At 63.8% G+C, this 113,561-nt stretch carries 102 protein-coding genes and 3 pseudogenes (2 of these 105 running past the window's edge); 54 read left to right on the forward strand and 51 right to left on the reverse strand.

The annotated features are described in order from the left end of the window. The 4 genes from V3314_RS02825 to trxA all read right to left on the reverse strand — a co-directional run. A protein-coding gene (locus tag V3314_RS02825; protein ID WP_338459911.1) for a CDP-6-deoxy-delta-3,4-glucoseen reductase crosses the window boundary here: on the reverse strand, positions 1-788 show its 5' portion. Its footprint begins 181 nt before the window's first position; 788 of the gene's 969 nt are visible here — the first part of the coding sequence; the start codon lies at positions 786-788; its stop codon lies beyond the left edge, outside the window. Next, positions 788-2,254, reverse strand: a complete 1,467-nt coding sequence (gene ubiD, locus V3314_RS02830; RefSeq protein ID WP_338459912.1) for a 4-hydroxy-3-polyprenylbenzoate decarboxylase — start codon at positions 2,252-2,254, stop codon at positions 788-790. The genes V3314_RS02825 and ubiD overlap by 1 nt, the downstream gene beginning before the upstream one ends. 218 nt (positions 2,255-2,472) lie before the next feature. Continuing rightward, positions 2,473-3,732 (reverse strand): transcription termination factor Rho, encoded by a 1,260-nt coding sequence (gene rho / locus V3314_RS02835; RefSeq protein WP_003253661.1) that lies wholly within the window; start codon positions 3,730-3,732, stop codon positions 2,473-2,475. Positions 3,733-3,959: 227 nt separating this feature from the next. Beyond that, positions 3,960-4,289, reverse strand: coding sequence for a thioredoxin TrxA (gene trxA / locus V3314_RS02840; RefSeq protein ID WP_003253660.1), 330 nt, complete (start codon positions 4,287-4,289; stop codon positions 3,960-3,962). Positions 4,290-4,543: 254 nt separating this feature from the next. Here trxA and ppx point away from each other — a divergent pair, with 254 nt between their 5' ends. Continuing rightward, positions 4,544-6,046 (forward strand): exopolyphosphatase, encoded by a 1,503-nt coding sequence (gene ppx / locus V3314_RS02845; protein ID WP_046613640.1) that lies wholly within the window; start codon positions 4,544-4,546, stop codon positions 6,044-6,046. On the opposite strand, the gene ppk1 is transcribed toward ppx, so the two are convergent. Then, the gene (gene ppk1, locus V3314_RS02850) at positions 6,033-8,276 is read right to left on the reverse strand and encodes a polyphosphate kinase 1 (protein WP_046613641.1); all 2,244 of its coding nucleotides are present in this window, start codon (positions 8,274-8,276) and stop codon (positions 6,033-6,035) included. The two genes, ppx and ppk1, sit on opposite strands and share 14 nt — an antisense overlap. 213 nt (positions 8,277-8,489) lie before the next feature. Between ppk1 and V3314_RS02855 the strand changes: the two genes are divergently transcribed. Beyond that, positions 8,490-9,134, forward strand: coding sequence for a DedA family protein (locus V3314_RS02855; RefSeq protein ID WP_181381645.1), 645 nt, complete (start codon positions 8,490-8,492; stop codon positions 9,132-9,134). 549 nt (positions 9,135-9,683) lie between these two features. Here V3314_RS02855 and V3314_RS02860 read toward each other — a convergent pair. After that, positions 9,684-10,262: pseudogene (locus V3314_RS02860) on the reverse strand (sterol desaturase family protein); the annotation flags it as partial. A gap of 112 nt (positions 10,263-10,374) precedes the next feature. Here V3314_RS02860 and elbB point away from each other — a divergent pair. Further along, entirely contained in the window at positions 10,375-11,034 is a 660-nt protein-coding gene (elbB, locus tag V3314_RS02865) for an isoprenoid biosynthesis glyoxalase ElbB (protein ID WP_338459913.1), read from the forward strand. Between the two features lie 179 nt (positions 11,035-11,213). Here the strand turns inward: elbB and V3314_RS02870 are convergent, their stop codons facing one another. Next, positions 11,214-11,666 carry a YaiI/YqxD family protein gene (locus V3314_RS02870; protein WP_013974739.1) on the reverse strand — a complete coding sequence of 151 codons (453 nt, stop codon included), beginning with the start codon at positions 11,664-11,666 and terminating at the stop codon, positions 11,214-11,216. A gap of 171 nt (positions 11,667-11,837) precedes the next feature. Between V3314_RS02870 and V3314_RS02875 the strand changes: the two genes are divergently transcribed. Beyond that, positions 11,838-14,693 (forward strand): class I adenylate cyclase, encoded by a 2,856-nt coding sequence (locus tag V3314_RS02875; RefSeq protein ID WP_135001808.1) that lies wholly within the window; start codon positions 11,838-11,840, stop codon positions 14,691-14,693. 94 nt (positions 14,694-14,787) lie between these two features. On the opposite strand, the gene rnk is transcribed toward V3314_RS02875, so the two are convergent. From rnk to cyaY, 3 genes are all read right to left on the reverse strand, one after another. Beyond that, complete coding sequence (gene rnk / locus V3314_RS02880) at positions 14,788-15,198, reverse strand: nucleoside diphosphate kinase regulator (protein WP_108481292.1); 411 nt, start codon at positions 15,196-15,198, stop codon at positions 14,788-14,790. A gap of 146 nt (positions 15,199-15,344) precedes the next feature. Then, entirely contained in the window at positions 15,345-15,569 is a 225-nt protein-coding gene (locus V3314_RS02885; RefSeq protein ID WP_046613648.1) for a DUF1289 domain-containing protein, read from the reverse strand. Position 15,570: 1 nt separating this feature from the next. Continuing rightward, positions 15,571-15,903: an iron donor protein CyaY gene (cyaY, locus tag V3314_RS02890; RefSeq protein ID WP_004575827.1), complete on the reverse strand. Its 333-nt coding sequence runs from the start codon at positions 15,901-15,903 to the stop codon at positions 15,571-15,573. Between the two features lie 374 nt (positions 15,904-16,277). Here cyaY and V3314_RS02895 point away from each other — a divergent pair, with 374 nt between their 5' ends. The 6 genes and pseudogenes from V3314_RS02895 to V3314_RS02920 all read left to right on the forward strand — a co-directional run bounded on the left by V3314_RS02895 (position 16,278) and on the right by V3314_RS02920 (position 20,895). After that, positions 16,278-16,490 carry a lipoprotein gene (locus tag V3314_RS02895; RefSeq protein ID WP_052970498.1) on the forward strand — a complete coding sequence of 71 codons (213 nt, stop codon included), beginning with the start codon at positions 16,278-16,280 and terminating at the stop codon, positions 16,488-16,490. A gap of 9 nt (positions 16,491-16,499) precedes the next feature. Further along, on the forward strand, positions 16,500-17,747 hold the full coding sequence (gene lysA, locus V3314_RS02900) for a diaminopimelate decarboxylase (protein ID WP_046613649.1): 1,248 nt from the start codon (positions 16,500-16,502) through the stop codon (positions 17,745-17,747). A 4-nt stretch (positions 17,748-17,751) separates the two neighbouring features. Beyond that, complete coding sequence (gene dapF, locus V3314_RS02905) at positions 17,752-18,582, forward strand: diaminopimelate epimerase (protein ID WP_046613650.1); 831 nt, start codon at positions 17,752-17,754, stop codon at positions 18,580-18,582. Positions 18,583-18,595: 13 nt separating this feature from the next. Beyond that, positions 18,596-19,306: a DUF484 family protein gene (locus V3314_RS02910; RefSeq protein WP_085602252.1), complete on the forward strand. Its 711-nt coding sequence runs from the start codon at positions 18,596-18,598 to the stop codon at positions 19,304-19,306. After that, positions 19,306-20,193: pseudogene (gene xerC, locus V3314_RS02915) on the forward strand (tyrosine recombinase XerC); the annotation flags it as partial. The gene V3314_RS02910 and the pseudogene xerC, both read left to right, overlap by 1 nt. Before the next feature lie 6 nt (positions 20,194-20,199). Beyond that, positions 20,200-20,895 carry an HAD family hydrolase gene (locus V3314_RS02920; RefSeq protein WP_046613653.1) on the forward strand — a complete coding sequence of 232 codons (696 nt, stop codon included), beginning with the start codon at positions 20,200-20,202 and terminating at the stop codon, positions 20,893-20,895. A gap of 173 nt (positions 20,896-21,068) precedes the next feature. On the opposite strand, the gene sutA is transcribed toward V3314_RS02920, so the two are convergent. The 3 genes from sutA to glnK all read right to left on the reverse strand — a co-directional run bounded on the left by sutA (position 21,069) and on the right by glnK (position 23,545). Beyond that, positions 21,069-21,398 carry a transcriptional regulator SutA gene (gene sutA, locus V3314_RS02925; protein ID WP_013974748.1) on the reverse strand — a complete coding sequence of 110 codons (330 nt, stop codon included), beginning with the start codon at positions 21,396-21,398 and terminating at the stop codon, positions 21,069-21,071. Between the two features lie 430 nt (positions 21,399-21,828). Beyond that, on the reverse strand, positions 21,829-23,160 hold the full coding sequence (locus tag V3314_RS02930) for an ammonium transporter (protein WP_046613654.1): 1,332 nt from the start codon (positions 23,158-23,160) through the stop codon (positions 21,829-21,831). A gap of 46 nt (positions 23,161-23,206) precedes the next feature. Beyond that, entirely contained in the window at positions 23,207-23,545 is a 339-nt protein-coding gene (glnK, locus tag V3314_RS02935; protein WP_002555808.1) for a P-II family nitrogen regulator, read from the reverse strand. Positions 23,546-23,953: 408 nt separating this feature from the next. On the opposite strand from glnK, the gene V3314_RS02940 reads away from it, so the two are divergent. The 3 genes from V3314_RS02940 (at position 23,954) to V3314_RS02950 (ending at position 26,228) form a co-directional block, all read left to right on the forward strand. Then, positions 23,954-24,220, forward strand: coding sequence for an accessory factor UbiK family protein (locus V3314_RS02940; protein WP_046613655.1), 267 nt, complete (start codon positions 23,954-23,956; stop codon positions 24,218-24,220). Continuing rightward, positions 24,221-24,574, forward strand: a complete 354-nt coding sequence (locus V3314_RS02945; RefSeq protein ID WP_338459914.1) for a gamma-glutamylcyclotransferase family protein — start codon at positions 24,221-24,223, stop codon at positions 24,572-24,574. Between the two features lie 163 nt (positions 24,575-24,737). Next, a complete protein-coding gene (locus V3314_RS02950; protein WP_046613733.1) occupies positions 24,738-26,228 on the forward strand; it encodes a YifB family Mg chelatase-like AAA ATPase in 1,491 nt (496 codons plus the stop codon). Between the two features lie 222 nt (positions 26,229-26,450). On the opposite strand, the gene V3314_RS02955 is transcribed toward V3314_RS02950, so the two are convergent. After that, positions 26,451-26,819, reverse strand: coding sequence for a response regulator (locus V3314_RS02955; RefSeq protein ID WP_153670629.1), 369 nt, complete (start codon positions 26,817-26,819; stop codon positions 26,451-26,453). Beyond that, positions 26,816-27,808 (reverse strand): response regulator, encoded by a 993-nt coding sequence (locus V3314_RS02960; protein ID WP_196174215.1) that lies wholly within the window; start codon positions 27,806-27,808, stop codon positions 26,816-26,818. The genes V3314_RS02955 and V3314_RS02960 overlap by 4 nt, the downstream gene beginning before the upstream one ends. Positions 27,809-28,046: 238 nt before the next feature. Here V3314_RS02960 and V3314_RS02965 point away from each other — a divergent pair, with 238 nt between their 5' ends. Further along, positions 28,047-33,095 carry an AAA family ATPase gene (locus V3314_RS02965; RefSeq protein WP_338459915.1) on the forward strand — a complete coding sequence of 1,683 codons (5,049 nt, stop codon included), beginning with the start codon at positions 28,047-28,049 and terminating at the stop codon, positions 33,093-33,095. A 117-nt stretch (positions 33,096-33,212) separates the two neighbouring features. On the opposite strand, the gene ycaC (V3314_RS02970) is transcribed toward V3314_RS02965, so the two are convergent. Both ycaC (V3314_RS02970) and V3314_RS02975 read right to left on the reverse strand, forming a co-directional pair. Then, positions 33,213-33,839 carry an isochorismate family cysteine hydrolase YcaC gene (gene ycaC / locus V3314_RS02970; RefSeq protein WP_196187684.1) on the reverse strand — a complete coding sequence of 209 codons (627 nt, stop codon included), beginning with the start codon at positions 33,837-33,839 and terminating at the stop codon, positions 33,213-33,215. A 72-nt stretch (positions 33,840-33,911) separates the two neighbouring features. Further along, entirely contained in the window at positions 33,912-34,274 is a 363-nt protein-coding gene (locus V3314_RS02975; protein WP_196183425.1) for an AraC family transcriptional regulator, read from the reverse strand. Positions 34,275-34,453: 179 nt separating this feature from the next. Here V3314_RS02975 and V3314_RS02980 point away from each other — a divergent pair, with 179 nt between their 5' ends. The 4 genes and pseudogenes from V3314_RS02980 to V3314_RS02995 all read left to right on the forward strand — a co-directional run. Further along, entirely contained in the window at positions 34,454-35,428 is a 975-nt protein-coding gene (locus V3314_RS02980; RefSeq protein WP_085601143.1) for a GlxA family transcriptional regulator, read from the forward strand. A 224-nt stretch (positions 35,429-35,652) separates the two neighbouring features. Next, the gene (locus V3314_RS02985) at positions 35,653-37,440 is read left to right on the forward strand and encodes a monovalent cation:proton antiporter-2 (CPA2) family protein (RefSeq protein ID WP_284386346.1); all 1,788 of its coding nucleotides are present in this window, start codon (positions 35,653-35,655) and stop codon (positions 37,438-37,440) included. 510 nt (positions 37,441-37,950) lie between these two features. Beyond that, entirely contained in the window at positions 37,951-38,244 is a 294-nt protein-coding gene (locus V3314_RS02990) for a hypothetical protein (RefSeq protein ID WP_085601142.1), read from the forward strand. A 77-nt stretch (positions 38,245-38,321) separates the two neighbouring features. After that, positions 38,322-38,555, forward strand: a pseudogene (locus V3314_RS02995) (hypothetical protein); the annotation flags it as partial. 196 nt (positions 38,556-38,751) lie between these two features. Here V3314_RS02995 and ycaC (V3314_RS03000) read toward each other — a convergent pair. Then, positions 38,752-39,381: an isochorismate family cysteine hydrolase YcaC gene (ycaC, locus tag V3314_RS03000; RefSeq protein ID WP_013974760.1), complete on the reverse strand. Its 630-nt coding sequence runs from the start codon at positions 39,379-39,381 to the stop codon at positions 38,752-38,754. 279 nt (positions 39,382-39,660) lie between these two features. Here ycaC (V3314_RS03000) and V3314_RS03005 point away from each other — a divergent pair, with 279 nt between their 5' ends. Next, complete coding sequence (locus tag V3314_RS03005) at positions 39,661-40,572, forward strand: LysR substrate-binding domain-containing protein (RefSeq protein ID WP_046613664.1); 912 nt, start codon at positions 39,661-39,663, stop codon at positions 40,570-40,572. Here V3314_RS03005 and V3314_RS03010 read toward each other — a convergent pair. Further along, complete coding sequence (locus tag V3314_RS03010; protein ID WP_046613665.1) at positions 40,533-41,729, reverse strand: YbfB/YjiJ family MFS transporter; 1,197 nt, start codon at positions 41,727-41,729, stop codon at positions 40,533-40,535. The genes V3314_RS03005 and V3314_RS03010 overlap by 40 nt on opposite strands. 129 nt (positions 41,730-41,858) lie before the next feature. Here V3314_RS03010 and V3314_RS03015 point away from each other — a divergent pair, with 129 nt between their 5' ends. The 3 genes from V3314_RS03015 to V3314_RS03025 all read left to right on the forward strand — a co-directional run bounded on the left by V3314_RS03015 (position 41,859) and on the right by V3314_RS03025 (position 45,659). Beyond that, positions 41,859-42,716: a LysR family transcriptional regulator gene (locus V3314_RS03015; RefSeq protein ID WP_046613666.1), complete on the forward strand. Its 858-nt coding sequence runs from the start codon at positions 41,859-41,861 to the stop codon at positions 42,714-42,716. Between the two features lie 80 nt (positions 42,717-42,796). Further along, a complete protein-coding gene (locus tag V3314_RS03020; RefSeq protein ID WP_338459916.1) occupies positions 42,797-44,059 on the forward strand; it encodes an OprD family porin in 1,263 nt (420 codons plus the stop codon). A gap of 1 nt (position 44,060) precedes the next feature. Continuing rightward, positions 44,061-45,659 carry an MFS transporter gene (locus tag V3314_RS03025; protein ID WP_153670626.1) on the forward strand — a complete coding sequence of 533 codons (1,599 nt, stop codon included), beginning with the start codon at positions 44,061-44,063 and terminating at the stop codon, positions 45,657-45,659. Between the two features lie 154 nt (positions 45,660-45,813). Here V3314_RS03025 and V3314_RS03030 read toward each other — a convergent pair whose 3' ends face one another. From V3314_RS03030 to ycaC (V3314_RS03045), 4 genes are all read right to left on the reverse strand, one after another. Then, positions 45,814-47,655: an amidohydrolase gene (locus V3314_RS03030; RefSeq protein ID WP_338460307.1), complete on the reverse strand. Its 1,842-nt coding sequence runs from the start codon at positions 47,653-47,655 to the stop codon at positions 45,814-45,816. Positions 47,656-48,033: 378 nt separating this feature from the next. Further along, positions 48,034-48,852: an alpha/beta hydrolase gene (locus tag V3314_RS03035; RefSeq protein WP_046613670.1), complete on the reverse strand. Its 819-nt coding sequence runs from the start codon at positions 48,850-48,852 to the stop codon at positions 48,034-48,036. 39 nt (positions 48,853-48,891) lie between these two features. Beyond that, positions 48,892-49,200 (reverse strand): hypothetical protein, encoded by a 309-nt coding sequence (locus tag V3314_RS03040; protein ID WP_046613671.1) that lies wholly within the window; start codon positions 49,198-49,200, stop codon positions 48,892-48,894. Positions 49,201-49,314: 114 nt separating this feature from the next. Then, complete coding sequence (gene ycaC, locus V3314_RS03045; RefSeq protein ID WP_135001817.1) at positions 49,315-49,944, reverse strand: isochorismate family cysteine hydrolase YcaC; 630 nt, start codon at positions 49,942-49,944, stop codon at positions 49,315-49,317. Positions 49,945-50,264: 320 nt separating this feature from the next. On the opposite strand from ycaC (V3314_RS03045), the gene V3314_RS03050 reads away from it, so the two are divergent. Beyond that, the gene (locus V3314_RS03050) at positions 50,265-51,692 is read left to right on the forward strand and encodes a mechanosensitive ion channel family protein (RefSeq protein ID WP_046613673.1); all 1,428 of its coding nucleotides are present in this window, start codon (positions 50,265-50,267) and stop codon (positions 51,690-51,692) included. A 108-nt stretch (positions 51,693-51,800) separates the two neighbouring features. On the opposite strand, the gene V3314_RS03055 is transcribed toward V3314_RS03050, so the two are convergent. Together V3314_RS03055 and V3314_RS03060 are read right to left on the reverse strand one after the other, a co-directional pair. Continuing rightward, entirely contained in the window at positions 51,801-53,087 is a 1,287-nt protein-coding gene (locus tag V3314_RS03055; protein WP_085601134.1) for an FAD-binding oxidoreductase, read from the reverse strand. Positions 53,088-53,221: 134 nt separating this feature from the next. After that, the gene (locus V3314_RS03060) at positions 53,222-54,712 is read right to left on the reverse strand and encodes an aldehyde dehydrogenase family protein (protein WP_003253547.1); all 1,491 of its coding nucleotides are present in this window, start codon (positions 54,710-54,712) and stop codon (positions 53,222-53,224) included. Positions 54,713-54,848: 136 nt separating this feature from the next. Here V3314_RS03060 and V3314_RS03065 point away from each other — a divergent pair, with 136 nt between their 5' ends. Both V3314_RS03065 and V3314_RS03070 read left to right on the forward strand, forming a co-directional pair. Further along, positions 54,849-55,739, forward strand: a complete 891-nt coding sequence (locus V3314_RS03065) for a LysR family transcriptional regulator (RefSeq protein ID WP_046613675.1) — start codon at positions 54,849-54,851, stop codon at positions 55,737-55,739. Positions 55,740-55,923: 184 nt separating this feature from the next. Further along, the gene (locus V3314_RS03070) at positions 55,924-57,318 is read left to right on the forward strand and encodes a VOC family protein (RefSeq protein ID WP_046613676.1); all 1,395 of its coding nucleotides are present in this window, start codon (positions 55,924-55,926) and stop codon (positions 57,316-57,318) included. Between the two features lie 195 nt (positions 57,319-57,513). Here V3314_RS03070 and V3314_RS03075 read toward each other — a convergent pair whose 3' ends face one another. After that, complete coding sequence (locus V3314_RS03075; RefSeq protein ID WP_046613677.1) at positions 57,514-58,440, reverse strand: LysR substrate-binding domain-containing protein; 927 nt, start codon at positions 58,438-58,440, stop codon at positions 57,514-57,516. A gap of 155 nt (positions 58,441-58,595) precedes the next feature. On the opposite strand from V3314_RS03075, the gene V3314_RS03080 reads away from it, so the two are divergent. Further along, a complete protein-coding gene (locus V3314_RS03080) occupies positions 58,596-59,984 on the forward strand; it encodes a NorM family multidrug efflux MATE transporter (protein ID WP_085601133.1) in 1,389 nt (462 codons plus the stop codon). A gap of 100 nt (positions 59,985-60,084) precedes the next feature. Here V3314_RS03080 and V3314_RS03085 read toward each other — a convergent pair whose 3' ends face one another. Then, positions 60,085-61,752 (reverse strand): bifunctional diguanylate cyclase/phosphodiesterase, encoded by a 1,668-nt coding sequence (locus V3314_RS03085; RefSeq protein WP_046613679.1) that lies wholly within the window; start codon positions 61,750-61,752, stop codon positions 60,085-60,087. Positions 61,753-62,006: 254 nt separating this feature from the next. Here V3314_RS03085 and rep point away from each other — a divergent pair, with 254 nt between their 5' ends. Together rep and V3314_RS03095 are read left to right on the forward strand one after the other, a co-directional pair. After that, the gene (gene rep, locus V3314_RS03090; RefSeq protein WP_046613680.1) at positions 62,007-64,016 is read left to right on the forward strand and encodes a DNA helicase Rep; all 2,010 of its coding nucleotides are present in this window, start codon (positions 62,007-62,009) and stop codon (positions 64,014-64,016) included. A 65-nt stretch (positions 64,017-64,081) separates the two neighbouring features. Further along, positions 64,082-64,654, forward strand: coding sequence for a xanthine phosphoribosyltransferase (locus V3314_RS03095; protein ID WP_009683322.1), 573 nt, complete (start codon positions 64,082-64,084; stop codon positions 64,652-64,654). Positions 64,655-64,774: 120 nt separating this feature from the next. Here the strand turns inward: V3314_RS03095 and V3314_RS03100 are convergent, their stop codons facing one another. From V3314_RS03100 to dadA, 5 genes are all read right to left on the reverse strand, one after another. Then, complete coding sequence (locus V3314_RS03100; protein WP_338459917.1) at positions 64,775-66,637, reverse strand: acetyl-CoA hydrolase/transferase C-terminal domain-containing protein; 1,863 nt, start codon at positions 66,635-66,637, stop codon at positions 64,775-64,777. Positions 66,638-66,847: 210 nt separating this feature from the next. Beyond that, positions 66,848-67,252, reverse strand: a complete 405-nt coding sequence (locus V3314_RS03105) for a c-type cytochrome (protein ID WP_038408395.1) — start codon at positions 67,250-67,252, stop codon at positions 66,848-66,850. Between the two features lie 154 nt (positions 67,253-67,406). Continuing rightward, positions 67,407-67,955: a cupin domain-containing protein gene (locus V3314_RS03110; protein ID WP_013974777.1), complete on the reverse strand. Its 549-nt coding sequence runs from the start codon at positions 67,953-67,955 to the stop codon at positions 67,407-67,409. Positions 67,956-68,064: 109 nt separating this feature from the next. Next, on the reverse strand, positions 68,065-69,138 hold the full coding sequence (alr, locus tag V3314_RS03115) for an alanine racemase (RefSeq protein WP_338459918.1): 1,074 nt from the start codon (positions 69,136-69,138) through the stop codon (positions 68,065-68,067). Positions 69,139-69,284: 146 nt separating this feature from the next. Next, positions 69,285-70,589, reverse strand: coding sequence for a D-amino acid dehydrogenase (gene dadA / locus V3314_RS03120; RefSeq protein ID WP_046613683.1), 1,305 nt, complete (start codon positions 70,587-70,589; stop codon positions 69,285-69,287). A gap of 156 nt (positions 70,590-70,745) precedes the next feature. On the opposite strand from dadA, the gene dadR reads away from it, so the two are divergent. Further along, on the forward strand, positions 70,746-71,234 hold the full coding sequence (gene dadR, locus V3314_RS03125) for a transcriptional regulator DadR (protein ID WP_003258963.1): 489 nt from the start codon (positions 70,746-70,748) through the stop codon (positions 71,232-71,234). Position 71,235: 1 nt separating this feature from the next. Here the strand turns inward: dadR and V3314_RS03130 are convergent, their stop codons facing one another. Further along, the gene (locus tag V3314_RS03130) at positions 71,236-71,589 is read right to left on the reverse strand and encodes a YkgJ family cysteine cluster protein (protein WP_013974780.1); all 354 of its coding nucleotides are present in this window, start codon (positions 71,587-71,589) and stop codon (positions 71,236-71,238) included. A gap of 199 nt (positions 71,590-71,788) precedes the next feature. Here V3314_RS03130 and V3314_RS03135 point away from each other — a divergent pair, with 199 nt between their 5' ends. Continuing rightward, positions 71,789-73,081: an FAD-binding oxidoreductase gene (locus V3314_RS03135; RefSeq protein ID WP_338459919.1), complete on the forward strand. Its 1,293-nt coding sequence runs from the start codon at positions 71,789-71,791 to the stop codon at positions 73,079-73,081. Between the two features lie 154 nt (positions 73,082-73,235). Here V3314_RS03135 and V3314_RS03140 read toward each other — a convergent pair whose 3' ends face one another. Continuing rightward, the gene (locus V3314_RS03140; RefSeq protein ID WP_039612328.1) at positions 73,236-73,466 is read right to left on the reverse strand and encodes a DUF1127 domain-containing protein; all 231 of its coding nucleotides are present in this window, start codon (positions 73,464-73,466) and stop codon (positions 73,236-73,238) included. Positions 73,467-73,644: 178 nt separating this feature from the next. Between V3314_RS03140 and V3314_RS03145 the strand changes: the two genes are divergently transcribed. After that, positions 73,645-75,075 (forward strand): PLP-dependent aminotransferase family protein, encoded by a 1,431-nt coding sequence (locus V3314_RS03145; RefSeq protein WP_161797611.1) that lies wholly within the window; start codon positions 73,645-73,647, stop codon positions 75,073-75,075. A 60-nt stretch (positions 75,076-75,135) separates the two neighbouring features. Continuing rightward, positions 75,136-76,692, forward strand: coding sequence for a phospholipase D family protein (locus tag V3314_RS03150; protein WP_046613687.1), 1,557 nt, complete (start codon positions 75,136-75,138; stop codon positions 76,690-76,692). A gap of 131 nt (positions 76,693-76,823) precedes the next feature. Here the strand turns inward: V3314_RS03150 and V3314_RS03155 are convergent, their stop codons facing one another. Both V3314_RS03155 and V3314_RS03160 read right to left on the reverse strand, forming a co-directional pair. Next, the gene (locus tag V3314_RS03155; protein ID WP_135002286.1) at positions 76,824-77,963 is read right to left on the reverse strand and encodes an MFS transporter; all 1,140 of its coding nucleotides are present in this window, start codon (positions 77,961-77,963) and stop codon (positions 76,824-76,826) included. Between the two features lie 201 nt (positions 77,964-78,164). Beyond that, a complete protein-coding gene (locus V3314_RS03160; RefSeq protein WP_046613689.1) occupies positions 78,165-79,658 on the reverse strand; it encodes an aldehyde dehydrogenase in 1,494 nt (497 codons plus the stop codon). A gap of 196 nt (positions 79,659-79,854) precedes the next feature. Between V3314_RS03160 and V3314_RS03165 the strand changes: the two genes are divergently transcribed. Then, complete coding sequence (locus V3314_RS03165) at positions 79,855-80,214, forward strand: cupin domain-containing protein (RefSeq protein WP_338459920.1); 360 nt, start codon at positions 79,855-79,857, stop codon at positions 80,212-80,214. Positions 80,215-80,284: 70 nt separating this feature from the next. Here the strand turns inward: V3314_RS03165 and rpmG are convergent, their stop codons facing one another. Both rpmG and rpmB read right to left on the reverse strand, forming a co-directional pair. Continuing rightward, positions 80,285-80,440 (reverse strand): 50S ribosomal protein L33, encoded by a 156-nt coding sequence (rpmG, locus tag V3314_RS03170; protein ID WP_003253507.1) that lies wholly within the window; start codon positions 80,438-80,440, stop codon positions 80,285-80,287. Positions 80,441-80,450: 10 nt separating this feature from the next. Next, the gene (gene rpmB / locus V3314_RS03175; protein WP_003258972.1) at positions 80,451-80,687 is read right to left on the reverse strand and encodes a 50S ribosomal protein L28; all 237 of its coding nucleotides are present in this window, start codon (positions 80,685-80,687) and stop codon (positions 80,451-80,453) included. 361 nt (positions 80,688-81,048) lie between these two features. On the opposite strand from rpmB, the gene V3314_RS03180 reads away from it, so the two are divergent. Next, on the forward strand, positions 81,049-82,656 hold the full coding sequence (locus tag V3314_RS03180) for an ABC transporter substrate-binding protein (protein ID WP_338459921.1): 1,608 nt from the start codon (positions 81,049-81,051) through the stop codon (positions 82,654-82,656). A gap of 104 nt (positions 82,657-82,760) precedes the next feature. On the opposite strand, the gene radC is transcribed toward V3314_RS03180, so the two are convergent. Next, positions 82,761-83,441 (reverse strand): DNA repair protein RadC, encoded by a 681-nt coding sequence (radC, locus tag V3314_RS03185; RefSeq protein WP_046613692.1) that lies wholly within the window; start codon positions 83,439-83,441, stop codon positions 82,761-82,763. A gap of 128 nt (positions 83,442-83,569) precedes the next feature. Here radC and coaBC point away from each other — a divergent pair, with 128 nt between their 5' ends. From coaBC to argB, 4 genes are all read left to right on the forward strand, one after another. Further along, positions 83,570-84,781, forward strand: coding sequence for a bifunctional phosphopantothenoylcysteine decarboxylase/phosphopantothenate--cysteine ligase CoaBC (coaBC, locus tag V3314_RS03190; RefSeq protein WP_003253409.1), 1,212 nt, complete (start codon positions 83,570-83,572; stop codon positions 84,779-84,781). Positions 84,782-84,786: 5 nt separating this feature from the next. Continuing rightward, positions 84,787-85,242, forward strand: coding sequence for a dUTP diphosphatase (gene dut / locus V3314_RS03195; RefSeq protein ID WP_015272329.1), 456 nt, complete (start codon positions 84,787-84,789; stop codon positions 85,240-85,242). A gap of 111 nt (positions 85,243-85,353) precedes the next feature. Continuing rightward, on the forward strand, positions 85,354-86,754 hold the full coding sequence (locus tag V3314_RS03200; RefSeq protein WP_046613693.1) for a phosphomannomutase/phosphoglucomutase: 1,401 nt from the start codon (positions 85,354-85,356) through the stop codon (positions 86,752-86,754). A gap of 30 nt (positions 86,755-86,784) precedes the next feature. Next, positions 86,785-87,690, forward strand: a complete 906-nt coding sequence (gene argB, locus V3314_RS03205; protein ID WP_003258198.1) for an acetylglutamate kinase — start codon at positions 86,785-86,787, stop codon at positions 87,688-87,690. A gap of 174 nt (positions 87,691-87,864) precedes the next feature. Here the strand turns inward: argB and pyrE are convergent, their stop codons facing one another. After that, positions 87,865-88,506 (reverse strand): orotate phosphoribosyltransferase, encoded by a 642-nt coding sequence (gene pyrE, locus V3314_RS03210; RefSeq protein WP_003253405.1) that lies wholly within the window; start codon positions 88,504-88,506, stop codon positions 87,865-87,867. Between the two features lie 80 nt (positions 88,507-88,586). On the opposite strand from pyrE, the gene V3314_RS03215 reads away from it, so the two are divergent. Next, positions 88,587-89,366: an exodeoxyribonuclease III gene (locus V3314_RS03215; RefSeq protein ID WP_003253401.1), complete on the forward strand. Its 780-nt coding sequence runs from the start codon at positions 88,587-88,589 to the stop codon at positions 89,364-89,366. Between the two features lie 116 nt (positions 89,367-89,482). Here V3314_RS03215 and V3314_RS03220 read toward each other — a convergent pair whose 3' ends face one another. Further along, positions 89,483-89,851 carry a DUF4870 domain-containing protein gene (locus tag V3314_RS03220; protein ID WP_085601107.1) on the reverse strand — a complete coding sequence of 123 codons (369 nt, stop codon included), beginning with the start codon at positions 89,849-89,851 and terminating at the stop codon, positions 89,483-89,485. Positions 89,852-89,873: 22 nt separating this feature from the next. Continuing rightward, positions 89,874-90,596 carry a ribonuclease PH gene (gene rph, locus V3314_RS03225; RefSeq protein ID WP_108480443.1) on the reverse strand — a complete coding sequence of 241 codons (723 nt, stop codon included), beginning with the start codon at positions 90,594-90,596 and terminating at the stop codon, positions 89,874-89,876. A 228-nt stretch (positions 90,597-90,824) separates the two neighbouring features. Here rph and V3314_RS03230 point away from each other — a divergent pair, with 228 nt between their 5' ends. Together V3314_RS03230 and gmk are read left to right on the forward strand one after the other, a co-directional pair. Continuing rightward, positions 90,825-91,688: a YicC/YloC family endoribonuclease gene (locus V3314_RS03230; RefSeq protein WP_085601106.1), complete on the forward strand. Its 864-nt coding sequence runs from the start codon at positions 90,825-90,827 to the stop codon at positions 91,686-91,688. Positions 91,689-91,701: 13 nt separating this feature from the next. Then, positions 91,702-92,322, forward strand: a complete 621-nt coding sequence (gmk, locus tag V3314_RS03235; RefSeq protein ID WP_025341115.1) for a guanylate kinase — start codon at positions 91,702-91,704, stop codon at positions 92,320-92,322. Positions 92,323-92,445: 123 nt separating this feature from the next. Here the strand turns inward: gmk and V3314_RS03240 are convergent, their stop codons facing one another. The 3 genes from V3314_RS03240 to V3314_RS03250 all read right to left on the reverse strand — a co-directional run bounded on the left by V3314_RS03240 (position 92,446) and on the right by V3314_RS03250 (position 96,261). Continuing rightward, a complete protein-coding gene (locus V3314_RS03240) occupies positions 92,446-93,987 on the reverse strand; it encodes an APC family permease (RefSeq protein WP_013974795.1) in 1,542 nt (513 codons plus the stop codon). A gap of 113 nt (positions 93,988-94,100) precedes the next feature. After that, entirely contained in the window at positions 94,101-94,874 is a 774-nt protein-coding gene (locus V3314_RS03245; RefSeq protein WP_046613698.1) for a gamma-glutamyl-gamma-aminobutyrate hydrolase family protein, read from the reverse strand. A 4-nt stretch (positions 94,875-94,878) separates the two neighbouring features. Continuing rightward, entirely contained in the window at positions 94,879-96,261 is a 1,383-nt protein-coding gene (locus V3314_RS03250; protein ID WP_046613699.1) for a glutamine synthetase family protein, read from the reverse strand. Positions 96,262-96,468: 207 nt separating this feature from the next. On the opposite strand from V3314_RS03250, the gene V3314_RS03255 reads away from it, so the two are divergent. From V3314_RS03255 to V3314_RS03275, 5 genes are all read left to right on the forward strand, one after another. Then, entirely contained in the window at positions 96,469-97,341 is an 873-nt protein-coding gene (locus V3314_RS03255) for a LysR family transcriptional regulator (protein ID WP_013974798.1), read from the forward strand. A gap of 262 nt (positions 97,342-97,603) precedes the next feature. Then, entirely contained in the window at positions 97,604-97,867 is a 264-nt protein-coding gene (gene rpoZ, locus V3314_RS03260; protein WP_003253383.1) for a DNA-directed RNA polymerase subunit omega, read from the forward strand. Between the two features lie 59 nt (positions 97,868-97,926). Further along, positions 97,927-100,035, forward strand: a complete 2,109-nt coding sequence (gene spoT / locus V3314_RS03265) for a bifunctional GTP diphosphokinase/guanosine-3',5'-bis pyrophosphate 3'-pyrophosphohydrolase (protein WP_013974799.1) — start codon at positions 97,927-97,929, stop codon at positions 100,033-100,035. 23 nt (positions 100,036-100,058) lie between these two features. Further along, positions 100,059-100,439, forward strand: coding sequence for a RidA family protein (locus V3314_RS03270; protein ID WP_009684531.1), 381 nt, complete (start codon positions 100,059-100,061; stop codon positions 100,437-100,439). Positions 100,440-100,498: 59 nt separating this feature from the next. Continuing rightward, positions 100,499-101,230 (forward strand): hypothetical protein, encoded by a 732-nt coding sequence (locus V3314_RS03275; protein ID WP_046613700.1) that lies wholly within the window; start codon positions 100,499-100,501, stop codon positions 101,228-101,230. Between the two features lie 129 nt (positions 101,231-101,359). On the opposite strand, the gene V3314_RS03280 is transcribed toward V3314_RS03275, so the two are convergent. Next, the gene (locus tag V3314_RS03280; RefSeq protein WP_046613701.1) at positions 101,360-102,217 is read right to left on the reverse strand and encodes an SDR family oxidoreductase; all 858 of its coding nucleotides are present in this window, start codon (positions 102,215-102,217) and stop codon (positions 101,360-101,362) included. Positions 102,218-102,407: 190 nt separating this feature from the next. On the opposite strand from V3314_RS03280, the gene exbB reads away from it, so the two are divergent. From exbB to V3314_RS03310, 6 genes are all read left to right on the forward strand, one after another. Next, positions 102,408-103,367, forward strand: coding sequence for a tonB-system energizer ExbB (gene exbB / locus V3314_RS03285; RefSeq protein ID WP_046613702.1), 960 nt, complete (start codon positions 102,408-102,410; stop codon positions 103,365-103,367). A gap of 3 nt (positions 103,368-103,370) precedes the next feature. After that, positions 103,371-103,799, forward strand: coding sequence for a TonB system transport protein ExbD (exbD, locus tag V3314_RS03290; RefSeq protein ID WP_013974803.1), 429 nt, complete (start codon positions 103,371-103,373; stop codon positions 103,797-103,799). After that, complete coding sequence (locus V3314_RS03295) at positions 103,796-104,527, forward strand: energy transducer TonB (protein WP_046613703.1); 732 nt, start codon at positions 103,796-103,798, stop codon at positions 104,525-104,527. Before exbD ends, V3314_RS03295 begins: the two co-directional genes overlap by 4 nt. 94 nt (positions 104,528-104,621) lie before the next feature. Continuing rightward, positions 104,622-105,548, forward strand: a complete 927-nt coding sequence (locus tag V3314_RS03300) for a hydrogen peroxide-inducible genes activator (protein WP_013974805.1) — start codon at positions 104,622-104,624, stop codon at positions 105,546-105,548. 3 nt (positions 105,549-105,551) lie between these two features. Further along, complete coding sequence (gene recG / locus V3314_RS03305) at positions 105,552-107,630, forward strand: ATP-dependent DNA helicase RecG (protein WP_338459922.1); 2,079 nt, start codon at positions 105,552-105,554, stop codon at positions 107,628-107,630. Positions 107,631-107,708: 78 nt separating this feature from the next. Continuing rightward, entirely contained in the window at positions 107,709-109,112 is a 1,404-nt protein-coding gene (locus V3314_RS03310) for an aminoacyl-tRNA deacylase and HDOD domain-containing protein (protein WP_046613705.1), read from the forward strand. Positions 109,113-109,246: 134 nt separating this feature from the next. Here V3314_RS03310 and V3314_RS03315 read toward each other — a convergent pair whose 3' ends face one another. The 4 genes from V3314_RS03315 to V3314_RS03330 form a co-directional block, all read right to left on the reverse strand. Continuing rightward, complete coding sequence (locus V3314_RS03315; RefSeq protein ID WP_025341122.1) at positions 109,247-109,621, reverse strand: helicase; 375 nt, start codon at positions 109,619-109,621, stop codon at positions 109,247-109,249. Positions 109,622-109,769: 148 nt separating this feature from the next. Then, on the reverse strand, positions 109,770-110,069 hold the full coding sequence (locus V3314_RS03320; protein WP_013974808.1) for an HU family DNA-binding protein: 300 nt from the start codon (positions 110,067-110,069) through the stop codon (positions 109,770-109,772). Positions 110,070-110,255: 186 nt separating this feature from the next. Then, on the reverse strand, positions 110,256-111,404 hold the full coding sequence (locus tag V3314_RS03325; RefSeq protein WP_046613706.1) for an FAD-dependent oxidoreductase: 1,149 nt from the start codon (positions 111,402-111,404) through the stop codon (positions 110,256-110,258). A gap of 16 nt (positions 111,405-111,420) precedes the next feature. Further along, positions 111,421-111,588, reverse strand: coding sequence for a rubredoxin (locus tag V3314_RS03330; RefSeq protein ID WP_003253349.1), 168 nt, complete (start codon positions 111,586-111,588; stop codon positions 111,421-111,423). Between the two features lie 229 nt (positions 111,589-111,817). Here V3314_RS03330 and V3314_RS03335 point away from each other — a divergent pair, with 229 nt between their 5' ends. Together V3314_RS03335 and ubiA are read left to right on the forward strand one after the other, a co-directional pair. Then, the gene (locus V3314_RS03335) at positions 111,818-112,375 is read left to right on the forward strand and encodes a chorismate lyase (RefSeq protein WP_046613707.1); all 558 of its coding nucleotides are present in this window, start codon (positions 111,818-111,820) and stop codon (positions 112,373-112,375) included. Continuing rightward, positions 112,375-113,265 (forward strand): 4-hydroxybenzoate octaprenyltransferase, encoded by an 891-nt coding sequence (ubiA, locus tag V3314_RS03340; protein ID WP_015272345.1) that lies wholly within the window; start codon positions 112,375-112,377, stop codon positions 113,263-113,265. Before V3314_RS03335 ends, ubiA begins: the two co-directional genes overlap by 1 nt. 119 nt (positions 113,266-113,384) lie before the next feature. Here ubiA and V3314_RS03345 read toward each other — a convergent pair whose 3' ends face one another. Next, positions 113,385-113,561, reverse strand: partial view of a hypothetical protein gene (locus V3314_RS03345; RefSeq protein WP_046613708.1) — the final stretch only. It continues 195 nt past the right edge of the window; the window shows 177 of its 372 coding nt (coding positions 196-372); its start codon lies beyond the right edge, outside the window; its stop codon occupies positions 113,385-113,387.

Below are 113,561 nucleotides of genomic sequence, written 5' to 3' on the forward strand. Positions count from 1 at the left end.
TCCCAGCCGCACAGGTCGCTGACCACCTGATGCAGGAACAGGTTGGGCAGGCGCTGCCATTCGTCCCAGTGCTCGATCTGGTAGAAGTCTTCGGGCCGACGCACGCCCCAGTACAGGTGCACCGGGTGCTTGAAACCCTGAGCCCGGCAATGCTCGACCAGGCTGTGCATCTGGCCCATGCCGGTGCCAGCAGCGATCAGCACCAGCGGCCCGCCAGGCAACTCGGCCAGGTGGGTGTCGCCGAACGGCATTTCGATGCGCGCCAGGCCGTCGCGCTTGAGTTGCTCGATAAGTTGCAGCGCACTGGGCTCGCGCGCCAGCACATGCAGCTCCAGTTCGCGCCCGGCATGGGGTGCGGAAGCCAGCGAAAACGCCGCCTGCTTGCCGCCTTCGCGCTCGATCATCAGGTACTGCCCCGCGTGGTAGCGCGGCGGCCTGCCCGCCGGCGCGCGCAACCGCACGCGCCAGACGTCGCCACCGACCTCGACGCACTCACTGACACTGCACGCCAGTTTGCGCACCGGCAACTCGCCCAGGGCGAGCACACCATCCCAGAGCAACACGCAGTCCTCCAGCGGTTCGGCAATGCAGGTGAACAGCTCGCCATGGTCGCGGACTTCACCGTCCTGGCGTACCCGGCCTTCGACCAACAACGCGGCGCAGACATGGCAATTGCCATTGCGGCAGCTGTTCGGGCAGTCATAGCCCAGCCGCCGCGCTCCATCCAGGATCCGTTCCCCGGGTTCGAGCGCCAGCACCGCCCCGGACGGCTGCAACGTTACCTGCATCAATCTATTCCCAACTGATCCCACAGCTCATCGATACGGCGGGTGACGGCTTCGTCCTTGACGATGACCCGTCCCCATTCGCGTGTAGTCTCGCCCGGCCACTTGTGCGTGGCGTCCAGGCCCATCTTCGACCCCAGCCCTGATACCGGCGACGCGAAGTCCAGGTAGTCGATCGGGGTGTTGTCGATCATCACCGTATCACGCTTGGGGTCCATGCGCGTGGTGATGGCCCAGATCACATCGTTCCAGTCGCGGGCATTGATATCGTCATCGGTGACAATAACGAATTTGGTGTACATGAACTGTCGCAGGAACGACCACACACCCAGCATCACGCGCTTGGCGTGGCCTGGGTACTGCTTCTTCATGGTCACCACCGCCATGCGGTACGAGCAGCCTTCCGGCGGCAGGTAGAAATCGACGATTTCCGGGAACTGCTTCTGCAGGATCGGCACGAACACTTCGTTCAGCGCCACGCCGAGGATCGCCGGCTCATCTGGCGGGCGGCCGGTGTAGGTGCTGTGGTAGATCGGTTTCTGCCGATGGGTGATGCGCTCGACGGTGAACACCGGGAAGCTGTCCACTTCGTTGTAGTAGCCGGTGTGGTCGCCATACGGGCCTTCCGGGGCCATTTCGCCCGGGTGGATCACGCCCTCCAGTATGATTTCGGCGGTAGCCGGTACCTGCAGGTTGCTGCCCCGGCACTTGACCAGTTCGGTGCGGTTGCCGCGCAGCAGGCCGGCGAAGGCGTACTCGGAGAGGGTGTCCGGCACCGGGGTCACGGCGCCGAGGATGGTGGCCGGGTCAGCGCCCAGGGCCACGGCGACCGGGAACGGTTGGCCAGGGTTTTTCTCGCACCATTCGCGGTAGTCCAGGGCCCCGCCACGGTGGCTGAGCCAGCGCATGATGACCTTGTTGCGGCCGATCACCTGCTGGCGGTAGATGCCCAGGTTCTGGCGGTCCTTGTTCGGGCCGCGGGTGACGGTGAGGCCCCAGGTGATCAGCGGGGCCACGTCGCCCGGCCAGCAGTGCTGGATCGGCAGGGCGCCGAGGTCGACATCGTCCCCCTCGACCACCACTTCCTGACACACCGCGTCCTTGACCACTTTCGGCGCCATCGACACGACTTTCTTGAAGATCGGCAGCTTGGACCAGGCATCCTTCAGGCCCTTCGGCGGTTCGGGCTCCTTGAGGAAGGCCAGCAGCTTGCCGATTTCCCGCAGCTCATCGACCGACTCGGCACCCATGCCCATGGCCACGCGCTCCGGAGTACCGAACAGGTTGCCCAGCACCGGGATGTCGAAGCCGGTAGGCTTTTCGAACAGCAATGCAGGGCCCTTGGCACGCAGGGTGCGGTCGCAGACCTCGGTCATTTCCAGGATGGGGGAGATCGGAACCTGGATGCGCTTGAGCTCGCCGCGCTGTTCCAGGCCACGGATGAAGTCGCGCAAGTCGCGATACTGCATGCAGGAGCCTCGTGTTGGCCGTATCGGTCGGGGTGCAGAGTGTAGCGCCGTTCAGTACCCAATGGCCAAAAATGACTTGGGGCCGCTTCGCGCCCCATCGCCGGCAAGCCAGCTCCCACAGAGTCCGCACAAGCTTCAAGAGCTGTACAGTACCTGTGGGAGCTGGCTTGCCGGCGATGGGCTGCGAAGCAGCCCCAATCAATTCCGGCCTGAAACGCTTACTTGCGCTTCATCGACAGGAAGAACTCGTCGTTGGTCTTGGTCTGCTTGAGCTTGTCGACCAGGAACTCGATGGCGGCGATTTCGTCCATCGGGTGCAGCAGCTTGCGCAGGATCCACATGCGCTGCAGTTCGTCGTCGGCGGTCAGCAGCTCTTCGCGGCGGGTACCGGAGCGGTTGATGTTGATAGCCGGGAACACACGCTTCTCGGCGATGCGGCGGTCCAGCGGCAGCTCCATGTTGCCAGTGCCCTTGAACTCTTCGTAGATCACTTCGTCCATCTTCGAGCCGGTTTCGACCAGCGCGGTGGCGATGATGGTCAGCGAACCGCCTTCCTCGATGTTACGCGCGGCACCGAAGAAGCGCTTCGGCTTCTCCAGGGCGTGGGCGTCGACACCACCGGTCAGCACCTTGCCGGAGCTCGGGATGACGGTGTTGTAGGCACGTGCCAGACGGGTGATGGAGTCCAGCAGGATGACCACGTCCTTCTTGTGCTCGACCAGGCGCTTGGCCTTCTCGATCACCATTTCGGCAACCTGCACGTGGCGGGTTGGCGGCTCGTCGAAGGTGGAGGCAACCACTTCGCCACGCACGGTGCGCTGCATTTCGGTCACTTCTTCCGGGCGCTCGTCGATCAGCAGGACGATCAGGTGGCACTCGGGATTGTTACGGGTGATGTTGGCCGCGATGTTCTGCAGCATGATCGTCTTGCCCGCTTTCGGCGGAGCAACGATCAGGCCACGCTGGCCTTTGCCGATCGGAGCGCACAGGTCGATGACGCGGCCGGTCAGGTCTTCGGTGGAGCCGTTACCGGCTTCCATCTTCAGGCGCTTGTTCGGGAACAGCGGCGTCAGGTTTTCGAACAGGATCTTGTTCTTCGCGTTTTCCGGGCGGTCGAAGTTGATGGTGTCGACCTTCAGCAGGGCGAAGTAACGCTCCCCTTCCTTCGGCGGACGAATCTTGCCGACGATGGTGTCACCGGTACGCAGGTTGAAACGGCGGATCTGGCTGGGCGAGACGTAGATGTCGTCAGGGCCGGCCAGGTAGGACGCATCAGCCGAACGCAGGAAACCGAAACCATCCTGGAGAATCTCCAGCACGCCGTCACCCGAGATCTCTTCGCCGCTTTTCGCGTGCTTCTTCAGCAGGGCGAAAATCACGTCCTGTTTGCGCGAACGGGCCATGTTTTCGATGCCCATCTGTTCGGCCATTTCCAAAAGATCGGTAATCGGCTTTTGCTTGAGTTCAGTCAGGTTCATAAGGGGAGTGACGTAATCATGTAAGAAGGGAGAATTAAGCTTCTGGCTTAATGAGGCCGCGCCGCTAGATGGCGACAGGATCGCGTACTGATTCGAATTAGGGATGCTTCGGCGACGGCGTGTAGAGGGCACTGGAGAAGCAGTGCGAGGCCGAATGTAACACTTGCTTTTTTCTGCGTCTAGTGCTCTGAAAAAGAAAAGCCCCGCATCTGCGGGGCTTTTTCACATCACAGGTGGGCGTCGAGGAACGCGGCCAGCTGCGATTTGGACAGGGCGCCGACCTTGGTGGCTTCGACGTTGCCGTTCTTGAACAGCATCAGCGTCGGGATACCACGCACGCCGTGCTTGGCCGGGGTTTCCTGGTTCTCGTCGATGTTCAGCTTGGCGACGGTCAGTTTGCCCTCGTAGGTGGAGGCGATGTCGTCCAGTACCGGAGCGATCATCTTGCATGGACCGCACCATTCAGCCCAGTAGTCGACCAGTACGGCGCCTTCGGCCTTAAGGACATCGGCTTCGAAGGAGGCGTCGGTGACATGTTTGATCAGATCGCTGCTCATGGATATCTCCAGGGTCGTAAGCAAAAAAACGTGGCCCATGATAGCCGTACCCACGCCCGACAGGAAGCCACGGACGATTGAGTGTAACTATAGTTGTGCAAGACGCCACGAATCGAAACTGTCATGCAAACGTCATAGCATCGAATGGCACATTGCCTTGCATCAAGGCCAGCTCAACGGCTGTGTACCACGCGTTGGCGACAGCCTGCTATCGTGGCACGATTGCCGGGTTAACGACCGAGAACAACCAGATCATGCCGCATACCATCGCGAAGAACCTGTCCCTGATCGCCGCCATCGACCTTGGCTCCAACAGCTTTCACATGGTCGTGGCCAAGGCCCACCATACCGAAATCCGCATTCTCGAGCGGCTCGGCGAGAAGGTTCAGCTGGCCGCCGGCATCGACGAAGAACGCAAGCTCAGCGAAGAGGCAATGGAACGAGGCCTGGATTGCCTCAAGCGCTTTTCCCAACTGATCAACGGCATGCCGGCAGGCTCGGTGCGTATCGTCGGTACCAACGCCTTGCGCGAAGCGCGCAACCGCAACGAATTCATCCAGCGCGCCGAAGCCATCCTTGGCCACCCGGTCGAGGTAATCTCTGGCCGTGAAGAAGCGCGCCTGATCTACCTGGGCGTGTCGCACACCCTGGCCGATACCCCCGGCAAACGCCTGGTGGCCGATATCGGCGGCGGCAGTACCGAGTTCATCATCGGCCAGCGCTTCGAGCCGCTGCTGCGCGAAAGCCTGCAGATGGGCTGCGTCAGCTTCACCCAGCGCTACTTCCGCGACGGCAAGATCACCCCGGCCCGCTACGCCCAGGCTTACACCGCCGCGCGCCTGGAGCTGATGAGCATCGAGAATGCCCTGCACCGCCTGACCTGGGACGAGGCCATCGGCTCGTCCGGTACCATTCGTGCCATCGGCGCAGCCATCAAGGCAGGTGGCCTGGGCAATGGCGAGGTCAACGCCGAGGGGCTGGCCTGGGTCAAGCGCAAGCTGTTCAAGCTGGGCGAGGTCGACAAGATCGACTTCGAAGGGGTCAAGCCGGACCGCCGCACCATCTTCCCGGCGGGCCTGGCGATTCTCGAAGCGATCTTCGATGCCCTGGAACTGCAGCGCATGGACCACTGCGACGGTGCCCTGCGCGAAGGTGTGCTGTTCGACCTGCTGGGCCGCCACCACCACGAAGACGTGCGCGAACGCACACTGAACTCGCTGATGGAGCGCTACCACGTGGACCAGGGCCAGGCCGCGCGCGTCGAACGCAAGGCGTTACACGCCTTCGACCAAGTGGCCGACGCGTGGGATCTCAAAGACGGGAACTGGCGCGATCTGCTGGGCTGGGCGGCAAAAGTGCACGAAATCGGCCTGGATATCGCTCACTACCACTACCATAAACACGGCGCCTACCTGATCGAGCACTCCGACCTGTCGGGTTTCTCCCGCGAGGACCAGCAGATGATGGCCTTGCTGGTGCGCGGCCACCGCCGCAACATCCCCAAGGACAAGATCGCCGAACTAGGTGAGGAAGGGGTCAAGCTGCTGCGCCTGTGCGTGCTGCTGCGCTTCGCCATCCTGTTCCACCACATCCGTGGCAACCAGCAGATGCCGAAGGTCGAGCTCAAGGCTGCCGACAGCAGCCTCGACGTGGCCTTCCCCGAGGGCTGGCTGGAACAGAACCAGCTGACCCAGGCCGACTTCGCCAACGAGGCGGAGTGGCTGGCCCGGGTCGGCTTCGTCCTCAGCGTACGTTGAGGACCGGGTTGCTCAGGCGCTCCAGCAGGGTCGCCTGGGCACTGCGCGGGTTCTGGTTGCCGGTCGGCGTGCTGCGCACGTAGCGCCCGTCCGGCTGCAGGGTCCAGGCGTGGGTGTTGTCGGTCAGGTAGCCTTCCAGCTCCTTCTTCACCCGCAGCAACAGCTTCTTGCCTTCCACCGGGAAGCAGGTCTCGACACGCTTGTCGAGGTTGCGCTCCATCCAGTCGGCACTGGACAGGTAGATCTGCTCTTCGCCGCCATTGAGGAAGTAGAACACCCGCGTGTGCTCGAGGAAGCGGCCGATGATCGAGCGCACCTGAATGTTGTGCGAAACCCCCGGAATGCCTGGGCGCAGGCAGCACATGCCACGCACCACCAGGTCGATCTTCACGCCCGACTGGCTGGCCTTGTACAACGCCTTGATGACCTTGGCGTCGGTCAGCGAGTTGAACTTGGCGATGATATGCGCCGGCTTGCCTTCGAGGGCGAACTGGGTTTCCCGCGCGATCATGTCGAGCATGCCCTTCTTCAGGGTGAACGGCGCGTGCAGCAGCTTCTTCATGCGCAGGGTCTTGCCCATGCCGATCAGCTGGCTGAACAGCTTGCCGACGTCCTCGGTGAGGGCGTCGTCGGAGGTCAGCAGGCTGTAATCGGTGTACAGGCGGGCGTTGCCGGCGTGGTAGTTACCAGTGCCCAGGTGCGCATAACGCACGATCTCGCCCTGCTCGCGGCGCAGGATCAGCATCATCTTAGCGTGGGTCTTGAAGCCGACCACGCCGTAGATCACCACCGCACCGGCCGCTTGCAGGCGGCTGGCCATCTGCAGGTTGGACTCTTCGTCGAAGCGCGCCCGCAACTCGATCACCGCGGTGACCTCCTTGCCGTTACGCGCTGCGTCCACCAGCGCGTCGACGATTTCCGAGTTGGCCCCGGAACGGTACAGGGTCTGGCGCACGGCAAGCACGTGCGGGTCCTTGGCGGCCTGCCGCAGCAGGTCGATCACCGGGGTGAAGGACTCGAACGGGTGCATCAGCAGGATGTCCTGCTTGCCGATCACGCTGAAGATATTGTCGGCGTTCTGCAGCAGCTTGGGGATCGCCGGGGTGAACGGCGTGTACTGCAGCTCAGGGTGGCTGTCCAGGCCGGTGATGCTGAACAGGCGGGTAAGGTTGACCGGGCCGTTGACCTGGTACAGCTCGCTTTCGCTGAGGCTGAACTGCTTGAGCAGGTAGTCCGACAAGTGTTTCGGGCAGGTGTCGGCGACCTCCAGGCGCACTGCGTCACCGTAGCGGCGCGAGAACAGCTCGCCGCGCAGGGCGCGGGCCAGGTCATCGACCTCTTCGGAGTCCAGCGCCAGGTCGGCGTTACGGGTCAGGCGGAACTGGTAGCAGCCCTTCACCTTCATGCCCTGGAACAGGTCGTCGGCGTGCGCGTGGATCATTGACGACAGGAACACATAGTTGGCGCCAGGGCCACCCACCTCTTCCGGCACGCGGATGACCCGCGGCAGCAGGCGCGGGGCCGGAATGATCGCCAGGCCCGAATCGCGACCGAAGGCGTCGACACCCTCGAGCTCGACGATGAAGTTGAGGCTCTTGTTCACCAGCAGCGGGAACGGGTGAGTAGGGTCGAGGCCGATCGGGGTGATGATCGGGGCGATTTCGTCGCGGAAGTAGCGGCGCACCCAGGTCTTGAGCTTGGGGGTCCAGTGACGCCGGCGGATGAAGCGGATATGGTGCTTCTCCAGCTCGGGCAGCAGCACATCGTTGAGGATTGCGTACTGGCGCTCCACTTCACTGTGCACCAGGTCGCTGATACGCGCCAGCGCCTGGTGCGGCTGCAGGCCGTCGGCACCGGCCTGTTCACGAGCAAAGTTGATCTGCTTCTTCAGGCCGGCGACTCGGATCTCGAAGAACTCGTCGAGGTTGCTGGAGAAGATCAACAGGAACTTGAGGCGCTCTAGCAGCGGGTAGCTCTCGTCCAGCGCCTGCTCCAGCACGCGGATATTGAACTGCAACTGGGAGAGTTCGCGATGAATGTACAGGCTGCTGTCGTCCAGGCCCGGGATGATGATCGCCGGGGCCGGCGCGGGTGCCGGAGCCGCAGTCTCTGCCACCGGTTCCACGGCAGGCAGGGGCGCCGGCGGCAGGTCTGGCGGGGTCTGCACCATCTCTTCGGGGAGTTCCTGAGCATCCTTGATCGCGACAGGGGTTAGCACTTCATTATTCATCTGGCGTTCCTGAGGACGTTAACGCCCTATCATCTATTGAGCGGCAAGATAAGCGCCCATTATGACGCCTGTGTTACATGTCAGGGCAAGCCATGGCGCATGGCTTCTGGCATTCTCCGAGCAGGAATTGTTCATGTCGAGACACATTTGGACACTTTCACGAACGCGCGCGAAGGGGTAGGCTTCGCGTTCATTTCGCCAGCACCTCAGAAAATGCTTCAACAATTCCTGCAGGATTTCGGCTACTTCGCCCTTTTTCTAGGCACCTTCTTCGAAGGCGAGACCATCCTGGTGCTTGCGGGATTCCTTGCGTTCCGCGGTTACATGGACATCAACCTGGTGTGCCTGGTGGCTTTTTTCGGCAGCTATGCCGGCGACCAGCTGTGGTACTTCATGGGCCGACGCCACGGGCGCAGGATACTGGCACGCAAACCGCGCTGGCAGGCGATGGGTGACCGGGCGCTGGACCACATCCGTCGCCACCCCGACATCTGGGTACTGAGTTTCCGCTTCGTCTATGGCCTGCGCACGGTCATGCCGGTGGCCATTGGCCTGTCCGGCTACCCGCCACGCCGCTATCTGCTGCTGAATGGTCTTGGCGCGGCCATCTGGGCAGTGGCACTGGGCGCGGCCGCGTATCACTTCGGCGCCATTCTCGAAGGCCTGCTGGGCAACGTGAAGCGCTACGAGCTATGGGTGCTCGGTGGCCTGTTGGCGTTGGGCGGCCTGCTGTGGCTGCGTCGGCGCTTCCGCACGTTGCGCGCGGAGCGCAAGGCGGCGGGCAAGGCCCAGCCCCCAGAGGCTGAGCAAGCTGTAAACAACGAGCAGCAACCAGGCCAGCGGCACGACCACCGCTAGGCCCAGTGCGCCTGCCAGGTACAGCGCCGGCGCATTCGCCAGCAGCCGTAACAGCTCCAGGCGCACGGCCCATGGTCGGTTCTCCAGCAGCGCGCCAAGCACGAACAAGCCAAACGCCATCAGCGCCCAGCCGAGCACCAGGGCGGCAGTTGGCACGCGATCGGCCACCTCCATCAGATAGCTGCCCAGCGCCACGTAACCCACGAATTGCGCCGCCACATAGGCCTGCTGCGCACGGCCCAGGGCAACCGCGAACTTGCGAAACAACGCCAGGTCCTGCTTGGCCTGCGGGTAGCGTGCTGCCACATCGGCCGGCCGCCAGCCGGTGGGCATGAACCAGATTCGCAGTTTGTCCCACGGGCTGTCGGCACGTCGGGCGCCGTGCCAGAGCTGGGCATAGAACTGCAGGTTTGCCCACAGCGGGTTCCAGCTGGCCAGCGGCGTGGTCACCCCGAACACCACCGGCTCGGCCGGGTCTTCCTCTTTGAAGGTGCCGAACAGACGATCCCAGAGAATGAACACGCCGCCGTAATTGCGATCCAAGTAAGCAGGATTTTGCGCATGGTGGACGCGATGGTTGGATGGCGTGATCAACACCCACTCGAGCCAGCCCAGCTTGGGAACATGCCGGGTATGCACCCAGAACTGGTACAGCAGGTTGAGCGACGCCACCGTGATGAAAACCAGCGGCGGCACACCGAGCATCGCCAGCGGCAGGTAGAACAGCCACGAGAAGATGAACCCGCTGCTGGTCTGCCGCAGCGCCGTGGTGAGGTTGTATTCCTCGCTCTGGTGATGCACCGAGTGCGCAGCCCACAGCACGTTGCGCTCGTGGCCCAGACGATGCAGCCAGTAGTAGCAGAAGTCGTACAACACAAAAGCCAGCAGCCACACCCACCAGGCCTGCGGCGGCAGGCGCAGCAACGCCATGTGCTCGAACACCAGGGCATAGGTCACCAGCCCCACCCCTTTGGTCAGCAACCCGGTACTGGTCGAAAGCGCACCGGTGCTGAGGCTGTTGATCGAGTCGGCCAGAGTGAAGTTGCGCTGGCCGCGCACACGGTCGGCCAGCAGTTCGACGGCGATCAGCACGAAGAAGAACGGCACGGCCAGCAGGATCAGGTCCATGGGTACGACCTCAGGCGTTGTTCGCCAAGATTAGGCCGCGCTTGCAGGAATCCCTATGGCTACATCTGCCAAACTAGAGGACATTTAGCGCCTCGACACTGGAGTAAAAAGCATGACAAAAAAAGTAGCGGTGATTCTTTCCGGCTGCGGCGTTTATGACGGCGCCGAAATCCACGAAAGCGTGATCACCCTGCTGCGCCTCGACCAGCGTGGTGCGCAGGTGCAGTGCTTCGCGCCGAACATTGCGCAGATGCACGTGATCAACCACCTGACTGGCGAGGAAATGCCCGAATCGCGCAATGTACTGGTGGAGTCGGCGCGCATTGCCCGCGGTGAGGTCAAGGACATCCGCGAAGCCAAGGCCGAAGACTTCGACGCATTGATCGTGCCAGGCGGTTTCGGGGCGGCGAAGAACCTGTCCAACTTTGCCGTGGAAGGCGCCAACTGCAGCGTCCACCCGGATGTGCTGGCCCTGGCCGAAGCCTTTGCCGATGCCTGCAAGCCGGTTGGCCTGATCTGCATCTCCCCGGCGCTGGCAGCGAAGATCTATGGCCCTGGCGTGGTCTGCACCATCGGTACCGACGCTGGCACTGCGGCGGCCGTAACGAAGATGGGTGGCACTCATGAAGAGTGCGATGTCCACGATATTGTCGAGGACACCCAGCGCAAGCTGGTGACCACCCCGGCGTACATGGAGGCCAAGGCGATCAGTGAAGCGGCTGGCGGGATCTACAAGCTGGTGGATCGGGTGCTGGAGCTGACGCACGAGTAACGGGTGCAAGATTCAGAATCTGACGCGGTCCCCGTGGGAGCGGCCTTGTGTCGCGAAAGGGCCGCAGCGCGGCCCCGGCAATTTATGCGGCGAAGCTGAAATCCTAGGGCCGCTTCGCGGCCCTTTCGCGACACAAGGCCGCTCCCACACGTCGTGTCCATACCGCCAGCCGGGTCGCTTCAGGGTTTGGACAACCGGGCAATGATCCGGTCCAGCGCATTGGCAAACGCCTGCTTCTCGCGCTCGCCATAAGGCGCCTGCCCTCCCCCCACCTGGCCCTGCTCGCGCAGCTCGGTGAACAGGTTGCGTGCCGCCAGCCGATCCCCCATGTTGCGCTCGTCGAACTCGCGCCCGCGCGGGTCCAGTGCCGCCACGCCCTTTTTCACCAGGCGATCGGCCAACGGCACATCACTGCAGATCACCAGCTCGCCAGGCACGGCGTGCTCCACCAGGTAATCGTCGGCCGCGTCCATGCCGCTGGGCACCACGATCAGGCGCACGATCGCGAACGCCGGCTTGGCCACAGCCTGGCCCGCCACCATCACTACCTCGAACTTGCGCTTGAGGGCGAACTTGACGATCAGATCCTTGGCCGCCTTGGGGCAAGCGTCGGCATCGATCCACACACGCATCGGAAAACCTCGCAATCAGCTTGAGACCGCCATCATGCCTCAAGCGCAACGAAAGCTGCAGCGCCACCCAAGCCCGCTGGAAAAATGGCGCCAATATTTCAATTGCCGCTTATCCGACCCCGCTACTCAGGCTACACTCGCCACAGCTCCGCTGGCCTGCCCGAGTGCGCAATGAACCACCCCCACGAAATCCGCCCCGACCTGGACGAAGGCATCGACCGCAAGGTCCTGGCGACATTGCGTGCTCGCTTCCTGCGGCTCAACCAGGGCCGGCTGCAGCGGGCCCTGGAGGGCCTGTCGACGCGCCAGCAACAGGTGCTGACGCTGCTGCCGCTGCTGTTTCATGTGAACCATCCGTTACTGCCGGGCTATGTCTCCGGCAGCACCCCCGCAGGCGTATCGGGCTACGAGCCAAGCGCCGACCTGGTAGTCGAGGCCCAGCGCCTTGCCCGCTCCTTCACCTACAAGGCCCGCCATGGCAACCCGCCACAGCCCATCCACGGCCTGTTCCTGATGGGCAGCCTGGGCTCGCTGGCGCAAGCCGAGCAAAGCGACATGGACCTGTGGGTGTGCCATGCGCCCGGCCTGGCCGACGAGCTGCTGGGTGAACTGCGCCGCAAATGCCAGTTGCTGGAGGCATGGGCGGAAAGCCTGGGTGCCGAGGCACACTTCTTCCTGATCGACACGCAAGGTTTCGCCCAGGGCCAACGCGAGGGCCAGCTCGGTTCCGACGATTGCGGTACCACCCAGCACTACCTGCTGCTGGACGAGTTCTACCGCACTACTATCTGGCTGGCCGGGCGCACACCACTGTGGTGGCTGGTGCCGGTCTACCAGGAGCACGATTACCACGCCTATACCCAGACACTGCTGTCCAAACGTTTCATTCGCAGCCAGGACGCCCTCGACCTCGGCAACCTGGCGCACATTCCGCCCGGCGAGTTCGTCGGCGCTGGCTTGTGGCAACTGTTCAAAGGCATCGACTCGCCCTACAAGTCGCTGCTCAAGCTGCTGTTGACCGAGGCCTATGCCAGCGAACACCCCGCCGTACGCTGCCTGAGCCTGGACTACAAGCAAGCAGTGTTCGCCAACCAGCTCGACCTCGACGAGCTGGACCCCTACGTGATGGTGTACCGGCGCATCGAGCATTACCTGCTGCAGCGTGGCGAACACACGCGCCTGGAGCTGGTGCGGCGCAGCCTGTACCTGAAGGTGAACAAGAAACTCAGCGACCCGGCCCGGGCCAATGGCTGGCAGCGCCGGCTGTTGCAGCGCCTGGCCGACGAGTGGGGCTGGGACGAGCGCCAGTTGGCCCTGCTGGACAGTCGCAACCAATGGAAAGTGCAGCAGGTTGCCGTCGAGCGCCGTGAACTGGTGGCCGAACTGAACCACAGCTATCGCTTCCTCAGCGAATTCGCCCGCACCCAGAACGCCAGCAGCCGCGCCGACCAGCGCGATCTGAATGTGCTGGGCCGACGCCTTTATGCGGCCTTCGAGCGCCGCGCCGGCAAGGTCGAAGTGATCAACCCCGGCATCGCCCCAGACCTGGCCGAGGACACCCTGACCCTGGTCCAGGCGCCTAACCGCAGGGAGCCCGGCAGCTACCACTGGGAGCTATACACCGGCAACCTGAGCCCCCATGAGGTGGACCACTTCAGCCCGCTCAAGCGTTGCCGCGAGCTGCTCGAACTGTTGACCTGGGCCCACCGCAACGGGGTGATCGACAGCAGCACGCGCCTGGCGCTACACCCAGGCGTCAGCGACCTCAGCGAATTCGAGCTGTTCAACCTGGTCGGCTGCCTGCAGCAGAGCATTCCCCTGCCCTTGCCGACCGTCAGCGAGGTGCGCCTGCTGCAACCCAGCGTTGCCGAAGAGGTGCTACTGCTGGTCAACGTAGCCATCGACCCGCTGCGCCACCACCGCGACCTGAACATTCTGATGACCACCGAGCGCACCGACTCGCTGAGCTATGCAGGCGTGCGCGAAAACCTTGTCCTGACCCTGGACCAGGTCACGCTCAACAGCTGGAACGAGGTACTGGTCCAGCGCTATGACGGCGAGCACGCGCTGGTGCGCTGCCTGCGCGACTTCCTCAACAGCCCCGTGCTGCGCGGCCACAGACCGAGGGTGCGGGTGCGCTGCTTCTGCCAGAGCCGCGCCCAGGCCATCGGCCAACGCGTTGAGGAAATCTTCGACACAGTGCAGCTGCTGCTGGACCAGGGCCTGAACCACCGCTACCTGCTGCAGGTGGCCCAGCACACCCATGTGCTGGAGCTGCTGGCCGGGCATGTCAACCTCACCACCCTGGCCGAGCACGAGGCACTACTGGAGCATCTGGGCGAAGAGCGTAGCGCTTACAGCCCGCTGTACCTGGATGCCAACGCCCTGCAGGACCACGACCTGCACCTGGTGCTGGAGCAGGGCCGGCCGGCCTGCATCCAGGTGTTCTACCGCCTGCAGGGGGGCTGGGCCGAGCTTTACGTGCTGGATGAATACAACGCCCTGTGGCAGCAACGCCTGCCGCTGCACGATGAAGCCCACCTGCTGTTGCCGCTGCAGCGCTTTCTGCGCTCGGTGGTGATGCGCCGTGATGCCCGGCTGCCGCTGGACACCCAGCGAGCGGCCTCACTGGACATCCACTACGCGCAACTGTTGCCCTCCGGGCCAGGCAAGGCGCGCAGCATCGAGCCGCGCCAGGCTCCCGTCGAGGGTAGCGACCAGCCCTACTATGAAGTGCAGGCGATCATCCAGGCCGGGGTGGCGGGCGCGGCGCACGTGACGCTGTATTGCGACCAGCAGGAGTTTTCCGAACTGGAGCATGGTGAACAGCTGTATGCGGTGGTGGCCCGGCAGATCATCGGGCAGCGACGTGGCTCAGGGCAGTACCGCTGCTACATCACTGACCTGGATTTGTCCGAGTTGCTGGATGACCAGCTGGGGTCGACGCAGCTGTACCTGCGCTACAAGCGGGAGCTGGAGCAGGCCTTGAACGAGGGGTTGGAGCAAGTCTTGGCGGTGGGATCCTGAATTCGCAGCACAACGCTGCTCCTACAGGTTGAAATGAGCTCTCTTGTAGGAGCAGCCTTGTGCTGCGAATGGGCCGCAAAGCGGCCCCTGGCCCTTACAGATCGAAATCGCCCGCCGCTTCCGGTTGATATTCCACTTCCAGCAGCTTCAGCTTGAGGGTCTTGCCCCCCGGGGCCGGCCAGTCGATCTGCTCGCCCACCGACAACCCCAGCAAGGCGCAACCAATCGGCGCCAGGATCGAGACGTTGCCTTCCTGCCCGGCATCCTTCGGGTACACCAGGGTCAGGTGGTAGTCCTTGCCGCTGGCTTCTTCACGGCAGTGCACGCGCGAGTTCATGGTCACCACGCCAGCCGGAACTTCCTCGTGACCGACCACCTGCTCGGCGCGGTCCAGCTCGTCCTGCAGGGCGAGCACACCCGGCGTACTCTCGTCGAGGCTGTCGATCAGACGCTCCAGACGTTGTACGTCCAATCGGGTGAGGATGAGGGAAGGCTTGGTACTCATGATCCAGTCAGACTCCTTTGAACAGGCGATTTACATCATGCAGATAAAGCAAAACCCCGCCCAAGGGCGGGGTTTGTGATGGCTTTGGCGTCACCGACGCAGAACCCGACGTTACCACAGCCGGGTAAATACTCAAGCCCCTGCGATCAGTGTGCCTTAGCCTGGTCGCGCAGGACCTGGGCCTCGCGGCAAATCTGCCGACGCCGTTCGTCATCGGCCGAACGCCATTCGCGGATGTGCTCGACATGCCGGTGGCAACCCGTGCAGACACGCTGTTCGTCCAGCCGGCAAATGCTGATGCAGGGCGATGGCACTGCGGGGCTGACGTTGCTGTAGAGCGGTTTGGGCGGACGGGCCGGCGTACTGCTCATGTCAGATCTCGTCGAAGTCCAGCTTCTCGCCGGCCCGTTCCCAGACGATGCGCTCGAGCATTTCGCCCAGCAATTCCTCGCTCTTTTCGCACACCCACTTGCCGCTGTCTTCGTCGTAGTCGAAGTGGAAACCGCCGGAGCGGTCGGCCAGCCACAGCTGGCGCAGCGGCTCCTGGCGGCTGAAGATCAACTGGGCGCCGCCTTCGAACTTGACGGTGAGGACGCCGGCGGAGTTCTCCATGTCCAGGTCCAGGCCGCTCTCGTCGAACAGGTCCTCCAGGGCCTGTTGGGTCGCGTCGACCAGATCATGGAAACGCGCTTCACTCAAACTCATTGCAGGAACCTCGAAATTGGCTGCGTTACAGGCAAGCCCGGCAAGATACGGGCGCTTGCCGCCGAATGCAAAGGTTTAGCCGCTACCTTCACTTGCCCCTTCGCGGCTAAAGCCGCTCCTACAAGGATTGCGCACGGCCTGAGGCGAATGCAGTACCCGGTAGGAGCAGCCTTGTGCTGCGAAGAGGCCAGTAAGGCAACGGATATTCTTCAGCAGTAACGGCCTCTGCAGCACAAGGCTGCTCCTACAAGCCGCGAAAGGGCCCTTGCACGCGGTAAGAATAGCCCGCCCGGCGGGCCGGCCCTTGCATAGGCAAGCCGCCGGTCGCTCGGTATACTCGGGCGCAATACTGCATATTTCTAAGGATTTCACCCATGAAGCGCCTGATTTCCTCCCTCGCGGCGCTGGTCGCTGTTGCCTGTCTCGTTTCGGCCTGCGGCCAGAAAGGCCCGCTGTATCTGCCAGAAGACGGCGATAACGGCAAAGCGCACAAGTCGCACCAGCACCAGCCAAAAGCCAAGCCGGCCCCGGTACAAGAGCAGCAGCCAGAGCCCGAGCTCGAGCCCGAGCAGTCGCCAGCGCAGTAAGGAAACCAGATGAACGCTTTCAACTACCGCGACGGCGAGCTGTTCGCGGAAGGCGTGGGCCTGGCGGCCATCGCCGAACGCTACGGCACCCCGACCTACGTGTACTCGCGCGCCCACATCGAGGCCCAGTACCGTAGCTACGCCGACGCCCTGCAAGGTACCGAGCACCTGGTGTGCTTCGCGGTCAAGGCCAACTCCAACCTCGGCGTGCTGAACGTGCTGGCGCGCCTGGGCTCAGGCTTCGACATCGTCTCTGGCGGTGAGCTGGAGCGCGTGCTGGCCGCAGGCGGCCGTGCCGACCGCGTGGTGTTCTCCGGCGTCGGCAAGACCCGCGACGACATGCGCCGTGCCCTGGAAGTCGGTGTGCACTGCTTCAACGTCGAATCCACCGACGAACTGGAGCGCCTGCAAGTGGTGGCCGCCGAGATGGGCAAGGTTGCCCCGGTCTCGCTGCGGGTCAACCCAGATGTCGACGCTGGCACCCACCCGTACATCTCCACCGGCCTGAAAGAGAACAAGTTCGGCATCGCCATCGCCGATGCCGAGGCCATCTACGTGCGCGCCGCGCAGCTGCCGAACCTGGAAGTGGTCGGTGTCGACTGCCACATCGGTTCGCAACTGACCACCGTCGAGCCTTTCCTCGATGCCCTCGACCGCCTGCTGGTGTTGGTCGACCGCCTGGCCGAGTGTGGCATCCACCTGCGCCACCTGGACCTGGGTGGCGGTGTCGGCGTGCGTTACCGCGATGAGGAGCCACCGCTGGTGGCCGAGTACATCAAGGCCATCCGCGAGCGCGTCGGCGACCGCGACCTCGCCCTGGTGTTCGAGCCGGGCCGCTACATCGTGGCCAACGCCGGCGTCCTGCTTACCCGCGTGGAATACCTCAAGCACACCGAGCACAAGGACTTCGCCATCATCGATGCGGCGATGAACGACCTGATCCGCCCGGCCCTGTACCAGGCCTGGATGGGCGTCAGCCCGGTCAAGCCACGCACAGGCGAAGGCCGTGCCTACGACCTGGTCGGCCCGATCTGCGAGACTGGCGACTTCCTCGGCAAGGACCGCGTGCTGAACCTGGCAGAAGGTGACCTGCTGGCCGTACAGTCCGCGGGCGCCTATGGTTTTGTCATGAGCTCCAACTACAACACCCGTGGCCGTTGCGCTGAAATCCTGGTCGACGGCGACCAGGCCTTCGAAGTACGCCGCCGCGAGACCATCGCCGAATTGTACGCTGGCGAAAGCCTGCTGCCGGAGTAAGCCCATGCTGCTGCGTTTTACCAAGATGCATGGGCTGGGCAACGACTTCATGGTCCTCGACCTGGTCAGCCAGCACGCGCACATTCAGCCCAAGCACGCCAAGCAATGGGGTGACCGCCACACCGGCATCGGCTTCGACCAGTTGCTGATCGTCGAGGCGCCGAACAACCCGGAAGTGGATTTCCGCTACCGCATCTTCAATGCCGACGGTTCCGAGGTCGAGCAGTGCGGCAACGGTGCGCGCTGCTTCGCCCGCTTCGTGCTGGACAAGCGCCTGACCGCAAAAAAGCGCATCCGCGTGGAAACCAAGAGCGGCATCATCGAACTGGACGTGCAGAACGACGGCCAGATCAGTGTCGACATGGGCCCGCCGCGCTTCAACCCTGCCGAAATCCCCTTCGTCGCCGACGAGCAGGCGCTGAGCTACCCACTGGAAGTCGACGGCCAGGTGCATTCGATTGCCGCCCTGTCCATGGGTAACCCGCATGCCGTACTGCGTGTCGACGACGTGCGTACCGCCCCTGTGCACCAGCTGGGCCCGAAGATCGAGAACCACCCACGCTTCCCGCAGCGGGTAAATGCCGGCTTCCTCCAGGTCATCGACCGCCACCGCGCCAACCTGCGTGTATGGGAGCGTGGTGCGGGCGAAACCCAGGCCTGCGGCACCGGTGCCTGCGCCGCCGCCGTGGCGGCGATCAGCCAGGGCTGGATGGACTCCCCGGTGTCCCTCGACCTGCCCGGAGGCCGCCTGCACATCGAATGGGCCGGCCCCGGCAAGCCCGTGCTGATGACCGGCCCGGCCGTACGCGTCTACGAAGGACAGGTTCGTCTCTAAGCGAGTAACCGCCATGACCGATCAGCCCCAGGTTGTACCCAAGCAGTCCGCCGAGCTCGATGCCGAAGCGGTGGTCGCCTACCTGCGCGCCCACCCCACCTTCTTCGCCGAACACGACGAGCTGCTGATCGAACAGCGCATCCCGCACCAGCGGGGCGACAGCGTGTCGCTGGTGGAGCGCCAGCTCAAGTTGCTGCGCGACCGCAACATCGAGATGCGCCACCGCCTGTCGCAACTGATGGACGTGGCCCGCGACAACGACCGGCTGTTCGACAAGACCCGCCGGCTGATCCTCGACCTGCTCGACGCCGGCAGCCTGGAAGAAGTGGTGATGGCAGTCGAAGACAGCCTGCGCCAGGAATTCCAGGTGCCCTTCGTCAGCCTGATCTTGTTCGGCGAAAATGTCGCGCCGGTCGGGCGCTGGGTGAGCAACGCCGAAGCGCAGCAGGCCATCGGGGCCCTGCTGGGCGGCGGCAAAACGGTCAGCGGTAACTTGCGCGAGCACGAGCTGGCCTTCCTGTTCGGTGAAGAACAGCGCCGGGAGGTAGGCTCCAGCGCCGTGGCTGCCCTGGAATACCAGGGCCTGCACGGGGTGCTGGCGATCGGCAGCCGCGACCCGCAACACTACAAGAGCAGCGTCGGTACCCTGTTCCTTGGCTACATTGCCGAGGTACTTGGCCGCGTTGTCCCACGCGTTACCCAGACCCTGCGCCCGGTACGCTGATGGAACACCAGCTGGAGGCTTATTGCGCACACCTGCGCAACGAGCGCCAGGTGTCCGAGCACACCCTGCTGGGCTACCGTCGCGACCTGGACAAGGTGGTTGCATACTGCAAGGAGCACGGCATTGCCGATTGGCAGGCGCTGCAAATTCAGCAGCTGCGCCAGCTGATCGCCCGCCAGCACCATCACGGCCAGTCCTCGCGCAGCCTGGCCCGGCTGCTGTCGGCGGTGCGTGGCCTGTACCGCTACCTCAACCGTGAAGGCCTGTGTCAGCACGACCCGGCCAGCGGTCTGAGCGCGCCCAAGGGCGAACGCCGGCTGCCAAAGGTGCTGGACACCGACCGCGCCCTGCAACTGCTCGATGGCGGTGTCGACGATGACTTCATCGCCCGTCGCGACCAGGCTATCCTTGAACTGTTCTATTCGTCGGGCCTGCGCCTGTCCGAACTGACCAACCTCGACCTCGATCACCTCGACCTCGCCGCCGGCCTGGTGCAGGTGCTGGGCAAGGGCGGCAAGGCCCGCGTGCTACCGGTCGGCCGCAAGGCCCGCGAAGCCTTGCAGGCCTGGTACCGCCTGCGCGGCATCGGCAACCCACGCGACCGTGCAGTGTTCATCACCCGTCAGGGCAACCGCATCAGCCCACGCGCCGTTCAGCAACGGGTGAAGGCGGCTGGTGAGCGCGAGCTGGGCCAGCACCTGCACCCACACATGCTTCGCCATTCCTTCGCCAGCCACGTGCTGGAATCGTCCCAGGACCTGCGCGCAGTGCAAGAGATGCTCGGCCACGCCGACATCGGCACCACGCAGATCTATACCCACCTGGACTTCCAGCACCTGGCCGCGGTGTATGACAGCGCCCACCCTCGGGCCAAACGCAGCAAAGGCAGACTCATGAGCATCAAGCTGATCACCTTCGACCTCGACGACACCCTGTGGGATACCGCGCCGGTGATTGCCAGCGCGGAAGTCGTGTTGCGCGACTGGCTCGAAGCTAACGCCCCAATCCTTGGCGGCGTGCCGGTGGAGCACTTGTTCGCCATCCGCGAGCGCCTGGTGCAAGCCGAACCCGGCCTGAAGCACCGCATCAGCGCCCTGCGCCGACGCGTGCTGTTCCATGCCCTGGAAGAAGTCGGCTACAGCGAAAAGCATGCGCAGGAGCTGGCCAATGAAGGTTTCGAAGTATTCCTGCATGCCCGCCACCAGGTAGAGATTTTCCCGGAGGTGCAGCCGGTGCTGGAGATCCTTCGCCATAGCTACACCTTGGGCGTGGTCACCAACGGCAATGCCGACGTGAGCCGGCTGGGGCTGGCGGACTATTTCCGCTTTGCACTGTGTGCCGAGGACCTCGGCATCGGCAAGCCGGACCCGGCGCCGTTCCTCGAAGCCCTGCGCCGCGGCGACGTAGAGGCCAGCGCGGCGGTGCACATCGGTGACCACCCGGGCGATGACATCGCCGGCGCCCAGCGTGCCGGGCTGCGCGCGGTGTGGTTCAACCCGCAGGGCAAGCCTTGGGTAGGCGAGCAGGCGCCGGATGCCGAGATCCAGCGCCTGTCGCAGTTGCCCGACATCCTCGCACGCTGGCGCTGACAGGGGCCGGCCCATTCGCGGGTAAACCCGCTCCCAAAGGTTCACCACTGCCCTCAGGTCCTGCGCCGTCCTTGTGGGAGCGGGTTTAGCCGCGAAGAGGCCGGCACAGGCAACCCATAACCCGCAGACACAAAAAAGCCCGCAGCGACGGCGGGCTTTTTTAGATCAGCCACTCAGATAGGGCGGCTGCCGTACTTGTTGTCCGGCTTCTTGGGCGGGTCGGCGACCACGTTGGCCTCGACTTCCTGAACCTTGCCGCCGCGAGCGAGGAACTCTTCCATGGCCTTGGCCAGGGCGTCACGCTCCTTCTGCTTGGCTTCCATGCTCGGCATTTCGTCTACCGAGACTGCGGCCTTGGATTTGCCCTTGGCAGCGGGTGCCGGGCTGCTGTCGTCATCGCCAGCGTCTTCGGCGCCGTCATCAGCTGCCGCTTCGAGGCCTTCATCGCCCTCGTCTTCGTCGCCTACTTCGAGGTCATCATTTTCCAGATCGTCGTCGCTCATGTTCTACCTCATGACTTGCGAAAAGCAGGTTAGTTATAGACCAGTGCAGCCGTAGACCGGCAGCCACCAGTGAAAATTCAACTGGCCGTGGGTTAGGCCACTGCCCTAGGGTCGGCGCTCCTGATGGGAGGCGGCACCCAGCAGGCCCTGCTCCTGGCAGGACCTGACAAATCCTTTAGCCCCTGCTGGCCACACGCTATTGGCAAGCCTAGCAAAGGCTGGCGAAGCGTGTGGACTACTCGTCAAACACCCTTCGGCGCGCATTCTAGCGCGCCAGCAGAAAAAGCAAAGCACCATGAATGCTCTGCGTTTTGTAAGATTTCCGCCTACGTCGCGAACGTGTCGAATAAACCGTTTGCCGTGCGGGAAATGCTAAAAATCTGGCAAAAAAAATGCCCGGCAAGCCGGGCAAGTTTTTACCGCGTCGCAGTTACAGGTTGTAGCCGCGCTCGTTGTGCTGAGCCAGGTCGAGGCCGACCGACTCTTCTTCTTCGCTGACCCGCAGGCCCATCACCAAATCCAGCACCTTGAGGATCACGTAGGTGACGATGGCGGTGTAGACCACGGTGAAGATCACGCCCTTGGCCTGGATCCAGACCTGCATGCCGATGTCGGTGACGGTACCGAAGCCGCCCAGCGCCGGGGCTGCGAACACACCGGTGAGGATGGCGCCGATGATACCGCCGATGCCGTGTACGCCGAACGCATCCAGCGAGTCGTCATAGCCCAGCTTGCGCTTGAGGCTGGTGGCGCAGAAGTAGCAGACCACACCCGAAACCAGGCCGATCACCAGGGCGCCCATGGGCCCTACGGTACCGGCAGCCGGGGTGATGGCGACCAGGCCGGCGACCACACCCGAAGCGATGCCCAGGGCGCTCGGTTTACCGTGGCCGATCCACTCGGCGAACATCCAGCCCAGGGCCGCGGCGGCGGTGGCGATCTGGGTCACCAGCATGGCCATGCCGGCGGTGCCGTTGGCGGCAGCGGCAGAGCCCGCGTTGAAGCCGAACCAGCCGATCCACAGCATGGCCGCGCCCATCAGGGTGTAGCCCAGGTTGTGTGGGGCCATCGGGGTGGTCGGGTAGCCCTTGCGCTTGCCCAGCACCAGGCAGCAGACCAGGCCAGCGATACCGGCGTTGATGTGCACCACGGTGCCGCCGGCGAAGTCCAGCACGCCCCAGTCCCACATCAGCGCACCGTCACCGCTCCAGACCATGTGCGCGATCGGTGCGTAGACCAGGGTGAACCAGATGCCCATGAACACCAGCATCGCGGAGAACTTCATGCGCTCGGCGAAGGCACCGACGATCAACGCCGGGGTGATGATGGCGAATGTCATCTGGAAGGTGATGAATACCGCTTCAGGGAACAGCGCGGCAGCCGAGGTCAGGTTCGAGGGCGTGACACCGGTGAGGAACGCCTTGGAGAACCCGCCAACGAAAGAATTGAAGTTGAGCACGCCCTTTTCCATACCAGTGGTATCGAAGGCCATGCTGTAGCCGTAGACGACCCAGAGAATGCTCATCAGGCCAGTGATCGCAAAGCACTGCATCATCACTGACAGTACGTTCTTGGAACGCACCATGCCGCCATAGAACAGGGCCAGGCCGGGAATGGTCATGAACAGCACCAGCGCCGTTGCGGTCAGCATCCAGGCGGTGTCGCCGGAGTTCAGCGCTGGGGCAGCTTCCTCGGCCAGGGCAAGCCCGGGCATTACGAGGGACAATAGGGCTCCTAGCCCTGCGATCTTACGCAGAGTCATGTTGTTTTCTCCTGGGGCGTTGGGTTTGGTGAGGCTTTGTTGCTGCTTAGATCGCGTCGGTATCGGTTTCGCCGGTACGGATACGGATCGCCTGCTCCAGATTCACCACGAAAATCTTGCCGTCACCGATCTTGCCGGTGTTGGCTGCCTTGGTGATGGCTTCGATTACCCGATCAAGGTCCTTGTCATCGATGGCGACATCGATCTTCACCTTGGGCAGGAAATCGACCACGTATTCAGCACCGCGATACAGCTCGGTGTGGCCCTTCTGCCGACCGAAGCCTTTGACTTCGGTGACGGTGATGCCCTGCACGCCGATTTCCGACAGCGACTCGCGCACGTCGTCCAGCTTGAACGGCTTGATGATGGCTGTGACTAGCTTCATGAAACTCTCTCCCGATTTGGTGGACTTGCCCCAGGAAAACAAACCCGTCTCAAGTCTAAGCGCAGCGGTTGGCTTTGTAACGCGTCGTCGGCATCCGGCTCCGCGTGCGCACTGCCTGGTCACAAGGAACTGCATCAGTGCATGGCTCGCACTGGTCTTTGCAGAAACCTTGCCAGTTCCGTCAAAGCGCCAGAAAACAGTGAGTTATGTGAATCAGTCAGGATTGGCCAGTCGCCAGCATGGGAAACATGCACAACTTCGGTGCGCTCCGATGTGGCGCATTGCTCGAAAAACGTGCAACTGCGTTGCGAGGGCGAATGACTATTGTGGGCGCGGCCTTGAGCAATCAAGAGCCAGGTTCGCCCGTGCTACACTGCCGGCCATTTCCCAGTATCAGTGGACAGCCCCATGCTCGCGCCCAAAGCCCTTCTAGATGCCCTGAGCGACCAGGCCTCGCGCCTGTTCAGCAGCGATACAGCCCAGCCCCGTGCCGAACTGGAAAGCCAGTTCAAGCTGCTGATGCAAGGAGCCTTCAGCAAGCTGGACCTGGTCAGCCGCGAAGAATTCGATAGCCAGATGGTTGTGCTGGCGCGCACCCGCGCACGCCTCGAGGCATTGGAAAAACAAGTAGCCGAGCTGGAAGCCCGGCTTGACCCGACCCCACGGGATGAGTGAATGCAGCCCTCCAGCGCTTACTCGGTATTGTTGTTTTCCTACGGCACCCTGCAGGACAAGGCCGTGCAACTGGCCAACTTCGGCCGCGAACTGAGCGGGCAGGCCGACCGCATGCTGGGCTACCGCCAGGACTGGGTCGAGATCACCGACCCGGCCGTGCTGGCAGCCAGCGGCAAGTCCCATCACCCTATCGTTACCCCCAGCAACCAGGCCGACGACAGCGTGGCCGGCATGGTCTTCCAGATCAGCGAAGAAGAGCTGGCGGCAGCGGACCGCTATGAAGTCGCCGACTACAAGCGCGTGGCCGTCACCCTCGCTTCGGGCCGGACCGCCTGGGTTTATGTCCGCGCCTGAGTTCTTCGGGCGTGCAGCAGGCACGAACCCAACGGGGTAAGAATGCAATGGGCAACCCCTGCCTGAAAAACTAGGACGCACACTTCTTGCGCCGACCCGGGTCGCCGTCGCTATGCTTGCAAAGCCGCAGGAAGCGGCCCTGTTCAGCGACAACGGAGCGTCCATGTCCCTAGCCCTCGTCCACAGCCGCGCCCAGGTGGGCGTGCAGGCACCGGCGGTCAGCGTCGAAACCCACCTGGCCAACGGTTTGCCCCATCTCACTCTGGTCGGCCTGCCGGAAACCACGGTCAAAGAGAGCAAGGACCGAGTGCGCAGCGCCATCGTCAACTCCGGTTTGAACTACCCGCAGCGGCGCATCACCCAGAACCTCGCCCCCGCCGACCTACCCAAGGATGGCGGGCGCTATGACTTGGCCATTGCTCTGGGCATCCTCGCCGCCGATGGCCAGGTGCCCGCAGCTACCCTTGCCGAGGTCGAATGCCTGGGCGAACTGGCGCTGTCTGGCAAATTGCGCCCGGTGCAGGGCGTGCTGCCCGCGGCACTGGCGGCACGCGAAGCAGGCCGGGCGCTGGTGGTGCCACGGGAGAATGCCGAAGAAGCCAGCCTGGCAGGCGGGCTGGTGGTGTATGCGGTGGGGCACCTGCTGGAACTGGTCGCCCACCTGAACGGCCAGGTGCCGTTGCCGCCGTATGCCGCCAACGGCCTGATCCTGCAGCAACGCCCGTATCCGGACCTGAGCGAGGTGCAGGGCCAACTGGCGGCCAAGCGCGCCCTGTTGCTGGCGGCGGCCGGGGCGCACAACCTGTTGTTCACCGGGCCTCCCGGTACCGGCAAGACCTTGCTCGCCAGCCGCCTGCCGGGGCTGCTGCCACCGCTGGACGAGCACGAGGCACTGGAAGTGGCGGCGATCCAGTCGGTCAGCGGCCACACGCCTCTGAGTAGCTGGCCGCAGCGGCCTTTTCGCCATCCACACCACTCCGCCTCCGGCCCGGCACTGGTCGGCGGCAGCAGCCGGCCACAACCGGGCGAAATCACCTTGGCCCACCATGGCGTGTTGTTTCTGGATGAACTACCGGAGTTCGAGCGGCGCGTGCTGGAAGTGTTGCGCGAGCCTCTGGAGTCGGGCGAGATCGTGATTGCCCGGGCCCGCGACAAGGTGCGTTTCCCCGCACGTTTCCAGCTGGTGGCGGCAATGAACCCCTGCCCTTGCGGCTACCTGGGCGACCCCACTGGCCGCTGCCGCTGCAGTACCGAGCAGATCGCGCGGTATCGCAACAAGCTGTCCGGGCCATTGCTGGACCGTATCGACCTGCACCTGACGGTTGCCCGGGAGAGCACCACGCTGAACAACCAGCCCTGCGGCGAGACCAGTGCCGATGTGGCAGCCAAGGTAGCCGAGGCACGTGAACTGCAACAGCGGCGGCAAGGGTGTGCGAATGCGTTTCTCGACCTTGAGGGGTTGCGCCGCCACTGTGGGTTGGCAGCGGCGGACCAGGCCTGGCTGGAGGGGGCATGTGAACGGCTGACCCTATCGTTGCGCGCAGCACACCGGTTGCTGAAGGTGGCGCGGACGTTGGCGGATCTGGAAGGTAGCCAGGCAATTGGCCGGGCGCATCTGGCTGAGTCCCTGCAGTACCGGCCGGGGAGCAGTTAGATTGCCGGGGCTGCTTTGCAGCCCATCGCCGGCAAGCCAGCTCCCACACCGACCGCATCGGCCTCAAACCATGCGCAGTCCTTGTAGGAGCCTGGCTTGCCAGCGGTGAGGCCAGTACAGGCAGTACAAGAGAGTTTCTCCCACACCGAATACATCGGCCCAAAGCCTGTGCAGTCCCTGTAGGAGCGGGCAAGCCCGCGAAGGGGCCGGGACAGGAATACCTCACTGGCTGCCCACCAAAGCATCCTCAACCACCTTCAGCAGCACCTCTTCGGAAAATGGCTTGCCCAGGCAGACCAGCGCCCCAAGCGCCATCGCCGCCCGCACCGTTCCTTCATCCAAATGCGCCGACATGCAAATCACCGGCAAACGCCACCCCAGCCGGGCCAATTCGCGCTGCACCGCCAGCCCGCTCATCCCGGGCATCCTCAGATCGAGCAGCACGCACCCCGCCTGCCGCGCCAGTGCCGAGGCCAGGAACAGATCCCCTGCAGCAAACGACAAGGTCTCGAAGCCTGCCGAACGCAGCAGGTTGGCCAGGCTTTTGCGCACCGACGCATCGTCGTCGACGATGCACACCGCTCTGCTCATGCGCCGCCCAGGCCCTCACGCCGCGCCCCGATGACGTTGTGCATGGCCACCAGCTCCAGCAGCGAGCGGGACTGCATCTTGTTCATGATGTTCTTCTTGTGCACCTTGGTCGTCACTTCGCTGGTGCCGATCTGCTTGGCGATCTGCTTGTGCGACAGGCCGCCAACCACCAGCGAGAACACCTGCCGCTCCCGTTGGGTCAGGCGCTGGTACTTTTCCTCGACCTGCCGCGCATGGTGCCATCTGCGCCCTTCCGCCACGGCACGCGTGCGCACCGCCTGCAGCAGTGTCAGCAACTGGTCTTCGTCGAACGGTTTGGTCAGGAACTCCACGGCCCCGGCACGCATGGCCTGGACGGTCATCGGGATGGTGCCGAAGCCGGTCATGAATACGATCGGCCAGGGCAGCGCCAGCCGGCGCAGCGCGTCTTGTACCTCCAGGCCACTGGTATCGGGCAGATGCATATCCAGCAACAGGCAGGCACAGGGGGTTTCCAGGCGGGCCTCGAACAACGCCTCGGCACTGGCGAACAAATGATGCGGAATGTCCTGCGAGCGCAGCAGACGGCCCAAGGCCGTGCGCACCGACGGGTCGTCATCCACCACCAGCACCGGCACGTTCAAGTGCTCATCGAACAACTCGACAGTGTCGGCCACGGCGCACAACGGTGATTTGCCCAACGCCTCGCCAGGCACCTCGAGGCTGATCTCGGCAGCCAGGCGATAGCCCCGGCGCGGCACGGTCTGGATCAGGCCACGGTCGCCGAAGGCCTTGCGCAGCAAGGACACCTGCACCTGCAGGTTGTTGTCCTCGACCACCGTGCCGGCCCACACCTGACTGAACAGCTCGTCCTTGCCGACCACCCGGCCCTTGGCCTTGATCAGCGTCGCCAGCACCTCGAAGGCACGCCCGCCCAACAGGATCGGCTTGCCATCAACAAAGGCTTCGCGCCGCTCCAGCGACACCTGGGCATTACCTATTCGGATCATGGCTTCCTCGCGCGGGCATGGGCGTCTCCCAGCCCCGGGCAGCCTAGGCCAGCGTACGCCTTCAGACAATTATCCCGAGGGATAGGTTGGCCTGAGGACTATACAAAAGCCCGCCAGCCCCCAGGGGACGATAACGGACAACAGCGTGCCCGTTCCTGCCAAGCAGGCTGCAGGCCGCATCCGTGCTGGGCCCGCTGCGTATACTCGCGCGTCAGGATGTTGCTAGCAGGGGTGCCTTATGCTCGATGAACGCCTTGCCAACAGGCCCATCGATTACGACCAGTCCATCGACGAGGGCTGGCTGAACCGGTGCGACATCAGCGCGCTGGGCCAGGAAGGTGAGCTCAGCTACTTCCGCCTGCGCGACCCTGCCACCCGCCAGGCCTGGATCGCCGTACGCGCCCCGCGCGAGGCCCCCGCCGCCTGCCAGCGCCTGGAACGTGACTACCGCCTGCAACTCGACCCGCAGTGGGCGGTGATCCCCTCGGCGTTCGTGCGTTCGGCCGAAGGCCCGCTACTGGTGTACCCGGCCGGCCGCTCCATCGCCGACCTTATCGCAGAAGGCCCAACAGCCCTGACGCCGTTTCTCGAGATTGCGGTAAACGCGGCCACTGCCTTGGCCCAGGCCCACGAACGCAATGTGCTACACGGCGCGCTGCAGCCAGAACATGTGTGCCTGCACACCAACCAACGAGTGCGGCTGGGCTGCTTTCGCGCCGACCCGGCGCAGCTGATCAGCGAACAGGGCACCGCGCTCGGCAACTGGGCGTACCTGGCGCCAGAACAGGTCTGCCCGCACGGCAGCAGCAGCGACCGACGCACCGACATCTATGCTCTGGGTGCGATCCTCTACCAGCTACTGCTGGGCGAACTGCCGCTAGCCGGACGCGACACCCAGCACTGGCGCCAGCTGCATGCGGGCGTGCAGCCACGAGCGGCCTGCGAAGTGGACAGCAATGTGCCGCAACCTCTCAGCCGGATCCTGGCCAAGGCCTTGGCCAAAGAGCCGGATGCCCGCTACCAGAGTGCCCGCGCACTGGCGGTTGACCTGGCCCATTGCCAACGGCAATGGGCCGCCAGCAAATCCATGGAGGCCTTCGAGCCAGGCTGTGCCGACCCGGTCACGCCCGACCGCGCACGCCTGTATGGCCGCTGCGCCGAGCAGAAGGCCATCGCCCTGCTGCTCAAGGCCCTGCGCCGAGACAGCAAGCCACAAGCCCTGTTCATCAATGGGGCTACCGGCATGGGCAAGTCGAGCCTGGTCGAGGCAGCACTCAAGGCCAACGCCCAGGGTTACTGGGCCACCGGCAAATGCAATGGCGTTGCCCAGGCCGTGCCCTACGCGCCCTGGGTCGAGATTCTCGGCGCGCTGACCACCCAGTTGCTGGCCAAGAACAGCCAGGACCTCGACACCCTGCGCCGCGAGATGCTGCGCCGCATCAAAGGCCACGGCCGGCTGCTGGGCAAGCTGGCGCCAGACTTGCAACTGGTCCTCGGCCCCCTGCCCGAGTTGCCGGCCAAGCCCACGCGCCTGGCGCTGCAGAAGGAGCTGCGGGCGATCGTCGAGTTCCTGCAGGTGTTCAGCCGCCCCGGCCAGCCGCTGGTGCTGTTCTTCGATGACCTGCAGTGGGTCGACGACGCCAGCCAGCAACTGCTGGCGCAACTGCTGGCTCACGCGCCCGGCAATCTGTTGCTGATCTTTGCCCGGCGCAATGATGCCCCAGCCAGCAGTCCCCCCCTTGCCCTGCCCGCAGCGGTGCGCAGCACCACACTGAACCTGCGGCCCCTGCCGGTGGGCGCGGTGGCCGAGCTGATCGGCGAGCGCTACCACGTCGGCGTCGAGGACGCATTGCAGGTAGCCGAACTGGTGCACGAAAAGACGGCGGGCAACCCGTTCTTCATCAATCAGATTCTCCGGGCCCTGGTCGAGGACCAGCTGTTCACCTTCGATACCCAGGCCATGCGCTGGTCATGGTGCCTGAAGGCCGTGGCCCGCCACCGCTATTCCGACAATGTCGCCGACCTGATGATCCACCGCCTGGCGCGCCTGCCAGAGCCGCAGCGCAACCTGCTGCGGGTGGCTAGCGCGGCGGGCAGCCGCTGCGATGAACGCCTGCTTCAGCAGGTGCTCTCTCAAGTGCCCGGCGAACCGTTGAAAGCCTTGATTGGCGCGGGTTTCCTGCAATCGGGCCAGAACGGCCTGGGCTTCGCCCACGAGCGGGTGATGGAAGCCGCGTACGCTCTCACGCCCGCGCGCGAGCGTGCCCAGTTGCATGCACATATCGCCCTGGCCATGCGCAAGGCCTGGCCGGGGCGCCTGCACGAGGCACTGTTCGAGCTTGCCAACCAGCTTCAACGCGCCAGCCCATGCGGGTTTGCAGCGGATGACTGCGAAGCGTTCCTGCAGCTTTTACGCGAAGCCGCAGCACGCGCACGCGACAACGGCGCTTTCGAACAGACAGCTGGCTACCTGCACACGGCCGAGCAGTTGCTGCACCACTGCGCAACGCTGGAAAGCCGCGCCACGCATGGCTTTGCCATCGCCTGCATGGCCACCGAATGCGACATGCAACTGTCGCGAATGATCGCGGCCGAGGCCCGCATCACTGAATGCCGCCAGCGCGCTCGCTCGGCGTTGGACCAGGCGCGGGTATGCCGCCTGCAGGCGCTGCTGTGCACCTTGCGCGGCGACTATCAGGCGGCCATCGACAGCGCCATATCCGGCCTGGACTTGCTGGGTATGAGCACGGTGCGAGGTGTCGACTGGCAACAGGTCGAGGCCAGTCATGCCCATGTACAGGCCTTGGTCGAACAGAAAGGCCGGCACTGCCTGGAGTCGCTGCAGCGCACCGATTCGGAGGAAGTGACAGTTGCCATCAGCCTGCTGGCCACCCTGTCGTCATCGTTTTTCGTGAAGGACGACATCTGCTTCCTGCACCTGGCCAAGCTCATGGAGCTGTCACTGCTGCACGGCGTCGCGCCGGGCAGCACCTATGGCATGGCCTGGTACGGGGTGATGATTGCCGAGCGCTTCGGCGCCTACCATGATGGCCATGCTTGCTGCCTGGCTGCGCTCAAACTGATAGAGCGGCACGGTTTCGACGCTGACTTGACCAGCGCGCTGCTGGCCCTGGACCAGGTCAGCGCCTGGACCTCGCCCATGGAGTTCGCCCGCCGCACCGCGCTGGATGCGGTTGACTCAGGGCGCGTGAGCGGTGACTTGGCGATGAGCTGCTATGCCTGCAACCACCTGGTTTCCGATTCGCTGTTCATGGGCCGCTACCTGCCGGACGTGGTGGAGGAACTGGCGCAAGGCCTGGCCACCGTGCGTCGCCACGGTTACCGCGACATCGAGCAGATCCTGCAGGCCCAGCAAGCGTTCATCGCCAAATTGAGCGGCACGCCCTCCCCGGCCTCGGCCACAGCCTCGAAATCGCCTACCACGCGATTCTTCCAGTACCTGATGGCCGGCATGGGCGACTTCTACCTGGGCGATATCCCGCAGGCCATGCGCAACCTTGCACTGGCCGGCGACAACACCTGGGCGGTACCAGCGCACATCAACCTGGCTGATTATCACCTGTTCCGCGGCCTGGCCCTGGGCAGCCCCGAGGCCATTGGCAGCCCTGCCGACAAACTGCGCGAGCTACGGGCCCTGCGCGAGCGCTTCGGCCGCTGGGCCGGCTTCAACCCGGCCACCTTCCGCAACAAGCTGTTGCTGATCGAAGGCGTGATCGCCAAGCTCGAAGGCGACGGCCTGGCCGCCATCCGCTGCTTCGACCAGGCACAGATCGCCGCCACCGCCGCCGGTTTCATCCACGAGCAGGCGCTGGCCCACGAACAGCTGGCCGAGGTATGTATCCCCAGCGGCCTGATCTCTGGCGCCAACCTGCACCTGCGCATCGCCCGCGACTGTTTCCATATCTGGGGTGCGACCGGCAAGGTGCACCAACTGGAGGCTTTGCATCCATTCCTGCGCACTCAGCCGATCCAGGAAAGCCACCGCGCCACCCACCAGGCCAAGCTCGACCTGGAAGCCGGCATCGAGGCAGCACGGGCGCTCTCCGAGGAAGTGCTGCTCGAAGGCCTGATCGAAACCCTGATGGGCCAACTGACGCAGCACTCCGGCGCCGATCACGGTGCGCTGCTGATCGTCAGCGGTGCCGAATTTCAGATGGCGGCCCTCGCCTACATTGACGACGCCGGGCTGCACGTGAGCATGGACGACTGCCAGAAGTTCATGACCCAGGCACCGCTGTCGATCATCAACGCCACCATGCGCACCAAGAAGCCCCTGGTGCTCAACGATGCCCAGAGCGATTGCCCCGAGGCCTTCCGCCAGCAGTTGCAGGCGCGCAAAGCCCGTTCGGTGCTATGCCTGCCGCTGGTGATCCAGGGCGTGCTGATCGGCCTGGTGTACCTGGAAAACCGCCTGGTACCGAACCTGTTCGGCAGCCAGCGCCTGGCCATGCTGGAAATCCTCGCCTCGCAGGCGGCAGTGTCGCTGCAAACCGCCAAGTTCTACACACGCCTGGCCGAAGACAACCAGACTCGCGCCCAGATGGAAGCCGAGTTGCGCCGCTCCCGCGCGGAATTGGCGCGCACGGCGCACCTGCAGGTGATGAACGAGCTGTCCGCGTCCATCGCCCATGAGATCAGCCAGCCGCTGCTGGGCATAGCTTCCAACGCCGCTGCCAGCCTGCGCTGGCTGAAGCGAGCCAAGCCCGACCTGGAAGAGGCGATTGCCGGCCTGGAAGACATCCGCAACGACAGCGAACGGGCCGCCAACATCGTGCGTGCGCTGCGCTCGCTGGCCAAACAGTCGCCGATGCAACTCAAGGTGGTGAAGCTGGACGACCTGATCCGCGAAGTGGTGCGCCTGACCTCGGCCGATGCCGCCAAGGGCATGGTGGACGTGCAGATGCGCTTGCAGGCGGGGGTGAACGTGATGGCCGATCCGGTGCAGTTGCAGCAGTTGGTGTTCAACCTGATTACCAATGGCCTGGAGGCGCTGGCGGGGTATCGCGGCGATGGGGTGCTGCGGATTGCGTCGGCGGTGGCCGGGGATGAGGTGGAGATCTGCGTGGACGACAACGGGCCGGGAATTGCAGCGGATGAGCGCGAACGGGTGTTCGATGCGTTTCATACCACCAAGATCGGCGGCATGGGGATGGGCCTGGCGATCTGCAACTCGGTGGTGCAGGCCCATGGCGGGCAGTTGCAGGCGCTGGTGTCAGAGTTGGGGGGGTGTCGGGTTCGCTTTACGCTGCCTGTGAATCCTTCTTGAGCCTGTACCGGCGCTTTCGCGTGTGAACACGCTCCCACAGGGATAGTGCACAGCCTGAGAACTGCACGGTTCCTGTGGGAGCGGGTTCACCCGCGAAGGGGCCGGTACAGGTTTACATCAACGGGCGCTCAGGGCCGCATAGCTGTTCATCAGGTTGCGGTAGTTGGGTATGCGCTGCGACAGCAGGTTACCCAGCCCTTCGATGTCATTGCGCCAGTCGCGGTGCAGCTCGCAGGCTACCGAGAACCAGTTCATCATCTGTGCACCCGCCTGGGTCATGCGCACCCAGGCCGCCTGCTGCACGGTTTCGTTGAAGGTGCCCGATGCATCGGTCACCACGAACACTTCAAAACCTTCTGCCAGCGCCGACAGGGTCGGGAACGCCACGCACACATCGGTCACCACACCAGCGATGATCAGCTGCTTGCGGCCAGTGGCCTTGATCGCCTTGACGAAGTCTTCGTTGTCCCATGCGTTGATCTGGCCAGGGCGGGCAATGTACGGCGCATCCGGGAACATCTCTTTCAGTTCTGGCACCAGCGGGCCGTTCGGGCCCTGCTCGAAGCTGGTGGTGAGGATGGTCGGCAGGCCGAAGAACTTGGCCAGGTCGCCCAGAGCCAGCACGTTGTTCTTGAACTCGTTGGGCGAAAAGTCCTGCACCAGCGAGATCAGGCCGGTCTGGTGGTCGACCAGCAGCACCGCGGCGTCGTCTTTGTTCAGGCGCTTGTAATCGGGTTGGCTCATCGGGGTGACTCCTTGGGTTGGGAAAAGGGGCCGGCACTGTCCACAAGGGCTATACCGGCGGATAGGTTCGGCTTAAGGATGGGCCTGCGCCTGGCGCCAAGCCTTGGGCGGCTGGCCGACCAGGCGGCTGAAGGCACGGGTGAAATGGGCCTGGTCGCAGAAGCCGCATTCCAGGCTCACGTGGGTGATCGGCGCCTCGGTGGCGAGCATGCGCTTGGCCTTTTCCATGCGTGCCAGCAGGCGCCAGGCCTGTGGCGAGAGGCCGGTGTTGACCTTGAATGCGCGAGAGAAGTGGCTGCGGGTGAGGTTGCATACCCCGGCGATTTCGATGATCGACAACGGGCTGTGCAGCATCAGTTCCTTGGCCCGGCGCAAACGCGCTGGCGTAAGTGCGCCGGGGGTTTGCAGCGGTGCTTGGGGCGTCCCGGGGTGCATGGCGACTCTCCTGTTCAATGCAGAAAGTCTCGCCCTCGGCACATGACAAAGTCCTTAGCCAAACCTGAATTGTTGTTAATTGCGCGCTGCTGGCCCTGGCGGTTTTGCCGATACTTTAAGATGCGTTTCGTATTCAGCTTGAGGCCGCTAGTGGCGGCCGGTATCCAAGGCAAAGAGCCATGCAGGAAAAACCCGCCCACCGCACCGTGGCCATGGTGCTGTTCAACGACGTGCTGTTGCTGGATGTCACCGGCCCCATGGATGCCTTCGCCATCGCCAACCGGTTCTTGCCTGCAGAGCGGCAATACCGGTTGTTGACCCTGGCCGAGGGGCAAGCGGCAGTGCGCGGCTCATGCGGGCTGAAAGTGATGGCCGACCTGCGTCTGGAGGACTTGCCGGAGGCCGTCGATCTGTTGCTGGTGCCTGGCGGCCCGGGGGCCTATGACATCGCCCTGCCAGGCATCGAGCGCTGGCTGCCACGCGCCGTGCGCCAGGCCAAACGCTTTGGTGCCATCTGCACCGGGGTATTCCTGCTGGGCCGGGCCGGGCTGCTGGACGGCTATCGCTGCACCACCCACTGGAACTACGTGGAGCGCCTGGCACAGGCGTTCCCCAATGCCAAGGTCGAGACCGAACAGATCTACGTGATCGACCGCTGCCTGATTACCTCGGGCGGCATCACCGCTGGCATCGACCTCGCACTGGCGGTGGTGGCCGAAGACCACGGCAAGGCGCTGGCCCTGGAAGTGGCCAAGGTACTGCTGGTCGCCCGCCATCGCCAGGGCGGGCAGACACCCTACGGGCCACTGCTGGCGGCTGTACCGCGGGATGATTCGCCGATTGCCCGGGTGCAGGCGTATATCGTCGACCATATCGAGCAAGCCTTCACCGTGCAGAAGATGGCCGACCTGGTGGCCATGAGCGGGCGCAACTTCGCCCGGACATTTCTGCGCGAGGTGGGGATCACACCGCTGCAGTACCTGCAGAATGCAAGGATCGACCGCGCGCGAAAGCTGCTGGAAGGCACCGACCTGCCGTTGAAGGTAGTGGCGGCGCAGTGCGGGTTTGGCAGTGACCGGCATTTGCGCAAGGTGTTCTGCGAGCGGATTGGCATGACGCCGGCGCAGTATCGGGCGCAGTTTGGTGGCAGTTGAGTATGCAGATTTCCTGTGCTGGCCTCTTCGCGGGTGAACCCGCTCCCACAGGTACAGCGGTGTGTTCAAGCCTGCGCAACACCCGCGAAGAGGCCAGCACGACTGTCACCTGATTCAGGACAATGTGTCTTCCTCACAGCAGATTGTCTGGCACCCGCACATTCCCCAGAATTGTCCGCCAAACTGATCTAACGCTGCCCCGGCAGCTCATGGAGTACGAGCCAATGCCACACGAAGGCAGCCTTCTGCAAACCGCGGTGATCTTCCTGCTCGCCGCTGTCCTCGCCGTCCCCCTGGCCAAGCGCCTGCACCTGGGGGCCGTGCTCGGTTACCTGCTCGCCGGTGTGATCATCGGCCCGCAAGCGCTGGGCCTGATCCGCGACACCGAAAGCGTGGCGCACATTTCCGAGCTGGGCGTGGTTCTGCTGCTGTTCATCATCGGCCTGGAGCTGTCGCCCAAGCGCCTGTGGCTGATGCGCAAGTCCGTATTCGGCGTCGGTACCGCCCAGGTGCTGCTGACCGGTGCGCTGATCGGCGCCATCGCCGTGTTCGGCTTCAGCCAGACGCTACCGGCGGCCATCGTGCTCGGTCTGGGCCTGGCGCTGTCGTCCACCGCCCTTGGCCTGCAGAGCCTGGCCGAAAGCAAGCAGCTCAACGCCCCGCACGGCCGCCTCGCGTTCGCCATCCTGCTGTTCCAGGACATCGCCGCCATCCCACTGATCGCATTGGTTCCGCTGCTGGCCGCCAGTGGCCCGGATACCAGCCACGGCGACAGCCTGGAGCACGGCCTGAAGGTGTTCGCCAGCATCGCCGTGGTCATCGTCGGTGGCCGTTACCTGCTGCGCCCGGTGTTCCGCACCGTGGCCCGCACCGGCCTGCCGGAAGTGTCCACCGCCACCGCGCTGCTGGTTGTGATCGGCACTGCCTGGCTGATGGAAGAAGCCGGCATTTCCATGGCCCTGGGTGCCTTCCTCGCCGGCCTGCTGCTGGCCGACTCGGAATACCGCCACGAACTGGAATCGCAGATCGAACCGTTCAAAGGCCTGCTGCTGGGGCTGTTCTTCATCAGCGTCGGCATGGGCGCCAACCTGCGCCTGCTGCTTGAAATGCCTTTGGTGGTGCTGGGCCTGACCCTGCTGCTGGTGGCAGTGAAGCTGGCACTGCTGATCGGCGTCGGGCGCCTGGCCGGTGGCCTGAACAGCGCCAGCGCCCTGCGCCTGGGCATGGTGCTGGCGGCCGGTGGCGAATTCGCCTTCGTGGTGTTCAAGCTGGGCAAGGACCAAGGCTTGTTCGACACCCAGACCTACGACCTGCTGCTGATGACCATTACCCTGTCGATGGCCATTACCCCGCTGCTGATGATTGGCTGCGCCCACGCCCTCAAGCGCCCGCAACCGGCGCGTGAGGTGCCGGAGCATTACAAGCAGATCCAGGCTGACACGCCACGGGTAGTGATCGTCGGCATGGGCCGCATGGGCCAGATCGTCGCGCGCATCCTGCGGGCACAGAAGATTCCATTCATTGCTCTGGAAACCTCGGTGGACACCATCGAGATGACCCGTATGTTCGAACAGGTACCCGTGTTCTACGGCGACCCGCTGCGCCCCGAGGTGCTGCATGCCGCCAAGGTGGGCGAGGCGGAATACTTCATCATCACCATCGATGACCCGGAAGCTGCCATTCACACCGCGGAACGGGTGAAACGCCTGTACCCGCACCTGAAAGTGCTGGCCCGCGCGCGTAACCGCCAGCATGTGCACAAGTTGGCGGATGTCGGCGCCGAGCCGATTCGCGAGACGTTCTACTCCAGCCTGGAGATGACCCGCCGGGCATTGGTGGGGTTGGGGTTGAGCGAGGCGCAGGCAGCGGACCGGATTGCGCGGTTTACCCAGCATGACGAAGAGGTGCTGGTGGCCCAGGGACAGGTGCGTGATGACCGGGCCAAGGTGATGCAGACGGCCAAGGAGGCCCGGGCGGAGTTGGAGCGGTTGTTTGATTCGGATGCGGATTGAGGGTTGGCGCATCGATTCAGGAAGAGGGCTCAGGCCCTCTTTTGTATTTTTGGCTTGAGATTGTCTGGGTCCGCTGCGCGGCCCTTCGCGGGCACGCCCGCTCCCACAGGAATAGCGCAAGCCTGGCAAGCGGTGCAGTACCTGTGGGAGCGGGCGTGCCCGCGAAGGGCCGCGCAGCGGACCCAGTGCACAAGAATATCAGCAGCATCCTACTTCGTTGCGAGCCATTTCCTACTCAGCCACCCCATCTGACGAATTATCCTACACACCGTGTCGACGCCCGTCTGATTGTCCGGGTAAAGCCTGCTCTCTAGGCTTGCCGGGTCGCTGTCGGTTCAGCGATCGGGTGTGGAAACCCGTCTGGTCTGAGGTGCTGTCTTCAATGGCAGCTGTGCGCGGGAGGCCGTATGGCCTACCGGGTTGCCTCCGACCGGTTTTCCACCCCGCGTACAACTGCCACCCTTCGTGTGGAAACGGATGGTTGCAGGACAACCTTGTGAGGTCACTGCAATGAAAAAAATTGTCCCCAATCCACCTCTTCCCGACACCAAAGAGCGCGCTTTCAGCCGCTGCGATGCCGGCCATCCACCTTTGTTCACAGTAAACCCGGGCGTCTCCGCCCACGATGCCCTGGTGCATGTCGCCCAGTACCTGCGCGGCGCCTACGACTGTGGCTACAAAGCCCTGGAACACCTGGATGAAACCGGCAAGAGCCTGTTCTGGAGCAACCTGAATGCGCTCGAAATGGCAGAAGGATTGGTTGAGGCATTGCTGGATGGGATTGAGTCGCAGCCTGTAAGTTGAAGTACATTGCATTTGCACAGAGCAGGCTGCGGTAACCGGCCTGCTCCGCCTCAATATAGGAATTTGAGGTATGGCAGGTCGCCTACACCAATGACACCTACAGGTTGGCGTTCATTGGCGTGTACGAGACCAAGCGGCAGATGCTGGTGGTCGTGACACTCGATAACGACAAAATGCTGTGGAATTTCATGCAGTGCGATGCAAAGGCACTGAATAAGCATCGCCATGGAAAACTGCTCTACAAGCGGTACGCTTATATGCCGAGCAAAGAAAAGGGCCACTGTCACCAGTGGCCCTGTGCTCGTGCTTGATACTCATATACACACCCTCAAGCCGGGGTGTGGAGGTCTCACCCGACGCTGATGATTCAGCCATCGACGGGGTTCCTACACCAGCTATTGCCGCTGAATGGCAGCTGGTTTCGCGCTCAGGTGAAACGCTAACAACACTTCTGGACCAAGTCAACGATGGCCCCCTTGCGAAAGCCATCCATCAGATTACTTGGTGTTACTTACCCGCAGTCAGCGCGTTGTAGCTGGTAATCAGGTTGCGATAATCTGGAATGTGGTTGGAGCACAGCGCCGCCAGCCCTTCGATGTCGTTGCGCCAGTCGCGGTGCAGCTCACAGGCCACGCCGAACCAGGTCATCATTTGCGCGCCAGCGCGGCTCATGCGGTCATGGGCAGCATCGCGGGTCATTTCGTTGAAGGTGCCGGAAGCATCGGTCACCACAAACACTTCGAACTCCTCTTCCAGGGCCGACAGCGCCGGGAACGCTACACAGACCTCAGTCACCACGCCAGCAATGATCAGCTGCTTCTTGCCAGTGGCCTTCACCGCCTTGACGAAGTCTTCGTTGTCCCAGGCGTTGATCTGGCCAGGGCGGGCGATGTATGGGGCGTCCGGGAACAAGGCTTTCAGTTCCGGTACCAACGGGCCGTTGGGGCCTTGCTCGAAGCTTGTGGTGAGGATGGTCGGCAGGTTGAAGAACTTGGCCAGGTCGGCCAGGGCCAGCACGTTGTTCTTGAACTTGTCCGGCTCGATGTCACGGACCAGGGACAGCAGGCCAGCCTGGTGGTCGACCAGCAGGACAGCGGCGTCGTCTTTGTTCAGGCGGTTGTAGGTGAATTTGCTCATGGTCTGTGCTCCTAAGGGTTATGAATTTTTCAGCATTCGGGGGTGTTTCGCGTTGATGGGCACAGATTAAAATCATCACCTTTGTGGCGGTAGATAGCAGAATTTGGCTTTAGCGTTCCGTTTTATGAACGATAGATTTGCACTGGATTTACTGGCCTCTTCGCGGGCACGCCCGCTCCCACTGGGATCGCACAAGATTCAAGGCCAGTGCGGTACCTGTGGGAGCGGGCGTGCCCGCGAAGAGGCCAGCACAGGCTGCCAACAACCGGAGACCGATCATTGGAAGACCTCAACTCCCTCTACTACTTCACCCAAGTCGTGGAACACGGTGGCTTCGCACCTGCCGGCCGGGCGCTGGACATGCCCAAGTCGAAGCTCAGCCGGCGCATCGCCGACCTTGAGGACCGCCTCGGCGTGCGCCTGCTGCACCGCACCAGCCGCCACTGCTCGCTGACCGAGATTGGCCAGGCCTACTACAACCGTTGCCTGGCCATGCGCGTGGAAGCCGAGGGCGCGGCAGAGATCATCGAGCGCAACCGCAGCGAACCACGCGGCCTGGTGCGTATCAGTTGCCCGACCACCCTGCTCAATTCCTGGGTCGGGCCGATGCTGACCCGCTACATGCTCAAGTACCCGCAGGTGGAGCTGTTCATCGAGAGCACCAACCGCCGCGTCGACCTGCTGCACGAGGGTTTCGACATCGCCCTGCGGGTGCGCTTTCCGCCGCTGGAGAACACCGACATGGTGATGAAGGTGCTGAGCAACAGTACCCAGTGCCTGGTCGGCCAGCCGCAGTACCTGGAGCAGTTGCCCAAGGGCTTCGACCCGCAGCTGCTCGGCACGCTCCCCAGCGTGCATTGGGGCAGCGCCCAGCGTGAGTACCAGTGGGAGCTGTTCCAGGGCGAGGACAGCAGCCGCAGCATCGTCATCCCGCACACACCGCGCATGGTGACGGACGACCTGTTTGCTCTGCGCCATTTCGTGGTGGCGGGGGTGGGTATTGCGCACCTGCCGCGGGTGGCGGTGCGTGAGGACCTGGCAGCGGGGCGGCTGGTGGAGTTGTTGCCCGACTGGCACCCGCGTTGCGGCATCGTGCATGCGATCTTCCCGTCGCGGCGCGGGTTGCTGCCTTCGGTGCGTGCGCTGATCGATCACCTGGCCGAAGAGTTCGCCATCAGCGACATGGCCTGACGCTCCTTGAGCAGCAGGTCGACCAGCAGCGCCAGCAACACCGCCCCGGCCGCCACCGCGAACAGCACACCGTAGTGGCCATCCGTGGCGGCGAACAACGCCGAGTATGCGTAGCCGGCAATGGCCTGAAAACTGGCGAACGAAACTGTCGCACGGCTCCAGGTCGCATTCTGCCGATCATGGCCGTCCACCAGCTGATGCACTCTGGCAAGCGCCAGTGGCACGATGCCCGGGGGGAAGGAGCCGATCAGCAGCGCGGCGGCACCCAGCAGGCGCAGGTCGTGACTGCTCAGCAAGATCCCGAGCGCACCCAGTTGTGCCAGCAGCACCAGACGAATGCCGGCACGGGCACCGAGGTGATCGGCCAACAACCCATACAGTACCGGTCCGGCAATCGCGCCCAGGCCATAGAGACCCCATATTACAGCGCCAGCGTGGGTGCCCGCGCCCAGGCCGCGGCTGATGTAATCGACCAGAAACATCATGGGTGCCACCAGCGCCGTGGCCATCAACGCGTATTGCCCAAACAGCACGAGAATTGCGGGTGAAACCGCCGCCTGCCGCCGTGCGGGGGGCACCGACGAATGTTCAAGTTCAACGGGCCAGCCTGCCCAGCTGGTAACGGTCAGCAGCAGCGACAACGCGGCCAGCCCCAGCCAGGTCTGCTGCAGGCCTTTATCCAGCAACCATGGCACCAGACTCGCAGAAGCCGCGACGCCCAGGCCCAGGCCCAGGAAGATGGCCCCGCTGGCCAGGCCGCGTCGCGAGGCAGTGACGTGGGGCAATATTGCGCTGGCCACCAGTACCATGATCACACCACCTGCCACGCCCGACAGCAGGCGCCAGGCAAAGAACCAGCTCACCGACAACGGCCAGGCACACGCCAGGAATGTCAGGCTCACCAGCACCATCATGCCGCGCAGCGCCATGGCGCTCGACCACCGGGCAGCCAGCGGCCTGCCAATCAGGGCGCCGATCAGGTAGCCGGCCAGGTTTGCCGCCCCCAGATAGACCACTGCTGAACTGGCGAACCAGTGAGCACCGATCAGTGCCGGAATCAGCGGTGTATAGGCAAACCGTGCCAGGCCGATCCCGACCAGGCTGGCACATAGCCCAGCCCAAATCGGCAACCAGGGTGCCCGTATCGAATTGTTCATGATTTTCCCCTGCCCCGTGAACGGCGCTTGATGATGGTGATGGGGAAAGCATAAATTCGCCGAACGATGAAATAACGCAGCGAGTTTACATACCAGCCCTGCATTTTCGCATCACCGAGGACGACTTCGATGAACTGGGACGACACCCGCGTGTTTCTTGCATTGTGCCGCGAGCAAACCCTGCGCGGCGCCGCACGCCGCCTGGGCGTGGACCAGGCCACGGTGGGTCGCCGGCTCGCATCGCTGGAGGGCACGCTGCATGCCACGCTGTTCCTGCGGACCTCCAGCGGTTACTCCCTGACCAGCGCCGGCGAAGTGGCTATGCGGGCTGCCTTGGCGATGGAATCTGCCGCCGCCGGCCTGCAGCGGCAGATTCTTGGACTGGATGACCGCCTGAGCGGAGTAGTGAGAGTGACCAGTACCGACGCCTTCGCATCGGACTTCATCATCCCAGCCGTGGCTCGGTTGCGCCTGGAACACCCTGGGATCGAAGTGCAATTGCACGCGTCCACGCAGATGCTCAACCTCAGCCAGCGCGAGGCAGATATCGCCGTACGTACGCACAAGCCGGACAACCCTGAACTGGTGGTGCGGAGCCTGGCGCGCTGGCAAACCGCACTGTTCGCCTCGCATACGTACCTCAAGCACTTTGGCGAGCCGGTGCCCGGTGGTGCGTTTGCCGGGCACGAACTGGTGATCTACCAGCCTTATCTGGACAGCGGCAAGGAGGTGACACTGGCCGGCGAACCGATCGCCAAAGGGCGCATCGCCATGACTTGCACCTCGGGGCTGATGGTGCGCCAAGCACTGGCCAGTGGCATCGGGCTGGGTGAACTGCCGGTGCCGATGGGCGCACGTGCGGGCTTACAGCAAGTGTGGGCGCAAGGCAGGCCTTACGACATCTGGCTGGTGACCCATCAGGATGTCCGCCATACGGCGCGGGTGCGGGTGGTGATCGATGCGATCGCCAAGGCGTTCAGCCTCTAGCTGCCCGTTCCAGCACAACCTTACAAGACCGCTGGCCTATCCTTGCTCCACAGTCCCGGATCATCCCCCTTGGAGGCCCCATGATCCGCGCCAACCCCGGACCAGGCCGCGCCCTGCTCGCCACCCTCGCCCTATGCCCGGTACTCAGCCAGGCTGACGAACCCGGCTGGTCGCTGCTCAGCCGCAACTACTTCCTGCACAGCGACTTCCGCTCGCCCTCCGGCAGTGGCCAGAACTACCGCCAGGAATGGGCCCAGGGTTTCATTGGCGAAATCCGCTCCGGCTTCACCGAGGGCACGCTCGGCGTCGGCATCGATGCCCATGGTTTTCTCGGCCTCAAGCTGGACGGCGGCCGCGGCCATGCCGGCACCGGCCTGCTGCCGCGCGACAGCGATGGCCGCGCCGAGTCCGACTACTCAAGCGCCGGCGCCGCACTCAAGCTGCGCCTGGGCAATACCCAACTGCGCTACGGCGAAATGACCGTGGAAACCCCGGTGTTCGACACCAGCGACAAACGCCTGCACCCGGAGTACGCCACCGGCTGGTTCCTGGACAACACCGACCTGCCCGACTGGCGCCTGCAGGCCGGGCATTTCACCGCCCTCAACAACCAGGACAACAGCTCCAGCCACGATGACTTCAGCGGCTATGGCGCTACCACCGACAAACGTGCCATCAGCCTGGCCGGCGCCGCGTTCGCACCCGACGAGCCATTCGGCGGCGCACTGTACGCAGGCCAGCTGGATGACACCTGGCGCCAGGCCTACCTCAACCTGAACCTGGCCGAGGGCAACTGGCGCCTGGACGGCAACCTGTACAAGACCCGCGACACCGGCAATGCCAGTGCCGGGGCAATCGACACCCTCGCCTACAGCCTGCTGGCCAGGTACAGCTTCGGCGCCCAAGCGCTGAGCCTGGCCTACCAGAAGGTCGAGGGCGACACCCCGTTCGACTTCGTCGGCGGCGACTCGATCTACCTGGCCAACTCAATCAAGTACGCCGACTTCAATGGCCCCGGCGAGCGCTCGTGGCAACTGCGCTACGACCTCGACTTCGCCACCCTTGGCGCCCCCGGCCTGAGCCTGATGGGCCGCTACGTCAGCGGCCGTGGCATCGATGGCAGCCATGCCCCAGCCGGTGGCGTCTACGTCGGTCAGTACGGCGACGGCGGCAAGCACTGGGAACGCGACATCGACCTGAAATACGTGGTGCAGTCCGGCGCCGCCAAGGACCTGAGCCTGTCGTTTTCCCACGTCAGCCACCGCGCCAACCAGGCCCAGGCCGGCGATGACATCGACCGGATCTACCTGATTATCGAATACCCACTCAAAGGCAGCTTCTGACATGAGCACATCCCCTTCAGGCGCCTGGAGCCCATTGCGCAACACCACCTTCCGCATGCTGTGGATCGCCACCATCGCTTCCAACATCGGCACCTGGATGCACGAGGTGGGCGCCGGCTGGCTGATGACCACGCTGTCGGCCAGCCCTTTGCATGTGGCCCTGATCCAGGTAGCCGGCTCGCTACCGATGTTCTTCCTTGCCCTGCCGGCCGGCGCGGCGGCGGATATCGTCGACAAGCGCCGCTACCTGTTGCTGGTGCAACTGTGGATGTCTTCGGTAGCCGTGGTGCTGGCGGCCCTGACCCTGCTCGGGCTGATGAACGTCACCCTGCTGCTGGTGCTTACCCTGGCGTTGGGCATCGGCACGGCACTGATGATGCCGGCCTGGAGCGCGCTGACACCGGAGCTGGTGAGCAAGGACGACCTGGCCAACGCGGTGGCGCTTTCCAGTGTCGGTATCAACGTGTCACGCGCCGTCGGCCCGGCTTTGGCCGGCGTGGTGGTGAGCATGGTCGGCCCGTGGCTGACCTTCGCCCTGAATGCCATCTCGTTCGCCGGGGTGATCCTGGTGCTGTTTCTGTGGAAGCGCGAGGTGAAGGAGCCGCTGCTGCCGGCCGAGCGCTTCGTCGGCGCCATGCGCACCGGGCTGCGTTTCGCGCGCAGTGCCAAACCCTTGCAGGCGGTGATATTGCGCGCCTTGGCATTCTTTTTCTGCGCCAGCGCCGGTACCTCGCTGCTGCCGTTGATCGTGCGTGGCGAGATGCATGGCACCGCCGCCGATTTCGGCCTGCTGCTGGCGGCCATCGGCATTGGCGCAGTGGCCGGTGCCACCTTGCTGCCACGCTTGCGCGAACGCATCAGCCGCGACCGCCTGGTGCTGCTGGCCAGCCTGCTGTATGCACTGTTCCTGCTGGCCCTGGCGCTGGTGCGCAACTTCTATGTGCTGCTACCGGCGATGCTGCTCAGCGGCGGGGCGTGGATTGCCGTGCTGTCCAACCTGCAGGTGGCGGCACAGACCTCAGTGCCTGCCTGGGTACGGGCGCGGGCTTTGTCGGTGTATATCCTGATCTTCTTTGGTGCCATGGCCAGTGGCGGGTTGCTGTGGGGCACGCTGGCCAGCCATGCAACGATCACCTTGAGCCTGCTGCTGGCCGCAGGCGGCCTGGCGTTGGGCACGCTGCTGACCTGCAAGGTGACGCTACCGGAAACCGCAGCCGAGGAGCTGACGCCGTCACTGCATTGGCCGGTGCCACTGCTGAGCGACGACATGGACAAGGAAAGCGGGCCGGTGATGGTCACCGTGGAATACCACATCGACCCGGCCAAGGCCGAGGCGTTCCAGCAGGCCGCACGGGAGCTGGAGGCGATGCGCAAGCGCAATGGCGCGTTGTCGTGGGGGTTGATGCGCGACAGTGCGGACCCGGCGTTGTGGCTGGAGTTTTTCTTCGAGGAGTCGTGGCTGGAGCATTTGCGGCATCACCACCGGGTAACCCGGGGTGAGCTGAAGATCGAGGCGCGGGTGCGGATGCTGCAGACCGATGGGGTGGAAGTGAAGATTCGGCATCTGTTGGCTGGAGCTGAGCACAAGGCTCACCATTGATGCTATTCGCGGGCTCGCCCGCTCCCACAGGGATCGCACAGAGCCTGAGGGCTGTGATGTACCTGTGGGAGCGGGCGAGCCCGCGAAGGGGCCAGCACTGAAGGAACAAAAAAGGGGGCCAATAACTGGCCCCCCTTTTTCACATCAGCTCAGCTTAGAACGCGAAGCACGAGCAACCGAGCGCGCCCCAGAAGCCTTGGTAGTCATTCACCGGCACACTCGAATGCCGGGCCTTCTCATGGCTGTGCGCATGCACCCCGCATGGCCCGCTGCACTGGTGCACGGCGGCTGCCAGCGACGGAGTGCCCACCCGCCAGTGCCCCGGCACTTTGGTCACCGGCGACCACTCCGGCAGCACCGGCACCTGGGGCGGGCCGAGCTTGTCGAATTCCGCCGCACCATACACCACCTTGCCGTCGACCACGGTCAGCACCGACTCGATGCCCTTGATCGCCTCTTCATCGACACTGAAGAAGTCCAGCGACAACGCCGCCAGGTCGGCCAGCTGGCCCACCTTGATCTGGCCCTTCTTGCCCTGCTCGCTGGAGAACCAGGAGCTGCCTTGGGTAAACAGCTGCAGCGCGGTGTCACGGCTGAGGCCTTCCGGGTACAGCTCCATGCCACCGACGGTCTTGCCGCTGACCAGCCAGTACAGCGAGGTCCACGGGTTGTAGCTGGACACGCGGGTGGCGTCTGTACCGGCGCCCACCGGCACGCCCATGTCGAGCATGCGCTTGATTGGCGGGGTCTGCTCGGCGGCCTTGGCACCGTAGCGGTCAACGAAATACTCACCCTGGAAGGCCATGCGGTCCTGGATGGCGATACCGCCGCCCAACGCGCGCACGCGCTCGATGTTTTGCGGCGTGATGGTTTCGGCGTGGTCGAAGAACCACGGCAGGCCATTGAACGGGATGTCGCGGTTTACCTTCTCGAACACATCGAGCATGCGCGTGATCGATTCGTTGTAGGTAGCATGCAGGCGGAACGGCCAGCGCTGCTCGACTAGGTGGCGCACCACCGGCTCCAGCTCCTGCTCCATGGTCTGCGGCAGGTCCGGGCGCGGTTCGAGGAAGTCCTCGAAGTCGGCGGCGGAGAACACCAGCATTTCGCCGGCGCCATTGTGGCGCAGGAAGTCGGTACCGCTGTGCAGCTTCACGCTGGAGGTCCACTTGCGGAAGTCGTCCAGCTCTTCCTTGGGCTTCTGGGTGAACAGGTTGTAGGCAATGCGCACGGTCAGCTGGTTGTTGTCGGCCAGTTCCTGGATCACCTGATAGTCGTCCGGGTAGTTCTGGTAGCCACCACCGGCATCGATGGCGCTGGTCAGGCCCAGGCGGTTGAGCTCGCGCATGAACTGGCGGGTGGAGTTGACCTGGTATTCCAGCGGCAGCTTCGGCCCCTTGGCCAGGGTGGCGTAGAGGATCATCGCGTTGGGGCGGGCGATGAGCATGCCGGTCGGGTTGCCGAACTTGTCACGCTGGATCTCGCCGCCCGGCGGGTTGGGCGTGTCCTTGGTGTAGCCGACTGCCTTGAGCGCGGCGCGGTTGAGCAGTGCGCGGTCATACAGGTGCAGCAGGAATACCGGGGTATCTGGCGCGGCCTGGTTGATCTCCTCCAGAGTGGGCATGCGCTTTTCGGCGAACTGGAACTCGTTCCAGCCGCCGACCACGCGCACCCACTGCGGGGTCGGCGTACGCGCAGCCTGGTCCTTGAGCATGCGCAGGGCATCGGCCACCGAAGGCACGCCTTCCCAACGCAGTTCCAGGTTGTAGTTCAGGCCACCACGGATCAGGTGCAGGTGCGAGTCGTTCAAACCAGGGATGACCGTACGCTGCTTGAGGTCGATGATTTGCGTGGTGGCGCCCTTGTGGGCCATGGCTTCGGCGTCGTTGCCCACGGCGATGAAACGGCCATCCTTGATGGCGACGGCGGTCGCGGTGGGCTTTTCACGATCAACGGTGTGCAGTTTGCCGTTGAACAGAATCAGGTCGGCGGTCATGGAACCTCCTTGGGTGGATGCGTGAGCGGAACCGGCGGAACCGGTAAAGGGCAATGCGGACCAGAGCGCGCCGGCGGCACCGAGCACGGTACTGGTGGCGAGGAACTGGCGACGGGTCTTGTCGTTGCGGTCCTGGGACATGGGGTTCTCCGTCTGGGTGCGGCAGCGGGCAGGCGCAACTGCGGAGCATGCCGGTTGGTGTAGGGGCAAGGCTTGGATGGATGTGCGGTGGGTGGTTGAAGGTTAGCCCTGTTCAGCATTTGTGCTGCCTGGGCTGGCCTCTTCGCGGTTGAACCCGCTCCCACAGGGACACCACAGGCCTGCAAGACTGTGGTATCCCCCTGTGGGAGCGGGTTTACCCGCGAATGCCTCCCACCATTACTCCTGGAGGAACGCCAGCAAGTCCTCATTCAGCTGCTGTGCATGAGTCACCGCAAACCCGTGCGGCGCCCCCGCGTACACCTTCAGCTCAGCCCCGCGAATCAGCTCCGCCGCCTGCTTGCCGGTGCTCTCGAACGGCACGATCTGGTCGTCGTCACCGTGGATCACCAGGGTTGGTACATCGATCTTGGCCATATCCGGACGGAAGTCGGTTTCGGAGAACGCGGTCACACAATCCAATGTGCCCTTGATCGATGCCATCAGCGCAATGTTCAAGGTCTGGGTTTGCACACCCTGGGACACCTGCTGCCCATGGTTGAGGCCATAGAACGGCGTGGCGAAGTCGGCGATGAACTGCGCCCGGTCGGCACGCAGGCCGGCGCGGATACCGTCGAACACCGACAGGTCGACACCTTCAGGGTTGTCGTCACGCTTGCCGAACACCGGTGTCACCGCGCCCAGCAGCACCAGCCCGGCCACCCGCTCGTTGCCGTGGCGGGCGATGTAGCGGCTGACGTCACCGCCCCCCATCGAGAAGCCCACCAAGGTCACGTCGCGCAGGTCGAGGTGCTCGATCAGCTGGGCGATGTCATCGGCAAAGGTGTCGTAGTCGTAGCCGTTCCACGGCTGGCTCGAACGGCCGAAGCCACGGCGGTCGAAGGCAATGGCCCGGTAGCCGCGGCTGGCCAGGAATTCCATCTGCGAATCCCACATGTCGGCATCCAGTGGCCAGCCGTGGCTGAACAGCACAGGCTTGCCGCTGCCCCAGTCCTTGAAGTAGATCGAAGTGCCATCGCGGGTAACGAACGTGCTCATGTCGGTATCTCCTTGAAAATGTCGAGGTAAAGGCCTGGCTCAGCCGCGCAGCCAATTGGCGCAGCGGCGGGTTACCCAAGGCATGATGTAGAACACCACGGGCAGGATGACGAACAGGTTGACGATCAGGTTGCTGGTGATCACTCCACCCAACTGCGGGACGCGTGCGAACAACGGCGCCAGCAGTTGTGGAACGATCATGGTCATCGGGCAGATCACCAGGTAGGTCAGCAGCGCCTGCTTCCAGCGCGGCGGTTGGGCTGCCGTGGTGCCCGGCGTGCTATCAATAACCTGGTGTTGCAGGCATACGGTTACCACTTCGCGGTTGTCTTGGAGTGCGGTGTTCATCGGCGTTCCTTGGGATGAGCTTGCCCGCATCCACTGTGCAACGGCGGACGGGCGCAGGATTGGACAGGTGTGCTGCCTTGGCGGGCACCGGTTTGCGGTGCCCGCGCATCTGGCTTACTTGTTGGCGGTGAAAGCGTTGTAGCTGGTGATCAGGTTGCGGTAGTCCGGGATGTGGTTGGAGCACAGCGCCGCCAGCCCTTCGATGTCGTTGCGCCAGTCGCGGTGCAGCTCACAGGCCACGCCGAACCAGGTCATCAGTTGTGCGCCGGCCTGGCTCATGCGGTCGTGGGCGGCGTCGCGGGTCATGGCATTGAAGGTGCCGGAGGCATCGGTGACCACGAACACTTCGAACTCTTCCTCCAGGGCTGACAGCGCCGGGAAGGCTACGCACACTTCAGTCACCACGCCGGCGATGATCAGTTGCTTCTTGCCGGTGGCCTTCACCGCCTTGACGAAGTCTTCGTTGTCCCAGGCGTTGATCTGGCCTGGGCGGGCGATGTACGGGGCGTCCGGGAACAGGGCTTTCAGTTCCGGTACCAGCGGGCCGTTGGGGCCTTGCTCGAAGCTGGTGGTGAGGATGGTCGGCAGGTTGAAGAACTTGGCCAGGTCGGCCAGGGCCAATACGTTGTTCTTGAACGCGTCCGGTTCGATGTCGCGGACCAGGGACAACAGGCCAGCCTGGTGGTCGACCAGCAGGACAGCGGCGTCGTCTTTGTTCAGGCGGTTGTATTTGAAGTTGGTCATGGTCGTTGCTCCCAAGGGTTTTGATCTTTTCAGTAAGTGGGGTGTTTCGCGTTGATGGGAGAAGATTAAAACCATGACCTTTTTGGCGGTAGATAGCGATTTTTGGCTCTAGCGTTCTGTTTTATGAACGATGGTTTTGTGTGGGCTGTACCGGCCCTTTCGCGGCTAAAGCCGCTCCCACAGGGATTGCGCTGGATTTGAATCGTGCGCAGTACCTGTGGGAGCGGCTTTAGCCGCGAAGAGGCCGGCACAGGCCCCATTGCCTGCCCGGCCAACCTGCTCTATTACTACCCACAGCCCTCTCCTCACCCGAGACCACCATGCTGGCGTTCATCCAGTCATACCCGTTGTTGCTCGGCACCGCCCTGATCCTGCTCGACCTCGTGCTCTGGCAACTGATCCCTCTCCAGCACCGGGCCTGGCGCATCGGTGCGCGGCTGGTGCTGTTCCTGCTGTTCAGCTCGGTGCTGGTGGCTGCCGGAATGAGCCCGATGCAACCGCCACCCTGGCCGGATGATGTTTCGCGCAACCTGATCGCCACAGTACTGGCGATCGGCTGGTGGCTGTTCGGTGCGCGCACGGTGACGGTGGTGTTCGGCCTGTTGCTGGGTGCCCGTGGCAGCCACGGCGGGCGTTTGCTGCAGGATGTGCTGGGGGCGCTGATCTTCCTGGCTGCCGTGGTCGCTGCCGCAGGCTATGTGTTGCAGTTGCCGGTAAAGGGCCTGCTGGCTACGTCGGGGGTCATGGCCATCGTCATCGGCCTGGCGCTGCAAAGCACGCTGGCCGACGTGTTCAGTGGCATCATCCTGAACACCACGCGGCCGTATCAGATTGGCGACTCGATCTCCATCGACAACACCGAAGGCAAGGTGCTGGAAATCGACTGGCGTGCCACCCGCCTGCTCACCAGCACCGGCAGCCTGGCGGTAATCCCCAACTCGGTGGCGGCCAAGGCCCGGCTGCTCAACCACAGCCGCCCGGCCGATGTGCATGGGGTGTCGATCAGCGTGGTGGTGCCGGCCAAGGTGCGGCCCAAACGGGTGTTCGATGCGCTGGAAAAAGCCTTGCAAGGCGTCAGTGCCATTCTTGCAACCCCAAAACCAAAGGTGACGGTGAAAGCCTCGACGTTGGAATCAGTGGAGTACGAAGCCAGCGGCTTCGTGGCCGATGCAGGCGCCAAGGGCGACGCGCGCAACCAGCTGTTCGACCTGGCTCACCGGCACCTGGAGGCCAGCGGGGTGATGTGGAATGCTGACCTGGCCACGCCACCACGCAGCCGCCAGCGCGAGGTGCTGGACGAGGTGCGGGTGTTCCGCTCGCTGAGCGCGGAAGAGCGCGATGCGCTGAGCCAGCGCATGACGGCGGTGGAATACCTGGCCGACCAGGTGATCCTGGGCGTGGGCGAGCATTCCGATCATTTGCTGGTGATTGGCAGCGGAGTGGTTTCGGCGTCGATCCGCGATGGCGACAAGCTGGTGGAGGCCGGGCGCATGGGGCCGGGCGAGGTACTGGGGATCGAGGGGATCGTCGATGAAGAGGACTCGCTGGCCGAGTTCCGCACGCTGACCAGTTGCGTGCTGTACCGGATCGACAAGGAACAGGTGAAGAGCTGCCTGGTGCAACGCGGCGATGTGCAGACGGCGTTGAGCAAGTTGCAGCGATTTCGGCGGCAGAACCGGGAGTCGTTGTTGCTGCAGAAGCCGGTTTCGATCAAGAAGGGCGGCTTTCTCAGCTGGTTGCACAAGTAAGCCTGTGCCGGCCCTATCGCCGGCGAGCCGGCTCCCACAGATACTGCACAGGCCTTAAGGACGATGCGGTCAATGTGGGAGCTGGCTTGCCGGCGATCGGGCCGGTACTTACAACACAACCCTTAGGCATTGCCCCGCGTGGTACAGCGAGAACCCGGACTCATAGAACGCCGTCCGCAGCGAGGGCGCACTCACGCCCTTCATCGGCGAAAACGGAATCGGCAGGCTGCCCGCCTCCCCCTTCAGCAGAAACTCGGCAAACGCCCGGCCAATCACGGTCCCGGTGGTATTGCCCCGCCCGTTGTACCCGGTCACCGCCACCAGCCCCGGCGCCGGCTCGAAAAGGCGCATGAGGTGATCGGGGGTGAAGTCGATGCAGCCGGTCCAGTGCATTTCCCACTCGACCTTGCCCAGCTCCGGGTAATAGTGGCTCTGGATGCGGTCGGCCCAGCTGCGCACGAACCACGCCGGCTTGTTGTCGACCCGGCCCAGGCTGCCTAGCAGCAGGCGCCCCTGGTCGTCGCGGCGGATGCTGCTGAGCACGGTGCGGGTGTCCCACGAGCCTTGGCCATGTGGCAGCACCTTGTCGGCTGCAGCGCCCTGCAACGGCTTGGACGCCACCTGGTAGTAATAACCACGGAAGAACTGCTTCTGCAGGTTGCTCCAGTCGCCTTCGGTATAGGCGCCGGTGGAAATCACCACCTTGTCGGCGCGCACCGAACCGCGAGCGGTCTTCACCCGCCAGGCATCGCCGTCACGCTCCAGGCCTTCGACCGAAGACTGCTGGAACAGCTTGCCACCCAGGCGTGCTACCGCTGCGGCCAGGCCCTGGGTGTAACCCATGGGGTTGATGGTGCCTGCGCGGCGGTCGAGCAGCGCGGCGGAAATCTTGTCGGTGCCGCAGTATTCCTGGCACTTGCCGCCGGTCAGCAGTTCCACATCGGCACCACGGCGGCGCCATTGTTCGTGGCGGGCCTCGAGGTCGGCGATACCGGTGGCGTTGTGCGCCATGTGCAGCGTGCCTTTGTGCTGGGCCTGGCAGTCGATGCCAAGGCGTTCGATCATGGCGAACACTTCGGCCGGGGCTTCGCCGAGCACCTTGTTCAGGCGGCTGCCCTGCTGCAGGCCGAGGGTGGCCTCGACATCGTCGGGGCGGATCCAGGTGCCGGCGTTGACCAGGCCGACGTTGCGCCCGGAGCCACCGTGACCGATCTTCCAGGCCTCCAGCAGGATTACCGACTTGCCCTGTTCGAGCAGGTGGATGGCCGCCGACAGGCCGGTAATGCCGCCACCGATCACGCAGACATCGGCCTTGTGCTCACCGGCCAGAGCCTGGGCGGCGACGGTCGGTTTGCTGACGAATTCCCACAAGCATTCTTGACGCAGTTCGGACATGGCCCGGCTCCAGCAATTTGTTCTTGTTGGGGCTGCTTTGCAGCCCATCGCCGGCAAGCCAGCTCCCACAGATTACGATCCCTGTGGGAGCTGGCTTGCCGGCGAAACGGGGGCAAAGCCCCCGCCTGCGGACATCAGTCGAACACGATACCCTGCGCCAGCGGCAGCTCGCGTGAGTAGTTCACGGTGTTGGTCTGGCGACGCATGTAGCCTTTCCAGGCATCCGAACCGGACTCACGGCCACCGCCAGTTTCCTTCTCGCCACCGAACGCACCGCCGATCTCGGCGCCGCTGGTGCCGATGTTGACGTTGGCGATGCCGCAGTCGCTGCCCGAGGCGCTCTGGAAGCGTTCGGCTTCACGGATGTCGGTGGTGAAGATGCACGACGACAGACCTTGTGGCACTTCGTTGTTCAGGCGCAGGGCCTCTTCGAAGTCGTCGTAGGCCAGCACGTACAGGATCGGGGCGAAGGTTTCGTGGCGCACCACGTCGCTCTGCGCCGGCATTTCGGCGATGGCAGGCGATACGTAGTAGGCGTTCGGGTACTGGTCGGCCAGCTGACGCTCGCCACCAAATACCTGGCCACCTTCGTCGCGGGCCTTGGCCAGCGCGCCCTGCATGGCATCGAACGACTGCTTGTCGATCAGCGGGCCCACCAGGTTGTCCTTGCGTGGGTCACCGATGCGCACCTTGCCGTAGGCGGCTTTGACGCGGGCAACCACTTCGTCCTTGATCGAACGGTGCACGATCAGGCGGCGCAGGGTGGTGCAACGCTGGCCGGCGGTGCCGACTGCGGAGAACAGGATGCCACGCACGGCCAGGTCGAGGTCGGCGCTCGGGGCCAGGATCATGGCGTTGTTACCACCCAGCTCGAGGATGCTGCGGCCGAAGCGGGCAGCCACACGTGGGCCGACTTCGCGACCCATGCGGGTGCTGCCCGTGGCGCTGACCAGCGGTACGCGCGGGTCGTCGACCATGGCTTCGCCGGCTTCACGGCCGCCGATCACCAGTTGTGCCAGGCCAGCCGGGGCATCACCGAAGGCTTTCAGGGCTTTTTCGAACAGCGCCTGGCAGGCCAGGGCGGTCAGCGGGGTCTTCTCGGACGGTTTCCATACCACCGAGTTACCGGCGACCAGGGCCAGGGCGGTGTTCCAGGCCCAGACTGCGACCGGGAAGTTGAAGGCGCTGATTACGCCGACCACGCCCAGCGGGTGCCAAGTTTCACGCATGTGGTGGCCAGGGCGTTCGGAAGCGATGGTCAGGCCGTACAGCTGGCGCGACAGGCCAACGGCGAAGTCGCAGATGTCGATCATTTCCTGCACTTCGCCCAGGCCTTCCTGGGTGATCTTGCCGGCTTCGATCGAAACCAGCTCGCCGAGGTCGGCCTTGTGCTCACGCAGCACTTCGCCGAACAGGCGCACCAGCTCGCCGCGGCGCGGGGCCGGCACGCTGCGCCAGGCTTCGAAGGCGCTCTGGGCCTGATCGATGCGGGCGATGGTCTCGGCCTTGCCGAGCAGTTTCACCGAGGCGATCTGGCTGCCGTCGATCGGCGTGTGAACAGGGTAGTCGCCCTGGGTGTAAGCCTCGGCAGCAACGCCAAGGCGCTCGAGCAGTCCAGCAACCATTTGTGCATCTCCTACATCGGGTGATGGGGTGGAAAAATGATGTGGATCAGTATTAATCCGATCACACCGGTGCAACAAACGACCTTTATTCCGCATATCATTCCGTCAGGTAATGATTTGAGCCGCAGAGACCGCTATGTCCAAACGCCTGGTGCCCTCCATGACCGCCCTGCAGTGCTTCGAAGCTGCAGCCCGCCATTTGAGCTTTACCCGTGCCGCCGAAGAGCTGCACCTGACCCAGAGCGCGGTCAGCAAGCAGGTGGCGCAGCTTGAAGACATGCTGCGCCACCACCTGTTCCTGCGTATCCGCCGCCGCCTGCAGCTGACGCCCGCGGGCAGCTTGTACCTGGCCGAGGTCAACAAGATCCTCACCCAGGTGGATATGTCCAGCCGCTACGTGCTCACCTACGGCGAACAGACCGAGATATTGAAGGTAGCCACTCAGCCGAGTTTTGGTGTGCGCTGGTTGATCCCGCACCTCAAGGGCTTTGGCAAGCGCCACAGCAACATCCACCTGGACATCCGCAACGAGATGGAGCCATTCGCGCTGCTGCAGGGCTCGGCGGACGTGGTGTTCTTCTATGGCCAGGGCACCTGGCCGGGGGCCACCTGCGTGGAGCTGTTCGGTGAGGAGGTGGTGCCGGTGTGCGCGCCGGAGTTGCTGGCCGGGCGTGAACTGAATGATGCCGGGGAGCTGGCGGACCTGGTGCTGCTGCAAAGCACCTCGCGGCCCGAGGCCTGGCACGAGTGGTTCCTGGAGTTGGGCTTGCAGAGCGTCAGCGCCTATCACGGGCCGCGCTTCGATACCTTCTACATGGCCTTGAGCGCGGCGCAGGCCGGGTGCGGGGTGGCGTTGGTGCCGCGCTACCTGGCGGCGAAAGAGCTGGCCGAGGGGAGTTTGGTGGTGCCGTGGAACCATGCGATGCGCAGTGCCGGGGCGCATTACCTGGCGTATGCCGAGCATGCGGCGGAAGTGCCCAAGGTCAGGGCGTTGGTGGAATGGATTCGTGAGCAGCTTCAGGCTTGAGGGCCTCTTCGCGGGTGAACCCGCTCCCACAGGTATCGCGCAAGGCCTGGGCCCTGTGAGGTACCCGCGAAAGGGCCCTTGAGGTCGATCAAAAAAGGAATGACACACTCACTTTTTTTCGCTTGTGAGCAAAGTGCATTCCCAGCTTTCATGTAAGCGTCCGAACCCAACCAGGAAGCTAGCGATGCCCGCCCACGATTTCGTCAGCCCCGACAGCATCCGCGCGCAGTTCTCTGCCGCCATGTCGCTCATGTACAAACAGGAAGTGCCCCTTTACGGCACGCTGCTGGAGCTGGTGAGCGAAATCAACCAGCAGGTCATGGCCCAGCAACCCGAGGTTGCCGAGGCCCTGCGCTGGACCGGCGAAATCGAGCGCCTGGATCAGGAGCGCCACGGTGCCATCCGTGTCGGCACCGCCGCAGAGCTGGCCACCATCGCCCGGTTGTTCGCGGTCATGGGCATGCAGCCGGTCGGCTACTACGACCTCAGTTCCGCCGGTGTGCCGGTGCATTCCACCGCCTTCCGCGCGGTGCACGAGCAGTCGCTGCACGTCAGCCCGTTCCGCGTGTTCACCTCGCTGCTGCGCCTGGAACTGATCGACAACCCGCAACTGCGCGAGCTGGCAGAAAGCATCCTGGCCAAGCGCCAGATCTTCACCACCCGCGCCCTCGAGCTGATCGCCCAATGCGAGCGCGATGGTGGCCTGAACGCCGCCGATGCCGATGCGTTCGTGCATGAAGCGCTGCACACGTTCCGCTGGCACCATGACGCTACCGTCACTGCCGAGCAGTACCAGCAGTTGCACGACCAGCACCGCCTGATCGCCGATGTGGTGGCCTTCAAGGGCCCGCACATCAACCACCTGACCCCGCGCACCCTGGACATCGATGCAATCCAGCTCGGCATGCCGGCCAAGGGCATCCCGCCAAAGGCCGTGGTCGAAGGCCCGCCCACCCGTCGTCACCCGATCCTGTTGCGCCAGACCAGCTTCAAGGCCCTGCAGGAAAAGGTAGCGTTCAGCGACCAGCAGGGCAGCGAAGGCAGCCATACCGCACGCTTCGGCGAAATCGAGCAACGCGGCGCGGCGCTGACGCCGAAAGGTCGCCAGCTGTACGACAAGCTGCTCGACGCCACCCGCGCCGCCCTGGGTGGCGCCCCGGCCGAGGCCAATGCCGAACGCTACATGGCGTTGCTGAAGGACACCTTTGCCGAATTCCCGGATGACCTGGCACAGATGCGTGAACAGGGGCTGGCCTACTTCCGCTACTTCGCCACCGAGAAAGGCTTGGCTGCGCGCGACCAGGATGGCCGCCCAACCACATTGGAAGGGCTGATCGAGGCTGGCCATGTGCACTTCGAGGCGTTGGTGTACGAGGACTTCCTGCCGGTGAGCGCGGCGGGGATCTTCCAGTCCAACCTGGGTGACGATGCGCAGGCCGAGTACGGCAGCAACGCCAACCGCGATGCATTTGAAGCAGCGCTTGGGCTGCAGGTGCAGGATGAGCTGGCGTTGTATGCGCAGAGCGAGCGTCGGTCGCTGCAGGCGTGTGCACAGGCTTTGAACCTGGGCTCGATGTAAGGCTGTAGATCGCAGGGGCCGCTTCGCGGCCCTATCGCCGGCAAGCCAGCTCCCACAGTATCGCAGCGAGCCTGAGGCAAATGCAGTCCCTGTGGGAGCTGGCTTGCCGGCGATGAGGCCAGGGCAGGCAACACAGACAGTTGCTCCCAAACCTGTGGGAGCGGGCAAGCCCGCGAAGAAGGCCGGTACAGGCAATCAGAGGGGCGGCAGGATCTGCACATCCGGCAAATCCATCGCCGCCACCTCCTCTTCCAGAAACGCGCTCAAACGCCGCAACCGCTCGCCCCCTGGCCGAGTGCGCGGCCACACCAGGTAATAATCCATCCCGCTGGGCACCGCCGTCGGCCAAGGCAGGCTCAAGCGCCCCTGCGCCACATCCTCGGCCACCATCAGCAAATCACCCATGGAAATGCCATAGCCACGCGCCGCGGCAATCATGCCCAGCTCCAGGGTGTCGAACACCTGCCCGCCCTTGAGCGAAACCTTGTCACTCAGCCCCATGCGCTCCAACCATTCTCGCCAGTCGCGTTTGTCCACCGTGGGATGCAGCAGCTCTATGCAGGCCAGCCGGCGCTCGTCCCAGGGCTCCTCGTCGAGCAGGTCTGGCGCACCCACGGGGATCAGCAGCTCCGGGAACAACTTGCGCACTTCCCATTCCGGCGGGAACACCCCGTCGCTGAGCAACACCGCGCAATCGAACGGCTCCTGGTTGAAGTCCACATGGTCGACATCCATCCAGGCGCTGGTCAGCTGCACCTCGTTGCCAGGCTGCAAATGGCGAAAGCGGCTAAGGCGCGCCAGCAACCAGCGCATGGTCAGGGTCGAGGGGGCCTTCATGCGCAGGATGTCATCCTCACCGCGCAAGGTATCGCAAGCCCGCTCCAGCGCGGCAAAGCCTTCACGCACACCGGGCAGCAACACCCGCGCGGCTTCGGTCAGTTGCAGGCTGCGGCCGCTGCGGACGAACAGGCGGCAGGCAAAATGCTCCTCCAGCGTGCGGATATGCCGGCTGACCGCGCTCTGGGTAATAGACAGCTCTTCGCCGGCACGGGTGAAGGAGCTCAGCCGCGCGGCGGCTTCGAATGCGCGCAGGGCATACAGCGGGGGGAGCTGACGGGACATGAGGCACCTGCCATACGGGGCTGTGAAATGAATCACCGGAAAGCATATATACATGAGTCAGACTCATGCCAATGATCGCTTTTATCCTTTTGTGCAAAGTTGACCAAAGCCTCAGAATCGCCCTTCGTTGATCACACCAGGAAAAGGACTGCCCCATGCATGTCGCGCCCACCACAGAACTCAAGGCTTTGCTGCGCCTGGCCGGGCCGCTGATCGCCTCGCAGTTGGCGCACATGCTGATGGTGCTGACCGACACCCTGATGATGGCCCGCATCAGCCCGCAAGCCCTGGCTGGCGGCGGCCTGGGCGCGGCGAGTTACTCGTTCGTGTCGATCTTCTGCCTTGGCGTGATCGCTGCGGTCGGCACCCTGGTAGCCATTCGCAAGGGCGCCAACGACATCGAGGGCGCCACCCGCCTGGCGCAGGGTGGCCTGTGGCTGGCCTGGGGCCTGGCGCTGTTCGCTGCGCTCGTGCTGTGGAACCTGGAGCCGGTACTGCTGCTGTTCGGGCAAAAGCCCGAGAACGTTGCCTCGGCCGCCGAATTCCTCACCCTGCTGCCACTGGCCCTGCCCGGCTACCTGACTTTCATGGCCTTGCGCGGCTTTACCAGCGCGCTGGGCCGCTCGACCCCGGTGATGGTCATCAGCCTGGTCGGCACGGTGCTCAACTACCTGTTCAACGTGGCGCTGATAGAAGGCATGTTCGGTCTGCCCAAACTGGGGCTGATGGGCATCGGCCTGGTCACCGCGGTGGTGTCGATGGGCATGGCCATTGCCCTGGCGCTGTATATCCGCTGGCACCCGGCCTATGCCGCCTACCCACTGCGCAAGGGCCTGTCGCGCCCTTCGCTGCCGGCCCTGCGCGAGCTGTGGCGGCTGGGCCTGCCGATTGGCGGCACCTACATGGTGGAAGTCGGCCTGTTTGCCTTTGCCGCGCTGTGCATGGGCGTGCTGGGCAGCACCGAGCTGGCGGCGCACCAGATCGCCCTGCAGATCGTCTCCACGGCGTTCATGGTGCCGACCGGGTTGTCGTATGCGGTGACCATGCGCGTGGGGCTGTACTACGGCGCTGGCAACCTGCTGGCGGCACGCAGCGCCGGGCGGGTGGGCATCGGCTTCGGGGCGATGATCATGTTTGCCTTCGCCGCGCTGTTCTGGCTGCTGCCCGATGCTCTGGTGGGGCTGTTCATCGACCGTGACGACCCGGCATTTGCGGCGATCTTCCAGCTGGCGGTGCAGTTGCTGATGGTGGCTGCGTGGTTCGAGCTGTTCGATGGCATGCAGACGATCGCGATGGGCTCGATCCGTGGGCTGAAGGATGCCAAGACCACCTTCCTGATCGGCCTGGTCTGCTACTGGCTGGTGGGGGCGCCGAGCGCCTGGCTGTTCACCTTTACCCTGGGCGGTGGCGCGGTCGGGGTGTGGTGGGGGCTGGCGTTGGGGCTGGCGTGCGCAGCGGTGGCACTGACCTTTGGCTTTGAGTGGCGCATGAAGCGGCTCTTGGGCAAGGCCGGGATTGGTGGCGCGGCGGCGGCTTCGGCCTGACTTGCGGGCCTCTTCGCGGGTAAACCCGCTCCCACAGGGAATGCGCAGAGTCTGAAACCTGTGCAAAGCCTTTGGGAGCGGGTTAACCCGCGAAGAGGCCCTAAAGGGCCGCGCCCAACTGGCCGCCGGTCGCCTGCAGCAAAAACTCCATCAGTTCCCCCACCGGCAGCGGCTTGCTGACCAGGAAGCCTTGAACCTGGTCACAGCCAAACCCGCGCAGCAACGCCATCTGCTCTTCGCTCTCCACCCCTTCGGCCACCACCTCCAGGTTGAGGTTGTGCGCCAGGTTGATCATGGCGTGCACCAGCTTGCGGTTCTCCTCGCGCATTTCCATTTCCGCGACAAAGCTGCGGTCCACCTTGAGCAAGGTGATCGGCAGGCTGTTGAGGTGCACGAACGAAGAAAACCCGGTACCGAAATCATCGAGCGAAAAGCGCACGCCCAGGCGCCCCAGGGCGTCCATGGTCTGGCGCACCAGTTCGTTGCGGCGCATCACCGCCGTTTCGGTCAGTTCGAACTCCAGCCAGCGAGCATCCACGCCATGTTCGAGAATCAGGCGGCTCAAGGTCGCCAACAGCTGACTGTCCTGGAACTGGCGGAAGCTCAGGTTGACCGCCATGTGCAGCGGCTCCAGGCCGCGCTCGCACAGCGCCTGCATGTCGCGCAGGGCACGGGAAATCACCCAGTAGCCCAGCGGGACGATCAGGCCGCTCTGCTCGGCCAGCGGCACGAACTCGCTTGGCGGCAACAGGCCGCGCTCGGCATGCCGCCAGCGCACCAGCGCCTCGAGGCCGACGATGCGCCCGTCGGCCAGGTTCAACCGCGGCTGGTAATGCAGCTCCAACTCGTCCCGGCGCAGGGCGCGGCGCAGTTCGCTTTCCAGGTCGGCAAGGCTGCGGGCGTTACGGTTGATGCGTTCGTTGAACACATGGAACGTGCAACCCTGGCTGCCCTTGGCCTGGCGCATGGCGATGTGCGCGTGCCACATCAGCGGGTCTGCACCACCCTGAGCGCGAGCATGGGCCAGGCCCAGGCTGCAGCCCAGCAGCAGGCTTTCGCCGTCGATCCAGTAGGGTTCGGCCAACGCCTCGACAATCCGCTCGGCAATCGATTCGGCACGATTGGGGTCGCGTCGGGTGTCGATCAGCAGGGCGAACTCGTCGCTGCCCAGGCGCGCCAGCTGGTCGCCCGCCTCCAGTTGCTGTTTCAGGCGCGCCACCACCTGCAGGATCAGGCGGTCGCCACTCTGGTGGCCGAGGGCGTCGTTGACGTGGCGGAAGTTGTCCAGGTCCAGGTGGCCGAGGGCAAGGCCACGGCCGTCATTCTCGGCCAGGCGTGCGGTCAGCAAGGCCTGAAAGCCCTGGCGGTTGGCGATGCCGGTCAGCGGGTCCTGCTCGGCCAGGCGCTGCAAGGTCGCCACCAGCACGCCGCGCTCGCGCACATGGCGCAGCGAGCGGCGCAATGTGTCGGCATTGAGCTGGTCACGCACCAGCCAGTCGCTGACAGCGGTGGGCGCTAGCTGGGGCTCGTGGTCGAGCAGCAGGATGGTCGGCAACTCGCAGCGCCCGGGCGCGGGCTGCAGGGCCGGGGTTGCCAGCACGACAGCCTGGCGGTCCTGGTTGAACAGGCTGTCGACCGACTCCCAGTTCGGCGCCGTCAGCAGTACGGCGCTGCCACCCAGGGCAGGCGTGCACTCGCGCAGCAGCGCCCCCCATTCCGGCTCATCGGCCAACAGCAGCAAACGCAATGGTTCGACAGGCGTGGACAAGCGGGCTCCTTAGGGCTTCACGGTGCAACGGAAACTGGCGGGTATGCTACTGCATTAATGAAAATGATTTTCAATTTAATACATGTTTTTACGGGTGTAGCATCCCGACGTATTTTGTCGTGCATCCTGCGCGAAACTGCGCCAGCCGGCAAATCCCGTTTACATATTTGACTCAGACGTCAGACGGTCGCGCCACAAACGCCCCATGCCTGTTAGAATGCGCGGCTATTTTCTGGCGACCCCCGGTTTCTAGCATGTCCCGACTCAATCCCCGGCAGCAGGAAGCCCGTGACTATGTCGGCGGCCCTCTTTTGGTGCTCGCTGGTGCAGGCTCGGGCAAGACCAGCGTGATCACGCGCAAGATTGCCCACCTCATCCAGAACTGCGGCATCCGTGCCCAGTACATCGTGGCGATGACCTTCACCAACAAGGCCGCGCGCGAGATGAAGGAGCGGGTCGGCACCCTGCTGCGCCCGGGGGAAGGGCGAGGCCTGACGGTGTGCACGTTCCACAACCTGGGCCTGAACATCATCCGCAAGGAGCACGAGCGCCTGGGCTACAAGCCAGGTTTCTCGATCTTCGACGAGTCCGACATCAAGGCATTGCTGTCGGACATCATGCAGAAGGAATACTCCGGCGACGACGGCATCGACGAGATCAAGAACATGATCGGTGCCTGGAAGAACGACCTGATCCTGCCCACCGAGGCCCTGGAGAAGGCGCGCAACCCGCGCGAGCAGACCGCCGCCATCGTCTACACCCACTACCAGCGCACGCTCAAGGCGTTCAACGCGGTGGATTTCGACGACCTGATCCTGCTGCCGGTCAAGCTGTTCCAGGAGCACCCCGATGTGCTGGAGCGCTGGCAGAACCGCGTGCGCTACCTGCTGGTGGACGAATACCAGGACACCAACGCCAGCCAGTACCTGCTGGTGAAGATGCTGATCGGCATGCGCAACCAGTTCACCGTGGTGGGTGACGACGACCAATCGATCTATGCCTGGCGTGGCGCCCGGCCGGAAAACCTGATGCTGCTCAAGGAGGACTACCCCTCCCTGAAAGTGGTGATGCTGGAGCAGAACTACCGCTCCACCAGCCGCATCCTGCGCTGCGCCAACGTGCTGATCGCCAACAACCCGCACGCGTTCGAGAAACAGCTGTGGAGCGAGATGGGCGTGGGCGACGAAATCCGCGTCATCCGCTGCAAGAACGAGGAAGCCGAGGCCGAACGCGTGGCCATGGAAATCCTCACCCTGCACCTGCGCACCAACCGCCCGTACAGCGACTTTGCCATCCTCTACCGCGGCAACTACCAGGCCAAGCTGATCGAACTGAAGCTGCAGCACCACCAGGTGCCGTATCGCCTGTCGGGTGGCAACAGCTTCTTCGGCCGCCAGGAGGTCAAGGACCTGATGGCCTACCTGCGCCTGCTGGTGAACCCGGACGACGACAACGCCTACCTGCGGGTGATCAACGTACCGCGCCGTGAAATCGGCTCCACCACCCTGGAAAAACTCGGCAACTACGCCACCGAGCGTGGCATTTCGATGTACGCCGCCAGCGAGGAGCTTGGCCTGGGCGAGCATCTGGACGCCCGCTATACCGAGCGTTTGCAGCGCTTCAAGCACTGGCTGGACGGGGTTCGCCACAAGGTTGCCCTGGAAGACCCGATTGCCGCGCTGCACGAGATGATCCGCGACATCGACTACGAGAACTGGATCCGCCAGCAGACTGCCAGCGACAAGGCTGCCGAGTTCCGCATCAGCAACGTCTGGTTCCTGGTCGAAGCGCTGAAGAACACCCTCGAGAAGGACGAAGAGGGTGACATGACCATCGAGGACGCCATCGGCAAGCTGGTGCTGCGCGACATGCTCGAGCGCCAGCAGGAAGAGGAAGAAAACGCCGAAGGTGTGCAGATGATGACCCTGCATGCCTCCAAGGGCCTGGAATTCCCCTACGTGTTCATCATGGGCATGGAAGAGGAAATCCTCCCGCACCGCTCCAGCATCGAGGCCGACACCATCGAGGAGGAACGCCGCCTGGCCTACGTGGGTATCACCCGCGCGCGCCAGACACTGGCCTTCACCTTCGCCGCCAAGCGCAAGCAGTACGGTGAAATCATCGACTGCACGCCCAGCCGGTTCCTCGACGAACTGCCACCGGAAGACCTGGCCTGGGAAGGCCTGGACGATGCGCCGGTCGAGGTAAAGGCCGCACGCGGCAACAACGCCCTGGCCGATATCCGGGCAATGCTCAAACGCTAATCAACCATTACTCTTTAATTTTGCCGCTATGTGCGGCCACCTTTGTTACATCGAGGAATACCACAGTGGAAGCACTGCATCAGAAGATTCGCGAAGAAGGCATCGTGCTTTCCGATCAGGTTCTCAAAGTCGATGCGTTTCTCAACCACCAGATCGACCCTGCGCTGATGCAGCTGATCGGTGACGAGTTCGCCCGCCTGTTCGCCGACGCGGGCGTGACCAAGATCGTCACCATCGAAGCCTCGGGCATTGCCCCGGCGGTGATGACTGGCCTGAAACTGGGCGTGCCGGTGATCTTCGCCCGCAAGCACCAGTCGCTGACCCTGACCGAGAACCTGCTGACCGCCTCGGTGTATTCCTTCACCAAGCAGACCGAGAACACCGTGGCCATCTCGCCGCGTCACCTCAACAGCAGCGACCGCGTGCTGGTGATCGACGACTTCCTGGCCAACGGCAAGGCGTCGCAGGCACTGATCTCGATCATCAAGCAGGCCGGCGCCACCGTGGCCGGCCTGGGTATCGTGATCGAGAAGTCGTTCCAGGGCGGCCGTGCCGAGCTGGACAGCCAGGGCTATCGCGTTGAATCGCTGGCCCGTGTGAAGTCGCTGGAAGGTGGTGTGGTTACCTTCATCGAGTAAGCCTGTAGCGGCCCTATCGCCGGCAAGCCAGCTCCCACAGGGAACTCACAGGACCCAAGCCTTGCGCAGTACCTGTGGGAGCTGGCTTGCCGGCGATGGCTGCAAAGCAGCTCCGGAAACTCATCCGGTTGCCGCCAACCCAGCCAGCAGCAACCGCTGGTAAAGCTCTTCCTTCAACCCCTGCGGCTGATCCAGCTGCATCCGCACAAGGTGCCTCGCATAGCCCTCCGGCCCCGGCGCATCCAGCGCTGCCTTGCCCAGCTCCAGCACCTCGCTCAGCTTGAACTTGCTCTTCAGCCAGTTCAGCGCCCGCAGCAAATCCCGTTCTTCAGCCGTAAAGTCCGTGCCCAGCGGATACTCCGGGAACAACCGCGAGTGCCGCGCCCTGATCGCCTCCAGCCGCTGCGGCGTATTGTCGGTAAAGCACGCCTCCAGTTGAAAATCTTTGGCCAGCTTGCCGGCGTCCTTTGCCTGCTCGATCAGCCCCTGCTGGAACCGCGAATCACATACCGCCAGCAACCGCGCAATCACCTCGCTGTCGGTCTGCCCACGCAGGTCGGCAATGCCGTACTCGGTCACAACGATATCGCGCAGGTGCCGGGGGATGGTGCAATGGCCATAATTCCAGAACAGGTTCGAGGTCACCTCCCCACCCGCCTCACGCCAGCTGCGCAGCAGCAGGATCGAACGCCCACCCTCCAGCGCATGGCCCTGGGCGACGAAGTTGTATTGGCCGCCCACGCCACTGAGTACCCGGCCATCCTCCAGCTGGTCGGCCACCCCAGCGCCGAGCAGGGTCATGCCGAATACAGTGTTGATGAAGCGCGCATCACGGCGTTGGCGGCGCTTGAGCTCCTCCTGCCCATACAGCTCGTTGATGAAGCTGATACGCGTCATGGCAAACCGTGCACGTTGCTCCAGTGGCATGTCGCGCAAGCGCTGGTAGAACGCTTGGGGGCCGAGGAAGAAACCGCCATGCAGCACTGCCGCCCCCTGCTCGTCCGCCGGGCGCCGCAACAGGCCCGCTTCGGCCAGCGCCAGCAGGCCGTTGACGAACATCTCGCTGCAGCCGTACAAGCCTTGGGCGAAGGTGTCCAAACCCCCTTCCCGTTCGATCAGCGCTTGCCACGAGCCAGCACCCAGCGCGTCGAGCACGGCACGATAACCGGCGTTGTCACCCTGGCGCGCCAGCAATGCGGCAGCTACCGCATCGCCCATGGCACCAATGCCGATCTGTAGCGTGCCGCCGTCGCGAACCAGGCTGCTGGCGTGCAGGCCAATGCAGTGGTCCTGGGTGTTGACCGGCATGTTCGGCGTGGAGAACAGGCGGCGTTGCTCGGCTGTATCGATCAGCAGGTCGAACGTATCGATGGGTAGCTCGGCGTCACCCGGCATGTAAGGCAGCTCGGCATGCACCTGGCCGAGCATGAGGATGGTCTCGCCGGCGGCGCGACGCTTGGCGATCATTGGCAGCAGGTCGAGGGTGATGTCGGGGTTGCAGGCCAGGCTCAGGTGCACCGGCCTCTCGGGGGTGGCGGCCACCAGCTGCGCGATCAGGTTCAGGCCCTTGGAGTTGATGTCGCGTGCGGCGTGGCTGTAGTTGCTGCTGATGTAGCTCTGCTGGGCCGACGCGCTGTGCAGCAGGCTGCCGGGCTGCATGAAGAACTGCTCGACGCGAACGTTGGATGGCAACGAGTCGTTGCGCAGGTCGGTGAGGTAGGCGAGTTCTTCGTAGTCGGCAAAAACGCGGTCGACAAAGGGTTCGAGAAAGCGCCGTTGCAAACCGTCACCCAGTGGCGGGCGGCCGAGGGACAGGGCCGTGTAGATGGTCAGCTGCCGTTCAGGCAGATCGCGGATGCGAGTGTAAAGCGCATTGACGAAGGCGTTGGGCTTGCCCAGGCCCAGCGGCAGGCCCATGTGGATGTGGGCTGGCAGGCGCGACAGGACTTGCTCGACGGCCTGGTCGATGGAGCAGAGGTGCATCGGGGCCTCCTGAGACATCCATGGGTTCAGGGGTTGGACATGGGCTTAGGTGGGTTGGTTGCCTGTGCCGGCCCGTTTGCGGCTAAAGCCGCTTGTATGGTGATGCTTGAAGGGGTGGTTGGAGCGGCTTTAGCCGCGAAAGGGCCGGTACAGGCACCACAAAAACAAAGCCCGCCATCAATGGCGGGCCTCATGCAATTCAGCTGTTTCTCACAGCCCGGACATCTTCTTGATCGCCCCTTTCAGGTCGTCATCCGAGCAGTCCGCGCAGGTGCCTTTCGGTGGCATGGCGTTGATGCCGGTAATGGCCTTGGCCAGGATGCCGTCCAGGCCGCCCTGGTGGTCGGCGCGTTCCTTCCACGCCGCGGTATCGCCAATCTTCGGTGCGCCGAGCAGGCCGGAGCCATGGCAGGCATTGCAGTGCTTGGCGATGATCTCGTCCGGCGTCTTGGCACCACCGCCACCTGCGGCGGCGGCCACTTCCATGCCCTTGCACTCTTGGCCCTGGACGCACACCTGGCCAACCGGCTCCAGGCGCTTGGCGATGTCATCGTTGGTCGCAGCGGTTGCGCTCATTGCCCAGAGGGCGAATACGGCTGCTGGTACGGCCAGCATCTTCTTGATTTGGTTCACGCGAACACCCTCATGGTGGCTAATCACGCTCGCGGCCACGGATTGGCGAGCGTTGAAAAGTATAGCGGGAACCCAGAGGCCGTGAAACGACCCCACACAGGAAAGGGGTATTGCCGAATCAATGCACTGCGCTGGATCAAAAGTTTGAAGGCGTCGCCGCACTGATCAGCCGCGCCGGCCGGTCGAACGGGTTGCGAAAGCGGTGCGGGCGGGTGCTTTCGAAGTAGTAGCTGTCACCCTCTTCAAGGATGAAGATCTCGTTGCCGACCACCAGCTCAAGGCGGCCTTCAAGCAGGATGCCGGTTTCTTCGCCGTCGTGGGTAAGCATTTCGGCCCCCGTATCGGCACCCGGTGGATACACCTCGGTGAGAAAGGCGATGGCACGGTTGGGGTGCGACTTGCCGACCAGCTTCATGGTCACCGCACCGTCGGAGATGTCGATCAGCTCATGGGCCTTGTAAACGATCTGCGTGGGGCTTTCAGGTTCCAGTTCGACCGAAAAGAACTCGACCATGGACATGGGAATGCCGCTCAGCACCTTGCGCAGCGAGCTGATCGACGGGCTCACGCTGTTCTTCTCGATCATCGAGATGGTGCTGTTGGTCACGCCGGCACGCTTGGCGAGTTCACGCTGGGACAGGCCCTTGAGCTTGCGGATGGCTTGCAGTCGTTCGCCGACGTCCAAAGCTGGAGCCTCCTGAAACGGTGGAAAGGGGGGTGGATGTGAACGATATCATGGCAATGCCGTTCAGTATTTACAACACACCGCCCCTCAACCTGTCCGCTTCAGCGTGTCATTCGCCGACGTAGTCCCGAGGTACCCGCTTCAGGTTGCAGAAAATCTGGTACGGAATGGTACCCGCGTGCGCCGCCACTTCACTGGCCAGCACATGCTTGCCCCACAGTTCGACCGGACTGCCTACGGTGGCTTCCGGCACATCGGTCAGGTCGATACTGAGCATGTCCATCGACACTCGGCCGATCAGTTGGGCGCGCTTGCCGGCGACCAGTACCGGGGTACCGTTGGGCGCCTGGCGTGGGTAGCCATCGGCATAGCCCATGGCGACCACGCCAACGCGGGTTGGCCTTGGGCTGACGAACTTGGCGCCATAGCCCACCGGCTCGCCGGCAGGCAGCTCGCGCACGCTGATCACCCGCGATTGCAGGGTCATCACCGGTTGCAAGCGCTCGGCCTCGGCCTGGGCCACTTCGAACGGAGTGGCGCCGTACAGCATCAGGCCCGGGCGCACCCAGTCGCTGGGGGCCTGCGGCCAGCCCAGCACACCGGGGGAGTTGCGCAGGCTGCACTCGGCGGCCAGGCCCTGGCGAGCGGCCTCGAACCCGGCAATCTGCTGGGCGGTAGCGTCGGCCTCCAGTTCGTCGGCGCGAGCGAAGTGGCTCATCAGCACGATGCGCGCGACCTTGCCGCTGGCCAGCAGGCGCTGGTAGGCCTCGTGGTAATCCTTGGGGTGCAGGCCGACGCGGTGCATGCCGCTGTCGAGCTTGAGCCAGACGGTGAGCGGCTTGTGCAGCTGGGTCTTTTCGATCGCTTCCAGTTGCCACAGCGAGTGCACCACGCACCACAGGTCGTGCTCGGCGATCGGGGCCAGTTCGCTGGCTTCGAAGAAGCCTTCCAGCAGCAGTACCGGGGCCTTGATACCGGCGGCGCGCAGCTCCAACGCTTCTTCGATGCAGGCCACGGCAAAGCCGTCGGCTTCGGCCTCCAGGGCCAGGGCGCAGCGCACGGCGCCGTGACCGTAGGCGTCGGCCTTGATCACGGCGAGGGCTTTGGCACCGGTCAGTTCACGGGCCAGACGGTAGTTGTGGCGCAGGGCCTGGAGGTCGATCAGAGCGCGGGCGGGACGCATGGCGGCTGCCTTATGGTGGTTCACAGGTTGAAAACGGTGTTGGGTTCTTCGCGGCTAAAGCCGCTCCCACAGGGGACCGCACAATGCCCAAGCACATGCGATCCCTGTGAGAGCGGCTTTAGCCGCGAAGAGGCCGGTGCAGGCTATTACTGCTGGTGAGCCGGCGCAGTCTGCCCGTGCTTGGCCACTTCCGGGCTGTTGCCATAACGGGAAATGTCCAGGCCTTCGGCACTGATCTGCGGCTTCTTGCGCGCAATCAGGTCGGCCAGCAGGCGACCGGAGCCGCACGCCATGGTCCAGCCCAAAGTACCGTGACCGGTGTTCAGGAACAGGTTGCGGAACGCCGTGGCACCAACGATCGGCGTGCCATCCGGGGTAGCCGGGCGCAGGCCGGTCCAGAAGCTGGCCTGGCTCAGGTCACCGCCGCGAGGATAAAGGTCGTTGACGATCATCTCCAGCGTTTCGCGCCGACGCGGGTTCAGCGACAGGTCAAAACCGGCGATTTCAGCCATGCCGCCGACGCGGATGCGGTTGTCGAAACGGGTGATGGCGACCTTGTAGGTCTCGTCGAGAATGGTCGAGGTCGGGGCCATGTCGCCGTTGGTGATCGGCACGGTCAGCGAGTACCCCTTCAGCGGGTACACCGGGGCCTTGATGCCCAGCGGCTTGAGCATCTGCGGCGAGTAGCTGCCCAGCGCCAGCACGTAACGGTCGGCGGTTTCCAGCTTGCCATCGATCCACACGCCATTGATGCGGTCACCCGCAAAGTCCAAGCGCTGGATGTCCTGACCGAAACGGAACTCCACACCCAGCTTCACGGCCATTTCGGCAAGCTTGGTGGTGAACAGCTGGCAGTCGCCAGTCTGGTCGTTGGGCAGGCGCAGGGCGCCGGCCAGGATGTCCTTGACGCCAGCCAGGGCCGGCTCGACGCGGACAATGCCGTCGCGGTCGAGCAGCTCGTAAGGCACGCCGGACTGTTCCAGCACGGCAATGTCCTTGGCTGCGGCATCTACCTGGGCTTGAGTACGGAACAGCTGGGTAGTCCCCAGGCTGCGGTTTTCGTAGGCAATACCGGTTTCGGCGCGCAGCTCGTCGAGGCAGTCACGGCTGTACTCGGACAGTCGCACCATGCGCTCCTTGTTCACCGCGTAACGGCTGGCGGTGCAGTTGCGCAGCATCTGTGCCATCCACAGGTACTGGTCGACGTCGCCGGTGAGCTTGATGGCCAGAGGCGCGTGGCGCTCCAGCAACCATTTGATGGCCTTCAGCGGCACGCCTGGGGCGGCCCAGGGCGAGGCATAGCCGGGCGAGATCTGGCCTGCGTTGGCAAAGCTGGTTTCCATGGCCACCGCCGGCTGGCGATCGACCACCGTCACTTCGAAACCTTGCCGGGCCAGATAGTAGGCACTGGCGGTTCCGATCACACCGCTACCAAGTACCAGAACTCGCATCGTTTTATCCCTCGCACGCGGCGCGCCGCAGACTTTTATTGAAATGGCATGAATGCGCGCAGTATAGGAATTTGAACGCAGTGCAATTCACTATATAAAAGCCTATTATTGGCGAGAATTCTCGGCAAAATCGCCTTTCACGGAGGGGCATCCCCTATGAGAACCCAGCACCAGAGCAAGCGTGAACTGGACAAGATCGACCGTAACATCCTGCGTATCCTGCAGAATGACGGGCGTATTTCCTTCACCGAACTGGGCGAGAAAGTTGGGCTTTCCACCACCCCTTGCACCGAGCGGGTCCGCCGCCTGGAGCGCGAGGGCATCATCATGGGCTACAACGCCCGCCTGAACCCGCAGCACCTCAAGGGCAGCCTGCTGGTGTTCGTGGAAATCAGCCTGGACTACAAATCGGGCGACACCTTCGAGGAGTTCCGCCGCGCTGTGCTGAAGCTGCCCCACGTGCTGGAATGCCACCTGGTTTCAGGCGACTTCGATTACCTGGTGAAGGCGCGTATTTCCGAGATGGCCTCGTATCGCAAGCTGCTCGGCGACATCCTGCTGAAGCTGCCGCACGTGCGCGAATCGAAGAGCTACATCGTGATGGAAGAGGTGAAGGAGAGCCTTTGCCTGCCGATCCCGGACTGAGTCAGACCAGCACCTGGCGGGTGGTGGCAATGAACTGGTGGACCAGCTGCTCGGCAGCGGGTTCGATCATCTGTTCAGGGCCACGGCCACGCGGGCAGGCCAGCCGCGGGGTGGTGCCGAACAGGCGGCAGATCATCGGGCGTTCTTCATACACCGTGCAGCCGTTGGGGCCCAGGTGCACACAGTCCAGGCGCTCCAGGGCGGCGTCCTGCTCGGCCTGGGACTTGCGCGGCAGACGGGCCATTTCTTCCGCCGAAGTTGTGACCGGGCCGCAGCAGTCGTGGCAGCCGGGCTCGCACTCGAAGGAAGGGATGAGTTCGCGCAGGAAGTGGATCTTGTGGCGGTTGCAGGACATGGCAAGGTACAAGTTTGAGAGCTGAGGTTGGATTATAGGGCCAATCGCCGGCAAGCCGGCTCCCACAGGTACACCGCCGGTCTCAAGTGCCACGCGGACCCTGTGGGAGCTGGCTTGCCGGCGATGAGGCCGGTTGCCCCTCCCCAAAGCCCCGGCTTATCCTCCTCCCCCTCAGCCCACCAGCCTCAGGACCTGCCCAATGATCCACAGCGCGCAGCATGCCGCCTCCTATTACGCCGCCAGCAGCGCGCCACACCCCGACCACTCCTTCCTGCAAGGCGAGCACAGCGCCGACGTGTGCATCGTAGGCGGCGGTTACTCGGGCCTGAACACCGCCATCGAACTGGCCGAGCGCGGCTTCTCGGTCATCCTGCTGGAGGCGCGCAAGCTCGGTTGGGGCGCCAGCGGGCGCAATGGTGGGCAACTGATACGTGGCGTCGGCCACGGCCTGGAACAGTTCCTCCCGGTCATCGGCGAGGAAGGCGTGCGCAGCCTTAAACTGATGGGCCTGGAAGCCGTGCAGATCGTCCGCGAGCGGGTCGAAAGGCATGCCATCGCCTGCGACCTCACCTGGGGTTACTGCGACCTGGCCAACAAACCCGCCGAACTGCTGGGCTTTGCGGAGGATGCCGAAGAACTGCGCGGCCTCGGCTACGCACATGAACTGCGCCTGGTCGGCAAGGACGATATCCACAGCGTGGTCGGCGCCGACTGCTATGTCGGCGGGCTGGTCGACATGGGCTCCGGGCACCTGCACCCGCTCAACCTGGCTCTGGGTGAGGCTGCCGTGGCCAGCCGCCTGGGCGTGAAGCTGTTCGAGCAGTCCGAGGTCACACGCATCGACTACGGCCCGGAATTACAGGTGCACACCGCCCAGGGCCGGGTACGTGCCAAGACCCTGGTGCTGTGCTGCAACGCCTACCACAACGACCTCAACCGCGAACTGGGCGGCAAAGTGCTGCCAGCCGGCAGCTACATCATCGCCACCGAGCCGCTGGGCGAGGAGCCTGCCCATTCACTGCTGCCGCAGAACATGGCGGTGTGTGACCAGCGCGTGGCACTGGACTATTACCGCCTGTCCGCCGACCAGCGCCTGTTGTTCGGCGGTGCCTGCCACTATTCAGGCCGCGACCCGAAGGACATCGCTGCCTACATGCGGCCAAAGATGCTCAAGGTTTTCCCGCAACTGGCCGACGTGCGCATCGACTACCAGTGGGGCGGCATGATCGGCATCGGTGCCAACCGCCTGCCGCAGGTTGGCCGCCTGGCCAGCCAGCCGAACGTGTATTACGCCCAGGCATACTCCGGCCATGGGCTCAACGCCACCCACCTGGCTGCGCGTCTGCTCGGCGAAGCCATCAGCGGCCAGGAAAGCGGGCGGTTCGACCTGTTTGCCAAGGTGCCGCACATCACCTTCCCCGGCGGCAAGCACCTGCGCTCGCCGCTGCTGGCGTTGGGGATGCTGTGGCATCGCCTGAAAGAGCTGATTTGAAAGCTGCGCGGTCCCTGTAGGAGCGGCCTTGTGTCGCGAAAGGGGTGCGTAGCGCCCCCAGGTTTCAGCTTCGCCGCAAATATCGCTGGGGCCGCCCTGCGGCCCTATCGCGACACAAGGCCGCTCCTACATCGACCGCGCAACATCTGTATGGTCAGTCCTTCCAGAAGGGCTTACGCCCCTCGGTCCGGGCCTGCTCCCAGCTCAGCCCGATATCGCGCAACTCGTCATCGGTCAACTGCAGCAGCGCCCTGCGGGTGTGCCAGCGATGCAGCATCAGCCCCCAACGCCCCAAACCTTCCGGCGCGTTGAACACCTTTGCTTGCTGCCCGGCTTCCAGTTCCTTGGCCAACAGTTGCAAGCGCACATCGCTCATGCCACCCATCACCGCATCCTCTCGTTCAGTTGATACCGTGAAGAAAGCATGCGCTTCGGCATTACCCGCAATACAGATCCAATACAGCCTTATTATTCCCATACAGAATTGGCCGCAGGCCTACTGAATGCTGTATTTTCGGCGCAACTGTACTGGTCGCCACGCTATTGCAGCGAAGGAGTATGCCGTGACCCTTTACCTGAACCTTGCCGAACTGCTCGGTGCGCGCATTGAACAGGGCCTCTACCGCCCCGGCCAGCGCCTGCCGTCAGTGCGCGCCCTGAGCGTCGAGCACGGGGTCAGCCTGAGCACCGTGCAGCAGGCCTACCGCATGCTGGAAGACAGCGGCATGGTCTCGCCCAGGCCCAAGTCCGGCTACTTCGTCAACGACCACCGTCACCTGCCGGCCCTGCCCGCCGTCAGCCGCCCGGCCCAGCGCCCGGTGGACATCTCGCAATGGGAGCAGGTGCTGGAACTGGTGCGCAGCACCCCACGCCAAGGAGTGATCCAGCTAGGCCGCGGTATGCCCGACATCGACAGCCCCACCCTCAAGCCACTGCTGCGCAGCCTCGCCCAGCTGAGCAGGCGGCAGGACATGCCCGGCCTGTACTACGACAACATCCACGGCAACCTGGCCCTGCGCGAACAGGTGGCCCGGCTGATGCTCGACTCCGGCTGCCGCCTGGGCCCGGGCGACCTGGTGATAACCACCGGCTGCCATGAGGCGCTGTCATGCAGCATCCGCGCGGTATGCGAGCCGGGCGATATCGTCGCTGTCGACTCCCCCAGCTTCCACGGCGCCATGCAGACCCTCAAGGGCCTGGGCATGAAAGCCCTGGAAATCCCAACCGACCCGGTCACCGGCATCAGCCTCGAGGCGCTGGAACTGGCCCTGGAGCAGTGGCCGATCAAGCTCATCCAGATCACCCCCAGCTGCAACAACCCGCTCGGCTACATCATGCCCGAGGCCCGCAAGAAGGCCCTGCTGAGCCTGGCCCAGCGCTACGACGTGGCGATACTCGAAGATGATGTATACGGCGACCTGGCCTACACCTACCCGCGCCCACGTACTCTCAAGTCGTTTGACGACGACGGCCGCGTGCTGCTTTGCAGTTCGTTCTCCAAGACCCTCGCCCCCGGCCTGCGAATAGGCTGGGTTGCGCCCGGTCGTTACCTGGAGCGGGTGCTGCACATGAAGTACATCAGTACCGGCAGCACGGCCAGCCAGCCGCAGTTGGCCATTGCCGACTTCATCGCCGGCGGGCACTACCAACCCCACGTGCGGCGCATGCGCAGCCAGTACCAGCGTGGCCGCGACCTGATGAGCGACTGGGTGACTCGCTACTTCCCGGCGGGCACCCGGGTCAGCCGGCCGCAAGGTGGCTTCATGCTATGGGTGGAATTACCTGAACATTTCGATACGCTGCGCCTGAACCGGGCTTTACTGGAGCAGGACGTGCAGGTTGCCGTGGGCAGCATCTTCTCGGCGTCGGGCAAGTTCCGCCACTGCCTACGCATGAACTTCGCCGCGCGGCCGACGCCGCAGATCGAAGCCGCCGTGCGCAAGGTGGGTGAAACCGCCCTTCGTCTACTGGATGAAGAAACCGCCGGCGCGTAACTTTGCGCTGCCCGCCACGGTCCAACCTATCAAGCCTTTGCTGCACAGGACGATCTACCCTTGAGACTCCAGCGAGCTCTGCCTCTGCTGCTGGTGCTACTGCTCGGCCTTGCCGGCTGTGCCAGCGTCGGCACGCCCCGCGAAACCAGCCAGGCGCTACCCGCCAAAGACTCGGCCTTCGGCCGCTCGGTACTGCGCCAGGCCGCGCCCTATGGTGGCCGCTCGGGCTTTCGCCTGCTGCCCAACAGCAACGAGGCGTTCCGCGCCCGCGCCGAACTGATCCGCAACGCCCAAGCGAGCATCGATCTGCAGTACTACATCGTCCACGATGGCCTCAGCACCCGCGCCCTGGTGCATGAACTGCTGCGCGCCGCCGACCGGGGCGTGCGCGTGCGCATTCTGCTCGACGACACCACCAGCGACGGCCTGGACGTCATCATGGGCACTCTCGATGCCCACCCGAACATTCAGATACGTGTGTTCAACCCGCTGCACCTGGGCCGCAGCACCGGCGTGACGCGTGCGGTTGGCCGCCTCTTCAACCTGTCGCGTCAGCATCGGCGCATGCACAACAAGCTGTTCCTGGTGGACAACAGCATGGCCATCGTCGGCGGGCGCAACCTGGGCGATGAGTATTTCGATGCCGAACCCAACCTCAACTTCACCGACATCGACTTGCTGGGCGTCGGCCCGGTGGCCGAACAGCTTGGTCACAGCTTCGACCAATACTGGAACAGCGCCCTGAGCCGGCCGATTACCGACTTCCTCTGGCGCGACCCGGACGCCAGCGACCTGCGCGCCAGCCGCCACCGCCTGGAAGTCTCGCTGGCCGAAGCCAGGACCCAGCGCAAAGCCCTGTATGACCGCTTGATGGCCTACCAGTCGCAGCCACGCCTGGATGTGTGGCGCAACGAGCTGATCTGGGCCCATGCCCAGGCGCTGTGGGATGCGCCAAGCAAAGTGCTGGCCGATGACGAACCGGACCCGCAACTACTGCTGACTCAGCAACTGGCCCCTGACTTGAGCAAGGTACAACACGAACTGATCCTGGTATCTGCGTACTTCGTACCCGGCGAGTCCGGCCTGCTGTACCTGACCCACAGCGCCGACGCGGGCATCTCGGTCAAGCTGTTGACCAACTCGCTTGAGGCTACCGACGTGCCGGCAGTGCATGGCGGCTATGCGCCGTATCGGCGGGCGCTGCTGGAGCATGGCGTGCAACTGTACGAGCTGCGTCGCCAACCCGGCGACCCCAGCGCCCGGCACAGCTTGAGCTTCCACGGCAGCTCGGACTCGAGCTTGCACAGCAAGGCGATCGTGTTCGACCGGCGCAAGACCTTCATCGGCTCGTTCAACTTCGACCCGCGTTCGGTATTGTGGAATACCGAGGTCGGGGTGCTCGTGGACAGTCCGGAGCTGGCTGAGTACACCCGCGCGCTGGCGGTACAGGGCATGGCCCCGGCCTTGAGCTACCAGCCGACGCTGGTGGGTAACCAGATGGTATGGGTGACAGAGGAAAATGGCAGGCGGCGCATGCTGACATCCGAACCGGGTGGGATGTGGCGACGGTTCAATGCCTGGATCAGCAAGGCGGTTGGCCTGGAGAAGATGTTGTAGCGGCGATTGCTGGGGGCGCTCTGCGCCCCTTTCGCGACACAAGGCCGCTCCCACAAAGGTGCAGCGTACGCCGATCAAATGTGGGAGCGGCCTTGCGTCGCGATGGGCCGCAAAGCGGCCCCAAAAATGCCTCAGGCAGAAGCAGGCTCGAAGGCCCCGCGCCGCCGGGTCAACACCACCAACCCCGCAGCCCCCGCAGCCATGAGCAACGGCAACGCATGCCCGCTGATCCACTGGCTGCCTGCCCCGGCCAACAACGGCCCGAGCAGGCAGCCAATACCCCATAGCTGCGCCACATGGGCATTGGCCCGCACCAGTTCATCATCGCGGTAGCGCTCGCCAATCAGCACCAGCGACAAGGTGAACAAGCCCCCGGCACTGGCGCCGAACAGTACCCACAACGGCCAGATCGCCGGTGTATGCAGCAGCAGCGGAATCGCCAGGCTGGATACCAGCAGGGTCACCGCACAGCCGGTGAACAGGGTACGCCGCGACATGTGATCGGCCAGCGCGCCGATGGGCAGCTGCAGCACCGCATCGCCCACCACCACGGTACTGACCATGAACAGGGCGATTTCGGTGCTGAAGCCCTGCTGCAGGCAATACACCGGCAACAAGGTCAGGATCATTGCCTCGAACGAGGCAAACAGGGCAATGGCCCAGGCGATCACCGGCAAACGCCGGCAGAAGGCGAACAGGTCGCCGAAGGTGACGCTGCAGGCCTCTGTGCTGGGCGCACCGCCACGGCCAAGGAGAATCATCGGCGCGACCAGCAGCAGGCCGGTCGCGGCCCAGAAGCCGAAGTCGTCATCCGAGCCGAGAAAGCCCAGCACCAGCGGCCCGGCCAACTGGCTGAGGGCGTAGCTGCTGCCATACAGCGCCACCAGGCGGCCACGCCATTGCTCGACCACCAGTTGGTTGATCCAGCTTTCGCCGAGGATGAACACCACAGTCAGCGACATGCCGATCAGCAGGCGCAACAGCAGCCACAGCGGGTAGCTAGGCAGCAGTGCGACCAGGCCGATCGACAGCGCCCCGCCCCACAGGCACAGGCGCATGGCCGAGGGCACGCCGACCCAGCCGGCCAGGCGACTGGCCAGGCTGGCACCCAGCAGTACACCCAGCGCCGGCATCGCGGCCATCACGCCGATGGCGAAGCTGCCGTAGCCCCAGGCTTCCAGGCGCAGGGATACCAGCGGCATGCTCACGCCGAGTGCCAGCCCGACGCTTAGCACCGATGCCAGTACGGCGAAGTAGGTACCCCAACGCATTGCAGCCTCCCAGGCAGAATTCTTGAACAGCAAAAACGACGAAGCCGGGGCAGCGTGAGCCGACCCGGCTATTGTTGGGGCTGCTGTGCAGCCCATCGCCGGCAAGCCAGCTCCCACAGGTACAGCACTGGCCTCAAGGGCTGCGAATAACTTGTGGGAGCTGGCTTGCCGGCGATTGGGCCGCAAAGCGGCCCCTTACGATTACAGCTTGATCCAGGTCGCCTTCAGCTCGGTGTACTTCTCCAGTGCATGCAGCGACTTGTCACGGCCGTTGCCCGACTGCTTGAAGCCACCGAACGGCGCGGTCATGTCGCCGCCGTCGTACTGGTTGACCCAGACGCTGCCAGCGCGCACGGCACGGGCGGTCTTGTGGGCCTTGGAGATGTCCGAGGTCCAGATGCCAGCGGCCAGGCCATACGGCGTGTCGTTGGCAATGGCGACGGCTTCTTCTGCGGTATCGAAGGCGATCACCGACAGAACCGGGCCAAAGATTTCTTCCTGGGCGATCTTCATGGCGTTGGTCACGCCGTCGAAGATGGTCGGCTCTACATAGGTGCCACCAGTTTCTTCCAGGGTACGCTTGCCGCCAGCCACCAGCTTGGCACCGTCCTTGTGGCCAGCTTCGATGTACGACAGCACTGTGTTCATCTGCTGGGTGTCGACCAGGGCACCGACAGTGGTCTGTGGGTCCAGCGGGTTGCCTGGCTTCCAGCCTTTCAGGGCCTCGACCACCATTGGCAGGAACTTGTCCTTGATCGAACGCTCGACCAGCAGGCGCGAGCCGGCGGTGCACACTTCGCCCTGGTTGAAGGCGATGGCGCTGGCGGCAGCTTCGGCGGCAGCTTGCAGGTCCGGAGCGTCGGCGAAGACGATGTTCGGGCTCTTGCCGCCGGCTTCCAGCCAGATGCGCTTCATGTTCGATTCGCCCGCATAAACCATCAGCTGCTTGGCGATCTTGGTCGAACCGGTGAATACCAGGGTGTCGACGTCCATGTGCAGGGCCAGGGCCTTGCCCACGGTGTGGCCGTAGCCTGGCAGCACGTTCAGCACGCCAGCCGGGATACCGGCTTCGATGGCCAGCTGGGCAATGCGAATGGCAGTCAGCGGCGATTTTTCAGACGGCTTGAGCACTACCGAGTTACCGGTGGCCAGTGCCGGGCCGAGCTTCCAGCAGGCCATCAGCAGCGGGAAGTTCCACGGTACGATGGCACCGACCACACCCACCGCTTCGCGGGTAACCAGGCCGAGCTGGTCATGCGGAGTCGGGGCGACTTCGTCGTAAACCTTGTCGATGGCTTCGGCAGTCCAATGGATGGCATTGGCCGCGCCAGGTACGTCGATGCTGGAGGAGTCGCCGATCGGCTTGCCCATGTCCAGGGTTTCCAGCAGCGCCAGCTCTTCGACGTTCTTGCGTAGCAGGTCGGCGAAGCGGATCAGCTTGGCCTTGCGCTTGGCCGGAGCCAGCTGCGACCACACGCCGGAGTTGAAGGTGGCACGGGCGTTTTCCACAGCGCGGTTGGCATCGGCCAAATCGCAGCTGGCAACCTTGGCCAGGAAGCGTCCGTCGACCGGGCTCAGGCACTCGAAGGTTTCACCGGATGCGGCATCGGTGTATTCGCCGTTGATGAAGGCACGGCCTTCGATCTTCAGTTGCTGGGCACGTTGTTCCCAGTCCGCACGAGTCAGGGTGGTCATACGAAACTCCTCCTCTTGTTTAGGTGCAACGCCGCACTGAGGACTCACAGGCGTTGTCAGAATTCTGGCCGGGCGACGAGCGCACACTGGCAAGCGATACCCTAAACCAGCCCGGGTAAACTATCAATATATTTGACACAGAAGGCTCAAAAGCCTACTGATGTGCATTTTATTAAACAAAAACAGGAGCCGCACCATGAGCATCGACAGCATCATCGACTTCGCGCAGATCATCACCGAGGCCGAACGCTACCGCCCGGCAGCTGAAAAAATCCTCAAGGGCGAGCCAGACCAGGCGGTCTACAACCATTATTCCAGCCCCTGCGGGCAGTTTGCTGCAGGCGTGTGGGAAGGCGAGGTGGGGCAGTGGACGGTGAACTACACCGAGCATGAGTACTGCGAGATCGTCCAAGGCGTTTCGGTGCTGCGTGACCAGGATGGTGGGGCCAAGACTTTGCGTGCCGGTGACCGGTTTGTCATCCCGGCGGGGTTCAAGGGCACCTGGGAGGTGCTGGAGCCTTGCCGCAAGATCTATGTGATGTTCGAGCAGAAATGATCTGAGGCCCGAACAGGCAAAAAAAAACCCGCATCCTTTCGGAGGCGGGTTTTTTCAGGTCGCCGATCAATTACTTGATCTTGGCTTCCTTGTACACCACGTGCTTGCGAACAACCGGATCGTATTTCTTGATCTCGATTTTGTCCGGAGTGGTGCGCTTGTTCTTGTCGGTGGTGTAGAAGTGGCCAGTGCCAGCACTCGAAACCAGACGGATCAATTCACGCATGACGTTCTCCTTAGAACTTTTCGCCGCGAGCGCGCAGCTCGGCCAGCACTACGTCGATACCACGCTTGTCAATGACGCGCATGCCTTTGGCAGATACGCGCAGACGCACGAAACGCTTCTCGGATTCAACCCAGAAACGGTGGTGCTGCAGGTTCGGCAGGAAACGACGACGGGTTTTGTTGTTTGCGTGGGAAATGTTGTTCCCGGTTACTGGACCCTTACCAGTAACTTGACAGACTCTCGACATGACTCAGCCCTCTAAAACCACATGCCCAACCCGGCATGGGTTGGCCGCTTAATCTCTCAGTCTTTGGCGCCTGGGCGCCGTGATTCTGGAGGTCTTACCGACCGGATACGCTGACGCGACAGGCCGAGCCCCTAGAAAAGAGCGCTGCTTTATACCAGAAAGACTTGGCCACAACAACAGAAGATACGTTTCCGGCGCCGGCCAAGCGCGCCGGGCCAGCATAGCGGCAGGCCCCGCCAGCCGTCGACCGCTCGTCGCCAGTTTTGTAAAAAAGGGTGTGGTCATTTCCCTACGAGCACACTAGGGTAGGCCTTTTCCAGACTGCACTGGCAGATGGGCCACTGACAGCCAAGGAGCCACCATGCGTGCTGCCGCCCTTTCCTTATTGTTCAACTCCTTGTTCGCCGCAGGCGCCCTGTTCGCCGCCGGCGTTGCCCAGGCCGCCCCGCTGAGCGTCTGCAGCGAGGCCAGCCCCGAAGGCTTCGACGTGGTGCAGTACAACTCGCTGACCACCACCAACGCCACGGCCGATGTGCTGATGAACCGCCTGGTGGAGTTCGACGCGGCGCAAGGCAAGGTGGTGCCGAGCCTGGCGGCCAGCTGGACGGTATCGGCCGATGGCCTGATCTACGACTTCACCCTGCGCGATGACGTGAAATTCCACACCACCGCCTACTTCAAGCCAAGCCGCGCAATGAACGCCGACGATGTGCTGTTCAGCTTCCAGCGCATGCTCTACCCCGCCCATGCCTGGCACAAGACCGCGCCGGGCGGCTACCCGCATGCCCAGTCGCTGCAACTGGGCAGCCTGATCAAGGCGATCGAGGCGCCGGCACCGAACACCGTGCGCTTCACCCTCAGCCACCCGGACGCCACCTTCCTGGCCACCCTGAGCATGGGCTTCGCCTCGATCTATTCAGCCGAGTACGCCGACAAGCTGCTCAAGGTCGGCACGCCGGAGAAGCTCAACAGCCAGCCGGTCGGCACCGGGCCGTTCATCTTCCAGCGTTTCCAGAAAGACGCCGTGGTGCGCTACCGCGCCAACCCCGACTACTTCGGCGGCAAGCCGGCGGTCGACCCGCTGATCTTCGCCATCACCACCGATGCCAACGTGCGCCTGCAGAAGCTCAAGCGTGGCGAGTGCCAGGTCGCGTTGTCGCCCAAGCCGCTGGACATTGCCGAAGCCGGCAAGGACGGCAACCTCAAGGTGGCCACCACGCCGGCGTTCATGACCGCCTTCGTCGCCATCAACAGCCAGCACCCACCGCTGGACAAGCCGGAAGTGCGCCAGGCCATCAACCTGGCCTTCGACAAGCAGGCCTACCTCAAGGCCGTGTTCGAAGACTCCGCGGTGGCGGCCAACGGCCCCTACCCACCCAACACCTGGAGCTACGCCAAGGACCTACCCGGCTACCCGCTGGACCTGAAAAAAGCCAAGGCCCTGCTGACCAAGGCTGGCCTGGCCGAGGGCTTCAGTACCACGATCTGGACCCGCCCGTCGGGCAGCCTGCTCAACCCCAACCCCAGCCTCGGTGCGCAGATGCTGCAGGCCGACCTGGCCAAGATTGGCATCAAGGCCAAGATCCGCGTGATCGAGTGGGGCGAGCTGATCCGCCGCGCCAAGGCGGGCGAGCATGACTTGCTGTTCATGGGCTGGGCGGGTGACAACGGCGATCCGGACAACTTCCTCAGCCCGCAGTTTTCCTGCGCGGCGGTGCAGTCGGGGACCAACTTCGCACGCTTCTGCGACAGCCGCCTGGACCAGTTGATCAGCGCCGGGCGCACCACCAACGACCAGAGCGTGCGCAGCCGGCTGTACCAGCAGGCGCAAACCTTGATTCAGCAGCAGGCGCTGTGGGTGCCGCTGGCGCATCCGACGGCGGCGGCACTGCTGCGCCAAGGGGTGGAGGGCTATCAGGTGAGCCCGTTCGGGCGGCAGGATTTCAGCAAGGTGTCAGTGAGCAAGTAAGCCTGCACCGGCCTCTTCGCGGGACCGCGCCAACTTTCAACATGGCGCTATCCCTGTGGGAGCGGGTTTACCCGCGAAAGGGCCGGGACAGGCAGCACAATTGCCTAAGCCACAATCCACCCATGCTCGACCATCGACAGCGGCTCCCCGTCACCGATGATGATGTGATCCAGCACCCGCACATCGATCAACGCCAGCCCTCGCTTCAACGACAGGGTCAAATGCACATCGTCCTGGCTGGGCTCACTGTTGCCCGAGGGGTGGTTGTGGCACAGGATCAAGGCCGCTGCGTTATGCAGCAATGCCCGCCGCACCACTTCCCGCGGGTAGACACTGGCCCGATCTATCGTGCCTCGGAAGAGGATTTCAAACGCCAACGGCCTGTGCTTGGTATCGAGAAACAGGCATCCAAACACCTCGCTGACCTCATGTCGCAGCATCGCTTTCAGATAGCGCCTCACCGTTGCCGGGCTGTCCATCGCGGATTCACGCTCAATTGACGTTGCAAGATGCCTGCGCCCGATCTCCAGCAGCGCCTGCAGCTGGCTGTACCTCACCGGGCCCAACCCAAGCTCACCGACGAAGGCCTCACGGTCGGCCTCCAGCAACTGGCGCAAGCCTCCGAACTTCACGAGCAGACCTCGCGCCAACTCCACGACATTGCGCCCACGCACACCTGAGCCGAGAAACACAGCAAGCAATTCCGTATCCGTCAGGCTTGCGGCCCCACGCTGCAGCAACTTCTCTCTCGGCCGCTCTTCAGCCGGCCACTCCCTGATATTCATCCCGTCCCTCTGCCCTTGCTGCGGCCCATTTCGGCCCTGTGTTAATCTATTTCGCCTCGTACATGCGACGTTCTGCCGCAGGCATCTTCAAACGTCGCCGCCCGCTCTCACTGGAAAAAGGCAAGCCTATGCAGCGGCTGTATCGCAAGCGCATCGTTCTCGGCGTGGGTGGCGGCATTGCCGCCTACAAAAGCGCCGAACTGATTCGCCGACTCCTGGAGCACGGCGCGCAGGTGCGCGTCGTCATGACCCGTGGTGGTGCAGAGTTCATCACCCCGCTGACCCTGCAGGCGCTGTCGGGCCACCCGGTGCACATGGACCTGCTCGACCCTGCCGCCGAAGCGGCCATGGGCCACATCGAACTGGCCAAGTGGGCCGACCTGGTGCTGATCGCCCCGGCCACCGCCGACCTTATGGCGCGTATGGCCCAAGGCATGGCCGACGACCTGCTGACCACCTTGGTACTGGCTACCGATGCCACCGTCGCCGTGGCCCCGGCCATGAACCAGGCCATGTGGCGCGACCCGGCCACCCAGGCCAACCTCGAACTGCTCAAGAGCCGGGGCATCCAGGTGTTCGGCCCGGCATCCGGCAGCCAGGCCTGTGGCGACGTTGGCCTGGGCCGCATGCTCGAAGCCACCGACCTGGCCTGGTGTGCCGCGGAAAGCTTCAAGCGCCAGGCACTGACCGGCAAGCACGTGCTGATCACTGCCGGCCCGACCCAGGAAAACATCGACCCGGTGCGCTACATCACCAATCATAGCTCCGGCAAGATGGGCTTCGCCCTGGCCGAAGCGGCCGCCGAGGCCGGGGCTCGGGTCACCCTCGTCACCGGCCCGGTGCACTTGCCGACCCCCGACCGGGTCAGCCGGATCGACGTGGTCAGCGCGCGGGACATGCTCGCGGCCTGTGAAGCGGCCATGCCGTGCGACCTGTTCATCGCCTCTGCGGCGGTTGCGGACTACCGCCCGGAAGTCGTTGCCACGCAAAAACTCAAGAAAGATCCTACGACCGGCGACGGCATGCTGCTGCAGATGGTGCGCAATCCCGATATCCTTGCCACCATCGCTGGCCGCGCCGACCGCCCGTTCAGCGTCGGCTTCGCCGCCGAGACCGAACACTTGCTCGATTACGCCACGCGCAAGCTCAAGGACAAGAACCTCGACCTGATCGTCGCCAATGATGTGGCCAACCCCAGCATCGGCTTCAACAGCGAGGAAAACGCCTTGACCGTGATCGACCGCCAGCAGCACCAGACCCTCTTCGCGCAGACCAGCAAGGGCAAGATTGCCCGGCAACTGGTCGCCTTCATCGCCGAACGGCTCAATCAGGTTCAATAAGTTACATGCACGCTCTTCAAGCCAAGATCCTCGACCCACGCCTGGGCACCGAATTCCCCCTGCCGCAGTACGCCACCCCTGGCTCCGCCGGCCTGGACCTGCGCGCCCTGCTCAAGGAAGACACAGTCCTCGAGCCAGGCCAGACCCTGCTGATCCCCACCGGCCTGTCGATCTACATCGGCGACCCGGGCCTGGCGGCGGTGATCCTGCCGCGCTCGGGCCTGGGCCATAAGCACGGCATCGTGCTGGGCAACCTGGTCGGGCTGATCGACTCGGACTACCAGGGCGAGTTGATGGTGTCGTGCTGGAACCGCGGCAACACCCCGTTCACCATCGCCGTTGGCGAGCGCATTGCCCAGCTGGTGCTGGTACCGGTGGTACAGGCCCATTTCGACATCGTCGAAGCGTTCGATGAAAGCCAGCGCGGCGCTGGCGGCTTCGGCCATTCCGGCAGCCACTGAGCCGAGAAATGACCGTTCAGGCCAAGGATGGCGAACTCTCTGGCGAAACCACCGTCCAAGCGTTCAGTTTGCGCCTGCCCAGAAAGCCTTTGACTAATGGAGCTTCCAGAGATGAACGACATGGCCCACCTGGCACCCGCCGCACTGCCAGACAGCATTTTCCGCGCGTATGACATTCGCGGCGTGGTCGGCAAGACCCTTCACGCCGAAACCGCCTACTGGATCGGCCGCGCCATCGGCGCGCAGAGCCTGGCACAGGGCGAACCTCAGGTTTCGGTCGGCCGCGATGGCCGCCTGTCCGGCCCGATGCTGGTCGAACAGCTGATCAAGGGCCTGGTCGATGCCGGTTGCCATGTCAGCGACGTCGGCCTGGTGCCCACCCCGGCGCTGTACTACGCAGCCAACGTGCTGGCCGGCAAGTCTGGTGTGATGCTGACCGGCAGCCACAACCCGTCGGACTACAACGGCTTCAAGATCGTCATTGCCGGCGATACCCTGGCCAACGAACAGATCCAGGCCCTGCTGACCCGTTTGAAAACCAACGACCTGACCCGCGCCGAAGGCCGCGTGGAAAAGGTCGAGATTCTTGACCGCTACTTCCAGCAGATCGTCGAGGACGTAAAGCTGGCCAGGAAGCTCAAGGTGGTCGTGGACTGCGGCAACGGTGCCGCCGGGGTGGTCGCGCCGCAATTGATCGAAGCCCTGGGCTGCGAAGTGATCCCGCTGTTCTGCGAGGTCGACGGCAACTTCCCCAACCACCACCCGGACCCGGGCAAGCCGGAAAACCTCGAAGACCTGATCGCCAAGGTCAAGGAAACCGGCGCCGACATCGGCCTGGCCTTCGACGGCGACGGCGACCGCGTCGGCGTGGTGACCAACACCGGCAGCATCGTCTACCCCGACCGCCTGCTGATGCTGTTTGCCCAGGACGTGCTGTCGCGCAACCCGGGCGCCGAGATCATCTTCGACGTCAAATGCACCCGTCGCCTGACCCCACTGATCGAGCAGCACGGCGGCCGCGCACTGATGTGGAAGACCGGCCATTCGCTGATCAAGAAGAAGATGAAGCAGACCGGCTCGTTGCTGGCCGGCGAGATGAGCGGTCACATCTTCATCAAGGAACGCTGGTACGGTTTCGACGACGGCATCTACAGCGCCGTGCGCCTGCTGGAGATCCTCAGCAAGGCCGGGCAGAGCGCCGAAAACCTGTTCGCCGCGTTCCCGAACGATATTTCCACGCCGGAAATCAATATTGATGTGACCGACGAGGGTAAATTCAGCATCATTGATGCACTGCAACGCGACGCCGACTGGGGCGAAGCCAACCTGACCACCATCGACGGTGTGCGGGTGGACTACGCCCACGGCTGGGGCCTGGTTCGCGCCTCCAACACCACCCCGGTGCTGGTGCTGCGCTTCGAGGCCGACAGCGACGCCGAATTGCAACGTATCAAGGATGTTTTCCGTACCCAGTTGCTGCGGGTTGAGCCTGAGCTGCAACTGCCGTTCTGACCGACTATCTGTTCCTTACAGGAGCCCTGCATGACCCTCGATCGCGATGCCGCTTCCCATGTAGCCGAAGTTTTGTCCGAAGCACTGCCTTACATCCGCCGCTTTGTCGGCAAGACCTTGGTGATCAAGTACGGCGGCAACGCGATGGAGAGCGAGGAGCTCAAGACCGGCTTCGCCCGTGACATCGTGCTGATGAAGGCTGTGGGCATCAACCCGGTGGTGGTCCACGGTGGTGGCCCGCAGATCGGCGACCTGCTCAAGCGCCTGTCGATCGAAAGCCACTTCATCGACGGCATGCGCGTCACCGACTCGGCGACCATGGACGTGGTGGAGATGGTGCTGGGCGGCCAGGTCAACAAGGACATCGTCAACCTGATCAACCGCCACGGCGGCAGCGCCATCGGCCTGACCGGCAAGGACGCGGAGCTGATCCGCGCCCGCAAGCTGACGGTCAGCCGCCAGACGCCCGAGATGACCACCCCGGAAATCATCGACATCGGCCACGTTGGCGAAGTGGTCAGCGTGAACACCGACCTGCTGAACATGCTGGTGAAGGGTGACTTCATCCCGGTGATCGCGCCGATCGGCGTAGGTGCCAACGGTGAGTCGTACAACATCAACGCCGACTTGGTGGCAGGCAAGGTAGCCGAGGCGCTGAAGGCCGAAAAGCTGATGCTGCTGACCAACATCGCCGGCCTGATGGACAAGCAGGGCGAGGTACTGACCGGCTTGACCACCGAGCAGGTCAACGAACTGATCGCCGACGGCACCATCTACGGCGGCATGCTGCCGAAGATCAAGTGCGCGCTGGATGCGGTGCAGGGCGGTGTGAACAGCTCGCACATCATCGATGGCCGCGTGCCGAATGCGGTGCTGCTGGAGATCTTCACCGACAGCGGCGTGGGTACCCTGATTACCAACCGCAAGCAGCGCTGATCGTCAACCTGTCCCGGCCTCTTCGCGGGTAAACCCGCTCCCACAGGTACAGCACCGCCTTTGAGGGCTGTGGAGATCCTGTGGGAGCGGGTTTACCCGCGAAGAGGCCGGGACAGGCGAAACAAAAAAGGCGACCCTCATGCGAAGGTCGCCTTTTTCATTTCCGGGCCCGGATCAGATACCGTACTGCGCCCGGTAAGCCTCGACAGCTGGCAGATGCTGCTTCAGCTGTGGGTCATCGGCCAGGAACTCCAGAACCTGGGTCAGAGAAACGATGCTGACCACCGGAATACCGAAGTCACGCTCCACTTCCTGGATCGCCGACAGCTCGCCATTGCCACGCTCTTCGCGGTTCAGCGCGATCAGCACACCAGCGGCCTTGGCCTGCTGGGCATTGATGATCTGCATGACCTCACGAATGGCGGTACCGGCAGTGATCACGTCGTCGATGATCAGCACGTCACCGGCCAGCGGTGCGCCGACCAGGCTGCCACCTTCACCGTGGTCCTTGGCTTCCTTGCGGTTGAAGCACCATGGCACATCGAGCTGATGCTGATCGGCAAGGGCCACGGCAGTAGTCGCTGCCAGCGGGATACCCTTGTAGGCCGGGCCGAACAACACGTCGAAGGGGATCTTGCTGTCGACGATGGCTGCCGCATAGCAACGGCCCAGTTCGGCCAGGGCGGAACCGGTGTTGAACAGGCCGGCATTGAAGAAATACGGGCTGGTACGCCCCGATTTCAGAGTGAATTCACCGAAACGCAGTACCCCGCGATCGATGGCAAAACGGATGAAGTCGCGCTGATACGGCTGCATGGATAGTCCCGGACACCACGGATTTAGCTAAATGGGTTGAGCTCGGGTATCATACACGCACGAGATTTTTGGGGCCATTTATGCGGATCATCAGTGTGAACGTAAATGGCATTCAGGCTGCGGCCGAGCGTGGTTTGCTCAGCTGGCTGCAAGCCCAGAATGCCGACGTCATCTGCCTTCAGGATACCCGCGCCTCGGCCTTTGAACTCGATGACCCAGCTTTCCAGCTCGATGGCTATTTCCTTTATGCCTGCGACGCGGAGGTGCCTGCCCAAGGTGGTGTGGCCCTGTATTCGCGCATGCAGCCCAAGGCAGTCATCACCGGCCTGGGCTTCGAGACAGCCGACCGCTACGGGCGCTACCTGCAAGCAGATTTCGACAAAGTCAGTATTGCCAGCCTGCTGCTGCCTTCGGGTATGAACGGCGACGAAGACTTGAACCAGAAGTTCAAGTTGATGGACGACTTCGCCAAGTACCTGGACAAACAGCGTCGCAAGCGTCGCGAATACATCTACTGCGGCTCGTTCTACGTGGCGCAGCAGAAGCTCGACATCAAGAACTGGCGTGACAGCCAGCAGTCGCCGGGCTTCCTGGCGCCGGAGCGTGCCTGGATGGACGCGATCACTGGCGAGATGGGTTACGTCGATGCCTTGCGCGAAGTCAGCCGTGAGGGCGACCAGTACAGCTGGTGGCCGGACAACGAGCAGGCCGAGATGCTCAACCTGGGCTACCGGTTCGACTACCAGATCCTCACCCCGGGCCTGCGTCGCTTCGTGCGCAACGCCCGCCTGCCGCGTCAGCCGCGCTTCTCCCAGCATGCGCCGCTGATTGTCGACTATGACTGGACGTTGACCATCTAAAAGCCGATTGGGGCCGCTTTGCGGCCCATCGCGACACAAGGCCGCTCCTACAGGATTACGCATTCCCCTGTAGGAGCGGCCTTGTGTCGCGATAGGGCTGCAAAGCAGCCCCAGCATTATTTGATCGGCCGCCAGATCATCGGGTAGCGATACGGCTTGCCTTCATTGGCCCGCACCGCGGCAATGATGATCAGCACCAGCACCGCCACCATCAGCATGGCGAACAGCATCAGCCCGATGAACACGAACATCAGCAGGAAGCAGATAAACCCGGCAATGGTCACGCTGATCTGAAAATTCAGCGCCTCTTTGCCCTGGGCGTCGATGAAAGGGTCTTGCTCGCGCTTGAGGTGCCACAGTACCAGCGGACCCAGCAAGTGCCCGAGCGGCACCACCAGGCCCAGCAGCGCGGAGAGGTGGCAGAACATCGCCCACTGCCGGACTTCGGCATTGGGCGGGGTGATCGACAGGTTCGATTCGCTCATGCCCCGCACCTCCATGGCTGGGTCAGTCGGCCAGTGCCGCCTGCTGCAGTTCGAAGATCGCGTTCATGCCCTTCTGTGCCAGGGCGAGCATGGCGTTGAAGTCTTCAGGCTGGAACGGCGCACCTTCGGCAGTACCCTGCACTTCGATGAAGCCACCGGCGCTGGTCATGACCACGTTCAGGTCGGTTTCAGCTGCGGAGTCTTCCAGGTAGTCCAGGTCGAGCACCGCTTCGCCCTGGTACATGCCCACCGACACTGCGGCGATCATGTGCTTGAGCGGGTTGCCAGCCTTCAGGCCACCGCGCTTCTTGATCACCGCCAGGGCGTCACACAGGGCGACCATGGCACCGGTGATGGACGCGGTACGGGTGCCACCATCGGCCTGGATCACGTCGCAGTCGACGTACAGGGTGATGTCACCAAGCTTGCTCATGTCCAGCGCGGCGCGCAGCGAACGGCCGATCAGGCGCTGGATTTCCAGGGTACGGCCACCCTGCTTGCCACGGCTGGCTTCGCGCTGGTTACGCTCGCCGGTGGAACGCGGAAGCATGCCATATTCGGCGGTCAGCCAGCCTTGGCCCTGGCCTTTGAGGAAGCGCGGCACACCGTTTTCCACGCTGACCGTGCAGATGACTTTGGTGTCACCGAACTCGACCAGTACCGACCCTTCGGCGTGCTTGGTGTAGTTGCGGGTGATGCGGATCGAGCGGAGCTGATCGGCGGCGCGACCACTTGGACGTTTCATCTGGGATACCTGTACTGGGACTTTGAATCTGCCGAGCATTATAGAGCCCACGGCCCGGGGAAGACATGCCTATTGTCGCGCCCGCCACAGCCCGTCGCCTTTTCCTACCGGCCAATCCACCCGTCGGTAACATGGGTGGATTGGGCGCCAAGGCCCCACTGCGCTACAATCCTGCGCCTTGCAGCCGAGAGGCTCCCACCGTTCATTCATATACGCGAGGTACTCCCCATGGTGCACAGCATGACCGCTTTTGCTCGTGTCGAGCGCGCCGGCAGCCAAGGCACCCTGGTCTGGGAGCTGCGTTCGGTCAACCACCGTTACCTGGAGCCGCACCTGCGCCTGCCCGAGGCCCTGCGCGACCTCGAAGGCGCTGTGCGCGAAGGCCTGCGCCAGGGCCTGTCGCGGGGCAAGGTGGAATGCACCTTGCGCCTCAACGAAGACAGCAACGGCAAACCGCTGAAGGTGGACCGCGAGCGCGCCGCGCAGCTGGTTGCCGCCGCCGAGGAAGTGGCCGGCCTGATCAAGCAGCCGGCACCACTGAACCCGCTGGAGGTGCTGTCGTGGCCAGGCGTGCTGGTGGCCGACGCCAGCGACCCGCAGGCACTGAATACCGAAGCCATGGCGCTGTTCGATCAAGCGCTGGCCGAGCTCAAGGCCGGGCGCCAGCGTGAAGGCCAGGAACTGGCCCGACTGATCAACGAACGCCTGGACAACATGGCCAGCGAAGTCACCACCCTGCGCGCCCTGGTGCCGCAGATGCTGGCAGCTCAGCGGCAGAAGATCCTCGACCGCTTCGGCGACATGCAGGCCGAACTCGACCCACAGCGCCTGGAGCAGGAGATGGTATTGCTGGCCCAGAAGAGCGACGTGGCCGAGGAACTCGACCGCCTCAGCACCCACGTCACCGAAGTGCGCCGGGTGCTCAAGGGTGGCGGTGCTGCCGGCCGGCGCCTGGACTTCCTGATGCAGGAACTCAACCGCGAGGCCAACACCCTCGGCTCCAAGGCCTTCGACCCACGCAGCACGCAAGCGGCGGTCAACCTGAAGGTATTGATCGAACAGATGCGTGAACAAGTACAGAACATCGAGTAAGGCCACCCCGACCATGAACCACAGCAGCGGCACCCTCTACATCGTTTCGGCCCCTTCGGGCGCCGGCAAGACCAGCCTCGTCACCGCCCTGATCAAGGCCGACAAGCGCGTAAGCGTCTCGGTCTCGCACACCACCCGCGCCATGCGCCCGGGCGAGCAGCACGGCGTGAACTACCACTTCGTCAGCCATGACGACTTCAAGGGGCTGATCGCCAAGGGTGACTTCCTCGAACACGCCGAAGTGTTCGGCAACTTCTACGGGACTTCGCGCAGCGCGCTGCAAGAGGTACTCGACCAGGGCAATGACCTGATCCTGGAAATCGACTGGCAAGGCGCCCAGCAGGTACGCAAGCTGATGCCCGAGGCTTTGTCGGTGTTCATCCTGCCGCCAAGCCAGCAGGCCCTGCGCGAACGCCTGGATGGCCGCGGGCAGGACAGCGAAGAGATCATCGCCGGGCGCATGAAGGAAGCGGTCAGCGAGATGGTGCACTACGACGAGTATGACTACGTGATCATCAACGATGATTTCGACGTGGCGCTGGAAGACTTGAAGGCAGTGTTCCGCTCGAACCGCCTGCAGCTGAAGAAGCAGCAACAGCGTCATGCGGCATTGCTGAAGCAAATGATCGGCTGAAGATTGCCGGGGCCTCTTCGAGGCCCTTTCGCGACACAAGACCGCTCCTACATCGGAAGGCGTACGCCGTGCTGTTGTAGGAGCGGCCTTGTGTCGCGAAAGAGGCGCGAAGCACCCCCAGCCTTATTCCTGCAGTGGCAAGGTAGCCTGCTGACGCAGGGTAGCCCCCAGGAAGTACGCAGGCGCGCGCAGGCGCGACAGCATCATCAGCACAATCCCCAGCACCGAGATGATCGCGGCAATCACGAACACCAGCCCCAACCCGCCCACATGCGAGCCGCTGCCGAAGTCCGGCGAGGCGCTGTCGATGGCGGTACGCACGAAGATCACCGACAGAATCACCCCTCCCACCAACGGGCACAGGCCGCGCATCAGGAAGTGCCGCAGGCTGTCGAACAGGCTGTGGCGGAAGTACCAGACACAGGCGAAGGCCGTCAGCGAATAGTAGAAGCAGATCATCATGCCCAGTGCAGTGATGGTATCCGCCAACACGTTCTCGCTCAGGGTGCGCATGGTCACGTAGAACAGGCCCGCAGCCACACCAGCGCAGATGGTGGCGTAACGCGGGGTCTGCGAGCGTGGGCAGACGCTGGCGAACTTCTGCGGCACCGCACCGTAGTAACCCATGGCCAACAGGGTGCGCGCCGGCGACACGAAGGTAGACTGCAGCGACGCCGCGGTGCTGGCCAGCACGGCGATGGACATCAGGATCGCCAGCGGCCCCATGACCGGGCCGGCCAGGTGGGCGAAGACGTTTTCCTGAATGCGGGGGTTGTTCAGACCCAGGCCTTGTTCGCTGATACCAGCAAACTGCAGGGTGGCAATGGCGGTGAACAGGTACAGGCCGAGGATAAGCAGCACGGTCCAGGTGGCCGCCTTGCCCGGTACCTCGTCACTGCCGACCGACTCCTCGCTGACAGTCAGGCAGACGTCCCAGCCCCAGAAGATGAAGATCGACAGCGACAGCCCGGCGGCAAAGGCCGAGAACGATTCGACGCCGAACGGGTTGAACCAGGCGAAATCGAATTCCAGCGGTGGCGGCGCGGTGGTTTCGCCGAAAGCGGCAAAGGCAAAGCCGATCAGCACCAGCAACTGCAGGGCAACCAGGCCGTATTGCACGGTCATGGTGGTGGTCATGCCGCGACAGCAGATCCACACCGCCAGGGCGATGAACACGCAACAGGTGGTTATGTTGATGAGCAGGTTGTCGGCCAAGGCCGCCAGCTCGTGCTTGCCGGTGATCTGGCCAAGGAACAGGTAGAAGAAGTCGACCGCCACCCCTGCCAGGTTCGACAACACGATGGTGGTGGCGACCACCAGGCCCCAGCCGCCGATCCAGCCGATCATCGGGCCGAAGGCACGCGCCGACCAGGTAAACGAAGTACCGCTATCCGGCTCCGCCGAGTTCAGTTCGCGGTAGCCCAAGGCCACCAGCAGCATCGGCAGAAAGCCGACGATGAACACCGCCGGCAGGTGCGCTCCCACTTCACGCACGGTCGGGCCAAGGGCGCCGGTAAGGGTGTAGACCGGGGCGATGGTGGAAATGCCCAGCACCACGCTGGCCAGCAAGCCCAGCCGGCCGGTGGCCAGGCCCTTGCTGCGCTGGGTGTTGCCCGCGTCGGCCGCCACGTCGGGTGGGCGGCCGGCTTCTGTGTAATTGCTCATGAGTATTTGCCGTAAATTTTGGAATTGTTTTCACAGGCCTTGCGTACAAGGCCCGCTTTCACTCATTGAAAGCTTGCTGCCGGGAACAAGTCATCCGAGACCTTCGGGTGACGTCAGAATGCCTCCTGCCGTGCGCCCTCCCGTGTAGCGTAAGCAATGCAGGCCTCGCGAAACGCCTGGAACAGGCGCAGCGAGACCGGGTTTTCGGTAAATCGCCACTCCGGGTGCCACTGCACGCCGAGCACAAAACCTGGCGCCGCAGGCATGGACACCGCTTCGATCAGGCCATCCGGGGCCCGTGCCTCGACACGCAGGCCTGGGGCCAGGCGGTCGATGCCCTGGCTGTGCAGCGAGTTGACCTCGAACTGCGCCGCCAGGCCCAGGCGCTCGAACAACCCGCCAGGCTCTATGCCGACAAGGTGACGAGGGCCGTATTGCACCTCCAGGGGTGCGTCCTCAGGTTCACGGTGGTCAAGGTAGCCAGGCAGTTCCTGCACGCGCTGGTGCAGGCTGCCGCCCAGGGCTACGTTCAATTCCTGGTAGCCGCGGCAGATACAGAACACCGGCACACCGGCGGCAATGGCCGCCTGCAACAGCGGCAGGGTCAGGCGATCGCGTGCCAGATCATGCCGGGTACCCGCCGCGCTGGGGGCGCCATTGTAATGATGCGGTTCGATATTTGAAGGTGAGCCGGTAAAAACAATGCCGTGCAGACGGGCCAGCAGCGCCTGCGTGTCGCTGCCCCCGTCACGGGCCGGCAAGATCAGTGGCAAGCCGGCAAAGCCGGCCGCCTCGACATACTTGTCGCCTACCGTGTGCGACGAGTTCTTCCCCACCTGCTGACGGCAGGCGCTGACACCGATCAAGGGGACCGCATTTGCGCTCATGGGCTTACACCGTGTGCAGGTACCAGTTGTACTCGAGGTCGGAAATCGACACTTCGAACTCGGCCAGTTCGCTCTCCTTGCAGGCCACGAAGATATCGATGTAGTCCGGGCTGATGTATTGGTTGAGGACTTCGCTGTCGTCCAGCGCGCGCAGGGCATCGCGCAGGTTGTTCGGCAGGCTCTGCTCCAGCTGTTCGTAGGAGTTGCCTTCGATCGGTGCCTGCGGCTCGACCTGGTTGGTCAGGCCGTGGTGAACACCGGCGAGGATCGCCGCGAGCATCAGGTAGGGGTTGGCGTCGGCACCGGCCACGCGGTGCTCCAGGCGCACGTTTTCGCTACTGTCGGTGGGCACGCGCACCGCCACGGTGCGGTTGTCCAGGCCCCAGCTTGGCGCATTGGGCACGTAGAACTGCGCGCCGAAGCGGCGGTAGGAATTGATGTTCGGGCAGAGGAAGGCCATCGACGCCGGCATGGTCTCCAGCACACCACCGATGGCATGGCGCAGCGCGTCGCTTTGCAGCGGGTCGTCGCTGGCGAAGATGTTCTTGCCGGTTTTCTTGTCCAGCAACGAAATGTGCACGTGCAGGCCATTGCCTGCCTGGCCCGGGTAGGGCTTGGCCATGAACGTGGTGTCCATTTCATGGTCGTAGGCAACGTTCTTGATCAGGCGCTTGAGCAGGATCGCGTAGTCGCAGGCCTTCAGTGGGTCGGCCACATGATGCAGGTTGACCTCGAACTGTGCCGGGGCGCTTTCCTTGACGATGGCGTCGGCGGGCAGACCCTGTTCCTTGGCCGCTTCGAGCATGTCCTGCAGGCAGTCGGCATATTCATCGAGGTCGTCGATCAGGTACACCTGGGTCGATTGCGGGCGCTTGCCGGAAATTGGCGAGCGCGGCGGCTGCGGGCGACCGTTGAGATTGTCCTGGTCGATCAGGTAGAACTCCAGCTCGAACGCGGCGCAGATATCCAGACCCAGGTCATCGAACTTGCTCACCACCTGGCGCAGTACTTCGCGCGGGTCGGCGAAGAACGGCTGGCCATCCAGTTCGTGCATGGTCATCAGCAACTGGGCTGTGGGGCGCTTCTGCCACGGCTCGTCCGACAGCGTGCCGGGGATCGGGAAGCAGATGCGGTCGGCATCGCCGATGTCCAGGCCAAGGCCGGTGCTCTCGACGGTGGACCCGTTGATGTCCAGGGCGAACAGCGATGCCGGCAGGTTGATGCCCTTCTCGTACACCTTGTGCAGGCTGGCCCGCTCGATGCGCTTGCCACGTACCACGCCATTCATGTCGGAGATCAGCAGGTCGACGTACTGCGTGTCCGGATGGGCCTGGAGGAAGTCATTCATCTCGCTGGAAGAACTGGCGCACGGGGTTACCGACGTCATGGCTGTACATCCTTTGATTTGCTGCGGCGATGTGGGGGATACGGCTGGCGCCTCACGGGCGACGATGGTTGCAGCTGTTGTTCTTGTCACTTTCCCATCGTGGGGATTGGTTACCCGACCGGGCGCATTGATTCCCGGGGGCCGTTTCACTATAAAATGGCCAAAACGCAACAGACATTGGCAATTCGGCAAGCAGAGCGTGCACCAATGCAATATCAGATTACCCATGCCGACCTCTCCCTGGTCCTGGCCCTGGAACGTGGCCGCTCGCTGGCCAAGGCTGCCGAGTTGCTCAAGGTCGATGTGTCGACGGTGTTCCGCTCGATCCGCCGGCTGGAATCGGCGCTGGGCACCGCCTTGTTCGTCAAGAGCCGCAAGGGCTACTTGCCGACCGACACCGCCCAGGCCCTGGCCGAGCAGGCCGAGCGCGCCGAGCAGGCGCTGGAGGCGGCGCGCATCGCCATGACCAGTGGCGAGCAGGTGGTCAGCGGCACCGTGCGCCTGACCTGTACCGAGGCGGTGATGCACAGCCTGCTGCTGCCGGCGTTGGCCGAGTTCATGCCGAACTACCCGGCCTTGTCGCTGGAGATGGGCACCTCCAATACCTTCGCCAACCTCAGCCGGCGCGATGCTGACATTGCCCTGCGCCTGACCAACACGCCGCCGGAGCACCTGGTGGGCCGCAACCTGGGGTCCACCTCTTACGTGGTCTGCGGCCAGCCGCAGTGGCGTGAGCGCCTGGCCGAGTCACCTGCCAGCGTACCGTGGATCGCCCCCGACGACTCGATGCAGGACCACCCCACGGTGGTCTGGCGCAACCAGCAGCACCCGGGCTTGAGCCCGCGTTACCAGTGCAGCGGCATGTCGACCATCGCCCAGCTGGTCACGGCCGGGCTCGGCGTGGCAGCGTTGCCAGACTACATGGTGCACGCGCTGCCCGGGGTGGATGCGCTGAGCGGACCGCTGCCGGGTTGCGACACCCAGCTGTGGCTGCTGACCCGCCCGGACTGCCGGGCGTTGCGCTCGGTGCAGACCCTGTTCGAGGAGCTGACCCCGCGGTTGCGTGACGCGATGCTCTGAGGTTATCGTCGGGCTCAGGTATCGAGGGTGTCTGTTCCGGCCCTTTCGCGGCTGACGCCGCTCCCACTGGGTGCGGTGATGAGCCTGAGGACAATGCGGCCCCTGTGGGAGCGGCTTCAGCCGCGAAGAAGGCAACACAGGGCTTGAAGGTGACCACCCGACAAAACAGCGCTTCCCTATTGGCTGGTGATTTTTTAAACTATCGAGTCCGCCTGCCCATTATTGGGCTGCACGCCCACCGCAATTGCTACTGAGGAAGACCATGGCCCGCGTAACTGTTGAAGACTGCCTGGAACACGTGGATAACCGCTTTGAGCTGGTCATGCTCTCGACCAAGCGCGCTCGCCAGCTGGCGACCGGCGGCAAAGAGCCACGCGTTGCGTGGGAAAACGACAAGCCGACCGTTGTTGCCCTGCGTGAAATCGCCGAAGGCATCGTCACCAACGAGTTCATCGCCGCTGAAGAGATCGTCACCGAGGATCCGGTGTTCGCCGCGTTCGAGGACGAGAACAACGAGGCTGTCTGATTGATGCCAGGTCGACGTCGCACGGCGCAAGGCCCTCTTCCTCGGCAGGAGGTGAACCCATGCCGGGTATAGAAGCCTTGGCCGAACGGCTGTCGACCTACCTTGGCCCCGAACAGGTCAACCTGGTCCGGCGCGCCTATTTCTACGCCGAACAGGCCCACGATGGGCAGCGCCGTCGCAGTGGCGAACCCTACGTGACCCACCCGCTGGCCGTGGCCAGCATCCTCGCTGACATGCACATGGACCATCAGAGCCTGATGGCAGCCATGCTGCACGACGTGATCGAAGACACCGGCATCGCCAAGGAAGCCCTCAGCCAGCAGTTTGGCGAGACCGTGGCCGAACTGGTCGATGGGGTCAGCAAGCTGACCCAGATGAACTTCGAGACCAAGGCCGAGGCGCAGGCCGAAAACTTCCAGAAAATGGCCATGGCCATGGCCCGCGATATCCGCGTGATCCTGGTCAAGCTGGCCGACCGCCTGCACAACATGCGCACCCTGGAAGTGCTGTCCGGCGAAAAACGCCGGCGCATCGCCAAGGAAACCCTCGAGATCTACGCCCCCATTGCCAACCGCCTGGGCATGCACACCGTGCGCGTGGAGTTCGAGGACCTCGGCTTCAAGGCCATGCACCCGATGCGTTCGTCGCTGATCCACCGCGCGGTGAAAAGCGCTCGCGGCAACCGCAAGGAGATCGTCGCCAAGATCGAGCATTCGCTGGCCAACTGCCTGGCCGCCGACGGTATCGAGGGCGAGGTCAGCGGCCGGCAAAAACACCTCTATGGCATCTACAAGAAGATGCGCGGCAAGCGCCGCGCCTTCAACGAAATCATGGACGTGTACGCGTTCCGCATCGTCGTCGACAAGGTCGACACCTGTTACCGCGTTCTCGGCGCGGTGCACAACCTGTACAAGCCGCTGCCCGGTCGCTTCAAGGATTACATCGCGATCCCCAAGGCCAACGGCTACCAGTCGTTGCACACCACACTGTTCGGCATGCACGGCGTGCCCATCGAAATCCAGATCCGCACCCGCGAGATGGAAGAGATGGCCAACAACGGCATCGCCGCGCACTGGCTGTACAAATCCAACGACGACGAGCAGCCCAAGGGCAGCCACGCCCGTGCCCGCCAGTGGGTCAAGGGCATCCTCGAACTACAGCAACGTGCCGGCAACTCGCTGGAATTCATCGAAAGCGTGAAGATCGACCTGTTCCCGGACGAGGTCTACGTGTTCACGCCCAAAGGCCGCATCATGGAGTTGCCCAAAGGCTCCACGGCAGTCGACTTCGCCTACGCGGTGCACACCGACGTCGGCAACAGCTGCATCGCCTGCCGCATCAACCGCCGCCTGGCGCCGCTGTCCGAACCGCTGCAAAGCGGCTCGACGGTGGAAATCGTCAGCGCCCCGGGCGCGCGGCCGAACCCGGCCTGGCTCAACTTCGTGGTTACCGGCAAGGCGCGCACGCACATCCGCCACGCGCTCAAGCAACAGCGCCGCTCCGAGTCCATCAGCCTGGGCGAACGCCTGCTAAACAAGGTGCTCACCGGCTTCGACAGCAGCCTGGAGATGATCCCCCAGGAGCGTATACAGGCGATTCTCGCCGAGTACCGCCTGGAGCTTATCGAAGACCTGCTCGAAGACATCGGCCTGGGCAACCGCATGGCCTACGTGGTAGCGCGCCGCCTGCTGTCGGCCGAAGGCGAGCAGCTCCCGGCACCGGAAGGCCCGCTGGCGATCCGTGGCACCGAAGGCTTGGTGCTGAGCTACGCCAAGTGCTGCACGCCGATCCCGGGCGACCCGATCGTCGGCCACCTGTCGGCAGGCAAGGGTATGGTCGTGCACCTGGAAAACTGCCGCAACATCAGTGAAATCCGCCACAACCCGGAGAAGTGCGTACAGCTCTCCTGGGCCAAGGACATCACCGGTGAATTCAATGTCGAGTTGCGCGTCGAACTGGAACACCAGCGCGGCCTGATTGCCCTGCTGGCCAGCAGTGTCAATGCCGCCGACGGCAACATCGAGAAGATCAGCATGGACGAACGCGACGGCCGTATCAGCGTGGTCCAACTGGTGGTCAGCGTGCACGACCGCGTGCACCTGGCGCGTGTGATCAAGAAGCTGCGTACCCTGACCGGTGTGGTCCGCATCACCCGCATGCGTACGTAGTCCGCCAACCGCAAGGAGTCATCATGAGCAAGACCGTCATCAACAGCGACAAGGCCCCTGCCGCCATCGGCACCTACTCGCAGGCGATCAAGGCCGGCAACACCGTGTACATGTCGGGCCAGATCCCGCTGGACCCGAAGACCATGGAACTGGTCGAAGGCTTCGAAGCCCAGACCGTACAGGTGTTCGAGAACCTCAAGGCCGTGGCTGAAGCCGCTGGCGGTTCGTTCAAGGACATCGTCAAGCTGAACATCTTCCTCACCGACCTGAGCCACTTCGCCAAGGTCAACGAGGTGATGGGCCGCTACTTCGAGCAGCCTTACCCGGCCCGCGCCGCCATCGGCGTTGCCGCGCTGCCAAAAGGTGCCCAGGTCGAAATGGACGCCATCCTGGTCATCGAGTGATGCCTCCGGTGACGGGTGCCCTGCCCGTCACCTCCCCTTCTCTGCAAGGTTAACCCGTCATGCGTCAAGCACTGCCCATCGTGCTGGCTGCCCTGCTTCTGGGCGGCTGCGCCAGCCACAAACCCGAAGATTTCAACGGCACCTGGATCAACCAGGACGCCATCAATGCGGCCGTCAAGGGCGGCAGCCTGCGCCAGGCGCTCAATGAGCACGGGCCGGTGTTCGAGTGGAAGCTCGACGTTGCCAGCCAACAGGCCAGCTACAGCAATGGCTTCGAAGCGGCCGACGGCCAGCTGAGCGCCACCGACAAGCAATGGCAGGCCAACTTCCAGGGTGGCCAGACCGAACAGCTGTCGCTCGATGGCGACGAACTGCAGGCTGTCGATCAAAACGGCGGCAAGCAGACCTTCGTGCGCGCCAAAGCGGCGACGGCGGCGAATGCGCCGCTGGGCAGCAGCTTCGAGAAAGCCCTGTACCAGGCCTATCTGGGCGGCAACTGGAAGATCGTCGAAGGCCAGGGCAAAGGTGCCAGCGTGCGCTTCGGCGACACCGGCAACGTCACCGGCCTGCCGGGGCCGGACCGTTTCGCCCTGTGCCTGGCGGGTGATTGCGCGACCATGGGTGGCAGCAACGACAGCCTGTGGCTGGAGCGCAACCAGCGTGGCGCTCCGTTCATCCTCAAGCGCGATGGCGACAAGCTGGAGATTTTCCAGGCAGTGAACCGGGCGCAGCCGGATGAAATGCCGGTGCTGGCAGCCGGTAAGCGCCAGTGGGTGCTGGAGCTGGATTGATAGTTGCTGAATCGCGGCCAACCACACTGGCCTCTTCGCGGGTAAACCCGCTCCCACAGGTACACCGCCAGGCTTGAAACCAATGGTGCACCTGTGGGAGCAGGTTTGCCCGCGAAGAGCCCAGTAGACTCAGCACCCGCCTTTCAGGATCGCCGCATAGCCTTCCTTGTAACTCGGATACATTGGCGCCCAACCCAACGCCCGCGCTCGGGCATTGCTGCAGCGCTTGCTGCCGGTACGCCGCACTCGCTGCTCATCCGACCACTCGGTTACACCCATGTACGCCCGCAGCCAGGCCACCACATCGGCCAGCGGCGCCGGGTCGTCGTCGACACCGATGTAACAGTCCTCAAGCACCTTGCCGTCGGCATCTGCCTGCAACAGAAACGCCAACAGGCTTGCAGCATCCTCGGCATGGATGCGGTTGCCATACAGCGGTGGCTCCTCGGCCACGCGGTAGCCCTGGCGCACCTGACTGAGCAGCCACTCGCGTCCGGGACCATAGATGCCGGTCAGGCGCACCACGCTGGCCGGGATGCCGCTGGCCTGTGCCAACCGCTCTGCCTCCAGCATCAATCGCCCGGAATATCCTTCAGGCTCGGTGGCCGCGCCTTCCTCGATCCACTCGCCTTCCTTCTGTGCATACACGCTGCTGCTGGACACGAACAGCAGGCGCCGTGGGTGTTGGCCGCGCTCGGCCAGCCAGTCCAGCACATGGCGCAAACCGTCGACATAGGCTGCCTGGTAACCCGCCTCGTCGTGCTGGCTGGCCGCCACGCAGTACACCAGGTAGTCCGGCGCGCGCTGCGGCCAGGCATCAGGAATCGATGGTTCGGACAAGTCCGCCGCCACCGGCACGACTCCCGCTGGCAACTGCCCGACCGAGCGACGCAGGCCGCTCACCTGCCAGCCGCGCGCAAGCATCTGCCGGGCAAGGCGCCCGCCTACATCACCACATCCCACCACCATCACGGAATGGTCTGACATCTCTAAACTCCCTAGACCAATTGATCAGGCCGACCACGCTACACGATGGATGGCTAGACCATAGGCGAAAAAAGCAACAAGATTACTTTTGTTAACAAGAATTACTTGCAATAATGGCCGCCAAATTGTTCTCGGCCTACCTCGAGGCCTTGGAGAACGCTCACTTCATTCTTCATCAGGTCCGGCCAGCATGACACGTACTCAACCTTCCGCTTCGCCAACCCCGTCGCGCGCCTGGCGCGCCATCGCCGCGCTGACACTCAGCCTGGTGCTGGCCCCGGCGGCCATGGCCGATGAGCCAACCGCCAATGCTGCCACGCCTGCTGCCGCTACTGCACCAGCTGCACCGGCCGTTGCCCCAGCCGCAGCACCGGCTGCCGACGCAGTTGCTGCCCCGGTCGCAGCAGACCCGAGCGTCGAAGCCCTGGTTGAAGACACCTCGCTGGGCATGGCCCACGACCTGTCCCCATGGGGCATGTACAAGAACGCCGACGTGGTGGTGAAGGCGGTGATGATCGGCCTGGCCATCGCCTCCATCATCACCTGGACCATCTGGATTGCCAAAGGCTTCGAGCTGATGGGCGCCAAGCGTCGCCTGCGTGGTGAAATTGCCCTGCTGAAGAAATCCGCCAGCCTCAAGGAAGCCAGCGACGTTTCCAACAAGGAAGGCACCCTGGCTCACACCCTGGTCCACGACGCGCTCGAAGAGATGCGCCTGTCGGCCAATGCCCGCGAAAAAGAAGGCATCAAGGAGCGCGTCAGCTTCCGCCTGGAGCGCCTGGTACACGCTAGCGGCCGCACCATGAGCAGCGGCACCGGCGTACTCGCCACCATCGGCTCCACTGCACCATTCGTCGGCCTGTTCGGTACCGTGTGGGGCATCATGAACAGCTTCATCGGCATCGCCAAGACCCAGACCACCAACCTGGCCGTAGTTGCCCCAGGTATCGCCGAGGCCCTGCTGGCCACCGCCCTGGGCCTGGTCGCCGCAATCCCGGCCGTGGTCATCTACAACGTCTTCGCCCGCTCTATCGCCGGCTACAAGGCTCAGGTGTCCGACGCCTCCGCCCAGGTACTGCTGCTGGTCAGCCGTGACCTGGACCACCAAGGCAGCGAGCGTGTTGCCCCGCACATGGTGAAAGTGGGGTAAGCCATGGGCCTGCATCTCAACGAAGGTGGCGACGACCTCGCCGAAAACCACGAAATCAACGTTACGCCGTTCATCGACGTGATGCTGGTGCTGCTGATCATCTTCATGGTCGCAGCCCCGTTGGCCACGGTCGACATCAAGGTCGACCTGCCGGCCTCGACTGCCAAGCCGGCGCCGAGGCCCGAGAAACCGGTGTTCGTCAGCGTCAAGGCCGACCAGAAGCTGTACGTCGGCGACGATCAGGTCCCTGCCCCCGACCAGCTTGGCCCGATGCTCGATGCCAAGACCAAGGGCGACAAGGAAACAACCATCTTCTTCCAGGCTGACAAAGGCGTGGATTACGGTGACCTGATGGAAGTGATGAACAACATGCGCGCGGCCGGCTACCTGAAGGTCGGTCTGGTAGGTCTCGAGACGGCAGCCAAGAAATGACAAGAACGCGCTCTAACATGGCGCGCTACGGTGGCAGCCTGGCGATCGTGCTGGGCGTGCACGTGATCGCCGTGCTGCTGACGCTCAACTGGTCGGTGCCCCAAGCCATCGAACTGCCACCGGCAGCCATGATGGTCGAGCTGGCGCCTTTGCCGGAGCCTGCGCCACCACCGCCCCCTAAAGCGGCGCCGCAGCCACCGGCACCGGTCGAGGAACCGCCGCTGCCGAAGCTGGCCGAGGCACCCAAGCCCAAGATCGCCATTCCCAAGCCGCCCAAGCCGAAGGCCAAGCCACAGCCGCCCAAGCCCGAGAAAAAGCCTGAGCCGCCGAAGGAAGCACCGCCGACCGAACAAACGGTAGACGCACCGCCCAGCAACACGCCGCCGCAGAAGTCCGCGGCACCGGCGCCAAGCATTGCGTCCAACAGCAACGCCCTGCCGACCTGGCAGAGCGACCTGCTGCGTCACCTGGCCAAGTACAAGCGTTACCCTGAAGACGCGCGCCGTCGCGGCCTGCAGGGCATCAACCGCCTGCGCTTCGTGGTCGACGCCGAAGGCAAGGTGGTGTCGTACTCCATGGCCGGTGGCTCGGGTAGTGCCGCCCTGGACCGGGCGACCCTGGAAATGATCCGTCGGGCCGGCACGGTACCCAAGCCGCCACCCGAGTTGCTGAACAATGGCACGATCGAAGTCGTGGCACCGTTCGTCTACTCGCTGGACCGCCGCTGAGACTTTTGTTTCTGTCACAAATCGGCAAGTCTGATAACGTGCGTCTATCGATTGCAGCCGCTATGCTGGGCTCGCAACTTCATGGACGCACGTTATGACCCTCACAGAATTACGCTACATCGTCACACTCGCCCAGGAACAGCACTTCGGCCATGCCGCCGAACGCTGTCACGTGAGCCAGCCGACCCTGTCGGTCGGTGTGAAGAAGCTCGAGGATGAGCTTGGCGTGCTGATCTTCGAGCGCAGCAAGAGCGCGGTCCGCCTGACCCCGGTCGGCGAAAGCATCGTCGCCCAGGCGCAAAAGGTACTGGAGCAGGCCCAAGGCATTCGCGAGCTGGCTCAGGCCGGCAAGAACCAGCTGACTGCCCCGCTCAAGGTCGGTGCCATCTACACCGTCGGCCCGTACCTGTTCCCGCACCTGATCCCGCAGCTGCACCGCGTGGCGCCGCAAATGCCGCTGTACATCGAAGAGAACTTCACCCACGTACTGCGCGAAAAACTGCGCAACGGCGAACTGGACGCGGTGATCATAGCCCTGCCGTTCAACGAAGCCGACGTGCTCACCTTGCCGCTTTACGATGAACCGTTCTGCGCCCTGATGCCGGCCGACCACCCGTGGACCGCGAAAAAGACCATCGACACCGCCATGCTCAACGACAAGAGCCTGTTGCTGCTCGGTGAAGGCCATTGCTTCCGCGACCAGGTACTGGAAGCCTGCCCAACGCTGAACAAGGGCGGTGAAGGCTCCAAGCACACTACGGTGGAGTCCAGCTCGCTGGAAACCATCCGCCACATGGTCGCCTCGGGCCTGGGCGTGTCGATTTTGCCGCTGTCGGCGGTGCACAGCCACCACTATGCCCCCGGCGTCATCGAGGTCCGCCCACTGACTGCACCGGCACCATTCCGCACCGTGGCCATCGCCTGGCGCGCCAGCTTCCCGCGGCCGAAGGCCATCGAGATCCTCGCCGACTCGATCCGCCTGTGCTCGGTCGCCAAAGCCCCTGCGGAACAACCGGCCTGAGTCATGAGTGAGCTGTCGAAGGTCCCGGTCACGGTACTCAAGGGGGTAGGCGAGGCCATGGCGGAGAAACTCGCCAAGGTCGGCCTGGAGACCCTGCAGGACGTGCTGTTCCACCTGCCCCTGCGCTACCAGGACCGCACCCGCGTGGTGCCGATAGGCCAACTGCGCCCTGGCCAGGACGCGGTGATCGAGGGCGTGGTCAGCGGCGCCGACGTAACCATGGGCAAGCGCCGTAGCCTGGTGGTGCGCCTGGGTGACGGCAGTGGCGTGCTGAGCCTGCGCTTCTACCACTTCAGCAACGCGCAGAAGGAAGGCCTCAAGCGCGGTACCCATCTGCGCTGCTACGGCGAAGCCCGCCCCGGCGCTTCGGGCCTGGAAATCTACCACCCGGAATACCGTGCGCTGAACGGCGACGAGCCGCCGCCACCGGTCGAGCAGACCCTGACGCCGATCTACCCGTCCACCGAAGGCCTTACCCAGCAACGCCTGCGCCTGCTGTGCCAGCAGAGCCTGGGCCTGCTCGGCCCGCGCAGCCTGCCGGACTGGCTGCCCGAAGAGCTGGCCCGGGACTACCAGCTGGCGCCGCTGGACGATGCCATACGCTACCTGCACAACCCGCCGGCCGACGCCGACCTCGACGAGCTTGCCGAAGGCCAGCACTGGGCCCAGCACCGCCTGGCCTTCGAAGAACTGCTGACCCACCAGCTGTCGCAGCAACGCCTGCGCGAAAGCCTGCGCAGCCTGCGCGCGCCGGTGCTGCCCAAGGCCCAGCGCCTGCAGGCGCAGTACCTGGCCAATCTGGGCTTCCAGCCGACCGGCGCGCAGCAGCGGGTGGCCAACGAAATTGCCTACGACCTCAGCCAGCACGAGCCGATGATGCGCCTGGTGCAGGGCGACGTGGGTGCCGGCAAGACCGTGGTCGCCGCCCTGGCTGCGCTGCAGGCGCTGGAAGCCGGCTACCAGGTGGCCTTGATGGCACCCACCGAGATCCTCGCCGAACAGCACTACATCACCTTCAAGCGCTGGCTCGAACCGTTGGGCATCGAAGTGGCCTGGCTGACCGGCAAGCTCAAGGGCAAGGCCCGGGCAGGCGCCTTGGAGCAGATCGCCAACGGTGCGCCAATGGTAGTCGGCACCCACGCGCTGTTTCAGGAGGAGGTGAAGTTCAAGCACCTGGCTCTGGCGATCATCGATGAACAGCACCGTTTTGGCGTGCAGCAACGCCTGGCCCTGCGCAAGAAGGGCGTGGCCGGGGAATTATGCCCGCACCAGCTGATCATGACCGCCACGCCAATTCCTCGAACCCTGGCCATGAGCGCCTACGCCGACCTGGACACCTCGGTGCTCGACGAGCTGCCACCCGGGCGTACCCCGGTGAACACCGTGCTGGTGGCCGACAGCCGTCGCTTCGAAGTGGTCGAGCGGGTACGCGCCGCCTGCGCCGAAGGGCGCCAGGCCTATTGGGTGTGCACCCTGATCGAAGAATCCGAAGAGCTGACCTGCCAAGCCGCCGAAAGCACCTACGAGGAGCTGGGCAGTGCCCTGGGTGAGCTGCGGGTGGGGTTGATCCACGGGCGCATGAAACCGGCGGAAAAGGCCGAGATCATGGCCGAATTCAAGGCTGGCAACCTGCAGTTGCTGGTCGCCACCACGGTCATCGAGGTGGGCGTGGATGTGCCCAACGCCAGTCTGATGATCATCGAGAACCCCGAGCGCCTGGGCCTGGCCCAGTTGCACCAGCTGCGCGGCCGCGTTGGCCGTGGCAGCGCCGTCAGCCATTGCGTGCTGCTGTACCATCCGCCACTGTCGCAGATTGGCCGCGAGCGGCTAGGGATCATGCGGGAAACCAACGACGGCTTCATCATCGCCGAGAAAGACCTGGAACTGCGTGGCCCGGGCGAGATGCTCGGCACCCGCCAGACCGGCCTGTTGCAGTTCAAGGTCGCCGACCTGATGCGCGACGCCGACCTGCTGCCGGCCGTGCGCGATGCCGCCCAGGCCCTGATGGCTCGCTGGCCGGAGCACGTCAGCCCACTGCTCGATCGCTGGCTGCGCCATGGCCAGCAATATGGCCAAGTGTGACGCTAGTCCCATAATGGATCCAGTTCTGCGCCCAGGCTGGTTATACTTCGCGTTTAAAAGAATCAGTGGATACGGACCATGACTGAAGTTGCCCTGGACACCGCAACCCCACACGCTCCCTCGGTCATCCGGCTGCTGCTCGACAAACTCGGCGTGGCCTACCGCGAGGTGGTCGAACATCCGCAGCTGCCGGCATCGTCGCGGGTACAGGCCGTGCTGCTCGACGACGAGGTCGGCGCCCTGATGGTGCTGTTCCCGCAGAGCCAGCTGCTGGACCTCAACCGCCTGGCCGAACTGACCGGGCGCAAGCTCACCGCGGTTTCGGTGCCACGCCTGAAGCAGATGCTGGACAAACACCAGCTCAAGGCCCTGCCAGGCATCCCGGCGCTGACCAGCTCGCCGTGCCAGTACGAAAAGAGCCTGCTCGACGCTGAAACCGTGTTTATCCAGTCTGGCGAAGCCGGTCTGCTGCTGGAAATCGAGCGCGCGCACTTCAAGCGCATGCTGGCCAAGGCCAGCGCCAGCAGCTTCGGCCAGGAATTGGAGGCCATCAGCCCCAACCTCGACCGCCCCGATGATGACACCCGTGAAATCACCAACGCCGTCCAGGCCTTCACTGCACGGCGCATCCAGAAGCGCCTGGAAGAAACAATCGAAATCCCACCGCTGGCCGATACCGCGCAAAAGATCATCAAGCTGCGGGTAGACCCCAACGCCAGCATCGACGATATCACCGGCGTGGTCGAAACCGACCCGGCGCTGGCAGCACAGGTGGTGAGCTGGGCGGCATCGCCCTACTACGCCTCACCTGGCAAGATCCGCTCGGTGGAAGATGCCATCGTGCGTGTGCTGGGCTTCGACCTGGTGATCAATCTGGCCCTGGGTCTGGCGCTTGGCAAGACCCTGAGTCTGCCGAAAGACCACCCGCAACAGGCCACGCCGTACTGGCAGCAGTCGATCTACACCGCCGCGATCATCGAAGGCCTGACCCGCGCCATGCCACGGGCCGAGCGCCCCGAGGCCGGCCTGACCTACCTGGCCGGGCTGCTGCACAACTTTGGCTACCTGCTGTTGGCGCATGTTTTCCCGCCGCACTTCTCGCTGATCTGCCGCCACCTGGAGGTCAACCCGCACCTGTGTCACACCTACGTGGAGCAACACCTGCTGGGCATCAGCCGCGAGCAGATCGGTGCCTGGCTGATGAAGCTGTGGGACATGCCGGAAGAACTATCCACCGCGCTGCGCTTCCAGCACGACCCGGCCTATGAAGGCGAGTTTTCAGCGTTCCCCAACCTGGTGTGCCTGGCTACCCGCCTGCTGCGCTCGCGGGGGATTGGCTCGGGGCCGCAGCAAGAGATTCCAGACGAATTGCTGGAGCGGCTGGGGATTACCCGGGACAAGGCCGAGGATGTAGTGAACAAGGTGCTCGAGGCAGAGAGCCTGCTGCGTGAGCTGGCTTCGCAGTTCCACGCACCGCACTGATATCAAAAGGGGCCGCTTTGCGGCCCAATCGCCGGCAAGCCGGCTCCCACAGGTTCGACACTGGCCTGAGGGCAGTGCTATCTCTGTGGAAACTGGCTTGCCGGCGATTGGGCTGCAAAGCAGCCCCTACAATTTCAGCCCTTCTTCTTCGGCTTCAGGTACTTCATCAACCCCTGGAACCACATCACCAGCGCCGGGTTGCCCTTGATCTGGATGTGCTTGTCCTGAATCCCCTGCATGAACGCCAACTGCTTGTTACCTGCCTGCATGGTGGCGAAGCCATAGGCGGCATCCTTGAAGGCAATGGCGAACGCCGGCTGCGGGTGCGCGCCGCCCTTGCTGCTGACGCGTTCGTTGTTGACGATGAAGTGCCGGGCGACCTTGCCGTCCAGGGTCTGCATCTGGAACACCAGGTCCTTGCCCTTGAGCTGCTGCTGGAACGCCGGGTTGTTTCGGCTGGCCCTGGCCATCAACAGCCCCATGGCCCAGAGAAGAAAGCGGAACTTCATCAACGCGCCTCGAATTAAAAGTGACTAAGGCGCGCAGTCTATCCTTTTCCGGAACTATTTATGCAAGTTCGAAACATTTTGCCTGCAGAAAGCACAACGGGCGCCCTGGGGCGCCCGCTTGGCTGACACTGGGGTTGTCAGGGAGCGATCACTTGCCTTTCTTGGCCGGCTTGACGGGGGCGTTGACGCTGTCGCGCAGGTTCTTGCCTGGCTTGAAGGCCACGGTATTACTGGCCTTGATCTTGACCGGTTCACCGGTTTGCGGGTTCTTGCCGGTACGCGCACCGCGATGACGTTTTTCGAAAGTGCCGAAACCGACCAGGGTCACGGTGTCCTTGTCCAGGGCACCCGTGATGCTGTCGAGAATCGCGTTCAAAACCTGATTGGCCTTTTCCTTGGTCAGATCGGCCTTTTCGGCGATGACGGCGGCGAGTTCTGGTTTGCGCATAGTGAAGCCTCTTTGACGGAATTCTTGTTGTTATGCCGTGCTGCCCTGGGAGCAGCGCTCAAGGCACCGCAGGCTCTAATCTGCGGCAGACGGAAGTGAGGATGGCACGTGCACAGGGGCCGCGCCAGTATCTGGGCGGCCATTGTGCAAGCAACAACAGGATAAATCCGACAGAACACCAGCTATTTACGCCATCACGGCCGGCAGCTGGCGATTCAGGGCCAGCTTTTCCATCACGGCCGCCCCGGTGAGGGCGTAGCCCAGCAGCTTGCCCTCTGCATCAATGCAGAGCACTTTGAGGTCACTGCCCTGCCCCTCTACCTGCCAGGTGCCTTCATGAACCTGGGGCGGCGGCGAGACCACCAGCGGGCAGGCCGGGGTTTTCACGGTGATCGGCATCGGCCCGTAGGCGACCGTTGTCGGCTTGCCGGCCAGGGTTTGCGCCAGGGCTCGGGCACAGCTCATCAGCGGCATCACATAGAGCAGGTTGATGCCATCGACTTCGGCACAGTCGCCAAGGGCAAAGATGTTGGCGTGGGACGTGCGCAACTGGCGGTCGACGCAAACGCCGCGGTTGGTCTGCAGGCCGGCAGCGGCGGCCAGGTCGGTGCGCGGGCGCAGGCCGATGGCCGAAACCACCAGGTCGCAGGCGATCACGCTGCCGTCGGACAGGTGCGCCTCCAGGCCCTGGGCCACCTGCTGCAGGCGGGTCAGTACCAGGCCGAGGTGAAAGCGCACGCCCAGGCCTTCCAGCCCGGCCTGCACGGCAGTGGCAGCGGCCGGGTGCAGCAGAGTCGGCATGACTTGCTCGCACGGCGCTACCACATCGACCTGGAAGCCGCCCAAGCTCATGTCGTTGGCGAATTCGCAGCCAATCAGGCCGGCACCGAGGATCAGCACGCGCTGTTTGCCGACGGCGGCGGCACGGAAGCGCGCGTAGTCTTCCAGGTCGTTGATCGGGAACACTCGATCGCCACCATCACCTTCGATCGGCACCTGCACGGTCTGCGCGCCCCAGGCCAGCACCAGGTCGCGGTACTCCACCGCCTCCTCGCCAATCCACAGGCGCTTGTGGCCCGGGTCGATGCCGCTGATGCGGGTATGGGTGCGAATCTCGGCATTCAGTTGCTCGGCCATGGCACCCGGCTCGGCCATGCACAGGCCGTCGGCATCCTTCTGCTTGGCAAAGCCGGTGGACAGCATGGGCTTGGAGTAGGAACGACCGTCATCAGCGGTGATCAGCAGCAGCGGCGTCTGCGCATCGAGCTTGCGAAATTCACGGGCCAGGTTGTAGCCCGCAAGGCCAGTACCGATGATTACCACAGGGGACGTCATGTCGTGCTTTCCTCGATTAGCCGATGGAGATCATTTCAAAGTCGCTCTTGCCCACGCCACAATCGGGGCACAGCCAGTCTTCAGGCACATCTTCCCAGCGGGTGCCGGGGGCGATGCCGTCGTCGGGCCAGCCTTCGGCTTCGTCGTAGATCAGGCCACAGACAATACATTGCCACTTTTTCATGGGGGTGGGTTTCCTCGGTTCAGGCTGGAGCGTTGTTGCTGCTGATGGCCTCTTCGCGGGCATGCCCGCTCCCACAGGAATTGTGCATAACCTATAGGAGCGGGCGCGCCCGCGAAGAAGCCAGCGCGCAATTCGTGGGGGCTTTGTAGCGGCCCTGCCAGCAGTATGCAAGCAGTCGGGGCAATCATGCTAAGCTCGCCGCCTCTCTGGTTGTAACAAGCAGACCGACGTGTCGTACGAATCCCCGCAAGCAGCCGCTGTCGCGTGGCTGCCGTATTCACGGCTGGCGACCGATATCGACCAGCCTACCCTTGACTGGCTGTTCGACGAGGGCTCGCTGACCCGTCGCCTGACCCGCCTGTCCAATGATCATTTCTCCGTCACCCCGCTGTTCGAGGGCTGGCAGCCGCTGCGCGATGACGAATGCCAGGCACTGGGCATCGCCGCCGGCGCCGAGGGTTGGGTGCGTGAGGTGTACCTGCGCGGCCATGGCCAACCCTGGGTTTTCGCCCGCAGCGTCGCCAGCCGCAGCGCCCTGGAGCGCGGCGGGCTGGACCTGGAAACCCTGGGCAGCCGCTCGCTGGGCGAGCTGCTTTTCTGCGACCAGGCGTTCATCCGCCACCCCATCGAGGTGTGCAGTTATCCACACGCCTGGCTCCCGAGCGATGCCGCCCATGCGGCGCTGTGGGGCCGCCGTTCGCGCTTCGAACGTGGCGGCCTGGACCTGCTGGTGGCAGAGGTGTTCCTGCCAGCATTGTGGCAAGCGGCCAAGGAGGAAAACCGCTGATGTACCTGCAACTGCTCAAGTCGCTCAACCGCCTGCACCCGCGGGCCTGGGACTTCGTCCAGCTCAGCCGCATGGACCGGCCGATTGGAATCTACCTGCTGCTGTGGCCGACCTTGTCGGCGGTGTGGATTGCCGGCAACGGTTCACCAACCCTGGCCAACGTGCTGATCTTCGGCCTCGGTGTGGTGCTGATGCGCGCCGCAGGTTGCTGCATCAATGACTTTGCCGACCGCAAGGTGGACGGCCACGTCAAACGCACCGCCGACCGCCCCCTGGCCAGCGGCCGGGTCCGCCCGCGCGAAGCACTGGCGCTGTTCGCCATCCTGGTCGGAGTGAGCTTCCTGCTGGTGCTGTGTACCAACAGCCGCACGGTTTGGCTGTCGTTCGGTGCGGTGGCACTGGCGTTCTGCTACCCGTTCATGAAGCGCTACACCTATTACCCCCAGGTGGTGCTGGGGGCGGCGTATTCCTGGGGCATTCCCATGGCCTTCACCGCAGCGGGTGGCGAGCTGCCGGCCAGCGCCTGGCTGCTGTATATCGCCAACCTGCTGTGGACGGTGGGCTACGACACCTACTACGCCATGGTTGACCGTGATGACGACCTGAAGATAGGCGTGAAGTCGACCGCTATCCTGTTCGGCGACGCCGACCGCACCATCATCCTGACCCTGCAGCTGCTGTCGCTGGGCTGCCTGTTGCTGGCCGGCAGCCGCTTCGAGCTGGGTGGCTGGTTCCATCTGGGGCTGCTGGGCGCGGCGGCGTGCTTTGCCTGGGAATACTGGTCAACGCGCAAGCTGGACCGGGAGTCGTGCTTCAAGGCGTTTCTGCACAACCACTGGGCGGGGATGCTGGTGTTCATTGGTGTGGTGCTGGATTACGCATTGCGTTAAGGCTGATTGCCCTATCGCCGGCAAGCCAGCTTCCACAGGTACAGCGCTGTCTCTACAGCCTGCACATAACCTGTGGGAGCTGGCTTGCCGGCGATAGGCCGCAAAGCGGCCCCGGGACTTCAAGGCTTGGCAACGTGCCAGACATCCTTCAAACCATCACCGGTCTTGTCCCCGGCCTTCTTGTCCTTGATGAAGGTGTACAGCGGCTTGCCGTCATAGGCCCACTGCTTGCTGCCATCATCGCGCATCACCACTGTCCACTTGTCCTTGGCCGGTTCGTCATTAGCCTTGACCAT

The organism is Pseudomonas sp. TE3-3-F2023 (assembly GCF_036784815.1).
Lineage (GTDB): Bacteria > Pseudomonadota > Gammaproteobacteria > Pseudomonadales > Pseudomonadaceae > Aquipseudomonas > Aquipseudomonas pudica.

Bases quoted from the DNA above. Each gene is read 5' to 3' on its own strand.
- V3314_RS03140 (WP_039612328.1), bottom strand. From the start codon at position 73,466: ATGGGTGGCATGAGCGATGTGCGCTTGCAACTGTTGGCCAAGGAACTG.
- V3314_RS02910 (WP_085602252.1), top strand. From the start codon at position 18,596: ATGACCGATCAGCCCCAGGTTGTACCCAAGCAGTCCGCCGAGCTCGAT.
- V3314_RS03330 (WP_003253349.1), bottom strand. From the start codon at position 111,588: ATGAAAAAGTGGCAATGTATTGTCTGTGGCCTGATCTACGACGAAGCC.
- V3314_RS03280 (WP_046613701.1), bottom strand. From the start codon at position 102,217: ATGTCAGACCATTCCGTGATGGTGGTGGGATGTGGTGATGTAGGCGGG.
- cyaY (WP_004575827.1), bottom strand. From the start codon at position 15,903: ATGAGTTTGAGTGAAGCGCGTTTCCATGATCTGGTCGACGCGACCCAA.
- rpoZ (WP_003253383.1), top strand. From the start codon at position 97,604: ATGGCCCGCGTAACTGTTGAAGACTGCCTGGAACACGTGGATAACCGC.
- dapF (WP_046613650.1), top strand. From the start codon at position 17,752: ATGCTGCTGCGTTTTACCAAGATGCATGGGCTGGGCAACGACTTCATG.
- V3314_RS03025 (WP_153670626.1), top strand. From the start codon at position 44,061: ATGAGCACATCCCCTTCAGGCGCCTGGAGCCCATTGCGCAACACCACC.
- V3314_RS03040 (WP_046613671.1), bottom strand. From the start codon at position 49,200: ATGAACACCGCACTCCAAGACAACCGCGAAGTGGTAACCGTATGCCTG.
- V3314_RS02945 (WP_338459914.1), top strand. From the start codon at position 24,221: ATGCAGCCCTCCAGCGCTTACTCGGTATTGTTGTTTTCCTACGGCACC.
- V3314_RS03220 (WP_085601107.1), bottom strand. From the start codon at position 89,851: ATGAGCGAATCGAACCTGTCGATCACCCCGCCCAATGCCGAAGTCCGG.
- V3314_RS03200 (WP_046613693.1), top strand. From the start codon at position 85,354: ATGAACGACATGGCCCACCTGGCACCCGCCGCACTGCCAGACAGCATT.
- V3314_RS02920 (WP_046613653.1), top strand. From the start codon at position 20,200: ATGAGCATCAAGCTGATCACCTTCGACCTCGACGACACCCTGTGGGAT.
- V3314_RS02895 (WP_052970498.1), top strand. From the start codon at position 16,278: ATGAAGCGCCTGATTTCCTCCCTCGCGGCGCTGGTCGCTGTTGCCTGT.
- V3314_RS03070 (WP_046613676.1), top strand. From the start codon at position 55,924: ATGCCCGCCCACGATTTCGTCAGCCCCGACAGCATCCGCGCGCAGTTC.
- argB (WP_003258198.1), top strand. From the start codon at position 86,785: ATGACCCTCGATCGCGATGCCGCTTCCCATGTAGCCGAAGTTTTGTCC.
- V3314_RS03215 (WP_003253401.1), top strand. From the start codon at position 88,587: ATGCGGATCATCAGTGTGAACGTAAATGGCATTCAGGCTGCGGCCGAG.
- exbD (WP_013974803.1), top strand. From the start codon at position 103,371: ATGGGCCTGCATCTCAACGAAGGTGGCGACGACCTCGCCGAAAACCAC.
- V3314_RS02855 (WP_181381645.1), top strand. From the start codon at position 8,490: ATGCTTCAACAATTCCTGCAGGATTTCGGCTACTTCGCCCTTTTTCTA.
- sutA (WP_013974748.1), bottom strand. From the start codon at position 21,398: ATGAGCGACGACGATCTGGAAAATGATGACCTCGAAGTAGGCGACGAA.
- V3314_RS03055 (WP_085601134.1), bottom strand. From the start codon at position 53,087: ATGTCCGAACTGCGTCAAGAATGCTTGTGGGAATTCGTCAGCAAACCG.
- V3314_RS03160 (WP_046613689.1), bottom strand. From the start codon at position 79,658: ATGACCACCCTGACTCGTGCGGACTGGGAACAACGTGCCCAGCAACTG.
- ycaC (WP_196187684.1), bottom strand. From the start codon at position 33,839: ATGAGCCAACCCGATTACAAGCGCCTGAACAAAGACGACGCCGCGGTG.
- V3314_RS02875 (WP_135001808.1), top strand. From the start codon at position 11,838: ATGAACCACCCCCACGAAATCCGCCCCGACCTGGACGAAGGCATCGAC.
- V3314_RS03020 (WP_338459916.1), top strand. From the start codon at position 42,797: ATGATCCGCGCCAACCCCGGACCAGGCCGCGCCCTGCTCGCCACCCTC.
- ycaC (WP_135001817.1), bottom strand. From the start codon at position 49,944: ATGACCAACTTCAAATACAACCGCCTGAACAAAGACGACGCCGCTGTC.
- V3314_RS03050 (WP_046613673.1), top strand. From the start codon at position 50,265: ATGCTGGCGTTCATCCAGTCATACCCGTTGTTGCTCGGCACCGCCCTG.
- elbB (WP_338459913.1), top strand. From the start codon at position 10,375: ATGACAAAAAAAGTAGCGGTGATTCTTTCCGGCTGCGGCGTTTATGAC.
- V3314_RS02930 (WP_046613654.1), bottom strand. From the start codon at position 23,160: ATGACTCTGCGTAAGATCGCAGGGCTAGGAGCCCTATTGTCCCTCGTA.
- V3314_RS03180 (WP_338459921.1), top strand. From the start codon at position 81,049: ATGCGTGCTGCCGCCCTTTCCTTATTGTTCAACTCCTTGTTCGCCGCA.
- V3314_RS03035 (WP_046613670.1), bottom strand. From the start codon at position 48,852: ATGAGCACGTTCGTTACCCGCGATGGCACTTCGATCTACTTCAAGGAC.
- V3314_RS02885 (WP_046613648.1), bottom strand. From the start codon at position 15,569: ATGAGCAGTACGCCGGCCCGTCCGCCCAAACCGCTCTACAGCAACGTC.
- V3314_RS02940 (WP_046613655.1), top strand. From the start codon at position 23,954: ATGCTCGCGCCCAAAGCCCTTCTAGATGCCCTGAGCGACCAGGCCTCG.
- V3314_RS03295 (WP_046613703.1), top strand. From the start codon at position 103,796: ATGACAAGAACGCGCTCTAACATGGCGCGCTACGGTGGCAGCCTGGCG.
- coaBC (WP_003253409.1), top strand. From the start codon at position 83,570: ATGCAGCGGCTGTATCGCAAGCGCATCGTTCTCGGCGTGGGTGGCGGC.
- V3314_RS03245 (WP_046613698.1), bottom strand. From the start codon at position 94,874: ATGAGCGCAAATGCGGTCCCCTTGATCGGTGTCAGCGCCTGCCGTCAG.
- V3314_RS03135 (WP_338459919.1), top strand. From the start codon at position 71,789: ATGATCCACAGCGCGCAGCATGCCGCCTCCTATTACGCCGCCAGCAGC.
- rho (WP_003253661.1), bottom strand. From the start codon at position 3,732: ATGAACCTGACTGAACTCAAGCAAAAGCCGATTACCGATCTTTTGGAA.
- alr (WP_338459918.1), bottom strand. From the start codon at position 69,138: ATGCGTCCCGCCCGCGCTCTGATCGACCTCCAGGCCCTGCGCCACAAC.
- V3314_RS03310 (WP_046613705.1), top strand. From the start codon at position 107,709: ATGACTGAAGTTGCCCTGGACACCGCAACCCCACACGCTCCCTCGGTC.
- V3314_RS02975 (WP_196183425.1), bottom strand. From the start codon at position 34,274: ATGCACCCCGGGACGCCCCAAGCACCGCTGCAAACCCCCGGCGCACTT.
- V3314_RS03275 (WP_046613700.1), top strand. From the start codon at position 100,499: ATGCGTCAAGCACTGCCCATCGTGCTGGCTGCCCTGCTTCTGGGCGGC.
- ubiA (WP_015272345.1), top strand. From the start codon at position 112,375: ATGTACCTGCAACTGCTCAAGTCGCTCAACCGCCTGCACCCGCGGGCC.
- ubiD (WP_338459912.1), bottom strand. From the start codon at position 2,254: ATGCAGTATCGCGACTTGCGCGACTTCATCCGTGGCCTGGAACAGCGC.
- V3314_RS03015 (WP_046613666.1), top strand. From the start codon at position 41,859: ATGAACTGGGACGACACCCGCGTGTTTCTTGCATTGTGCCGCGAGCAA.
- V3314_RS02965 (WP_338459915.1), top strand. From the start codon at position 28,047: ATGCTCGATGAACGCCTTGCCAACAGGCCCATCGATTACGACCAGTCC.
- V3314_RS03105 (WP_038408395.1), bottom strand. From the start codon at position 67,252: ATGCTGGCCGTACCAGCAGCCGTATTCGCCCTCTGGGCAATGAGCGCA.
- V3314_RS03240 (WP_013974795.1), bottom strand. From the start codon at position 93,987: ATGAGCAATTACACAGAAGCCGGCCGCCCACCCGACGTGGCGGCCGAC.
- ycaC (WP_013974760.1), bottom strand. From the start codon at position 39,381: ATGAGCAAATTCACCTACAACCGCCTGAACAAAGACGACGCCGCTGTC.
- dut (WP_015272329.1), top strand. From the start codon at position 84,787: ATGCACGCTCTTCAAGCCAAGATCCTCGACCCACGCCTGGGCACCGAA.
- V3314_RS03270 (WP_009684531.1), top strand. From the start codon at position 100,059: ATGAGCAAGACCGTCATCAACAGCGACAAGGCCCCTGCCGCCATCGGC.
- V3314_RS02990 (WP_085601142.1), top strand. From the start codon at position 37,951: ATGAAAAAAATTGTCCCCAATCCACCTCTTCCCGACACCAAAGAGCGC.
- recG (WP_338459922.1), top strand. From the start codon at position 105,552: ATGAGTGAGCTGTCGAAGGTCCCGGTCACGGTACTCAAGGGGGTAGGC.
- dadA (WP_046613683.1), bottom strand. From the start codon at position 70,589: ATGCGAGTTCTGGTACTTGGTAGCGGTGTGATCGGAACCGCCAGTGCC.
- exbB (WP_046613702.1), top strand. From the start codon at position 102,408: ATGACACGTACTCAACCTTCCGCTTCGCCAACCCCGTCGCGCGCCTGG.
- V3314_RS03320 (WP_013974808.1), bottom strand. From the start codon at position 110,069: ATGCGCAAACCAGAACTCGCCGCCGTCATCGCCGAAAAGGCCGATCTG.
- rep (WP_046613680.1), top strand. From the start codon at position 62,007: ATGTCCCGACTCAATCCCCGGCAGCAGGAAGCCCGTGACTATGTCGGC.
- V3314_RS03315 (WP_025341122.1), bottom strand. From the start codon at position 109,621: ATGAAGTTCCGCTTTCTTCTCTGGGCCATGGGGCTGTTGATGGCCAGG.
- V3314_RS03030 (WP_338460307.1), bottom strand. From the start codon at position 47,655: ATGACCGCCGACCTGATTCTGTTCAACGGCAAACTGCACACCGTTGAT.
- V3314_RS02955 (WP_153670629.1), bottom strand. From the start codon at position 26,819: ATGAGCAGAGCGGTGTGCATCGTCGACGACGATGCGTCGGTGCGCAAA.
- ppk1 (WP_046613641.1), bottom strand. From the start codon at position 8,276: ATGAATAATGAAGTGCTAACCCCTGTCGCGATCAAGGATGCTCAGGAA.
- V3314_RS02960 (WP_196174215.1), bottom strand. From the start codon at position 27,808: ATGATCCGAATAGGTAATGCCCAGGTGTCGCTGGAGCGGCGCGAAGCC.
- lysA (WP_046613649.1), top strand. From the start codon at position 16,500: ATGAACGCTTTCAACTACCGCGACGGCGAGCTGTTCGCGGAAGGCGTG.
- ppx (WP_046613640.1), top strand. From the start codon at position 4,544: ATGCCGCATACCATCGCGAAGAACCTGTCCCTGATCGCCGCCATCGAC.
- V3314_RS03080 (WP_085601133.1), top strand. From the start codon at position 58,596: ATGCATGTCGCGCCCACCACAGAACTCAAGGCTTTGCTGCGCCTGGCC.
- V3314_RS03250 (WP_046613699.1), bottom strand. From the start codon at position 96,261: ATGACGTCGGTAACCCCGTGCGCCAGTTCTTCCAGCGAGATGAATGAC.
- V3314_RS03100 (WP_338459917.1), bottom strand. From the start codon at position 66,637: ATGCACCTCTGCTCCATCGACCAGGCCGTCGAGCAAGTCCTGTCGCGC.
- V3314_RS03300 (WP_013974805.1), top strand. From the start codon at position 104,622: ATGACCCTCACAGAATTACGCTACATCGTCACACTCGCCCAGGAACAG.
- V3314_RS03065 (WP_046613675.1), top strand. From the start codon at position 54,849: ATGTCCAAACGCCTGGTGCCCTCCATGACCGCCCTGCAGTGCTTCGAA.
- V3314_RS03230 (WP_085601106.1), top strand. From the start codon at position 90,825: ATGGTGCACAGCATGACCGCTTTTGCTCGTGTCGAGCGCGCCGGCAGC.
- rpmG (WP_003253507.1), bottom strand. From the start codon at position 80,440: ATGCGTGAATTGATCCGTCTGGTTTCGAGTGCTGGCACTGGCCACTTC.
- V3314_RS03075 (WP_046613677.1), bottom strand. From the start codon at position 58,440: ATGTCCCGTCAGCTCCCCCCGCTGTATGCCCTGCGCGCATTCGAAGCC.
- V3314_RS02950 (WP_046613733.1), top strand. From the start codon at position 24,738: ATGTCCCTAGCCCTCGTCCACAGCCGCGCCCAGGTGGGCGTGCAGGCA.
- gmk (WP_025341115.1), top strand. From the start codon at position 91,702: ATGAACCACAGCAGCGGCACCCTCTACATCGTTTCGGCCCCTTCGGGC.
- rnk (WP_108481292.1), bottom strand. From the start codon at position 15,198: ATGAGTACCAAGCCTTCCCTCATCCTCACCCGATTGGACGTACAACGT.
- V3314_RS02980 (WP_085601143.1), top strand. From the start codon at position 34,454: ATGCAGGAAAAACCCGCCCACCGCACCGTGGCCATGGTGCTGTTCAAC.
- V3314_RS03010 (WP_046613665.1), bottom strand. From the start codon at position 41,729: ATGAACAATTCGATACGGGCACCCTGGTTGCCGATTTGGGCTGGGCTA.
- V3314_RS03130 (WP_013974780.1), bottom strand. From the start codon at position 71,589: ATGTCCTGCAACCGCCACAAGATCCACTTCCTGCGCGAACTCATCCCT.
- rpmB (WP_003258972.1), bottom strand. From the start codon at position 80,687: ATGTCGAGAGTCTGTCAAGTTACTGGTAAGGGTCCAGTAACCGGGAAC.
- trxA (WP_003253660.1), bottom strand. From the start codon at position 4,289: ATGAGCAGCGATCTGATCAAACATGTCACCGACGCCTCCTTCGAAGCC.
- V3314_RS02870 (WP_013974739.1), bottom strand. From the start codon at position 11,666: ATGCGTGTGTGGATCGATGCCGACGCTTGCCCCAAGGCGGCCAAGGAT.
- glnK (WP_002555808.1), bottom strand. From the start codon at position 23,545: ATGAAGCTAGTCACAGCCATCATCAAGCCGTTCAAGCTGGACGACGTG.
- radC (WP_046613692.1), bottom strand. From the start codon at position 83,441: ATGAATATCAGGGAGTGGCCGGCTGAAGAGCGGCCGAGAGAGAAGTTG.
- V3314_RS03155 (WP_135002286.1), bottom strand. From the start codon at position 77,963: ATGCGTTGGGGTACCTACTTCGCCGTACTGGCATCGGTGCTAAGCGTC.
- dadR (WP_003258963.1), top strand. From the start codon at position 70,746: ATGAGAACCCAGCACCAGAGCAAGCGTGAACTGGACAAGATCGACCGT.
- V3314_RS02985 (WP_284386346.1), top strand. From the start codon at position 35,653: ATGCCACACGAAGGCAGCCTTCTGCAAACCGCGGTGATCTTCCTGCTC.
- V3314_RS03060 (WP_003253547.1), bottom strand. From the start codon at position 54,712: ATGGTTGCTGGACTGCTCGAGCGCCTTGGCGTTGCTGCCGAGGCTTAC.
- V3314_RS03165 (WP_338459920.1), top strand. From the start codon at position 79,855: ATGAGCATCGACAGCATCATCGACTTCGCGCAGATCATCACCGAGGCC.
- V3314_RS03325 (WP_046613706.1), bottom strand. From the start codon at position 111,404: ATGACGTCCCCTGTGGTAATCATCGGTACTGGCCTTGCGGGCTACAAC.
- V3314_RS03255 (WP_013974798.1), top strand. From the start codon at position 96,469: ATGCAATATCAGATTACCCATGCCGACCTCTCCCTGGTCCTGGCCCTG.
- pyrE (WP_003253405.1), bottom strand. From the start codon at position 88,506: ATGCAGCCGTATCAGCGCGACTTCATCCGTTTTGCCATCGATCGCGGG.
- rph (WP_108480443.1), bottom strand. From the start codon at position 90,596: ATGAAACGTCCAAGTGGTCGCGCCGCCGATCAGCTCCGCTCGATCCGC.
- spoT (WP_013974799.1), top strand. From the start codon at position 97,927: ATGCCGGGTATAGAAGCCTTGGCCGAACGGCTGTCGACCTACCTTGGC.